Annotated in this window: 96 protein-coding genes, 4 tRNA genes and 4 pseudogenes (1 of these 104 running past the window's edge); 63 read left to right on the top strand and 41 right to left on the bottom strand. The window is 71.3% G+C overall.

What is annotated here, in order from left to right; translation table 11 throughout:
• Together ACWD1U_RS03765 and ACWD1U_RS03760 are read left to right on the top strand one after the other, a co-directional pair.
• Window positions 1–818, top strand: the 3' portion of a protein-coding gene (locus ACWD1U_RS03765; RefSeq protein WP_451104108.1) for a helix-turn-helix domain-containing protein. The gene continues 217 nt to the left of window position 1, outside the view; 818 of the gene's 1,035 nt are visible here — the last part of the coding sequence; the start codon falls outside the window, past its left edge; it ends in the stop codon at window positions 816–818.
• A gap of 262 nt (window positions 819–1,080) precedes the next feature.
• A complete protein-coding gene (locus tag ACWD1U_RS03760) occupies window positions 1,081–1,281 on the top strand; it encodes a helix-turn-helix transcriptional regulator (RefSeq protein WP_451104106.1) in 201 nt (66 codons plus the stop codon).
• Between the two features lie 106 nt (window positions 1,282–1,387).
• Here the strand turns inward: ACWD1U_RS03760 and ACWD1U_RS03755 are convergent, their stop codons facing one another.
• Entirely contained in the window at window positions 1,388–2,431 is a 1,044-nt protein-coding gene (locus ACWD1U_RS03755; protein WP_451104105.1) for a zinc-dependent alcohol dehydrogenase family protein, read from the bottom strand.
• A gap of 209 nt (window positions 2,432–2,640) precedes the next feature.
• Between ACWD1U_RS03755 and ACWD1U_RS03750 the strand changes: the two genes are divergently transcribed.
• On the top strand, window positions 2,641–2,880 hold the full coding sequence (locus ACWD1U_RS03750; RefSeq protein ID WP_451104103.1) for a heavy-metal-associated domain-containing protein: 240 nt from the start codon (window positions 2,641–2,643) through the stop codon (window positions 2,878–2,880).
• A 163-nt stretch (window positions 2,881–3,043) separates the two neighbouring features.
• On the top strand, window positions 3,044–5,284 hold the full coding sequence (locus ACWD1U_RS03745; protein ID WP_451104101.1) for a heavy metal translocating P-type ATPase: 2,241 nt from the start codon (window positions 3,044–3,046) through the stop codon (window positions 5,282–5,284).
• 651 nt (window positions 5,285–5,935) lie between these two features.
• On the opposite strand, the gene ACWD1U_RS03740 is transcribed toward ACWD1U_RS03745, so the two are convergent.
• The gene (locus ACWD1U_RS03740; protein ID WP_451104099.1) at window positions 5,936–7,225 is read right to left on the bottom strand and encodes a citrate synthase; all 1,290 of its coding nucleotides are present in this window, start codon (window positions 7,223–7,225) and stop codon (window positions 5,936–5,938) included.
• A 178-nt stretch (window positions 7,226–7,403) separates the two neighbouring features.
• The gene (gene recD2 / locus ACWD1U_RS03735) at window positions 7,404–9,683 is read right to left on the bottom strand and encodes an SF1B family DNA helicase RecD2 (RefSeq protein ID WP_451104097.1); all 2,280 of its coding nucleotides are present in this window, start codon (window positions 9,681–9,683) and stop codon (window positions 7,404–7,406) included.
• Window positions 9,684–10,208: 525 nt separating this feature from the next.
• On the opposite strand from recD2, the gene ACWD1U_RS03730 reads away from it, so the two are divergent.
• Together ACWD1U_RS03730 and ACWD1U_RS03725 are read left to right on the top strand one after the other, a co-directional pair.
• Window positions 10,209–10,379, top strand: coding sequence for a hypothetical protein (locus ACWD1U_RS03730; RefSeq protein ID WP_451104095.1), 171 nt, complete (start codon window positions 10,209–10,211; stop codon window positions 10,377–10,379).
• A gap of 58 nt (window positions 10,380–10,437) precedes the next feature.
• On the top strand, window positions 10,438–10,941 hold the full coding sequence (locus tag ACWD1U_RS03725) for a GNAT family N-acetyltransferase (RefSeq protein ID WP_451104093.1): 504 nt from the start codon (window positions 10,438–10,440) through the stop codon (window positions 10,939–10,941).
• Window positions 10,942–11,127: 186 nt separating this feature from the next.
• Here the strand turns inward: ACWD1U_RS03725 and rbsD are convergent, their stop codons facing one another.
• The 5 genes from rbsD to ACWD1U_RS03700 all read right to left on the bottom strand — a co-directional run bounded on the left by rbsD (window position 11,128) and on the right by ACWD1U_RS03700 (window position 16,977).
• A complete protein-coding gene (gene rbsD, locus ACWD1U_RS03720; RefSeq protein ID WP_451104091.1) occupies window positions 11,128–11,517 on the bottom strand; it encodes a D-ribose pyranase in 390 nt (129 codons plus the stop codon).
• Complete coding sequence (locus tag ACWD1U_RS03715) at window positions 11,514–12,416, bottom strand: ribokinase (RefSeq protein ID WP_451104089.1); 903 nt, start codon at window positions 12,414–12,416, stop codon at window positions 11,514–11,516. The genes rbsD and ACWD1U_RS03715 overlap by 4 nt, the downstream gene beginning before the upstream one ends.
• 73 nt (window positions 12,417–12,489) lie before the next feature.
• Complete coding sequence (locus tag ACWD1U_RS03710; protein ID WP_451104087.1) at window positions 12,490–14,439, bottom strand: ABC transporter permease/substrate-binding protein; 1,950 nt, start codon at window positions 14,437–14,439, stop codon at window positions 12,490–12,492.
• Complete coding sequence (locus ACWD1U_RS03705) at window positions 14,429–15,961, bottom strand: sugar ABC transporter ATP-binding protein (protein ID WP_451104085.1); 1,533 nt, start codon at window positions 15,959–15,961, stop codon at window positions 14,429–14,431. Before ACWD1U_RS03705 ends, ACWD1U_RS03710 begins: the two co-directional genes overlap by 11 nt.
• Window positions 15,958–16,977 (bottom strand): LacI family DNA-binding transcriptional regulator, encoded by a 1,020-nt coding sequence (locus ACWD1U_RS03700; protein WP_451104083.1) that lies wholly within the window; start codon window positions 16,975–16,977, stop codon window positions 15,958–15,960. Before ACWD1U_RS03700 ends, ACWD1U_RS03705 begins: the two co-directional genes overlap by 4 nt.
• A gap of 139 nt (window positions 16,978–17,116) precedes the next feature.
• Here ACWD1U_RS03700 and ACWD1U_RS03695 point away from each other — a divergent pair, with 139 nt between their 5' ends.
• From ACWD1U_RS03695 to ACWD1U_RS03665, 7 genes and pseudogenes are all read left to right on the top strand, one after another.
• Complete coding sequence (locus ACWD1U_RS03695; RefSeq protein WP_451104082.1) at window positions 17,117–17,359, top strand: hypothetical protein; 243 nt, start codon at window positions 17,117–17,119, stop codon at window positions 17,357–17,359.
• A gap of 78 nt (window positions 17,360–17,437) precedes the next feature.
• Window positions 17,438–18,085: a dihydrofolate reductase family protein gene (locus tag ACWD1U_RS03690; RefSeq protein ID WP_451104080.1), complete on the top strand. Its 648-nt coding sequence runs from the start codon at window positions 17,438–17,440 to the stop codon at window positions 18,083–18,085.
• Window positions 18,086–18,111: 26 nt separating this feature from the next.
• Window positions 18,112–18,207, top strand: a pseudogene (locus ACWD1U_RS03685) (CGNR zinc finger domain-containing protein); the annotation flags it as partial.
• A gap of 647 nt (window positions 18,208–18,854) precedes the next feature.
• A pseudogene (locus ACWD1U_RS03680) lies at window positions 18,855–19,678 on the top strand (helix-turn-helix domain-containing protein).
• Entirely contained in the window at window positions 19,665–19,874 is a 210-nt protein-coding gene (locus ACWD1U_RS03675; protein WP_451104078.1) for a DUF397 domain-containing protein, read from the top strand. Before ACWD1U_RS03680 ends, ACWD1U_RS03675 begins: the two are co-directional and overlap by 14 nt.
• A gap of 94 nt (window positions 19,875–19,968) precedes the next feature.
• Window positions 19,969–20,187, top strand: a complete 219-nt coding sequence (locus tag ACWD1U_RS03670; protein WP_451104076.1) for a hypothetical protein — start codon at window positions 19,969–19,971, stop codon at window positions 20,185–20,187.
• 271 nt (window positions 20,188–20,458) lie between these two features.
• Window positions 20,459–21,652: an MFS transporter gene (locus ACWD1U_RS03665; protein WP_451104074.1), complete on the top strand. Its 1,194-nt coding sequence runs from the start codon at window positions 20,459–20,461 to the stop codon at window positions 21,650–21,652.
• A gap of 8 nt (window positions 21,653–21,660) precedes the next feature.
• Here ACWD1U_RS03665 and ACWD1U_RS03660 read toward each other — a convergent pair whose 3' ends face one another.
• From ACWD1U_RS03660 to ACWD1U_RS03645, 4 genes and pseudogenes are all read right to left on the bottom strand, one after another.
• Window positions 21,661–22,464: a sugar phosphate isomerase/epimerase family protein gene (locus ACWD1U_RS03660; protein WP_451104072.1), complete on the bottom strand. Its 804-nt coding sequence runs from the start codon at window positions 22,462–22,464 to the stop codon at window positions 21,661–21,663.
• 44 nt (window positions 22,465–22,508) lie between these two features.
• Window positions 22,509–23,441 (bottom strand): bifunctional helix-turn-helix transcriptional regulator/GNAT family N-acetyltransferase, encoded by a 933-nt coding sequence (locus ACWD1U_RS03655; RefSeq protein WP_451104070.1) that lies wholly within the window; start codon window positions 23,439–23,441, stop codon window positions 22,509–22,511.
• Between the two features lie 168 nt (window positions 23,442–23,609).
• A pseudogene (locus ACWD1U_RS03650) lies at window positions 23,610–23,768 on the bottom strand (amidohydrolase family protein); the annotation flags it as partial.
• A gap of 209 nt (window positions 23,769–23,977) precedes the next feature.
• Window positions 23,978–25,027 (bottom strand): LacI family DNA-binding transcriptional regulator, encoded by a 1,050-nt coding sequence (locus tag ACWD1U_RS03645; RefSeq protein ID WP_451104068.1) that lies wholly within the window; start codon window positions 25,025–25,027, stop codon window positions 23,978–23,980.
• A gap of 276 nt (window positions 25,028–25,303) precedes the next feature.
• On the opposite strand from ACWD1U_RS03645, the gene ACWD1U_RS03640 reads away from it, so the two are divergent.
• The 6 genes from ACWD1U_RS03640 to ACWD1U_RS03615 all read left to right on the top strand — a co-directional run bounded on the left by ACWD1U_RS03640 (window position 25,304) and on the right by ACWD1U_RS03615 (window position 32,845).
• Entirely contained in the window at window positions 25,304–26,455 is a 1,152-nt protein-coding gene (locus ACWD1U_RS03640) for a Gfo/Idh/MocA family protein (protein ID WP_451104066.1), read from the top strand.
• Window positions 26,452–27,603: a dihydrodipicolinate synthase family protein gene (locus ACWD1U_RS03635; protein ID WP_451104064.1), complete on the top strand. Its 1,152-nt coding sequence runs from the start codon at window positions 26,452–26,454 to the stop codon at window positions 27,601–27,603. The genes ACWD1U_RS03640 and ACWD1U_RS03635 overlap by 4 nt, the downstream gene beginning before the upstream one ends.
• On the top strand, window positions 27,600–28,436 hold the full coding sequence (locus tag ACWD1U_RS03630) for a sugar phosphate isomerase/epimerase family protein (protein WP_451104062.1): 837 nt from the start codon (window positions 27,600–27,602) through the stop codon (window positions 28,434–28,436). Before ACWD1U_RS03635 ends, ACWD1U_RS03630 begins: the two co-directional genes overlap by 4 nt.
• 173 nt (window positions 28,437–28,609) lie before the next feature.
• The gene (locus ACWD1U_RS03625) at window positions 28,610–29,794 is read left to right on the top strand and encodes a hypothetical protein (RefSeq protein WP_451104060.1); all 1,185 of its coding nucleotides are present in this window, start codon (window positions 28,610–28,612) and stop codon (window positions 29,792–29,794) included.
• Between the two features lie 444 nt (window positions 29,795–30,238).
• Complete coding sequence (locus tag ACWD1U_RS03620; protein WP_451104058.1) at window positions 30,239–32,074, top strand: glycoside hydrolase family 3 protein; 1,836 nt, start codon at window positions 30,239–30,241, stop codon at window positions 32,072–32,074.
• 114 nt (window positions 32,075–32,188) lie between these two features.
• Complete coding sequence (locus ACWD1U_RS03615; RefSeq protein ID WP_451104057.1) at window positions 32,189–32,845, top strand: hypothetical protein; 657 nt, start codon at window positions 32,189–32,191, stop codon at window positions 32,843–32,845.
• 24 nt (window positions 32,846–32,869) lie between these two features.
• Here ACWD1U_RS03615 and ACWD1U_RS03610 read toward each other — a convergent pair whose 3' ends face one another.
• The 3 genes from ACWD1U_RS03610 to ACWD1U_RS03600 form a co-directional block, all read right to left on the bottom strand.
• Entirely contained in the window at window positions 32,870–34,306 is a 1,437-nt protein-coding gene (locus tag ACWD1U_RS03610; protein ID WP_451104055.1) for a S28 family serine protease, read from the bottom strand.
• 114 nt (window positions 34,307–34,420) lie between these two features.
• Entirely contained in the window at window positions 34,421–34,813 is a 393-nt protein-coding gene (locus tag ACWD1U_RS03605) for a hypothetical protein (protein ID WP_451104054.1), read from the bottom strand.
• Between the two features lie 111 nt (window positions 34,814–34,924).
• Entirely contained in the window at window positions 34,925–38,644 is a 3,720-nt protein-coding gene (locus tag ACWD1U_RS03600) for an ABC transporter ATP-binding protein (RefSeq protein WP_451104052.1), read from the bottom strand.
• 210 nt (window positions 38,645–38,854) lie between these two features.
• On the opposite strand from ACWD1U_RS03600, the gene ACWD1U_RS03595 reads away from it, so the two are divergent.
• Window positions 38,855–39,151, top strand: a complete 297-nt coding sequence (locus ACWD1U_RS03595) for a hypothetical protein (RefSeq protein WP_451104050.1) — start codon at window positions 38,855–38,857, stop codon at window positions 39,149–39,151.
• Between the two features lie 27 nt (window positions 39,152–39,178).
• Here the strand turns inward: ACWD1U_RS03595 and ACWD1U_RS03590 are convergent, their stop codons facing one another.
• Entirely contained in the window at window positions 39,179–40,144 is a 966-nt protein-coding gene (locus tag ACWD1U_RS03590; protein ID WP_451104048.1) for an esterase-like activity of phytase family protein, read from the bottom strand.
• Window positions 40,145–40,338: 194 nt separating this feature from the next.
• Entirely contained in the window at window positions 40,339–41,190 is an 852-nt protein-coding gene (locus tag ACWD1U_RS03585) for a serine hydrolase (RefSeq protein ID WP_451104046.1), read from the bottom strand.
• A gap of 144 nt (window positions 41,191–41,334) precedes the next feature.
• Here ACWD1U_RS03585 and ACWD1U_RS03580 point away from each other — a divergent pair, with 144 nt between their 5' ends.
• A complete protein-coding gene (locus ACWD1U_RS03580) occupies window positions 41,335–43,617 on the top strand; it encodes an ArnT family glycosyltransferase (RefSeq protein ID WP_451104044.1) in 2,283 nt (760 codons plus the stop codon).
• An 80-nt stretch (window positions 43,618–43,697) separates the two neighbouring features.
• The gene (locus ACWD1U_RS03575) at window positions 43,698–44,351 is read left to right on the top strand and encodes a DUF7691 family protein (protein WP_451104042.1); all 654 of its coding nucleotides are present in this window, start codon (window positions 43,698–43,700) and stop codon (window positions 44,349–44,351) included.
• 205 nt (window positions 44,352–44,556) lie between these two features.
• On the opposite strand, the gene ACWD1U_RS03570 is transcribed toward ACWD1U_RS03575, so the two are convergent.
• From ACWD1U_RS03570 to ACWD1U_RS03560, 3 genes and pseudogenes are all read right to left on the bottom strand, one after another.
• Window positions 44,557–46,242: a thiamine pyrophosphate-binding protein gene (locus ACWD1U_RS03570; RefSeq protein WP_451104040.1), complete on the bottom strand. Its 1,686-nt coding sequence runs from the start codon at window positions 46,240–46,242 to the stop codon at window positions 44,557–44,559.
• Window positions 46,239–47,207, bottom strand: coding sequence for an agmatinase (gene speB, locus ACWD1U_RS03565; RefSeq protein WP_451104038.1), 969 nt, complete (start codon window positions 47,205–47,207; stop codon window positions 46,239–46,241). The genes ACWD1U_RS03570 and speB overlap by 4 nt, the downstream gene beginning before the upstream one ends.
• A gap of 51 nt (window positions 47,208–47,258) precedes the next feature.
• A pseudogene (locus ACWD1U_RS03560) lies at window positions 47,259–47,521 on the bottom strand (sodium:solute symporter); the annotation flags it as partial.
• Between the two features lie 143 nt (window positions 47,522–47,664).
• On the opposite strand from ACWD1U_RS03560, the gene ACWD1U_RS03555 reads away from it, so the two are divergent.
• Both ACWD1U_RS03555 and ACWD1U_RS03550 read left to right on the top strand, forming a co-directional pair.
• Entirely contained in the window at window positions 47,665–49,146 is a 1,482-nt protein-coding gene (locus tag ACWD1U_RS03555; RefSeq protein WP_451104993.1) for a PucR family transcriptional regulator, read from the top strand.
• A gap of 116 nt (window positions 49,147–49,262) precedes the next feature.
• On the top strand, window positions 49,263–50,051 hold the full coding sequence (locus ACWD1U_RS03550; protein ID WP_451104036.1) for a phosphatase: 789 nt from the start codon (window positions 49,263–49,265) through the stop codon (window positions 50,049–50,051).
• Here the strand turns inward: ACWD1U_RS03550 and ACWD1U_RS03545 are convergent.
• From ACWD1U_RS03545 to ACWD1U_RS03535, 3 genes are all read right to left on the bottom strand, one after another.
• The gene (locus ACWD1U_RS03545; RefSeq protein ID WP_451104035.1) at window positions 50,044–50,934 is read right to left on the bottom strand and encodes an acyl-CoA thioesterase; all 891 of its coding nucleotides are present in this window, start codon (window positions 50,932–50,934) and stop codon (window positions 50,044–50,046) included. The two genes, ACWD1U_RS03550 and ACWD1U_RS03545, sit on opposite strands and share 8 nt — an antisense overlap.
• Window positions 50,935–50,979: 45 nt before the next feature.
• Complete coding sequence (locus tag ACWD1U_RS03540) at window positions 50,980–52,137, bottom strand: acyl-CoA dehydrogenase family protein (RefSeq protein ID WP_451104033.1); 1,158 nt, start codon at window positions 52,135–52,137, stop codon at window positions 50,980–50,982.
• A 300-nt stretch (window positions 52,138–52,437) separates the two neighbouring features.
• Entirely contained in the window at window positions 52,438–53,031 is a 594-nt protein-coding gene (locus tag ACWD1U_RS03535) for an SACE_7040 family transcriptional regulator (protein ID WP_451104031.1), read from the bottom strand.
• Window positions 53,032–53,117: 86 nt separating this feature from the next.
• On the opposite strand from ACWD1U_RS03535, the gene ACWD1U_RS03530 reads away from it, so the two are divergent.
• From ACWD1U_RS03530 to glmS, 13 genes are all read left to right on the top strand, one after another.
• The gene (locus ACWD1U_RS03530; RefSeq protein ID WP_451104030.1) at window positions 53,118–54,734 is read left to right on the top strand and encodes a carboxyl transferase domain-containing protein; all 1,617 of its coding nucleotides are present in this window, start codon (window positions 53,118–53,120) and stop codon (window positions 54,732–54,734) included.
• A gap of 14 nt (window positions 54,735–54,748) precedes the next feature.
• The gene (locus tag ACWD1U_RS03525) at window positions 54,749–56,665 is read left to right on the top strand and encodes an acetyl/propionyl/methylcrotonyl-CoA carboxylase subunit alpha (protein ID WP_451104029.1); all 1,917 of its coding nucleotides are present in this window, start codon (window positions 54,749–54,751) and stop codon (window positions 56,663–56,665) included.
• Window positions 56,662–57,612, top strand: a complete 951-nt coding sequence (locus ACWD1U_RS03520) for a hydroxymethylglutaryl-CoA lyase (RefSeq protein WP_451104028.1) — start codon at window positions 56,662–56,664, stop codon at window positions 57,610–57,612. Before ACWD1U_RS03525 ends, ACWD1U_RS03520 begins: the two co-directional genes overlap by 4 nt.
• 5 nt (window positions 57,613–57,617) lie before the next feature.
• Window positions 57,618–58,778, top strand: a complete 1,161-nt coding sequence (locus ACWD1U_RS03515; protein ID WP_451104027.1) for an acyl-CoA dehydrogenase family protein — start codon at window positions 57,618–57,620, stop codon at window positions 58,776–58,778.
• Between the two features lie 103 nt (window positions 58,779–58,881).
• Entirely contained in the window at window positions 58,882–59,130 is a 249-nt protein-coding gene (locus ACWD1U_RS03510) for a hypothetical protein (RefSeq protein WP_451104026.1), read from the top strand.
• Window positions 59,131–59,328: 198 nt separating this feature from the next.
• Window positions 59,329–60,372, top strand: a complete 1,044-nt coding sequence (locus ACWD1U_RS03505; protein ID WP_451104025.1) for an ABC transporter substrate-binding protein — start codon at window positions 59,329–59,331, stop codon at window positions 60,370–60,372.
• 195 nt (window positions 60,373–60,567) lie between these two features.
• Window positions 60,568–61,422 carry a siderophore-interacting protein gene (locus ACWD1U_RS03500; RefSeq protein WP_451104024.1) on the top strand — a complete coding sequence of 285 codons (855 nt, stop codon included), beginning with the start codon at window positions 60,568–60,570 and terminating at the stop codon, window positions 61,420–61,422.
• Window positions 61,423–61,737: 315 nt separating this feature from the next.
• Window positions 61,738–63,180 carry a lysine decarboxylase DesA gene (gene desA, locus ACWD1U_RS03495; RefSeq protein WP_451104023.1) on the top strand — a complete coding sequence of 481 codons (1,443 nt, stop codon included), beginning with the start codon at window positions 61,738–61,740 and terminating at the stop codon, window positions 63,178–63,180.
• On the top strand, window positions 63,164–64,438 hold the full coding sequence (locus ACWD1U_RS03490) for a lysine N(6)-hydroxylase/L-ornithine N(5)-oxygenase family protein (protein ID WP_451104022.1): 1,275 nt from the start codon (window positions 63,164–63,166) through the stop codon (window positions 64,436–64,438). The genes desA and ACWD1U_RS03490 overlap by 17 nt, the downstream gene beginning before the upstream one ends.
• Window positions 64,435–64,974 carry a GNAT family N-acetyltransferase gene (locus ACWD1U_RS03485; protein WP_451104021.1) on the top strand — a complete coding sequence of 180 codons (540 nt, stop codon included), beginning with the start codon at window positions 64,435–64,437 and terminating at the stop codon, window positions 64,972–64,974. Before ACWD1U_RS03490 ends, ACWD1U_RS03485 begins: the two co-directional genes overlap by 4 nt.
• Entirely contained in the window at window positions 64,971–66,743 is a 1,773-nt protein-coding gene (locus ACWD1U_RS03480; protein WP_451104020.1) for an IucA/IucC family protein, read from the top strand. The genes ACWD1U_RS03485 and ACWD1U_RS03480 overlap by 4 nt, the downstream gene beginning before the upstream one ends.
• 174 nt (window positions 66,744–66,917) lie before the next feature.
• Window positions 66,918–67,175, top strand: a complete 258-nt coding sequence (locus ACWD1U_RS03475) for a hypothetical protein (protein WP_451104019.1) — start codon at window positions 66,918–66,920, stop codon at window positions 67,173–67,175.
• 12 nt (window positions 67,176–67,187) lie between these two features.
• A complete protein-coding gene (gene glmS, locus ACWD1U_RS03470; protein WP_451104018.1) occupies window positions 67,188–69,005 on the top strand; it encodes a glutamine--fructose-6-phosphate transaminase (isomerizing) in 1,818 nt (605 codons plus the stop codon).
• 158 nt (window positions 69,006–69,163) lie between these two features.
• Here glmS and ACWD1U_RS03465 read toward each other — a convergent pair whose 3' ends face one another.
• Window positions 69,164–69,724 carry a GPR1/FUN34/YaaH family transporter gene (locus ACWD1U_RS03465; protein WP_451104017.1) on the bottom strand — a complete coding sequence of 187 codons (561 nt, stop codon included), beginning with the start codon at window positions 69,722–69,724 and terminating at the stop codon, window positions 69,164–69,166.
• Between the two features lie 111 nt (window positions 69,725–69,835).
• Window positions 69,836–70,363: a universal stress protein gene (locus tag ACWD1U_RS03460; RefSeq protein WP_451104016.1), complete on the bottom strand. Its 528-nt coding sequence runs from the start codon at window positions 70,361–70,363 to the stop codon at window positions 69,836–69,838.
• Window positions 70,364–70,669: 306 nt separating this feature from the next.
• On the opposite strand from ACWD1U_RS03460, the gene ACWD1U_RS03455 reads away from it, so the two are divergent.
• The 4 genes from ACWD1U_RS03455 (at window position 70,670) to ACWD1U_RS03440 (ending at window position 73,726) form a co-directional block, all read left to right on the top strand.
• Entirely contained in the window at window positions 70,670–71,002 is a 333-nt protein-coding gene (locus ACWD1U_RS03455; RefSeq protein WP_451104015.1) for a hypothetical protein, read from the top strand.
• Window positions 71,003–71,379: 377 nt separating this feature from the next.
• Entirely contained in the window at window positions 71,380–72,606 is a 1,227-nt protein-coding gene (locus tag ACWD1U_RS03450; protein WP_451104014.1) for a helix-turn-helix domain-containing protein, read from the top strand.
• 329 nt (window positions 72,607–72,935) lie between these two features.
• Entirely contained in the window at window positions 72,936–73,538 is a 603-nt protein-coding gene (gene orn, locus ACWD1U_RS03445; protein WP_451104013.1) for an oligoribonuclease, read from the top strand.
• A gap of 115 nt (window positions 73,539–73,653) precedes the next feature.
• Window positions 73,654–73,726: transfer RNA gene (locus ACWD1U_RS03440), tRNA-His, on the top strand.
• Window positions 73,727–74,237: 511 nt separating this feature from the next.
• Here ACWD1U_RS03440 and ACWD1U_RS03435 read toward each other — a convergent pair.
• Window positions 74,238–75,293: a LacI family DNA-binding transcriptional regulator gene (locus ACWD1U_RS03435; protein WP_451104012.1), complete on the bottom strand. Its 1,056-nt coding sequence runs from the start codon at window positions 75,291–75,293 to the stop codon at window positions 74,238–74,240.
• A 405-nt stretch (window positions 75,294–75,698) separates the two neighbouring features.
• Between ACWD1U_RS03435 and ACWD1U_RS03430 the strand changes: the two genes are divergently transcribed.
• The 4 genes from ACWD1U_RS03430 to ACWD1U_RS03415 all read left to right on the top strand — a co-directional run bounded on the left by ACWD1U_RS03430 (window position 75,699) and on the right by ACWD1U_RS03415 (window position 80,471).
• Window positions 75,699–77,003 carry an ABC transporter substrate-binding protein gene (locus tag ACWD1U_RS03430; RefSeq protein ID WP_451104011.1) on the top strand — a complete coding sequence of 435 codons (1,305 nt, stop codon included), beginning with the start codon at window positions 75,699–75,701 and terminating at the stop codon, window positions 77,001–77,003.
• A 5-nt stretch (window positions 77,004–77,008) separates the two neighbouring features.
• Window positions 77,009–78,025: a carbohydrate ABC transporter permease gene (locus ACWD1U_RS03425; RefSeq protein ID WP_451104991.1), complete on the top strand. Its 1,017-nt coding sequence runs from the start codon at window positions 77,009–77,011 to the stop codon at window positions 78,023–78,025.
• 11 nt (window positions 78,026–78,036) lie between these two features.
• Complete coding sequence (locus tag ACWD1U_RS03420) at window positions 78,037–78,945, top strand: carbohydrate ABC transporter permease (protein ID WP_451104010.1); 909 nt, start codon at window positions 78,037–78,039, stop codon at window positions 78,943–78,945.
• 98 nt (window positions 78,946–79,043) lie between these two features.
• Window positions 79,044–80,471 (top strand): GH1 family beta-glucosidase, encoded by a 1,428-nt coding sequence (locus tag ACWD1U_RS03415; RefSeq protein WP_451104009.1) that lies wholly within the window; start codon window positions 79,044–79,046, stop codon window positions 80,469–80,471.
• Window positions 80,472–80,525: 54 nt separating this feature from the next.
• Here the strand turns inward: ACWD1U_RS03415 and ACWD1U_RS03410 are convergent, their stop codons facing one another.
• The 6 genes from ACWD1U_RS03410 to ACWD1U_RS03385 all read right to left on the bottom strand — a co-directional run bounded on the left by ACWD1U_RS03410 (window position 80,526) and on the right by ACWD1U_RS03385 (window position 87,173).
• The gene (locus ACWD1U_RS03410) at window positions 80,526–81,839 is read right to left on the bottom strand and encodes a glycoside hydrolase family 36 protein (protein WP_451104008.1); all 1,314 of its coding nucleotides are present in this window, start codon (window positions 81,837–81,839) and stop codon (window positions 80,526–80,528) included.
• Between the two features lie 25 nt (window positions 81,840–81,864).
• Entirely contained in the window at window positions 81,865–82,752 is an 888-nt protein-coding gene (locus ACWD1U_RS03405) for a carbohydrate ABC transporter permease (RefSeq protein ID WP_451104007.1), read from the bottom strand.
• Entirely contained in the window at window positions 82,749–83,732 is a 984-nt protein-coding gene (locus ACWD1U_RS03400; RefSeq protein ID WP_451104006.1) for a carbohydrate ABC transporter permease, read from the bottom strand. Before ACWD1U_RS03400 ends, ACWD1U_RS03405 begins: the two co-directional genes overlap by 4 nt.
• Window positions 83,733–83,766: 34 nt before the next feature.
• A complete protein-coding gene (locus ACWD1U_RS03395; protein WP_451104005.1) occupies window positions 83,767–85,080 on the bottom strand; it encodes an ABC transporter substrate-binding protein in 1,314 nt (437 codons plus the stop codon).
• A gap of 704 nt (window positions 85,081–85,784) precedes the next feature.
• Complete coding sequence (locus tag ACWD1U_RS03390) at window positions 85,785–86,654, bottom strand: spermidine synthase (protein ID WP_451104004.1); 870 nt, start codon at window positions 86,652–86,654, stop codon at window positions 85,785–85,787.
• 123 nt (window positions 86,655–86,777) lie between these two features.
• A complete protein-coding gene (locus ACWD1U_RS03385; protein ID WP_451104003.1) occupies window positions 86,778–87,173 on the bottom strand; it encodes a hypothetical protein in 396 nt (131 codons plus the stop codon).
• Between the two features lie 300 nt (window positions 87,174–87,473).
• Here ACWD1U_RS03385 and ACWD1U_RS03380 point away from each other — a divergent pair, with 300 nt between their 5' ends.
• Entirely contained in the window at window positions 87,474–88,934 is a 1,461-nt protein-coding gene (locus ACWD1U_RS03380; RefSeq protein ID WP_451104002.1) for a hypothetical protein, read from the top strand.
• Here ACWD1U_RS03380 and ACWD1U_RS03375 read toward each other — a convergent pair.
• Entirely contained in the window at window positions 88,931–89,524 is a 594-nt protein-coding gene (locus tag ACWD1U_RS03375) for a histidine phosphatase family protein (RefSeq protein WP_451104001.1), read from the bottom strand. The genes ACWD1U_RS03380 and ACWD1U_RS03375 overlap by 4 nt on opposite strands.
• A gap of 187 nt (window positions 89,525–89,711) precedes the next feature.
• Between ACWD1U_RS03375 and ACWD1U_RS03370 the strand changes: the two genes are divergently transcribed.
• The 7 genes from ACWD1U_RS03370 to ACWD1U_RS03340 all read left to right on the top strand — a co-directional run bounded on the left by ACWD1U_RS03370 (window position 89,712) and on the right by ACWD1U_RS03340 (window position 96,024).
• Complete coding sequence (locus ACWD1U_RS03370) at window positions 89,712–90,665, top strand: phosphatase PAP2 family protein (RefSeq protein WP_451104000.1); 954 nt, start codon at window positions 89,712–89,714, stop codon at window positions 90,663–90,665.
• Window positions 90,616–91,737 carry a hypothetical protein gene (locus ACWD1U_RS03365; RefSeq protein ID WP_451103999.1) on the top strand — a complete coding sequence of 374 codons (1,122 nt, stop codon included), beginning with the start codon at window positions 90,616–90,618 and terminating at the stop codon, window positions 91,735–91,737. Before ACWD1U_RS03370 ends, ACWD1U_RS03365 begins: the two co-directional genes overlap by 50 nt.
• Window positions 91,728–93,320, top strand: a complete 1,593-nt coding sequence (locus ACWD1U_RS03360; RefSeq protein WP_451103998.1) for a hypothetical protein — start codon at window positions 91,728–91,730, stop codon at window positions 93,318–93,320. Before ACWD1U_RS03365 ends, ACWD1U_RS03360 begins: the two co-directional genes overlap by 10 nt.
• Window positions 93,317–94,651: an AAA domain-containing protein gene (locus tag ACWD1U_RS03355; RefSeq protein WP_451103997.1), complete on the top strand. Its 1,335-nt coding sequence runs from the start codon at window positions 93,317–93,319 to the stop codon at window positions 94,649–94,651. The genes ACWD1U_RS03360 and ACWD1U_RS03355 overlap by 4 nt, the downstream gene beginning before the upstream one ends.
• A gap of 187 nt (window positions 94,652–94,838) precedes the next feature.
• Window positions 94,839–95,204 carry a hypothetical protein gene (locus ACWD1U_RS03350; protein WP_451103996.1) on the top strand — a complete coding sequence of 122 codons (366 nt, stop codon included), beginning with the start codon at window positions 94,839–94,841 and terminating at the stop codon, window positions 95,202–95,204.
• Window positions 95,205–95,336: 132 nt separating this feature from the next.
• Window positions 95,337–95,960, top strand: coding sequence for a bifunctional DNA primase/polymerase (locus tag ACWD1U_RS03345; RefSeq protein ID WP_451103995.1), 624 nt, complete (start codon window positions 95,337–95,339; stop codon window positions 95,958–95,960).
• Window positions 95,951–96,024, top strand: a tRNA-Lys gene (locus tag ACWD1U_RS03340). Before ACWD1U_RS03345 ends, ACWD1U_RS03340 begins: the two co-directional genes overlap by 10 nt.
• Before the next feature lie 114 nt (window positions 96,025–96,138).
• Here the strand turns inward: ACWD1U_RS03340 and ACWD1U_RS03335 are convergent.
• Entirely contained in the window at window positions 96,139–97,434 is a 1,296-nt protein-coding gene (locus ACWD1U_RS03335; protein WP_451103994.1) for a M6 family metalloprotease domain-containing protein, read from the bottom strand.
• 276 nt (window positions 97,435–97,710) lie between these two features.
• Between ACWD1U_RS03335 and ACWD1U_RS03330 the strand changes: the two genes are divergently transcribed.
• Complete coding sequence (locus ACWD1U_RS03330) at window positions 97,711–99,576, top strand: putative bifunctional diguanylate cyclase/phosphodiesterase (RefSeq protein WP_451103993.1); 1,866 nt, start codon at window positions 97,711–97,713, stop codon at window positions 99,574–99,576.
• Here the strand turns inward: ACWD1U_RS03330 and ACWD1U_RS03325 are convergent.
• The 4 genes from ACWD1U_RS03325 to ACWD1U_RS03310 all read right to left on the bottom strand — a co-directional run bounded on the left by ACWD1U_RS03325 (window position 99,546) and on the right by ACWD1U_RS03310 (window position 103,197).
• Complete coding sequence (locus tag ACWD1U_RS03325) at window positions 99,546–100,643, bottom strand: LLM class flavin-dependent oxidoreductase (RefSeq protein ID WP_451103992.1); 1,098 nt, start codon at window positions 100,641–100,643, stop codon at window positions 99,546–99,548. The two genes, ACWD1U_RS03330 and ACWD1U_RS03325, sit on opposite strands and share 31 nt — an antisense overlap.
• Before the next feature lie 103 nt (window positions 100,644–100,746).
• On the bottom strand, window positions 100,747–101,016 hold the full coding sequence (locus tag ACWD1U_RS03320) for a hypothetical protein (RefSeq protein WP_451103991.1): 270 nt from the start codon (window positions 101,014–101,016) through the stop codon (window positions 100,747–100,749).
• Window positions 101,017–101,653: 637 nt separating this feature from the next.
• Window positions 101,654–102,385 (bottom strand): maleate cis-trans isomerase family protein, encoded by a 732-nt coding sequence (locus tag ACWD1U_RS03315; protein WP_451103990.1) that lies wholly within the window; start codon window positions 102,383–102,385, stop codon window positions 101,654–101,656.
• Window positions 102,382–103,197, bottom strand: coding sequence for a maleate cis-trans isomerase family protein (locus ACWD1U_RS03310; protein WP_451103989.1), 816 nt, complete (start codon window positions 103,195–103,197; stop codon window positions 102,382–102,384). The genes ACWD1U_RS03315 and ACWD1U_RS03310 overlap by 4 nt, the downstream gene beginning before the upstream one ends.
• Window positions 103,198–103,395: 198 nt before the next feature.
• On the opposite strand from ACWD1U_RS03310, the gene ACWD1U_RS03305 reads away from it, so the two are divergent.
• Both ACWD1U_RS03305 and ACWD1U_RS03300 read left to right on the top strand, forming a co-directional pair.
• The gene (locus ACWD1U_RS03305; protein WP_451103988.1) at window positions 103,396–104,343 is read left to right on the top strand and encodes a D-2-hydroxyacid dehydrogenase; all 948 of its coding nucleotides are present in this window, start codon (window positions 103,396–103,398) and stop codon (window positions 104,341–104,343) included.
• Window positions 104,344–104,360: 17 nt separating this feature from the next.
• Window positions 104,361–105,770 (top strand): amidase, encoded by a 1,410-nt coding sequence (locus ACWD1U_RS03300; RefSeq protein ID WP_451103987.1) that lies wholly within the window; start codon window positions 104,361–104,363, stop codon window positions 105,768–105,770.
• Here ACWD1U_RS03300 and ACWD1U_RS03295 read toward each other — a convergent pair.
• Window positions 105,751–106,245: a DUF3830 family protein gene (locus ACWD1U_RS03295; RefSeq protein ID WP_451103986.1), complete on the bottom strand. Its 495-nt coding sequence runs from the start codon at window positions 106,243–106,245 to the stop codon at window positions 105,751–105,753. The genes ACWD1U_RS03300 and ACWD1U_RS03295 overlap by 20 nt on opposite strands.
• 107 nt (window positions 106,246–106,352) lie before the next feature.
• On the opposite strand from ACWD1U_RS03295, the gene ehuB reads away from it, so the two are divergent.
• The 6 genes from ehuB (at window position 106,353) to ACWD1U_RS03265 (ending at window position 110,521) form a co-directional block, all read left to right on the top strand.
• Complete coding sequence (gene ehuB / locus ACWD1U_RS03290) at window positions 106,353–107,282, top strand: ectoine/hydroxyectoine ABC transporter substrate-binding protein EhuB (protein ID WP_451103985.1); 930 nt, start codon at window positions 106,353–106,355, stop codon at window positions 107,280–107,282.
• A complete protein-coding gene (gene ehuC / locus ACWD1U_RS03285) occupies window positions 107,279–107,980 on the top strand; it encodes an ectoine/hydroxyectoine ABC transporter permease subunit EhuC (protein ID WP_451103984.1) in 702 nt (233 codons plus the stop codon). The genes ehuB and ehuC overlap by 4 nt, the downstream gene beginning before the upstream one ends.
• A complete protein-coding gene (gene ehuD, locus ACWD1U_RS03280) occupies window positions 107,977–108,627 on the top strand; it encodes an ectoine/hydroxyectoine ABC transporter permease subunit EhuD (protein WP_451103983.1) in 651 nt (216 codons plus the stop codon). The genes ehuC and ehuD overlap by 4 nt, the downstream gene beginning before the upstream one ends.
• Complete coding sequence (ehuA, locus tag ACWD1U_RS03275) at window positions 108,617–109,402, top strand: ectoine/hydroxyectoine ABC transporter ATP-binding protein EhuA (protein ID WP_451103982.1); 786 nt, start codon at window positions 108,617–108,619, stop codon at window positions 109,400–109,402. Before ehuD ends, ehuA begins: the two co-directional genes overlap by 11 nt.
• A gap of 189 nt (window positions 109,403–109,591) precedes the next feature.
• A complete protein-coding gene (locus ACWD1U_RS03270; RefSeq protein WP_451103981.1) occupies window positions 109,592–110,350 on the top strand; it encodes an IclR family transcriptional regulator in 759 nt (252 codons plus the stop codon).
• Between the two features lie 97 nt (window positions 110,351–110,447).
• Window positions 110,448–110,521: transfer RNA gene (locus tag ACWD1U_RS03265), tRNA-Lys, on the top strand.
• A 118-nt stretch (window positions 110,522–110,639) separates the two neighbouring features.
• Here the strand turns inward: ACWD1U_RS03265 and ACWD1U_RS03260 are convergent.
• Both ACWD1U_RS03260 and ACWD1U_RS03255 read right to left on the bottom strand, forming a co-directional pair.
• Window positions 110,640–111,764 carry an SPFH domain-containing protein gene (locus ACWD1U_RS03260; RefSeq protein WP_451103980.1) on the bottom strand — a complete coding sequence of 375 codons (1,125 nt, stop codon included), beginning with the start codon at window positions 111,762–111,764 and terminating at the stop codon, window positions 110,640–110,642.
• Between the two features lie 99 nt (window positions 111,765–111,863).
• Window positions 111,864–113,177, bottom strand: coding sequence for a peptidoglycan-binding protein (locus ACWD1U_RS03255; RefSeq protein ID WP_451103979.1), 1,314 nt, complete (start codon window positions 113,175–113,177; stop codon window positions 111,864–111,866).
• 199 nt (window positions 113,178–113,376) lie between these two features.
• Here ACWD1U_RS03255 and ACWD1U_RS03250 point away from each other — a divergent pair.
• Window positions 113,377–113,450 (top strand) — tRNA-Lys (locus tag ACWD1U_RS03250).
• Window positions 113,451–113,471: the final 21 nt, after the last annotated feature.

Here is a 113,471-nt window from a genome sequence, read left to right as displayed (position 1 = left end):
CGCCCGCACCCGCCTCCACGACGGTGCAGATCACCCTCGACGAGGAGGAGATCGGCGCCGTGTGGCTGGAGCGGCCCGGCAGTACCCTGCCGCTCGACGAGGTGCTGCTGGACCGGCTCGCCCTCGCCGTCGCCGCGGCCGTCGAGCGTTACGGACCTGCCCGTACGACCATGGCCGACCCCGCCCTCGTCGAACTGGTGGTCAGCTGCGACACCGAGGAGGCGGCCAGGGCCCGGGCGTTGCGGCTCCTGGGCTTCGCCGCCGATCTGCCCGTGCACGTCGTCGCCGTACGGTCGCGGCTTCCGCTCGACCGGATCGGCGGCCTGCTCTGTCCGGCCCGACCGGTGAAGGCGGCGCCGCTCGCCGACGTGGGCGTCATCCTGGCCACGACCGTGGACCGGGCGCGGTTCCCCTCCGGCGTGCGCGCGGGCATCGGCGCCGCCGACAGTCCCGACCGGTCCTGGCAGCAGGCCCGCACGGCCCTGCGTTTCACCACCGCGCGCCGGCCGGTGGTGTCGCACGCCGAACTGGGCGCACTGGCATTGCTCGCCGAGCTGCCGTCGGACGCCGTACGGGCCAACGCCGACGTGACCGCGATCGCCCGGCTCGCCGACACCCCGGAAGACCTCCGGACGCTGGAGGCCTACTGCGCCACGGGCGCCCTGCGCCGGGCCGCCGACCTGCTCCATCTCCACCACAGCAGCGTGGCGCGGCGGCTGGAGTTGATCGGCAGGACCCTGGGCTTCGAACTCACCGAGCCCGCAGGCCTGTTGCGCGCCGGTCTGGCTCTCACGGCCTGGCGACTGCTGGACGGCTGACGACCGGGCCCGGGGACCGCGTCAAGCCGCCCCGCCGTCGCTCCGGCGGGCGCCTTTGCTCCGGGTGTGTCACAAATGCCCTCTTCCTGTCACACATGTCGCGTGTACGCGGATGTTCCGTCACACCCGGCGCACCGGCCACGCCCTGTCCCACCGGGTGTCGTTGACCGGGGAGAGGCTTGTGATCGCCAGCGCAGCGCCCGGCTCCCCCGGACGGCCGCCCCCCGGCCGCCGCCGCGGTGCGCGCGGGGAGGTGCACGTCATGACCGACCGAAGGCTCTGGTCGTACAAGGAGATCGCGGCGCACATCAAGGTGCAGCCGGACACCGTGCGGTCCTACCGCAAACACGGGCTGCTGCCACCACCCGACCACGTCGAGAGGGGCAAGCCCTACTGGTACGCCGACACCGTCCGGGCATGGGTCGCCTCCCGGCCCGGCAATCGCGGCCGAAGAGCCGAGTGAGCCTTCCCGCCACGGCACCGTGCCCCACCGTCGCGTGGGGCGCGGCCGTTTCGCGGGCGCCGCGTCGTCGCCGCCCGGTTCGTCGCCCGGTTCGCCGCCTGGGGCCTCAGCCCCACGGCTCGATGACCGTCGCCCCCGCTACCGGCGCCGTTCCCATCGCCGCCAGCGCGGACGGGGCGTCGTCCAGCCGGATCGTGGACGTCACCAGCAGGTCCGGACGCAGCGCGCCGCTGCGGACCAGCTCCAGCATCGGCGGGTAGCTGTGCGCGGCCATGCCGTGGCTGCCGAGCAGTTCGAGCTCCAGGGCGATCGCGCGGCCCATCGGAACGGGTGTCGTGCCGTCCGGCGAGGGCAGCAGGCCCACCTGGACGTGCCTGCCGCGGCGGCGCAGGCCGTTCACGGAGGCGGCGCAGGTGGCGGGTGAGCCGAGGGCGTCGAGCGAGAGGTGCGCGCCGCCGCCGGTGAGGTCACGGACCGCCGTCGCGGTGTCCGGCACGGCTGCCGCGTCCACGCAGTGCGCGGCCCCGAACGCCCGCGCCAGCTCCAGGGCGCCGGCCGATACGTCGACGGCCACGACCCGCGCACCCGACGCCGCCGCGATCATCACCGCCGACAGCCCGACCCCGCCGCAGCCGTGCACCGCCACCCACTCCCCCGCGGCGACCCGGCCCTGCCGCACCACCGCCCGGTACGCCGTGGCGAACCGGCAGCCGAGCGAGGCCGCCGTCGCGAAGGACAACTCGCCGGGAAGCGCCACGAGGTTGACGTCGGCGTGGTCCAGCGCCACGTACTGGGCGAAGGAGCCCCAGTGCGTGAAGCCCGGCTGGGTCTGGCGCTCGCACACCTGGTGATCGCCCGCCGCGCAGGACGGGCAGGTGCCGCAGGCGCAGATGAACGGCACGGTGACCCGGTCGCCGGGCTGCCACCCGGTCACCCGGGCGCCCACCGCCTCGACGACCCCGGCGAGTTCATGGCCCGGCACGTGCGGCAGCGTGATGTCCGGGTCGTGGCCCTGCCAGCCGTGCCAGTCGCTGCGACACAGCCCGGTGGCCTCGACCCGCACGACGACGCCGTGCTCCGCGGGCTCCGGGTCCGCGACCTCCCGCACCTCGGCCGCCTCCGCGTACCGCTCGAACACCACGGCCCGCATGCCCCACCCGCCTTCCGTTCGTGTCCTGCCCGGGTCCTTGGAAGGTCCACACACCCGGGGCCATCGGCACCTCGGGGGAACGCTAACCCCTGCCATGAGGGCCGACGGGTGGGACGTCGGGGACTGATACCCCCTAGGGGTACAGTTGGGTAGGTGAGGATCCCCCGCAGGTCCCCACGGCCCCACATGCCTCGACGAGGAGTAACGACATGACCGCCCAGACCGACACCACGGGCCCCGTCACCACCGTCTTCAAGGTGAGCGGCATGAGCTGCGGCCACTGCGAGGGCGCCGTCTCCGGTGAGATCTCCCAGATCTCCGGCGTCAGCTCCGTGACGGCCGTCGCCTCCACGGGCGAGGTCACCGTGGTCTCCGCGGCCCCGCTCGACGAAGAGTCCGTACGCGCCGCCGTCGACGAGGCCGGTTTCGAACTGGCCGGCCGGGTCTGAGCCCGAACGCTGGCCGGCCGGGTCCGAGCCCGAACGACCGAATCGAAGCGCCTGAGACACGCCAGTCCAGGCACTCGCACCCATGTACGGGCCGTACGCCGCCGCCCCGGCCCGTACGGCCCGCTCCCCTTCCCGGGCGCCCCGCATCTCCTGGAGTGAGGACATGACCAGCACCACCGCCCAGGCGCCGACCGGCCGTGAGCCCGCGGTCCGCGAGGTCGAGCTGCTCGTCGGCGGGATGACCTGCGCCTCCTGCGCGGCGCGTGTGGAGAAGAAGCTCAACCGCATGGAGGGCGTCACCGCCACGGTGAACTACGCGACGGAGAAGGCCCGGGTCACCTTCCCCGAGGGCACCGAGGTCGCCGACCTGATCGCCACCGTGGTGAAGACCGGGTACACCGCCGAGGAGCCCGCGCCCCCGCGGGAGGAGGTGCCCACCGGCGAGGAGGAGGACCCCGAGCTGTCGGCCCTGCGCCGGCGCCTCGTCGTCTCCGCCGCCCTCTCGGTACCCGTCATCCTGACGGCAATGGTCCCGGCGCTCCAGTTCGACAACTGGCAGTGGCTCTCGCTCACCCTCGCCGCCCCGGTCGTCGTCTGGGGCGGACTGCCCTTCCACCGGGCCGCCTGGACGAACGCCCGGCACGGCGCCGCCACCATGGACACGCTGGTCTCCCTCGGCACGCTGGCCGCGTTCGGCTGGTCCCTGTGGGCGCTGTTCCTCGGTGACGCCGGAATGCCGGGCATGCGGCACCCCTTCGAGCTGACGGTCTCGCGCGGCGACGGCGCCTCCTCGATCTACTTGGAGGTCGCCTCCGGCGTCACCGCCTTCATCCTGCTGGGCCGCTACCTGGAGGCCCGCTCCAAGCGCCGCGCCGGAGCGGCACTCAGAGCACTGATGGAGCTGGGCGCCAGGGACGTGACCGTGCTGCGCGACGGGCGCGAGCTGCGTATCCCGGCGCAGCGGCTGGCCGTCGGCGACCGGTTCGTCGTACGGCCCGGCGAGAAGATCGCCACCGACGGCACGGTCGTCGAGGGCACCTCCGCGGTGGACGCCTCGATGCTGACCGGCGAGTCGGTGCCGGTGGACGTGACAGCCGGGGACGCGGTCACCGGCGCGACGGTCAACGCGGGCGGCCGGCTCGTCGTCGAGGCCACCCGGGTCGGCGCCGACACCCGACTCGCGCGGATGGCGAAGCTGGTGGAGGACGCCCAGAACGGCAAGGCGGAGGTCCAGCGGCTCGCCGACCGGATCTCCGGGATCTTCGTGCCGGCCGTGCTGTTGATCGCCGTCGCCACGGCCGGGGCGTGGCTGGGGCTGACCGGCGACAGTGTCGCCGCGTTCACCGCCGGTGTCGCCGTCCTGATCATCGCCTGCCCGTGCGCCCTGGGTCTGGCCACCCCGACCGCGCTGATGGTCGGCACGGGCCGCGGCGCCCAGCTCGGCATCCTCATCAAGGGCCCGGAGGTCCTGGAGTCCACCCGCCGGATCGACACGGTCGTCCTGGACAAGACCGGCACGGTCACCACGGGCCGGATGACCCTGCAGGAGGTCCACGTCGCCGAGGGCGCCGACGAGAAGGAGGTGCTGCGGCTCGCGGGCGCCGTCGAGCACGCCTCCGAGCACCCCGTCGCGCGCGCGATCGCCCTGGGCGCCCGCGAGAGGGTCGGGGAGCTCCCGGGCGTCGAGGAGTTCCGGAGCGTCCCCGGGCGGGGCGTACACGGGCACGTGGAGGGCCGTGAGGTCGCCGTGGGGCGACTCTTCGACGACGTGCCGCCGGAGCTGGCCCGTGCGCGGGACGAGGCCGAGCGGGCCGGCCGTACGGCCGTCCTGGCCGGCTGGGACGGGACGGCGCGGGGCGTGCTGGCCGTGGCGGACGCGGTCAAGGAGACCAGCGCCGAGGCCGTGCGCGAGCTGCGCGCCCTGGGGCTCACGCCGGTGCTGCTGACCGGGGACAACCGGGTGGTGGCCGAGGCGGTGGCCGGCACCGTCGGGATCGACCAGGTGATCGCGGAGGTCCTGCCCGAGGACAAGGTCGACGCCGTACGGCGGCTGCAGGCCGAGGGGCGGGTCGTCGCCATGGTGGGTGACGGCGTCAACGACGCGGCCGCGCTCGCCACCGCCGATCTGGGGCTGGCCATGGGCACCGGCACGGACGCGGCGATCGAGGCGGGCGACCTGACCCTGGTCCGCGGCGATCTGCGGGTGGCCGCGGACGCGATCCGGCTCTCCCGCCGCACGCTGTCCACGATCAAAGGCAACCTCGTGTGGGCCTTCGGCTACAACGTGGCCGCGCTGCCGCTGGCGGCCGCGGGACTGCTCAACCCCATGATCGCGGGGGCCGCGATGGCCTTTTCGTCGGTGTTCGTCGTGACGAACAGTCTCCGACTGCGGACATTCCGGTGAAGTCGCCCGAATTCTCCCTAAGTTCATGGCGAACGCGATTTGAGCCCCTCTGGAGTCCCGGGCCCGGCTCACATAAGCTCTTCACAAGTCTCGCGCGTCATCCTTACGCTTGGGTCCCGGACGGCATATCCGGGTCAGTGCGCACCTGGCGGACATATGCAAGAGACGCAGATCACAGTGATGTGAACGTAACCATCCAAGGGGTTCGAAGGTCTAAGTTGACGATGTCGGGGAGCGTCTTGGGGGGCGTCACCTGGCATCTGGAGATGTCTTGGGGGACTTCTCCGGAGATGCGTTGCCGGGGCACGTACACCGGGAAGCTTTGAGCGGCCCTCCCGGGCGTGCGCTGTCCCGGCAGATCGCACACCACAGCAGTACGGCGAGTTTTGCTCGTTCTGCTCAACAGCGGTTCAGGCGCTGTCCTCACAGACGCCCGGCCGGATCCCGTGGGGGGAATCCGTACCGGGACTGGGAAGGCGCCCTGGTCGTCGGCCCGTGGGGGGACCGGCGCGCCGGGGCGCCTTCTTTATTGCCGCTCGGCGACTCGGGCAGGACCGCTCCACGGCTCCCACGCGTTCGTGCGCCGCACCCGCGCACGCGAAAGCCCCCGCACCCGGCAAGCGGATACGGGGGCTCGAAGCGGTACGCGCCTCAGCGTTCCTCGACGGGAACGAAGTCCCGCTCGACCACGCCCGTGTAGATCTGGCGCGGGCGGCCGATGCGGGAGCCCGGCTCCTTGATCATCTCGTGCCACTGGGCGATCCAGCCCGGAAGCCGACCGAGGGCGAACAGGACCGTGAACATCTCGGTCGGGAAGCCCATGGCCCGGTAGATCAGGCCGGTGTAGAAGTCGACGTTCGGGTAGAGGCTGCGCGAGACGAAGTAGTCGTCGGAGAGCGCGTGCTCCTCCAGCTTCAGCGCGATGTCCAGCAGCTCGTCGGACTTGCCGAGCGCGGACAGCACGTCGTGCGCGGCGGCCTTGATGATCTTGGCGCGCGGGTCGAAGTTCTTGTAGACCCGGTGGCCGAAGCCCATCAGGCGGACGCCGTCCTCCTTGTTCTTCACCTTGCGGATGAAGGTGTCGACATCGCCGCCGGAGTCGCGGATGCCCTCCAGCATCTCCAGCACGGACTGGTTGGCGCCGCCGTGCAGCGGGCCCCACAGCGCGTTGATGCCGGCGGAGATCGAGGCGAACATGTTCGCCTGCGAGGAGCCGACCAGGCGGACCGTGGAGGTCGAGCAGTTCTGCTCGTGGTCCGCGTGCAGGATCAGCAGCTTGTCGAGCGCGGAGACCACGACCGGGTCGAGCTCGTACTCCTGCGCGGGGACCGAGAAGGTCATGCGGAGGAAGTTCTCGACGTAACCGAGGTCGTTGCGCGGGTAGACGAACGGGTGACCGATCGACTTCTTGTACGCGTACGCCGCGATCGTCGGGAGCTTGGCGAGCAGGCGGATGGTGGAGAGGTTGCGCTGGCGCTCGTCGAACGGGTTGTGACTGTCCTGGTAGAACGTGGACAGCGCCGAGACGACCGAGGACAGCATGGCCATCGGGTGGGCGTCGCGCGGGAAGCCCTTGTAGAAGTTCTTGACGTCCTCGTGCAGCAGGGTGTGCTGCGTGATGTCGTTCTTGAACGCCGAGAGCTGGTCGACCGTCGGCAGCTCGCCGTTGATCAGCAGGTAGGCGACCTCCAGGAAGGTGGAGCGCTCGGCCAGCTGTTCGATCGGGTATCCGCGGTACCGCAGGATCCCCGCCTCGCCGTCCAGGTAGGTGATGGCGGATTTGTACGCGGCGGTGTTGCCGTAACCGCTGTCCAGCGTCACCAGACCGGTCTGGGCGCGGAGCTTTCCGATGTCGAAGCCCTTGTCACCGACGGTGCTGTCGATCACCGGGTAGGTGTACTCGCCGTCGCCGTACCGCAGTACTACAGAGTTGTCGCTCACGTCTTCCCTCACCGACGTTGTGCCTCATCTTCGAGGTGCCCTGACTGTCTCTACCATCCCCCACTTGGCTCAGGAGAGTGCACTCGGGGTCGACCATCGGGCCTACTGACGGCACTCAGTGCCGCCAACTTGCTCATCCTGCCCCCTGTGTTCCCCTTCCGGAAGGGCTCTGTGACCTTCACGACTCATTTGATCGATCATTTTTCGTTGAACCGAGCCGGAAGTCGAGGGCCGTGCACCTCCGGCCCGCCGAAACCGTGCGCACCGCCTGCCCGATCGCCTTGCGGGAACCGACGAGGACCACCAGCTGCCTGGCCCGGGTGACCGCCGTGTAGAGCAGGTTCCGCTGGAGCATCATCCAGGCGCCCGTGGTGACCGGGATGACGACCGCCGGGTACTCGCTGCCCTGGGAGCGGTGGATCGTCACGGCGTACGCATGGGCCAACTCGTCGAGCTCGTCGAACTCGTACGGAACCTCCTCGTCCTCGTCCGTGAGCACCGTCAGGCGCTGGTCGACCGGGTCGAGCGAGGTCACCACGCCCACGGTGCCGTTGAAGACACCGTTCTTGCCCTTGTCGTAATTGTTGCGAATCTGGGTGACCTTGTCGCCGACGCGGAACACCCGTCCGCCGAACCTCTTCTCGGGCACGTCCGGGCGGCCCGGGGTGACGGCCTGCTGGAGCAGGCCGTTCAGCGTGCCGGCGCCGGCCGGGCCCCGGTGCATGGGGGCGAGCACCTGGACGTCCCGGCGCGGGTCCAGCCCGAACTTGGCCGGAATGCGCCGCGCCGCCACGTCCACCGTGAGCCGCCCGGCCGCTTCCGTGTCCTCCTCGACGAAGAGGAAGAAGTCCTTCATGCCGTCGGTGACGGGGTGTTGGCCGGCGTTGATCCGGTGGGCGTTCGTCACCACGCCGGACTGCTGGGCCTGCCGGAAGACCCGGGTGAGGCGGACCGCGGGGACCGGGCTCCCGTCGGCCAGGAGGTCCCGCAGAACCTCGCCCGCGCCGACGCTGGGCAGCTGGTCCACATCGCCGACGAAGAGGAGATGGGCTCCCGGGGGCACGGCCTTCACGAGCTTGTTCGCGAGGAGCAGGTCCAGCATGGACGCCTCGTCGACCACCACCAGGTCGGCGTCCAGCGGACGGTCACGGTCGTAGGCCGCGTCGCCGCCGGGTTTCAGCTCCAGCAGGCGGTGGACCGTGGAGGCCTCGGCGCCGGTGAGCTCGGACAGGCGCTTGGCGGCCCGGCCGGTCGGGGCGGCGAGCACGACTTTGGCCCTCTTCGCGCGGGCCAGCTCCACGATCGAGCGGACCGTGAAGGACTTGCCGCAGCCTGGGCCGCCGGTGAGGACGGCGACCTTCTCGGTCAGCGCCAGCTTCACGGCGGCCTCCTGCTCCGGAGCGAGTTCGGTCCCCGTACGGCCCTTGAGCCAGCTCAGCGCCTTGTCCCAGGTCACCGTCCGGAAGCCCGGCATCCGGTCCCCGTCGGTGCGCAGGAGGCGCAGCAGCTGGGCGGACAGGGAGAGTTCGGCGCGGTGGAAGGGGACGAGGTAGATCGCGGTGACGGGCTCCCCGCCGTCGGGCCCCGGGAGCTTCTCCCGCACGACGCCGGGGTCCTCGCCGTCCTCCGGGGGCTCGGCCAGCTCGGCGAGGCAGTCGATGACCAGGCCCGTGTCGACCTGGAGGAGCTTGACCGCGTCCTTGATCAGCTGCTCCTCGGGCAGGAAGCAGTGGCCCTGGTCGGTGGACTGCGACAAGGCGTACTGCAGGCCCGCCTTGACGCGCTCCGGGCTGTCGTGCGGGATGCCGACGGACTGGGCGATCTTGTCGGCGGTGAGGAAGCCGATGCCCCAGACGTCGGCCGCGAGCCGGTAGGGCTGGTTCTTCACGACCGAGACGGAGGCGTCGCCGTACTTCTTGTAGATGCGCACGGCGATGGACGTGGAGACCTCGACCGTCTGGAGGAAGAGCATGACCTCCTTGATGGCCTTCTGCTCCTCCCAGGCGTCGGCGATCTTCTTGGTCCGCTTGGGGCCGAGCCCCGGGACCTCGATGAGACGCTTGGGCTCCTCCTCGATGACCTGCAGGGTGTCCAGGCCGAAGTGCTGGGTGATGCGGTCGGCGAAGACCGGGCCGATGCCCTTGACCAGGCCCGAGCCGAGGTAGCGGCGGATGCCCTGGACGGTGGCCGGCAGGACCGTCGTGTAGTTCTCGACGTGGAACTGCTTGCCGTACTGCGGGTGGGAGCCCCAGCGGCCCTCCATGCGCAGGGACTCGCCGACCTGGGCGCCGAGCAACGCGCCGACGACCGTGAGCAGGTCGCCGCCGCCTCTGCCGGTGTCCACCCGGGCGACCGTGTAGCCGTTCTCCTCGTTGGCGTACGTGATGCGCTCGAGGACGCCTTCCAGCGTGGCCGTTCGCCGCTCGCCCGTTCCGGAGGCCCCCGCCTGATCGGTCATGATCCGACGGTACCGCCCGGGTACGACAGCGACGGCGGGCGGGAACGGGAAACGCCTGTCGTATAAAGCGACCGATCAGTATGCGAACAAGGGCTCACCTTTCACGTCGAATTCACAGGAAAGCCCGGAAGCTTTACAGTTCAAGCATCCGAACGGTCCCTTTTGGCGTGCTTTCCCGTGGGACAATCCAGGGGTTCATGCAAAGGGGGCGGACTCGATTCCGGAGCGACCGTGATGCCGATGCCTCCCCCGGGCCCGAACGCCCCTCGGCTGGCGTACACCGCGGGAGCGCTTCTCGTCGGCCTGTGCGCGGTCAGCACGTTGACACTGCTCGTGGTGGCTCCGGCATCGTCCGGGGACCACACGGTGGTGGCTCCGGGGCCTTCCGCGCCGGACGGGAACCCGCCCGGCTCTCCCCCTTCGAGCCGGACTCCCACCCCGGAATTCCACCCCCTTCCGAGCCCGGGACCGGGCTGATTCCCCCTCCCGTTTCCTTCTCCCCGGACCGAATGACAACGAGGAACGATGTCGCCCCAGACCCAGAGCGTCGCCCTGTGGATCATGTCCCTGGCCATCAACGTCACGGCGGCGTGCGCGGGGATCGTGTGGGGCTGGGAGGCCTTCGCGCAGTTCCTGCTGCCGGCGTTCGGGTCGGTGGTGGGGGCGTCGCTGGTGAGCTACAGCCTGCGGCGGTGAGGGGGCGGCCGGAAAGTCGATTGCCGCCGCGCTTTCCGCCTGAGTAGCCACCCCCACCATGCCCCCGGCCCTCCGCACCCCGCGGCTCCTGCTGACCCCCTACACCCCGGACGACGAGGACGACTTCATCGCCCTGTTCCAGGACACCCGGGTGTCCCGCTGGATGGGGGACGGACCCTCGTCCGAGGCGGAGGACCGGGCCCTGTTCGGGCGGATCTTCAGCAAGGTGTACGCGCAGGACCTGTTCGACGTGTGGGCGGTCCGGCGCGACGGGCGGCTGGTCGGGCACGCGGAGATCAAACGGACCGACGAGGCTGGCGGGCACGAGATCCTCTACGCCCTCGCCCCCGACGTCTGGGGCGGCGGGCTCGGGACGGAACTGGCCGAGGCGCTCGTGAGCCACGGGTTCGGCACCCTCGGGCTCACCGAGGTGCACGCCACGGTCGCCGCTCAGAACGAGGCCTCGCTGCGCCTGCTCGGCCAGATCGGTTTCGCGCACGTCAGGGACATCGAGGAGGCCGACGGCGGCCTCACCCGCGTGCTGACCCGGTGGGCGACGTGACCTTCCCGAGAATCGGCAAGAATTTCTTACCCCGCCGTGCAACCCTTCCCGCCCCTCGGGGGTCGTACTTGGTGTCAGGACTTCTGGAGGGGGATCCGGGGGGATCGCGGGGGTCCTGGCGGGAGGGGAAAAGCCGAGGGGGCGCGGTCGACGGACCGGGCCCCCTCGAAACCGTTCCGGAGCGTCTCAGAAAAAGACACCGCAGCGCAGCAGCACGTTCGCGTACGGCCGTGCCTCGCCCGTGCGCACGACCAGCCGGGCCCCCGCCGACAGCTCCTTGAGCCGCTCGTGCGGGACGAGGTCCAGCGTGGGGAAGCAGCCGTCCAGCAGCTTCGACGCCTGCGGATTCGCCCGTCGTACCTCCTCCGCCGCCGTCGCCCCCTCGACGACCAGCTCCGCCAGCAGCCCCTCCAGCACCTCCGCGAACGCCGGCACCCCGGCCCGGAAGGCCAGGTCCACCACACGCGGGCCGTCGGGTATGGGCATGCCCGCGTCGCACACCAGCACCCCGTCGCCGTGGCCCAGTTCGGCCAGTGCACCAGCGAGATGGCGGTTCAGTATTCCTGCCTTCTTCACAGCTCAGCGACCTCCGCCGCGGTCGGGAAGGACGCCTGCGCGCCCTCCTTCGTCACCGTCGCCGCACCGACCCGCGCCGCGTACGCCGCCGCCTCGGCCGGGGACTCGCCCGCACCGAGCCGGTAGGCCAGCGCGGCCGTGAACGCGTCGCCCGCGCCCGTGGTGTCCACCGCGTCCACCTTCACGGACGCGACACGGCGGACGCCTTCCGCCGACGCCACCAGCGCGCCGGCCGAGCCCAGCGTCACCACCACCGACCGCGGGCCCTTCGCCAGCAGGATCCGCGCCCAGTCCTCGGGAGCGTCCCCGACGGCCAAGTCGCCCAGGATCACCTTCGCCTCGTGCTCGTTGACGATCAGCGGATCGCAGGCCGCCAGCACCTCCTGCGGCAGAGGGCGCGGCGGCGACGGGTTGAGGACGAAGCGGCTGCCCGGCGCCAGGTTGCGTACGACCTCCACCACGGTCTCCAGCGGGATCTCCAGCTGCGCCGACACCACCCGGGAGCCCTGGAACAGGCACCCGGCGGCACGCACGTCCTCCGGGGTCAGCCGGCCGTTCGCGCCCGGTGAGACGACGATGCTGTTGTCCCCGGACGGGTCGACCGTGATCAGCGCGACCCCGGTCGGCGCACCGCCCACCAGGACACCCACCGTGTCGACGCCGGCCTCCCGCTGCGAGTCCAGCAGCAGCCGGCCGTGCGCGTCGTCGCCGACCCGGGCCAGCAGAGCCGTACGGGCGCCGAGTCTGGCGGCGGCGACCGCCTGGTTCGCGCCCTTGCCGCCCGGGTGGACGGCCAGATCGGAGCCGAGCACGGTCTCGCCGGCGCCGGGCCGGCGCTCCACTCCGATCACCAGGTCGGCGTTGGCCGACCCCACGACCAGGAGGTCGTAGTCGTACATGAGTTGTCTCCCCACGTGAGTGACATGGGCGGGCGGTCCACACGTCGTGTGACCCGCCCGCCGTTCCCCGATGTCAGCCGCTGAAGCCGGCCACGTTCTCCTTCGTGACCACCTTCACCGGCACCTTCACCGTCTCCTCGACCTTCTTGCCCTGGAGCGCCTTCAGGGCGTTGTCCACGGCGATCCTGCCGAGGTGGGACGGCTGCTGCGCCACGGACGCGTACAGCGTGCCGCCCTCGACCGCCTTGAGTCCGTCAGGCGTGCCGTCGAAGCCGACCACCGAGACCGACTTGCCGGCCTTGGAGCCCAGCGCCTTGACGGCGCCGAGCGCCATCTCGTCGTTGGCCGCGATGACGCCCCGGACGTCCGGGTGGGCCTGGAGCAGGTTGGACATCACGTCGAGGCCCTTGGTGCGGTCGAAGTCGGCGGGCTGCTGGGCCACGACCTGGATGCCCGGGTAGGCCTTGAGGCCCTTGGCGAAGCCCTCGGCGCGCTCGCGGGCGGCGGAGGTGCCGGCCTGGCCCTGCAGGATCACGATCTTGCCCTTGCCGCCCAGCTTGTCGGCGATGGTCTTGGCGGCGAGTTCACCGCCGGCGACGTTGTCGGAGGCGACGAGCGTGTCCACCGGAGCCTTGTTGACGCCCCGGTCCACCGCGATGACGGGGATCTTCGCCTTGTCGGCCACCTTCACGGAGTTGCTCGCCGCGTCCGAGTCCACCGGGTTGACGATGATCGCGCCGAGGCCGGCACTGGTGAAGTTCTGCAGCTGGTTGGCCTGCTGGGAGGCGTCGTTCTGGGCGTCCGTGACGGTGAGGTCCACGCCCAGCTTCTTCGCCTCGGCCTGGGCGCCCGCCCGGATCTGCACGAAGAAGGGGTTGTTGAGGGTGGACAGCGACAGGGCGATCTTCGGCCTGCTCGTGGCGGAGGAGCCGTTGTGCAGGAAGGACGTGGCGCCGACGATCGCGACGGTGACGACGGCGGCGAGCCCGTACGTCGCCGCCTGCTTGCCCTTGTTGCCGCCGGTGCCGGCCGCGAGAGGGGTCGCCCCGGCCTTGCGGCGGGCGGTGTCGAGGAGCACGGCCAGCGCGATGACGACGCCGATGACGACCTGTTGCCAGAACGCGGAGACGTTCAGCAGGTTCAGCCCGTTGCGCAGCACGGCCAGGATCAGCGCGCCGATCAGCGTGCCGGACGCCTTGCCCGTACCACCCGCGAGGGAGGCGCCGCCGATGACGACGGCGGCGATCGCGTCCAGCTCGTAGCCGTCGGCGGCCTGGGGCTGCGCGGAGGACAGGCGGGCGGCGAGCACGACACCGGCGACGGCGGCGAAGACGCCGGAGAAGGCGTAGATGGCGAGCTTCTGCTTCTTCACGCGCAGGCCGGACAGCCGCGCGGCCTCCTCGTTGCCGCCGATCGCGTACATGGAGCGGCCGATGTACGTACGGCCGAGGACGAAGGCGGCGGTCAGGCCCATCACGACCATCACCAGGACCGGCACCGGCAGCCAGCCGCCGAGGGTGTCCCCGAGGTGGGAGACGGAGTCGGGGAAGGCGATCGGGGAGCCCTCGGAGATGACGAGGGACAGACCGCGGGCCACGGACAGCATGGCCAGTGTGGCGATGAACGGCGGCAGCTTGCCGTAGGAGATCAGGATGCCGTTGACCAGGCCGCAGACGATGCCCGTCGCTATGGCGAGGAGTACGGCGAGGAAGACCGGGACGCCCGCCGAGGTGGCGCTCCAGGCGAGGACCGTGGCCGACAGCGCGGCGACCGAGCCGACCGACAGGTCGATGCCGGCCGAGACGATCACGAAGGTGACGCCGAAGGCGAGGATGGCGGTCACGGCCGCCTGGACGCCGACGTTGAGGAGGTTGTCCGTCGTCAGGAAGTCGCCGGACAGCGCCGACATGGCGGTGACGAGGACGATGAGCGCGGTGAGCGCGCCGTTGTCGAGCAGGAGGCGGCGCAGGCCTCCCGAGGCGCCACCCGCGCCCGTCGTGCTCTTGAGCGTGTCAGTGGCCACGGGAGGCCTCCGTTCCGGTCGTGGTCGTTGTCGTGGGAGTGCTGACGGCGAGTGCCATCACGGCGTCCTGGGTCGCCTCGTCGGCGGAGAGTTCACCGGCGATCCGGCCCTGGGCCATGACCAGCACCCGGTCGCTCATGCCGAGCACCTCGGGAAGGTCGCTGGAGATCATCAGGACGGCCGCGCCGGCGGCGGTGAGTTCGTTGACGAGCTGGTAGATCTCGACCTTGGCGCCGACGTCGATGCCGCGGGTCGGCTCGTCGAGGATCAGCACCTTGGTGTCGGCGAGCAGCCACTTGCCGATGACGACCTTCTGCTGGTTGCCGCCGGACAGGGTGCGCACATGCTGGCCGAGCCCGGCCATCCGCACGCCGAGCTGCTCGGCGATCCGCGCGGCCGCCTCGCGCTGGCCCTTGAGGTCGACGAGCCCCGCGCGCGTGGCCGACCGCAGTGTCACCAGGCCGAGGTTCTCCTCGACCGACGCGTCCAGAACCAGGCCCTGCCCCTTGCGGTCCTCCGGGATGAGCCCGACGCCGGCGGTCATCGCCGCGTTGACGTCGTACTTGGCGATCGGGGTGCCGGCGACCTTCACGCTGCCCTTGTCGTACGCGTCGGCTCCGAAGACCGCCCGTACGACCTCCGTACGGCCGGCCCCGACCAGCCCCGCGATGCCGACGACCTCGCCGGCGTGCACCTCGAAGCTGACGTCGTGGAAGGCACCGTCCCGGGTGAGCCCCTGGACGGACAGCAGGGCGGCACCGCGGTCGGCCCGTTCGCGCGGGTACTGCTGCTCGATCGAGCGCCCGACCATGAGCCGCACGAGCTCGTCCTCGGGCGTGGAGGCCGGGACCTGCCCGACGCTCCGGCCGTCGCGGATGACGGTGACCCGGTCACCGAGGGCGGCGATCTCCTCCAGGTGGTGCGTGATGAAGACGATCCCGACGCCGTCCTCACGCAGCCTGCGCACGATCGCGAAGAGCTTGTCGACCTCCTCGGAGGTGAGCACGGCGGTCGGCTCGTCCATGATGAGCACACGCGCGTCCAGGCTGAGCGCCTTGGCGATCTCGACCATCTGCAGGCGGGCGATGCCCAGTTCGCGGACCCGCGCTCGGGGCGACACGTTCACGCCGACCCGCTGCAGCAGGACCTCGGCGTCCGCCTCCATCCGCTTCCGGTCGATCATCTGGAAGCGGCGCGGCTGGCGCCCCAGGAAGATGTTCTCGGCGACCGTCAGGTCGGGTACGAGGTTGAACTCCTGGTAGATGGTGGCGATCCCGAGCCGCTCGGAGTCCTGCGCACCCTGGATGCGCGTCTCCTCACCGCCGACCAGGATCCGCCCGGCATCGGGGGTGTAGGCGCCGGAGAGCATCTTGATGAGGGTGCTCTTGCCCGCGCCGTTCTCACCGAGCAGCACATGCACCTCGCCCCGGCGCAGGTCGAAGTCGACGCCGTCCAGCGCCACCACGCCCGGGAAGGTCTTGCGTATGCCCTCGATGCGCAGCAACTCGTCCGCGTTGCTCACGACGTGCTCCTTTGCACTGGGGTGGGGTTCTCGCCGCACGAGCGGCGTACGACGAGGCGGGCGGGGAGGGTGACGGACTCGCCGGGCCGTCCCTCGATGCGGTCGACCAGGGCCCGTACGGCGGCCCGGCCCAGCTCGCCCGTCGGCTGGGCGATCGCGGTGATCGGCGGATCGGTGTGCACGAACCACGGGATGTCGTCGAACGCGGCCAGCCCGAGGTCGTCCGGGACGCGCAGGCCACGCGCGCGTGCGGCGTCCAGCGCGCCGAGCGCCATCAGGTTGTCGGCCGCGAACACGACCTCGGGCGGCTCGGCCAGGGCGAGGAAGCCCTCGGTGACCCGGCGGCCGCTCTCGGCCTGGAAGTCGCCCTGCCCGGTGTAGGCGTCGGGCAGGTCCAGCCCGTACGCGCCGAGCGCCTCCCTGAAGATTTCCACGCGCTCCCGGCCGGTCGTGGTCGCCGCCGGGCCCGCGATGATCGCGAGCCGCCGGTGCCCGAGCCCGTGCAGGTGCGCCACGAGGTCCCGTACGGCGGCCCGCCCGTCCGCCCGGACCACCGGCACGTCCACGCCCGGGATCCACCGGTCCACGAACACCATGGGCGTCCCGGCCCGGGCGGCGTCCAGCATCAGCGGCGAGCCGCCGTCCGTCGGGGAGACGAGCAGTCCGTCGATCCGGCGGTCCAGGAGGTTGCGTACGTGGTGGTCCTGGAGGTCGGGCCGCTCGTCGGCGTTGCCGATGATGACGCTGTAGCCGAGCGCGCGGGCCTCCTCCTCGACGGAGCGTGCCAGTTCGGTGAAGTAGGGGTTCATCACGTCGCTGATGACCAGGCCGAGGGTGTGGGTCTGGTCGGTGCGCAGGGAGCGGGCGACGGCGTTCGGGCGGTAGCCCAGGGACTCGACGGCGGCCAGCACGCGGGTGCGTGCGTCGGCGCTGACCGACGGGTGGTCGTTCAGGACGCGCGAGACCGTGGCGACGGAGACGCCGGCCTCGGCAGCGACGTCCTTGATGCTGGCCACCGCCGCTCCACCTCCTTGTGGATCAGTCGTGGGAGCACTTGCAGCAAGCGCTCGTGGAATCGATTACATCGTCGGGTGGATGGAATCGATTACACGCCGGTAAATCAAGACCCGCAGGGCACCTCTTGACCGGATCGTGATGTCGCGGGGCGCGGTCCGGCGTTCCAGGCTGGAGGTACGAGGGAGTTTCCGGGGCCGGCCCGACCGGGCCGGAGCGGAGCGGAACCACGGCCGTCGCGAGGAGGAGCACGAGGCGGGGCAGGTGTGCTACCGGGGTCCCGGCCATGTGCCGGTGGCTCTGGAGGGCAGCGAGCTGGCGGAGTCCTCACCGAGCGAGGACTGCCAGCAGGTGATCGACCACGTGGTGGCGCAGGCAGGGTGAATCGGGGAAACCGCCGGGCCGCCGATGAGTTCCGCCGGCCCGAGCGGTCCATCCCTCGACGACCACAGGAGGAGTGCTGTGTCCCAGCTGCTGCGCGTGCAGAACTTCAACGTATCGAGTGACGGATTCGGTGCCGGTGAGCACCAGAGCCTGGAGAGGCCCTTCGGCCACGCCGACCCCGGGCAGATGTTCGCCTGGGCCGGCGCCACGGCGAGCTGGCCGAACCGCGCCGACCCCGGCGGCAGCCGCGGACTCGACGACTACTTCACGCGCGACTTCGCGCACAACATCGGCGCCGAGATCATGGGCCGCAACAAGTTCGGCCCCCAGCGCGGCCCTTGGCAGGACCACGAGTGGAAGGGCTGGTGGGGTGAGGAGCCCCCGTTCCACACGCCGGTGTTCGTCATGACCCACCACGAGCGCCCCTCGTTCACCCTCTCCGACACCACGTTCCACTTCGTCGGCGGCGACCCGGCGGACGTCCTGGAACAGGCGCGCGAGGCGGCCGGGGGCAAGGACGTCCGGCTCGGCGGAGGGGCGGCCACCATCCGGGAGTTCCTGGACGCCGACCTGGTGGACACGCTGCACGTGGCGGTCTCGCCCGGCGTCGTGCTCGGGTCCGGTTCGCGGCTGTGGGAGTCCCCCGAGGAGCTGCTCGACCGCTACCACTGTGATGTGGTGCCGAGTCCGAGCGGGGTGACGCACCACCTGTTCTGGAGGAAGTGACCCCGGGTCAGTCGCGCGCGGGGCGCCTGCTCCGCCACGGCCGCCGCCACTGGTGCTCCACCCGCTGCGGCGACCGCGCCCGCGCGGCCCGGGCGTACGCGCGCCGCACCGAGCAGCGCTGACTCCGCCCCGGTCAGGGCCGGGGCGGTTGGGCGAGCCGCCCCCCTCTGCTCTTCGCGATCCTTTTGACGTCCTGTAGGACTCGCTGAGCCGCCTGGCCAAGTAGTGCAGCTCCGCGCTCGTCACCCGGCGCTCCGCGAGGAGTTCGGCGGCATGCCCGAGCAGTCGGTCCGCCATGTCGATCTGCACGTCCTCGATCTCGTCGGCGAGCCGTGAGACGTAGCCGGTTCCGTCGCCCACGAGGTAGCACGGTCTGCCGTCGGCACTCGTCCAGGGCAACAGCCTCCCGGCCACCGCGTGGTCGCGCGCTCCGCGGTCATGCGTTCGCCTCGGCGATCAGGTAGGGGCGCACCAGTCGGTGGTCCTCTCCCCGGAGCGGACACTCGCCGGGACGGCAGCGGGCCGCCGGGCACGTGTACGGCCGCAAGGGCTGTGCCGCCGATCGCCGGCGCCTGCCGCGGGGAGGGAAGAGGAAGCGGAGGAACGGTTCGAGGAGCCGGGCGATGAGGTCTACCACGTCTGTCTGCCTGCCTTCTCACCTGCGGTGACTGCGTTCTGTGCTGAATCACTCACAGGGTGGGGTCGGCGCTCGCTACGCTGCCAGGGGGTGGAGCTTGACATCGCGCTTGTCAGGAAGGGGAGTTGACTGATGGGCGAACGTCGTACGCTTCGAACGCCGCGTCAGAAGTACGGGGAGGAACTGCGGTTGAGGCGGATCGCCGCCCGCCTCACCCAGGAGGAACTGGGCGAACAGGTGGTGTGCTCGCCCACGCTGATCAGTCATTTCGAGGCGGGCAGACGCCTCCCCAAGCCGGACGACGCGCAGCGCATTGACCGGGCACTGGGGACGGACGGGTTCTTCGCGCGGTGGTTGGAGGACTTGGAGTCCCACTACACCGACCATTTCGCGGCGGTGGCCGAGCTGGAGCACTGGCGACTCAGATCCAGCAGTTCGCCCTCTCTCTGGTTCCCGGAGTGCTTCAGACCGACGACTACGCACGCGCCCTCTTCGGGGCCTACCGGCCGAACCACACGACCGAGGAACTTGACGAGCTCGTTGTCATTCGAACGCAACGCCGCCGAATCCTCGACAGACCCGCTCAGCCCGTCGTCTGGACACTGCTCGACGAGGCAGTCCTCCGCCGTCACGTCGGCGGAGCGCGGGTCATGGCAGAGCAGTTGCACAAGGTGGCTGACATGGCCGAGTCGGGACGGTTGCGCCTGCACGTCCTCCCCTACGGCGTGGGGGCGCACGCACTCATGCAGAGTCTGCTCACACTCATGACCTTTGAGGACTCGGCCCCCGTGGCCTACGTCGAGGGCTTCCAGACCGGCAACTTGATGGACGATCCGGGCCTGGTGAGTGCCTGTCAGACCGCTTACGCTCTGGCTCTGAGCGACGCGTTGTCGCAGAAGGAGTCACTGGCCCTCGTCAGGGCGGCAGCGGAGGATCATGCGCATGATCGGCAGTAAGCACATCGCCCTCACCGGCTGGTACAAGTCCAGCTACAGCGGCGGCGATCAAGGCGAGTGCCTCGAAGTCGCCCCCGGCCGCCCCGACGTCCCGGTGCGCGACAGCAAGACCGTCCACGGCCCCGCCCTGGTTTTCTCGCGAAGCGGCTGGACGGCGTTCGTCACCGCCGTCAAGGACGGGCGCATCAAGGGTTGAGCAGGCGGCGTGAGGCCCAAGGGCGAGTAGCTCAGGGACAGCCCAGCAGTTCCGGTGCCTCCCCGGTGGCATCTGTCTCACCGACTACCGAGCCGTGCACGAGGTGCTCGGTGCGAGCGATGACGGACTGGACGGCACGACGCTGATCAACCTGACCTCGGGCGACTCGGGCAAGGCACGGGAAACCGCCCGGTGGGTGGCAGCGCGAGGTGCCCGCTACCTGGACGGCGCCGTCATGGCCATCCCGTCGGCCATCGGGACTCCTGATGCGGTGATCCTTCAGAGCGGGGCGCGTTCGGACTTCGACGCGTAGGAGTCGGCACTCGGCGCGGTACGCCGAGCAGATCGACAGAAGCTCGTTCCCTGCCGCGGTGTGGGCGCTGGAGGCCGACCCGCGGGCGATGGCGCATCTGATCGAGGAGAGCGAGGCGGTGGGTGTCAACGCGCCGGGTATCGGTTCCTCGTCGGCCGGAACGCGACGTCACCCCTGACCGGCACGGGTGCCGTCGCAGACCTGCCAGCCACCCACGGGGGACGCCTGCTGGAGTGAGCGGAACGCGCTGTCTCCCACAGGACGGATCGCCATGCCGGCACCCACCCCCGCTTCGGTCGACGGCCCCCTCTCACCGCGCTCTCCACGCGCCGGGTGGGCGGCCGTGGTCTCCGTGGCGCTCGGGATCTTCGCCATCGTCACCACCGAGATCCTTCCGATCGGCCTGCTGACCTCCATCGGAGCCGACTTCACCGTCTCGGACGGGATGGCCGGGCTGATGATGACCATGCCCGGCTTCCTGGCGGCGGTCGCCGCTCCGCTGGTCACCGCGACCACGGCGCGCCTCGACCGCCGCCTGATGCTCTGCCTGTTCACGCTCCTGCTGGCAGTGGCGAACTTCCTCGCCGCCGCGGCGCCCGGCTACTGGCTCGTGCTGGTCTCCCGGATCATGGTCGGCATCACGATCGGCGGTTTCTGGTCGATCGGGGCCGGACTGGCGGAGCGACTGGTGCCGCGGGAGTCGGTCGGCAGGGCGACGGCCGTGATCTTCTCAGCCGTGCCTCTGGGGTCCGTCCTCGGTGTTCCGGCAGGCACGTTCATCGGGGGTCTCGCCGGATGGCGTACGGCCTTCACGGTGATGGGAGTCCTCACGCTCGCCGTCCTGGTGATGCTGCTCCGGCTCCTGCCGCCGCTCCCCCCGGTCCAGGCCGCACGGCTGAGCGTCCTCGGCGGCCTGCTCCGCACCACCGGCACCCGCTGGGCGCTCCTGCTGACGTTCCTCGTCGTGCTGGCCCATTTCGGCACCTACACCTACGTGACACCGTTCCTGGAACAGGTCACGCACGCCGGCGACGCCCTGATCACCGTCTTCCTGCTGCTCTACGGGGCAGCGGGCGTCCTCGGCAACTGGCTGGGCGGAGCATGGGTGGCCCGCTGCCCCCGCGCCGTCTTCGCCCTCGCGGCCGGCCTGATCGCCGCGGCGACCCTGTTGCTGCCGGTGCTGGGCCGCTGGGAGGCCGGAGCGACGGCCCTGCTGATCGTCTGGGGTATCGCCTACGGCGCCGTGCCGGTCGCCTCCCAGACGTGCTTCTCCCAGGCGGCCCCGCACGCCGCGGAAGCGGCATCGGTCCTGTTCACCGCGTCCTTCCAGGCGACGATCTCGACCGGGGCGCTCCTCGGCGGCGTCGCGCTGGACCGCACGTCACCGTCCGCGGTGATGCTGCTGGGCGGCTGCACCGCGCTGCTCATGGTCCTTGCGGCGGGGGTTCACCGCACGAGGAGCTGACCTTCCCCTCACGCCGAGTCGTTCAGCAGCCTGCTCAAGTGCTCGCGCCCCGGCCCCAGCAGGTCCGCCAACGGCGCCGCCCGCTCGTACCACCGCTTCTCGTACTCCCAGCACAGCCAGCCGTCCCAGCCGTGGCGGGAGAGGACCTCGACGCATTCGGCCAGGGGGAGGACGCCCTCGCCGAGCGGAAGGGGGGCCGTGTCGTCGGCGGAGGCGATGTCCTTGACCTGGATGTAGCCGAGGTGGGGAGAGAGGGCCGCGTAGGACTCCGAGGGCTGCTCGCCGCCGAGCCAGGTGTGCATGACGTCCCAGAGGGCGCCGACCTGGCGGTGGCCGACGAGGCCGAGGACGCGCATCGCGTCGGCGGCGGTGCCGTGGGAGTCGTGGGTCTCGAGGAGGATGCGTACGCCCAGGTCGTTGGCGTGTTCGGCGGCGGTGCCGAGGCGCCGGGCGGCCGTCGCGTCGGCCTCCTCGGGGGTCTGGACGTCCAGGTCGCCGCCGGGGAAGACCCGCACGTACGGGGCTCCCAGGTCGTGGGCCAGGTCGAGGAGGGCGCGGATCTCGGCCAGGACGGGTTCGTCGTCGCCCGGCGCGGCGACGCGCGCGTATCCCGCCAGGCCCAGGAGCTCTACGCCCGCCCCCTTGAACGCGGCCGCCGCCTCGGCCCGTCGAGCCGGGTCGAGGTCGGTGTGGACCGGTTCCTCGGGATGGGTGCGCAGTTCCACGCCGTGATAGCCGTGGGTGGTCGCGAGCCGCAGGACATCGGGCAGGGGCAGGCCGGGGACACCGAGGGTGGAGAACGCCAGCTTCATGGGGACGGACCCTACCCGGCACCCCCGCCTGCGACTCCCCTTGGTCACCCGGGTGTTGCGTGAAGATCCAGTAGCCAGTCCTGGCCGATCAGATCCTGGCCGAAGGAACGGTGCGGTTTCTCCGCGACCAGCATGAAACCGTGGCGCTGGTAGATGCGGCGGGCCGCGGCGAGAACGTCGTTGGTCCACAGGACGACCTCGCGGTAGCCGGCCTCGCGTGCGAAGCCGACGACGGCGCCGACCAGCCGGTCGCCGATGCGCAGGCCGCGGGCGCCCGGCTCGACCAGCAGCAGGCGGAGGCGGGCGGCCCCGGGCACGTCGTCCCGTACGCACATCACGCAGCCCACCGGCCGGCCGTCCAGCTCGGCGATCCAGGTCCGCTCCAGGCGCGGGTCGTGATCCCCGGCGTAGTCGGCGACGATCCGCGCGACCAGGCTTTCGTAGTCGGCGTTCCAGCCGTACTCGGCGGCGTACAGCGCGGCGTTGCGCTGGACGATCCAGCCGAGGTCGCCGGGGGCGGGCTCGCGCAGGACGACGTCCTCGGGGCGCGGGGCCCGGCCGTCGCCCAGGAGCGTGCGGACGGTCCGCAGGGCCTCCGCCAGCCGGGGCCGGTCCTCCGCTCGCACCGTGTCCAGCAGCGCCCCGACCGACTCCCGCGCCCGCTCGTCGAGCAGCGCGGCGGCCTGCCGGCCGGACGCGGTGAGCGTGATGCGGCGGCGGCGCTGATCCGTCTCGGACGGACCGCGCTCGACCAGCCCGTCCTGCTCGAACTTGTTCAGGATGCGGGTGAGGTACCCGGCGTCCAGGTGCAGCTGCGCCCGCAGGTCGGCGGCGTCCGTACGCGGCGCGTGGGCGAGCTCGTACAGCACGCGGGACTCGGTGAGGGTGTAAGGCGCGTAGAGGTGGCGGCCGTAGTCGAGCGCGCCGATGACGTTCGTGTAGAAGCGGTTGAAGGAACGGACGTCCTGGACGGTCATGGCCGGCCCCCGATACTTGACTCAGTCAGAGATACCGATGGGGCCGAGCCTAGGACGTCCCGGGCAACGGGGCCACCCCTCCGTCGCCGCCCGGTACTCGCACACCTGGGCGCCGTTCCTGGCGGTGATCGTGGAGACGAGCTCGGCTGAAGGCCGAACAGGCCCTGTCGCGTGGTCGTGGCACAGGGCCCGCAGCCACTTCTCTCCGAGCCCGAGCCGTTCCAGTGCGTGGAGCTGGTGCCGGTAGCGGTAGGGATGGCGGGGAAGTCGGAGCGGAGCAGGCTGCGGGAGTGCGGCGAGCCGGGGCAGGGCGCGGGAAGGACAGGGCGCGGCGCGGGAAGGACAGGGCGCGGCGCGGGAAGGACAGGGCGCGGCGCGGGAAGGACAGGGCGCGGCGCAGGAAGGGCGCGAGTCCGCGCCGGACGACACCGATGAGCAACAGCCCTTCGGCGTTCGACGACGAGGCGGCCGTCAGGCCGAAGCAGGGGGCCGGGGGCGGCAGCCCCCAGCAGACCCGGCCATCGACAACCCGGTACCTAGGAAACCCGCGGCACCCCGGAGGACCCCCGCACCATCAACTCCCCCCGCACCGACGCGATCCCTCCGGGCGGCGCCTCCTCCGACCCCCTCGCGATCCGCCCGGCCCGGGCCCCCGCCTCCGCCAACGGCAACCGCACGGTCGTCAGCGCAGGCACCGCGTCGATGCTGAACGGCAGATCGTCGAACCCCGCCACCGACACGTCGTCCGGAATCCGCAGTCCCGAGTCCCGCACCGCGGCGCACGCCCCCAGCGCGACCGAGTCGTTCGCCGCGACGACCGCCGTCAGCGACGGGTCTCGCCGCAGCAGTTCCAGCGTCGCCTCGTAGCCGGACCTCCGGTCGTAGCGCCCGTGCACGGTCCACCGGGGGTCCTCCTCGATGCCGTGCGCGGCGAGCGCGGCCCGGTGGCCCTCCAGCCGGTGTCGCGTGGTGGTCCGCTCCTCCGGACCGGCGATGTACCCGAGCCTGCGGTGCCCGAGCCCGATGAGGTGCTCGGTGAGCTCCTGGCCGCCCCCGCGGTTGTCGAAGGTCAGCGCGATCGCCCCGGTCTCCGGCGCCGGCGGGCGTCCGCACAGCACCACCCGCGTCCCGGCGTCGGTCAGTTTCCGCACCTTCGCGTCCATCGCCGCCTGGTGCGCCGCGCTCTCGATCGCCCCGCCGGTCAGCACCACGGCCGCCGCCCGCTGCCGCTGCAGCAGCGTGAGGTAGGTCAGTTCCCGCTCCGGGGAGCCGCCCGTGTTGCAGACCACCGCGAGTCTCTCCCCGCCCGCCCGGCCGCCCGGCCCGCCGATCTCGGCCTGGATCGCGCTCGCCATGATCCCGAAGAACGGGTCGGCGATGTCGTTCACCAGAATGCCGACCAGGTCGGAGGTGGCGGCGGCAAGGGCGCTCGCGGGCCCGTTGAGCACGTAGTCCAGCTCGTCCACGGCCTTCAGCACCCGCTCGCGGGTGGAGGCAGCCACGGGGTAGTTCCCGTTCAGCACGCGCGACACCGTCGCGGGCGAGACCTGCGCGCGGGCCGCCACGTCCGCCAGGGTCACCGTCATCTCGTCGTCCTCCGGTCGCGCATCTCGTCGTCGCCCTCGTACACATCCACACCCGTGGCCGTGGTTCCGAGCAGACCTTAAGCCCCCGACAGCGAGTTGTTCGCCCCCTCGAACAACTCGTCCTGGTCACGGTCTTGTCCGGACCGCCGTCAGAGGCTAGCTTCTAGAAACATAGAAAGCGCTTGCTGTCACGCTCACCAGTCCAGGGTGACTCATCGGCTCACCAGCGACGGGTGGGGCGTACGCGGCGCGACAACCGCGTACGAAGGGAACGACGTGACACGCAAGACGGTGCGTATCGCCATGAACGGCGTGACCGGGCGCATGGGCTACCGCCAGCACCTGGTCCGCTCCATCCTCGCCCTCCGTGAGCAGGGCGGCCTCGACCTGGGTGACGGCACCGTGCTGTGGCCCGAGCCGATCCTCGTCGGCCGCCGTGAGCACGCGGTGCGGGCGCTGGCGGAGCGGCACGGCCTGGAGCACTGGTCGACGGACGTGGACGCGGTGCTCGCCGACGAGACGGTGGACATCTACTTCGACTCGCAGGTCACCTCCGCCCGCGAGGAGGCCCTGAAGAAGGCCATCGCCGTCGGCAAGCACATCTACACGGAGAAGCCCACGGCCACGGGACTGGAGGGTGCCCTGGACCTCGCCCGGCTGGCGAACGAGGCCGGCATCAAGCACGGCGTCGTCCAGGACAAGCTCTTCCTGCCGGGCCTGCTGAAGCTGAAGCGCCTGATCGACGGCGGCTTCTTCGGCCGGATCCTGTCCGTGCGCGGCGAGTTCGGCTACTGGGTCTTCGAGGGCGACTGGCAGGCGGCGCAGCGCCCGTCCTGGAACTACCGGTCCGAGGACGGCGGCGGCATCGTCGTCGACATGTTCCCGCACTGGGAGTACGTGCTGCACGAGCTGTTCGGACGGGTGAAGTCCGTCCAGGCCCTCACCGCCACGCACATCCCGCAGCGCTGGGACGAGAACGGCAAGCCGTACGACGCCACGGCCGACGACGCCGCGTACGGCATCTTCGAACTCGAGGGCGGCGCCATCGCCCAGATCAACTCCTCCTGGGCCGTCCGCGTCAACCGCGACGAGCTGGTCGAGTTCCAGGTGGACGGCACGGAGGGTTCGGCGGTGGCCGGGCTGAGGAACTGCCGGGCCCAGCACCGCAGCGCCACCCCCAAGCCGGTGTGGAACCCGGACATCCCCGCCACTGAGGTCTTCCGCGACCAGTGGCAGGAGGTGCCTGACAACTCCGAGTTCGACAACGGCTTCAAGGCCCAGTGGGAGCTCTTCCTCAAGCACGTCTACGCCGACGCGCCCTACCACTGGGACCTGCTGGCCGGTGCCCGCGGCGTCCAGCTCGCCGAGCTGGGCCTGCGGTCCTCGGCCGAGGGCCGCCGTCTCGACGTGCCGGAGATCTCGCTGTGACCATCCGACTCCCGGGCGCCGGCGGGGCGTTGCGGACGTACGAGCCCCGCACCGAGCCGCTCGCCGTGACACCCGGCACGCCGTTCACCTCCCGTACGGTCTTCTCGGCCGCGCACGTCGTCGCCGACCCGTACGCGGACGTCTCCCCCGACTCGCCCGCCGCCGTCGACTGGGACGCCACCCTCGCCTTCCGCCGCCATCTGTGGTCGCACGGGCTGGGTGTCGCCGAGGCGATGGACACCGCGCAGCGCGGCATGGGCCTGGACTGGGCGGGTGCGGCGGAGCTGATCCGCCGGTCCGCCGCCGAGGCCCGGTCGGTCGGCGGCCGGATCGCGTGCGGCGTGGGCACCGACCAGATCACCTCGGGCACCCTCGCCGAGGTCCGCGCGGCCTACGAGGAGCAGCTCGCGGTCGTGGAGCAGTCCGGCGCGCAGACCATCCTGATGGCGTCCCGGGCCCTGGCGGCGGCCGCCTCCGGCCCCGAGGACTACCTGGAGGTCTACGGCCATCTGCTCCGCCAGTCGGCCGAGCCGGTGATCCTGCACTGGCTGGGCCCGATGTTCGACCCGGCCCTGGAGGGCTACTGGGGGTCGTCCGACCTGGACGCGGCGACGGACACGTTCCTGGACGTGATCGCCGCCCATCCCGACAAGGTCGACGGCATCAAGGTCTCCCTGCTGGACGCCCAGCGGGAGATCGACATCCGCCGCCGACTGCCGCAGGGCGTGCGGTGCTACACCGGCGACGACTTCAACTACCCGGAGCTCATCGCGGGCGACGAGCAGGGCTTCAGCCACGCGCTGCTCGGCATCTTCGACCCGCTGGGCCCGCTGGCGGCGGAGGCGGTCCGAGTCCTCGACACGGGGAATGTGCAGGGATTCCGTGACCTGCTGGACCCCACGGTCGCACTCTCCCGCCACCTCTTCCAGGCCCCGACCCGCTTCTACAAGACGGGCGTGGTGTTCCTGGCCTGGCTGGCCGGCCACCAGTCGCACTTCACGATGGTCGGCGGACTGCAGTCGGCCCGTTCGCTGCCGCACTTCGCCACGGCGTACGAACTGGCCGACGGTCTGGGCCTGTTCCCCGACCCGAAGCTGGCGGAGGAGCGGATGAAGACGCTGCTGAGCGTGTACGGGGTGAACCAGTGAGCACGCCGGAGCTGGAGCGCTTCTCCATCAACCAGATGACGGTGAAGCAGCTGTCGATGCCGGAACTGGTGGACGGGTGCGGCCGGTTGGGCATCCGCAACGTCGGCCTGTGGCGTGAGCCGGTCCAGACGTACGGCCTGGAGGCCACGGCGAAACTCGTCCGGGACGCGGGCCTGACGGTGACGACGTTGTGCCGGGGCGGCTTCTTCACGGCCATCGACCCGCGCGAGCGGGCGGAGGCCCTGGCCGACAACCGCCGGGCGATCGACGAGGCCGCGGCCCTGGGCACGGACACGCTGGTCCTGGTCTCGGGCGGCCTCCCGACCGGCTCCAAGGACCTGCACGGCGCGCGGGAGCGCATCGCGGACGCCCTGTCGGAGCTGGGGCCGTACGCCGAACAGCACGGCGTGCGCCTGGCGATCGAGCCGCTGCACCCGATGTACGCCTCGGACCGCTGCGTGGTGTCGACGCTGGCCCAGGCGCTGGACCTCGCGGAACGCTTCCCGGCGAACCAGGTCGGCGTCACGGTCGACACGTACCACATCTGGTGGGACGACACGGCCCCCGCGCAGATCGCCCGAGCGGGTGCGGGCGGCCGCATCCACACCTTCCAGCTCGCCGACTGGACGACCCCCCTCCCCGAGGGCGTCCTCACCGGCCGCGGCCAGATCGGTGACGGCGCGATCGACATGCGCGAGTGGCAGGGCCACGTGGAGGCCGCCGGCTACACCGGCCCCATCGAAGTCGAGTTGTTCAACGACGGGTTGTGGGCACGGGACGGCCACGAGGTCCTGGCCGAGACGGCAGCGAGGTTCGCCGAGCACACCCGCTGACCCACCCCTGAACCACGCTCACTGCCCTGCCCCGCGGTCGGGGGCGGGGCAGCGGCATCCTCGGGGCCGGTACTCCGGATGCAGGGGCCCACGGGGCATGACACGCTGGACACAAGGACTCGGCCGGCCGTACCCGCTCTCTCATTCCCTCGCTCCTGATTCGGAGAGCAGTCATGGCCGATTTCCTCGTGAACTCCACGAAGGCCGGTGATCAGCTCCAGCCTGCGGTCGACGCCCTGTTCGGGTCGCAGTTCCTGGAGCTGTGGTCGGACGAGAGCGACTTCGTCATCAAGGGTCAGTTCCTGGGGGTCGACGGCGACAAGCTGGGTGCCGAGATGACGGTCAGCTCGCAGCCGACGGACGGGCCCGGGGTGCGCCCGCTGTGGCCGTCCGTGCTGTCCGCGGGGATCGGCGGTCAGTTCGCCGTGTGGCTGGAGACGCCGTTCGGCGCCCCCGGTCCCAGCCCTTGCGTGAAGCTCCAGCGGTTCCAGGAGGGCCAGAAGGCCGGTCCGGAGGTGCTGGTCACGGCGGACGCCGATCCGGAGGTCCGGCCGTCCCTCGCGTTCATGATCGACGGTGGTGTGCTGGTCACCTGGGCGAGCCGGCAGCCCGGTCAGCGCATCAGGGCACGGCGGTTCCGCTCGGACGGCAGCACGGCGGCCCCGGAGTTCACGGTCAGTACCACCGAGGGCTTCCACGAGAAGCCCGCCGCGTCGATCCTCACGAACGGGAACGTGGTCGTCGCCTGGTCGACGGATCCCTCGGCGGTCGGCGGCGGCCGACTCACCCTGCGGTTCTTCGACTTCGAGGGCAACCCGCTGGGAGGCGAGATCCAGCCCGACGTCGGCGGCTTCACCGGGGTCAACGCGATCACCCTCCTCGACAGCGGACGATTCGTCGTCGCGCACATCGTGGGCATCCCGCCGAGCGATCTGGGCAAACCGCAGACCACGGTGGCGGCGAGCGTCTTCCAGCCCGACGGCACGGAGACCTTCGACATCACGGCCGGCACCCCCACCGGTTTCACCCGGACGTCCCCGGCCCTGTCCCGGCTGCCGAACGGGCGCTTCCTGATGGCGTGGGTCGAGGAGAGCGCGGACACGCACGACACCGTGCCGACGGTGATGGCCAAGGTCTGCTCGGAGAGCCAGGGCTCCATCGGCGACAAGGTGCAGGTCAGCACGGCGGCCGCCGGCAGGCGCTCCCACACCTGCACCGCCACGGCCTTCGGCAACGGCCCGGAGAGCGCGATCATCACCTGGGACGACGACAGTCACCTCGACGGCGACACGGGCTTCGGCGTACGGGCCCGCACATTCCATGTCACGCCGCCGGGGATGTTGGTCGAGGCGTCCTAGAAGCGGCCGTGCGGTCCAGAGCCTCCGCGGGTGCGGCCCGGCGTCCGGCCGTCGCGGAGACCGTACCGGTGCCCGGCGAGCAGTGGCCGAAAGCTGCGGCTCATCCGCCCCGTTGAGCACCTGGGCTCCCCGTGTACCGACTTGTGGAAAACCGGCCCGTGCCGGGAACCCGGGCCGGACCGCCGTCGTCCAATCGCAGACCGCCGGAGAGTCCCACGGTGCGGTGTCGGCCCTCGCTGCTGGCTGCGATCGCTGACCACCCTCTCCGCCGTACCGCGGCCGGCGGCACCGCTGCCATCGGCGCGCCCCCCTCCAACCGCGCCGGTGGCGGCCCCTTCCCGGTTACTGTGCATTGCCTTGACTGGCAGAAACTTCCCGGTTATCGGTGACCTTCTGGAAGTTTTCTTCAGCGGTCCGAGCGGATCACCTCCGGAAGGAGCCCACGTGCACGACACCGGCACGGGAAGCACGGGAAGCACCGCACAGCCCTCCAGACGTACCGTCCTCGCCGCCACGGCCGGCGTCACCGCCGCCCTCGCGGCCTCCGGACCCGCCCACGCCACCGGCGCCCCGGACGACAGCGGGCTCCGCGCCCTCGTCTCCCGCATGACGCTGGAGGAGAAGGTCGGGCAGCTCTTCGTCATGCGGGTCTACGGCCACTCCGCCACCGCCCCGGACCAGGCCGACATCGAGGCCAACCTCAAGGAGATCGGGGTCCGTACGGCCGCGGAACTGGTGGCGAAGTACCGGGTCGGCGGCATCATCTACTTCACCTGGGCGCACAACACCCGCGAGCCGCGGCAGATCGCCGCGCTGTCCAACGGCATCCAGAAGGCCTCCCTGGAGCTGCCGCGCGGACTGCCCGTGCTGATCTCAACCGACCAGGAGCACGGGATCGTGGCCCGGGTGGGCAGGCCCGCGACGCTGTTCCCGGGGGCCATGGCCGTCGGCGCGGGCGGATCGCGGTCCGACGCGCGCACGCTGGGGCGCATCGCGGGGCGCGAGTTGCGGGCGATGGGGATCCGGCAGGACTACTCCCCCGTGGCCGACGTGAACGTCAACCCGGCCAACCCCGTCATCGGCGTACGGTCCTTCGGGGCCGACCCGAGGGCCGTGTCCGCGCTGGTGGCCGCCGAGGTCGCCGGGTACCAGGGGTCCGGGGTCGCCGCGACCGCCAAGCACTTCCCCGGGCACGGGGACACCGACGTCGACAGCCACACCGGCTTCCCGACCATCACGCACAACCGGGAGCTGTGGGAGAAGCTGGACGCCCCGCCGTTCCGGGCGGCGATCGCCGCGGGCATCGACTCGATCATGACCGCGCACCTGATGGTCCCGGCCCTCGACGGCTCCGGCGACCCTGCCACCCTCTCCCACCCCATCATCACCGGCATCCTGCGCGAACGGCTCGGCTTCGACGGGGTCGTGGTCACCGACTCCCTCGGCATGGCGGGCGTGCGCACCGAGTACGGCGACGACCGGGTACCGGTGCTCGCGCTGAAGGCGGGCGTGGACCAGCTGCTCAACCCACCCGACCTGGACCTCGCCTGGAACTCCGTGCTGACCGCCGTGCGCGAGGGTGAACTCACCGAGGCCCGGCTCGACCGGTCGGTCCTGCGGATCCTGCGGCTGAAGGCCGAACTCGGGCTGTTCCGCGAGCCGTACGTCGGTCAGGGCGGTGTCGACCGGAACGTCGGGACGCGGGCGCATCTCGCGGCGGCCGACCGGATCGCCGAGCGGACCACCACGCTGCTCGTCAACGAGGGGCGGCTGCTGCCCCTGTCGCGGCGCCGGTACCCCGAGGTGCTCGTGGTCGGCGCGGATCCGGCCTCACCGTCGGGGACGACCGGGCCGCCCACCGGTGTGCTCGCGGGCGCGCTGTCCGAACTGGGCTTCACCGCCACCGCCCTGTCGACCGGTACCGCCCCCTCCGCGGCGACCGTCGCGAAGGCGGTCGCCGCGGCGCGGGACGCGGACGCGGTGGTGGCCGCCACGTACGACGTCACCGCGAGCAGCGGCCAGCGGACGCTGGTCGAGCAGCTCGTGGCGACGGGGAAACCGGTCGTGGCCGTCGCGATCCGCAATCCTTACGACGTGGCCCACCTGCCGTCCGTCCCGGCCTGTCTGGCCGCCTACTCCTGGACCGACGTCGAACTGCGGGCCGCCGCACGGGTGATCGCGGGGCGGGTGAAGCCGCGCGGGAAGCTGCCGGTGCCGGTACACCGGACGGATGATCCGGAGCAGGTGCTGTACCCGACCGGGTACGGGCTGACGTACTAGACGTACGCCACGGACCGGGCGCCCCACCCCCAACGTGCGCAAACCCTCCCGTGTCCCTGGCGTGCGCCCGCCGCGGCGGGTCACGCTGGGCGAGCACATTCGGGGGGTTCGGCGATGCGTGAGAGAAGTTCCGTGGGGGTGGTCTGCGGGCTGCTGGTGCTGCTCGGCGCGCTGCTGACCGGGTGCCAGAGTTTCTCGGGCGGCATGGCGGAGGACGGCCGACTGGGCGATCCGGCGACCGGCAGGACCGCCACGGTGTCGCCGGTGCCGACCCGTCCCTCCGGGTACGGGGCGGTGTTCCTGGCGGTCGGCGAGTGCAGTTCGTTCGGTACGACGAGCTTCACCGAGGTGCCGTGCGCCGGTGAGCGGGCGGCGGCCCGGGTCGTGGCGCGGCACGACGGCACGGTGCGGGACGGGCCGCGCTGCCCGGCGACCACGGACTTCGTGCTGCACATCAGTGAGCAGCGGCCCTCCTTCGACGAGGACGGCGACGGGGCGGTGCCGCAGGGCTACGCCTGCATGCGCAACCTCCAGCCGCCGCACCCCGGCGACCCGGGCGGCGGGGGCGGGCCCCACACCGTCGTCGGCGACTGCGTCTACAGCTCCGGCGACGGGCAGGTCCGCGAGACCGCCTGCGACGGCAAGGGCGAGCAGGAGCCGGAGTTCAAGGTGACCCGGGCGGTGGCCGGGCGGGCCGACTGCCCGGCCACGACCGCTCTGTACGTCCGGCTCGGCGGCGAGCGGCCCGTGGGGTGCGCCCGGCCGCTGTGAGAGGCGGCCGGGCGCGGCGGGGCGTTACGGACGCAGCGTCATCTCGCGCTGCACGTCCCGCTTGTCGAGCTTGGCGTCGAACTTCGCCAGCGGCTTGGCCGCCTGCGGGTCGGCCTGGACGGTGCTGGAGGCGACACCGGCCCAGTCGAGGATGCGGGCGGTGGCCAGGGCCCTCTGCTCGGGCACCAGGCCCGCGACGTTGGCGCCGTGGTTCATGCCGGGGGCGGTCATGACGTAGGAGTCCTCAGCGCCCTTGCCGACGCGGAACGGCTCCGCGCCCCACGGGTCGTTCTGGCCGTTGACGAAGAGCATCTGGCGGGCGTTGTGCCGGACCCAGGTGTCGATGTCCCGCATCGCCTGCGGCTGGAACGTCATGGAAATGTCCCGCGGGACGAAGTTGCGCGGCGGCTGGTAGCCGTAGCGGATGTACTTCTTCTCGATGTGCGGGAACTGGATGGTCGGCGCGCCGAGCTGCGTGCCGGCCTGGTAGTAGTACGGCGTGTAGGTCTCCAGGCCCTGGTCGGCGTAGGCGGAGAAGCCGGCGATCGTGTCGACGGAGTCCCAGATCTCGTCGTCGGTGGCGTTCTTGGCGTCGGCCGGGATCTGGTCGCAGTCGGACAGCAGGCTGTACTGCCAGAACCCCCACACGTAGTCGAGGACGGTCGCCTCGTAGGCCTTGTCCAGGCTGCCGATGGTCTTGAAGGTGAGGCCGTTGTCCTGGGCGAAGGCCGCGTACTTCTTCTCCAGCGGCTCGCGGCGCACCAGCGCCTCGCGCTGCACGCCGTTCAGCCGGTCGCGACACTCCTGGGTGCCGACACGGGCGAAGAACCGGTCGTAGGCCGAGTCCTCCTTGTTCACCACGTCGTTGGGGGCGACGTAGGCGACCACGCCGTCCATGTCACGCGGGTAGAAGCGCTCGTAGTAGGTGGCGGTCATGCCGCCCTTGGAGCCGCCCGTGGAGATCCACTTCTTGCCGTAGATGCCCTTGAGCGCCGTGAAGACGCGGTGCTGGTCGCTGGCGGCCTGCCAGATGTCCAGCTTGGACCAGTCGGCCGGGCTCGGCCGGGACGGGGTGAAGAAACGGTACTCCAGGGAGACCTGGTTGCCGTCCACGATCTGGGTGGGTTCGCTGCGGCGGGGCGTCGTGGAGACGTTGTAGCCGCTGGTGAAGAAGACCGTCGGGCGCGAGACGTCCTTGTGCAGGACGGTGATGCGCTGCTGGAACGTGCCCTTCGACGGCTTCCGGTGGTCGACCGGCTGTGTGTAGTTCAGGACGAAGAAGCGGTAGCCGGTGTACGGCTTCTCCTGCACCAGGCTCATGCCCGGGATGGAGAGCAGCCTCTCCTTGATGTCGGTGGTGCTGTCGGTGCCGGCGGCGTCGGCGGCGGTGGCCGCTCCCGCCGTACTCAAGGTGCCTATGAGCACCGTGAGCGCCAGCAGCCATCTGAGCGCCTTGCGCATGCGCACTCCCCTGTGAGACAGATGTGCGCCGGAAGCTAGCGGACCAACTCACCGGAGCACCAGGGGACATAGGGAAAACCCTGTGCGTGGGCGGGCGTCTCGAGGGGGTCGGTGTCAGCACAGGATCCAGCCGGAGCTGAACTTCCCCCGCCCCACCTGTCCCTTGAGCCAGACGCAGCGGCGCCCGGCGTGCACGGTCACGGGGCCCGCGTGGTACGCGTACTCGCCCTCGTCGACGACCGGCCGGTTGCCCCGCGCCTGCACGCTCACCGACATCTTCCGCTTCGCGCCGGGCTTCTTGGTGACCGTCACCGCGCAGACGTAGCCGCCGCGCTTGTAGACGAGCACGGTCCCGGTGGAGAACGGCAGGGTGCGGACCTTGCGGCCGGGACAGTACGCGGAGGCCGCGGCCTGCGCCTCCCCCGGCGCGGCGACGGCGAGCAGCCCGGAGGCGGTCAGCACGGCCAGACCGAGCGCGAGCCGCCCGCGTATCGCTCCACTGTCCACTGTCGTCCTCCCGTACCGCGTCGTCCGCGACCATCGGCGTACAGGTGTACGGACGCATGACGTATGTCGGACGGTTGCACGGGCGTTACGAAAACGCCGCCGTGGGCGCCCTCAGCGGGACGCGCCGACCGGCTCCTCCGGCTCGGCGGCGCCGATGAACGTCCGCCACAGCTCCGCGTACCGCCCCCCGCGTGCCAGCAGCGCCTCGTGGGTGCCGTCCTCCGCGACCCGGCCGTGGTCCATGACGACGACCCGGTCGGCGCGGGCGGCGGTGGTGAGGCGGTGGGCCACCACGAGGGTCGTGCGGCGGCCCGCGAGGCGGTCGGTGGCCTGGTTGACCTGGGCCTCCGTGGCCAGGTCCAGTGCGGCCGTGGCCTCGTCGAGCAGCAGGACGTCCGGGTCGACCAGCTCGGCGCGGGCCAGGGCGATCAGCTGGCGCTGCCCTGCGGAGAGGTTGCGGCCGCGCTCGGCGACCTCGTGCAGGTAGCCGCCCTCCAGGGTGGCGATCATCTCGTGCGCGCCGACCGCGCGGGCCGCCGCCTCGACCTCGGCGTCGGTGGCGTCCGGCCGCCCGTAGGCGATGGCGTCGCGGACGGTGCCCTGGAAGAGGTACGCCTCCTGCGGGACGACACCCAGACGGTGCCGGTACGAGGTGAGGTCCAGGTCCCGCAGATCCGTGCCGTCGACGGTGACCCGGCCGGAGGTCGGGTCGTAGAAGCGGGCCACGAGCTTGACGAGGGTCGACTTGCCGGCACCGGTCTCGCCGACGAACGCGACGGTCTGCCCGGCCGGGATGCGCAGGTCGACCCCGCCGAGGGCATCTTCGTCGTCGCCGTACGCGAAGCGCACGTCCTCGAAGGCGATCTCACCGCGCAGGGACTTGACCTCGACGGGGTCGGCGGCCGACTTCGTCGACGTCGGCTCCCGGAGCAGCTCCTGGATGCGGCCCAGCGAGACGGTCGCCTGCTGGTAACCGTCGAAGACCTGGGAGAGCTGCTGCACGGGCGCGAAGAACAGATCGATGTAGAGCAGGTACGCCACCAGCGAGCCGATCGCCAGCGTCCCGTCGTCGACCCGCGCCCCGCCCACGATCAGCACGGCCGCCGCCGCCACCGACGACAGGAACTGCACGAACGGGAAGTACACGGAGATCAGCCACTGGCCCCGGATGCGCGCCTGGCGGTAGCTGTCGCTGCGCTCGGCGAACCGCCGCCCGCCGTCCCGCTCGCGCCGGAAGGCCTGCACGATCCGCAGCCCGGACACCGACTCCTGCAGGTCGGCATTGACCACCGACACCCGCTCCCGGGCCAGTTCGTAGGCCTTCACGCTCGCCCGGCGGAAGAAGTACGTGGCGATGATCAGCGGCGGCAGGGTCGCGAAGACGACCAGCGCGAGCTCCACGTCGATGACCAGCAGGGCGACCATGATGCCGAAGAAGGTGACGACCGAGACGAAGGCGGTGACCAGGCCCGTCTGCAGGAACGTCGACAGCGCGTCGACGTCGGTCGTCATCCGGGTCATGATCCGGCCGGTCAGCTCCCGCTCGTAGTAGTCGAGGCCGAGGCGCTGGAGCTGGGAGAAGATCTTCAGCCGGAGCGAGTACAGCACCCTCTCGCCGGTGCGACCGGTCATGCGGATCTCACCGACCTGGGCCGCCCACTGCACGGCCACCGTCAGCAGCCCCAGCAGGGACGCCGCCCACACCGCGCCGAGCGCGGCCTGGGTGACGCCCGAGTCGATGCCGTGCCGGATCAGCACCGGCAGCAGCAGGCCCATGCCCGCGTCGGTGGCGACCAGGGCGAGGCTGACCAGCAGCGGCAGCCCGAAACCGCGCAGCAGCCGGCGCAGGCCGTACGACTCCTCCGGCTGGACGGCACGCGACTCGTCGATGTCGGGCACGTCGGTGGCCGGGGGCAGCGCCTCGACCTGGGCGAGCAGTTCGGGGGTGGCGGGACTCTCGGCGAGAGCGAGGTCCTTGCGCTCGCGGTCCCCGGTCCACAGGCGCGGGGTGACCCCGCGCTCGGCGTCGTACTCCGCGTCCAGCTCGTCCCGGACGGAGGTGTCCTCCTGGGGAGAGGCCGGCTGGGTGTGGCCCGGGGAGACCGCGCCCAGCTCGTCCGGGTCGGTGAGCAGCCGCCGGTAGAGGGCGGAGCGCCGCTGGAGCTCCTCGTGGGTGCCGATGTCGGCGAGGCGGCCGCCGTCCAGGACGGCGATGCGGTCGGCGAGGTTCAGGGTGGAGCGGCGGTGGGCGATCAGCAGGGTCGTACGGCCCCGCATGACCTCCTTCAGGGCCTCGTGGATCTCGTGCTCGACCCGGGCGTCCACGGCGGAGGTGGCGTCGTCCAGGACCAGCAGGCGCGGGTCGCTGAGGATCGCGCGGGCGAGGGCGACGCGCTGGCGCTGGCCGCCGGAGAGGGTGAGGCCGTGCTCGCCGACGGTGGTGTCGTAGCCCTCGGGCAGCTCGGCGATGAACCGGTCCGCCTGGGCGGCGCGGGCGGCCTTCTCGATCTCCTCCTGGGTGGCGTCCGGCCGGCCGTAGGCGATGTTGTTGCGGACCGTGTCGGAGAAGAGGAACGAGTCCTCCGGGACCAGCCCGATAGCGGCCCGCAGCGACTCCAGGGTCAGCTCGCGCACATCATGGCCGCCGACCAGGACGGCACCGCGGGTGACGTCGTAGAAGCGCGGCAGGAGCAGGGAGACGGTGGACTTGCCGGAGCCGGAGGAGCCGACGACGGCGAGGGTCTCGCCCGGCCGGATCTCGAAGGACAGTCCGTCGAGGACCGGGTGGCCGGCTTCGTAGCCGAAGGAGACGTCGTCGAACTCGACCGTCGCGGGGGCGTCGGCGGGCAGGTCCTTGCGGCCGTCCTGGATCGAGGGCTCGGTGTCGATCAGCTCCAGGACGCGCTCGGTGCCCGCGCGGGCCTGCTGGCCGACGGTGAGCACCACGGCGAGCATGCGGACCGGCCCGACCAGCTGGGCGAGGTAGGTGGAGAAGGCGACGAACGTGCCGAGCGTGATGTGTCCGCCCACCGCCAGCCAGCCACCGACGGCCAGCATCGCGACCTGGCCGAGGGCGGGGACGGCCTGGAGGGCCGGGGTGTAGACCGAGTTCAGGCGGATGGTGCGCAGCCGGCCCGCGAAGAGCCTGCGGCCGACGTCCCTGAGCTTGCCGGTCTCCTGCTCCTCCTGCCCGAAGCCCTTCACCACGCGCACGCCGCTGACGGCACCGTCGACCACGCCCGCGACGGCGGCGGCCTGGGCCTGGGCGTACCAGGTGGAGGGGTGCAGGCGGGTGCGGCTGCGCTTGGCGATCCACCAAAGGGCGGGAGCGACCGCCAGGGCGACCAGGGTGAGCGGCCAGGACAGCGACGCCATGATCACCAGGGAGATCACGAACAGCAGGAAGTTCCCGATGGTCATCGGGAGCATGAAGAGCAGGCCCTGGATCAGCTGGAGGTCACTGGTGGCCCGGCCGATCACCTGGCCGGTGGACAGTTCGTCCTGGCGGCGGCCGTCGAGCCGGCTGATCGTGCCGAACATCCCCGTCCGCAGGTCGTGCTGCACGTCGAGGGCGAGGCGGCCGCCGTAGTAGCGGCGGATGTAGGTGAGGACGTAGACGAGCAGGGCGGCGGCGATGAGGAACCCTGCCCAGGTGGTCATGGACCGGGTGTGATCGGTGATGACGTCGTCGATGATCACTTTGGTGATCAGGGGGACGAGGGCCATCACGGCCATGCCGGCGAGGGACGAGCCGAGAGCGAGTACGACGTCCTTGGGGTGGCGCCACGCGTAGGCCCACAGTCGTCGTGCCCATCCCCGTTTCGGTGTCACGCCGGTGCCCTCCAGTCGTCCTGATCTGCCGGAAGGCACCAACACGGGAAGCCCCGGATTTCATCCCGCGGCGCCACTTCCCCGACCAGGGGACGAGGAACACCCGACCAAAGGCCTAGGACTGGGCCGGGGTCGTCCGACCATGCTTTCGACACTCGTCCAGGCCTGGCCGCGGCCCCGCTTCACGCTCGCCGAGGCCCCGGTGGCCCTGTGCGCCGCCTGTGCTGGCGGGTGCTCGCCTTCGCGATGTACGCGGAGGGCTACGACCTGGACCCGAGCGCGCCGCGCCAGGTGTCCGGCGACGCGGAGATCGCACGGCTGGCCCTGCTCCTCGCGGCCTCGGTCGCGGTGACCTGGACGCTGCGCCTGCTTCCCTGGCCGCCGCTGCGCACCGCGGTGGACGCACTCGCCGTCGTGCGGCTCACCGCGGTGCTGCTGCTGTCGGGGGTGCCGGCCCTGGCCCTGCTCACCGGGGCCCGTGTCCCGCTGCTGGGCTGGGCCATGTGACCAGCCCGGCGGGCGGCGTCGACGCGGTCAGACGCGTACGCGCAGTGCGTAGAAACGGGTCGTCTGGGCCGGGTTCTCGTTGTCGTCGCTGGTCAGGAGGACCTTGAGGCGGCCCTTCTCCCGGCCCGTGATCACCATGCCCTCGATGTTGTCGAGGAGGGGGTTCGGCTGGGGCTGCTTGGCCGTCGCTCCCAGGGTCGGGCAGGTCACGAGGTCGGTGAGCAGGGTCTTCCGCATGCCGTGGCGGGGGTCGGCCAGGTAGAGGCGGACCGTGTTGCCCACGCCGGCGGTGAAGCCGCGCTCCAGGACCAGGAGGCGGCCGTCGGGGGTGGCCTGGATCTCGGGGACGCCGAGGCCGGGGTCCGTGCGGTAGGTGTACTGGGCGGCGAGCCGGAAGTGGGACCCGTGGCGCTTCCAGGTCTGGAAGCGGACGGTGTCGGCGGGGTCTCCGGAGAGGGCGTACTCCATGGACGCGACCAGGGTGCGGCCGTCGGGGAGCAGGGTCAGGCCCTCGAAGGTGCCGTTGGGCCGGCCGCGGCCCGCGGGGCTCACCCGCAGGTCGTCCGGGACCGGGAGGCGGTCGAGGATGCGGCCGTCGCGGGAGTACCGGCGTACGGACGGCTCGGTCTCGGAGGTGACGAGGTAGGTGCCGTCTCGGCTTACGGCCAGGCCCTCGGAGTCGAGCGCGGTTCCGCTCTCGTCGGCGAGGGGGAGCACCGACCGGGGCTTCAGCGTCCTCGCGTCCAGGCGGAAGAGCGAGGAGCGGTCGGAGAGGGCGGCCAAGGAGCCGTCCCGGTCCACGGCCAGCGCGGAGAAGTTGCCGACGAAGGTGTGGTCGAACGTCGTCTTGTCGAGCGCGTCGGAGAAGCGGTCGATGGAGACCGACGGCGAGCAGGCGTGGGACGTTTGCGCCTGGGCGGGGCCTGCGGCGGTCAGGCACGTGGCCGCCGCCAGGCCCGCCGTGAGGAGGGCGAGGTGGGTTCTCAGGGGCATGGGCGTCACCGTAGGACGGGCCGGTGACGCCGGGTGGGCGGCGGGGTGAAGATCGGCTGTTCGGTGAGCCGGCCGACGGGCGGCCACTCGCCGGACTCGGGGCTGTCCGCCCGGATGTGGAACTTGCCCTTCCCCCCTCGCCCTCTTCACCCTCCCGTCCTTCATCAGGAGTTCCTGGATCCCGGCCAGGACCGTCAGCTCGCCGCCAGGTCCCTGTGGATGACCTTGGCCACGGCCTGGATGGTCGCGATGCCGTAGTTCATCGTGCTGTTGCCGTGGCTCAGCACGGTCATCGCGTAGTCGTGGCCGCCGCCCTTGAACGCGCCGACGCTGTGCACCCGCCAGCCGTACGTGGAGCGCTGCAGCCAGCCGTTCTTCACGGCGACGGTGACACCCGAGGGCACTCCGTACGGGGTGCCCCAGCGCTGGGACGACACGACCTGGCCCATCAGCTTGAGGATGTAGGCGCGGGAGTTGTCGCTCAGGACCGCGTTCCTGCCGGTGATGAGCTTGAGCAGCTTCTGCTCGTCGGTGACGGTGATCTGGGTCAGGCCCCAGTAGCCGTTCGCGCCGGGCTTGGTCTGGGTCATTCCGGCCGCGGCGAGGAAGCCCTTGATCCTCGTCATGCCGAGCTGCTTCCACAAGGTGGAGGTCGCGGCGTTGTCCGACTTGGTGATCATGGCCTTGGCGAGGGTGTTCTCGCGGTCGGTGAGGTACCGGCCGGTCTTCTTCGCGTCCCACAGCAGCGTAGCGAGGACGGTGACCTTGACGACGCTCGCCGAGTCGTAGGCGGAGCCCGCGCGCAGGGTGCAGGTGGTGTTGGTGCTGCGGTCGTAGAGGCCGACGGCGACGGTGCCCTTGCGGGTGGCGAGCGCGGCGGTGATGTCGTTCTTCAGCTTGGTCGCCAGGCCGGCCTTGGCCGAGGTGCACGTCACGGCCGGGGTGGCAGCGGCGGCGGGCGTGGCGGCGGCGACGAGCGGCACGAGCACACCCGTACCCACGGCCGCCGCCAGCACTCTCGCGCGGCGGGATATCCCAGGAGTCATGCACGTCTTGACTCACGGACGCGGGGCAATGGTTGTAGGCGTTGGCTAAAGCTTGTGCGAGTCGTTACCGGGCGCTGTGCGGTTCACAGGCGGCGGCCAGCTTCGGCACAGCGGCCACCCAACAGGACTGTCCACGATGCTGGGGTGACATCTGCCACCGAAACCCAGCCCCGCACCGCCGAGCCCCCTCCGGCCCCGCCCCGTGACACCGCCGCCGCTCCGCGCTGGTCGCTGCCCGTGCTGCTCGCGATCCTCGCCCTGGCCGCGGTGCTGTACTCCTGGAACCTGTCCGGGTCCGGCCTCAACAACTTCTACAGCGCCGCCGTGCTGAGCGGCACGGAGAGCTGGAAGGCCTGGTTCTTCGGCTCGCTGGACGCCGGGAACTTCCTCACCGTCGACAAGCCGCCGCTCGCGCTGATGGTCATGGGCCTGTCCTGCCGGGTCCTCGGGTACGGCACCTGGCAGATGATGGCGCCGATGATCGTGGCCGCTCTGGCCACCATCTGGATCCTGCACGCCAGCGTGAAGCGGGTGTTCGGGCACGCGGCGGCGGCCGTCGCGGCCCTGGTCCTGGCCCTCACCCCGATCACGGTGGCCATCAACCGGGACAACAACCCCGACACGCTGCTGGTGTTCCTGATGGTGGCGGGTGCGGCCCTCGCCCTGCGCGCGACGCGCGACGGGCGGCTGCTGCCCCTGCTCGGCTCGGCGGCCTGCTTCGGGCTCGCCTTCAACACCAAGATGCTGCAGGGCTACATCGCGCTGCCGGCCGTGTTCGTGGTCTGTCTGTACGCGGCCGGGCCGACGTTGGTGAAGCGGATCCGCAACCTGCTTCTGGCCGGTGTGGTGCTGGCGGTGTCCAGCTTCTGGTGGGCCGCGGCCGTGTCGCTGGTGCCGGCCTCCGAGCGGCCGTACATCGGCGGCTCGACCGACGGCACCGCCTGGAACCTGATCATGGGCTACAACGGCCTCGGCCGGATCCTCGGCGGCGAGGGCAACGGCGGTGGCGGCGGGGGCGGCGGCTTCTCCGGCACCGCGGGCCTCGGCCGGATGTTCAACGACATCCTCGGCGGCCAGATCTCCTGGCTGATCCCCTTCGCCGGCATCGCCCTCGTCGGCGGACTCGTGCTGTGCGGACGCGCCCCGCGCACCGACCTCACCCGGGCCGCGCTCGTCCTGTGGGGCGGCTGGACCGTCCTGCACTACCTGACCTTCGCCCTGGCCGAGGGCACGATGCACCCGTACTACACGACCGCGCTCGCGCCGGGCATCGCGGCGCTGTGCGGAGGCGGCGGTGTACTGCTCCTGCGGGCCTTCCGGACTGACCGGCGGTGGGTGTGGGTGCTGCCCCTCGGGCTGGGCGTCACCGCCGTGTGGGCCGCGGTGCTGCTGCGGCGGGCCTCCGGCTGGAACACGTGGCTGTGGCCTTCCGTCCTGGTCGTCATGGCGGTGGCCGTCGCGGGCCTGTTCGTCTTCCGCTCCGGCGGCTCGGGGCTTCGGCCGCGGCTGCTGGCGGTGTCGGTGGCGGCCGCGGTCGTCGCGGCGGCGGCGGGACCGGCGGCGTACGCCTGGTCGGTGCCGTCCGGGTCGGGCGGCGGGGGCATGGGCGGCACGAATCCGACGGCCGGACCGTCCACGGGCAGCGGCTTCGGCGGGCCCGGGGGTGGCGGCACTGCCGGCCGGGGCGCCCCGGGCGGTGGTTCGGGTGGTCCCAATGGCGGCCTTCAGCAGGGCGGGAACAACCAGAACGGCGGTGACGACGCCCAGGCCGGTGGCGGTCTTCCGGGAGGTGGGATGCCCTCCGGCGGGCAGAACGGGCAGGCCCCTGAAGGGGCCTCCGGCGGACAGAGCGGACAGGCCCCCGGAGGAGCGGGCGGCACGTCTGCGAACGGCACCGGCGACGGTTCCGGGGCCGAATCCGGCACCGGTCGGCCCGGCGGCATGGGCGGCGGCCCCGGCGGCGGCGCGAGCAGCGAGCTGGTGTCGTACCTGAAGAAGCACCAGGACGGCGCCGAGTGGCTGCTGGCGGTGTCGACTTCGCAGGGGGCGGCCCAGCTCATCCTGAGCAGCGGAGAGCCTGTCATCTCCATGTGGGGCTGGTCCGGCAGCGACAAGGCGATGACCCTCGCCAAGCTCAAGGAGCTGGTGAAGAAGGGCGAACTGCACTACATCCAGCTCGGCGGCGGCATGGGCGGCGGCCCCGGCGGCGGCTCCAGCGTCAGCTCCGAGGTCACGGCGTGGGTGCGGAAGCACGGCACAGCGGTCAAGGAGAGCGACTACAGCAAGAGCGCGGGCTCCGGCTCCGGCTCCGGCTCCGGCTCCGGCTCCGGCTCCGGCTCCGGCTCCGGCTCCGGCTCCGGCTCCGGCACATCGTCGCAGTCGAGCGAGTCGGCGATCTACCGTCTGGACCGCTCCGACGTCAGCTGAACCGGCGCAACCACCCACGAACGAACGGCCCCCGACCCCTCGGTTCGGGGCCGTTCCCCCGTCCCCGATCATGGACAGCGGTGTCCGGCGAACGGGTGAAGGGAAACGCAGCGGTGGGCTACTGCCTCGAGATGAGCACCGGCGACATGAGAACGGTGGTACGTCTGCTCACCGCGGTGGAGCGGACCGAGCACCAGGAGCGCACACTCGCCCGGATCCGCACGGAGTGCGAGCGCACGGACGCCCGCTTCCAGGAGCAGGGCATCGACCTCGAAGTCCCCATCAGCCAGGCTCTGGAGGAGCTGATCGACGGCACCCCGAGCACCGACCTCTGCCCGTCGTACAGCTACGCCTTCTACCAGGCCGTCGCGGCCCACTTCTCCGACCCCACCGACCTCGGCGCCTGGCGGCGCCCGACCTGGTTCTACGCCATGGACGACGAGCTCGCCCGGCACGGCGTACCGTCCGGCCTGCTCCCCGGCACGTTCCTGTTCAGCGGCCCCCCGCTGCGCCTTCCCCACCCCGGCGACGCCGTACCCGCCATCGGCACCCTGCCGGCCCAGCGGGCCGCCGCCCTCGCCGACGCCTACGCGTCCGTACTCGACCGGCTGGATCCCGAATTCCGGGCCGTGGCCCGCCGGTTCGCCGAGGTCATGCGCTTCGAGTCGGAGGAGTGGGAGAGCGCGCGCAGGCTCGGGACGAACCCGGACACGCTGCTCTTCTGGTTCCACTGACCTCTACCGGAACCCTTGGCGCCGCCTTTCCCGCCGGGGTTTTTGCGGTCGACAGCGCGCCGACTGCCGTGCCACCGACGGGCTTTCGCCTTCTCCGACGTGGACTCGACAGGGGGCACCGCTTGCACCAGATCCCGAACGCCGTGCGAAGTTCGTCGGCCGGTCAGGAACGCGGCGGTGAGAGGTCCCGGCGCTCAGCCGGCGCTCACCCCAGGTGCGTCGGCGCGAACATCCGCAGCACGGCGGGGAGCAGGACCACCGAGGGCCCGGGCGACGCGAGCGCCCCGGCCAGGTCCTGCTCCAGGTTGTCCGGGGTCGTCCGGACCCCGGGGACGCCGAAGGACTCCGCCAGCGCCACGAAGTCCGGCCGGGTCAGCTCCGTCCCGGTCGCCTCACCGAACGCGTCGGTCATGTACTCGCGCAGGACGCCGTAGCCGCCGTCGTCGACGATCAGCCAGGTGACGTTCAGGTCGTACTGGCGGGCCGTCGCCAGCTCGGCGATCGAGTACAGGGCCCCGCCGTCGCCGGAGACCGCGAGGACCGGCCGGGTCGGGTCGGCCACCGCCGCGCCGAGTGCGGCCGGGAAGGCGTAGCCGAGGCCGCCCGCACCCTGCGCGGAGTGCATGTGGTTGGGGCCCTTGGCGTCGAAGGCCGACCAGGCCCAGTAGGCCAGGATGGTCATGTCCCAGAAGGACGGGGAGTCGGCGGGCAGCGCCCTGCGCACGGACGCCAGCACCTCCTGCTCCAGGGTGAGTTCCTGGGCGGCGATGCGGTCGGCCACCTTCGCGAGCAGCTCCCGGACACGCTCCGCCGCCGTCGCGTCCTCGCGCGGCGACACCGTCTCCAGCAGTGCCTGCAAGGCGAGCCGGGCGTCCGCGTGGATGCCCAGCGCCGGATGGTTGGATTCCAGCTTGCCGAGGTCGGCCTCGATCTGGACGACCCGGCCGCGGGGCTTGAACGTGTGGTAGTTGGAGGAGAGTTCGCCCAGGCCCGAGCCGACGACCAGGAGGACGTCCGCGTCCTCCAGGAAGTCGGTGGTGTGCCGGTCCTCGATCCAGGACTGGAGGGACAGGGGGTGTGCCCAGGGGAACGCGCCCTTGCCGCCGGGGGTCGTGACGACCGGCGCCCGGAGCCTCTCGGCCAGCTGCTTCAGCTTGCCGGAGGCGTCCGCCCGTACCACTCCCCCGCCCGCGATGATCGCCGGGCGGGCCGCCTTCGACAGCAGGTCGGCGGCCACGGCGGTCAGTTCGGGACGCGGCACCAGCTCCTCGGGGAAGGCGTCGCCGCCGGTCACCACCGGGATGGCCGTCTGGGCGAGCAGCACGTCCTGCGGGATCTCCACCCACACCGGGCCGTGCGGGGCGCTCAGCGCCGACTTCCAGGCCGCCTCGATCGCGGAGGGGATCTGGGACTGGGCGCGGACCGTGTGCACGGACTTCACCACGCCCCTGAAGGACGCCGCCTGGTCGGGCAGTTCGTGCAGATAGCCGTGGCGGCCGCCGCCGAGACCCGCCGTGGGGACCTGGCCGCTGATCGCCAGCACGGGCGCGGAGGCCGCCGCCGCCTCCTGGAGGGCGGCCAGTGAGGTCAGGGCGCCCGGGCCCGTCGACAGCAGCAGCGGCGCGGCCTCCCCGGTGATCCGGCCGTACGCGTCCGCCGCGAACCCGGCGTTGTTCTCCACCCGCAGGCCGATGTACCTCAGGTCGGAGCGGCGCAGCGCGTCGAACATGCCGAGCGCGTGCTGGCCGGGCAGGCCGAAGACGGTCGTCGCGCCCAGCCCGGCCAGTGTCTCCACGACCAGGTCTCCGCCGCCTCGGCCGGGAGGAGGGTTCAGGGCGGCCTCCGTCTGGGCGGGCGTCGGGCGGAGCACCAGGTCGTGGTCGTGGGTCACTTCGCGCGGGCCTCGGCAATCTGGCGGGACATGATCGTGGTCAGCTCGTACGCCGTGTGGGACGCGGCCACCGACGTGATCTCCGCGTGATCGTACGCGGGGGCCACCTCGACGACGTCCGCGGAGACCAGGTTGCAGGACGCCAGGCCGCGCAGGATCTCCAGCAGCTCGCGCGAGGTCATGCCCCCGGCCTCGGGCGTGCCCGTGCCGGGCGCGTGGGCCGGGTCGAGGCAGTCGATGTCGATGGAGATGTACAGCGGCCGGTCCCCGATGCGCTGCCGGAGCTGGTCGGCGACCTCGTCGGCACCGCGCCGGTAGACGTCCGCCGAGGTGACGATGCCGAAGCCCATCTTCTCGTCGTCGGTCAGGTCCTGCTTGCCGTACAGCGGACCGCGGGTGCCGACGTGGGACAGGGCGGAGGTGTCCAGGATGCCCTCCTCGACCGCGCGGCGGAACGGCGTGCCGTGCGTGTACTCGGCGCCGAAGTACGTGTCCCAGGTGTCGAGGTGGGCGTCGAAGTGGAGCAGGGCCACCGGGCCGTGCTTCTTCGCCACCGACCGCAGCAGGGGCAGCGCGATGGTGTGGTCGCCGCCGAGGGTCATCAGGCGGGCGCCCGTGCCGAGCAGGTCGTCCGCCGCCGCCTCGACGGTCTCGACGGCCTCGTTGATGTCGAACGGGTTCACGGCGATGTCGCCGCCGTCCGCGACCTGCGCGAGGGCGAAGGGCGAGGCGTCCTGCGCCGGGTTGTACGGGCGCAGCAGCCGGGACGCCTCACGGATGGCGTTGCCGCCGAAGCGGGCGCCCGGCCGGTACGAGACGCCCGAGTCGAACGGCACGCCCACCACCGCGACGTCGGCCCGGCCGACCTCGTCCAGCCGGGGCAGCCGGGCGAAGGTCGCGGGACCGGCGTACCGCGGGATGCGGGAGGAGTCGACGGGCCCGCGCGGAGTCTCGTTGCTGCTCATGAAGAAATGCCTTCTTTCCTACGCTTCATCGCGTATGTACTGCTTGCCCTAGACGGACGGGGCGAGTACGCCGAGGCCGATGGTGAAGACCATCCAGGCGCCGTAGAGGCCGTACCGGTAGCCCAGCCCCACGCCACCGATGGCGGTGGCACCGCCGAGGACGATCGCCGCCGTCGCGCCGGGGTACAGGGCCGGGCCGGGCCGGCGATCGGCCGCCGGGAACCCGCTTCCGGGCGGAGCGCGGCGCATGCCCCACCAGCCCACGGCCGGCTTGCCGGCCGGTGGACGACGATCACGAGGTGGCCGACGGCCATGGGGCTCCTTCGCGCAGGCTCGGGGCGCACGGCTCGCTCACGGGGGACGAGGTGGACGAGGACTGAGCCTAGGTGGCCGGAATGCGACTGCGAAGTGTACGTTTCATCCATTCATGAGGAACCGTCTGGAGGGAACGCACACCATGCCCGGCCCGTCGGTCCCTCCGACACCCCCCGTTTCTCTCAGGTCGCTCCTGGCCCGCGAGGACCTCGCCCTGCGCCGGCTCGCCGGTCCGGACGATCACGGGACCGCCGTCCACTGGGTGCACACCTCCGAGTTGACGGACCCCTATCCGTACCTGCTGGGCGGGGAACTGCTGCTCACGGCCGGCGTGCACGTCCCGCGGGCGGCCGAGGACCTGGGGAACTACTTCGACGACTACGTCTCCCGGATCGTGGCGGCGGGCGGCGCGGCCCTCGGCTTCGGGGTCACGCCGGTGCACGACACGGTGCCCGGTGCGCTGGTCACGGCCTGTGACAGGCACGGCCTGCCGCTGCTGGAGGTTCCGGAGCAAACCACCTTCTCGGGCGTGGCCCGGGCCGTCTGGCAACTGATGACCCGGGCCCGCCTGGCCGAACTCCGCCGGGTGACCGAGGCCCAGCAGAGCCTCGCCTCGGCCGCGTCCCGCCCCGACCCGGTTCCGTCGGTGCTCCGGCAGGTGGCGCAGCGGCTGGGCGGGTGGGCCGTGCTGTACGGGCCGGAGGGGGCGGAGATCGCGTCGGCGGGGCGCGGGCCGGCAGGTGAGGCGGCGTCCGCACTGGCGGGGCTGACGGGGGTGGTCCGGCCGGCCGACGGTCCGGGTGAGCGTCCCGCTCCCACCTCCGCCACCGACACCGTCGCCGGCACCCGTCTCGCCGTCTACGCCCTCGGCGCGAGGCACGGCTTCGTGCTCGGGGTCGCAGCGCCACAGCGTGCGCCCGGGGACCACACCATCGCCTCCGTCGCCGCCGTCCTGCTGTCACTCCTCACCGGCGAGCGGCAGAGCGGTACGGGCGCGGCCCGTACCTCCGCACTGGTGCGGCTGCTGCTGGGCGCGCCGCCCGAGGAGGTCGCCCCGCTGCTCGGCGACGGGCCGTGGGTCCTCGTGCACGCCCGCCCGGACGGGGACGGCACGCCCGACCCCGTCGCGGCCTCGGCGCTGGGTGCCGCGCTCGGCTCCGCCCTGGTCGACCCGGCGGGCGACGTCGTGCGGGTCCTGGTGCCGGCCGACCGCGTACCGGCACCGCTGCCCGGCTGGACCCTGGGTGTCAGCGCCGCCGTGACCCCGCAGGACTGGCCCGCCGCCGACACCCAGGCCGCCCGCGCTCTGGCCCGGGCCCGCGCCACCCGGGCCCCGCTGCTGCGGCACGGCCCGCGCCCCGCCCTGGCCGCCCTCGTCCCGCCCGACGAGGCGGTGGCCCACGCCCGCACCCTCCTCGCCCCCGTCACGGCACACCCCGCGCTCACCGAGACCCTGCGCACCTGGCTCTCCCTGCACGGCAGTTGGGACCGCACGGCCGTCGCCCTGTCCGTGCACCGCAACACCGTCCGGCAGCGCGTCGCCCGCTGCGCGGCCCTGCTGGAGACGGACCTCGACGACCCGGACGTCCGGATGGAACTCTGGTTCGCGCTGCGGCAGCTGTGAGTACGTGACCGGGGTCCTTCCGAGTAGGTGACCGGTGTCCTTCTGAGTACGTGACGCACATCCCAGCGTCCGATACGCCAGGGACGCCCGCCGGGGGCTGCCTCACAATGGGAGTCATGCCGATACCCGGGACCCCCAGCCGCGCCGAACTCGTCGACCACCTCGTCAGGACGCGCATCGCGGGCGACGTCGCCACCCCGCGCGAGAACAACCTCTCCCACTACCGCAAGCTGGCGAACGGCGACCGCCACTACTGGCTCGGCCTGGAACTCGGCGACCGCTGGACCGACGAGCAGGACGTCCTCGCGGTGATGGCGGAACGCGTCGGCGTGAACGACGACCCCGAGCACCGGTACGGCCAGGACACCATCGACCCGGAGCTGACCGTCTCCGGTCTCGAGCGGATGGCCGGGCGGCTGCGCAAGGCTGCGGACGGGCAGCAGCGGGTCCTGTTCGCCACCGGCCACCCCGGCGGCCTGCTCGACGTGCACCGGGCGACCGCGGCGGCCCTGCGCGCGGCCGGCTGCGAGATCGTGGTCGTCCCGGACGGGCTGACCACGGAGGAGGGCTACGTCATGCAGTTCGCGGACGTGGCGGTGCTGGAGCACGGCGCCACCCTGTGGCACACCCACTCGGGCGAACCCATGAGGGCCATCCTGACGGGCCTGGAGCGCGAGGGCCGCCCGCTGCCCGACCTCGTCGTCGCCGACCACGGCTGGGCCGGCTACGCGGGACAGCACGGCGTCGACTCCGTCGGCTACGCCGACTCCAACGACCCGGCGCTCTTCCTCGCCGAGGCGGAGGGCACCGTACAGGTGACGGTGCCCCTGGACGACCACGTGGTCAGCCCCCGCCACTACGACCCGATGACGGCGTACCTGCTGGCGGAGGCGGGCCTCAGCTAGCGCCCGGCTCGCGCGGGACGCGGACCACGCCCTCCTGGATCACGGTGATGGCGAGCCGCCCGTCCTGCGTGTAGATCCGGGCCTGTCCCAGTCCCCGGCCGCCGTACGCGGACGGGGACTCCTGGTCGTACAGCAGCCACTCGTCCGCGCGGAACGGCCGGTGGAACCACATCGCGTGGTCCAGCGAGGCCCCGACGACGTCCCCGACGGCCCAGCCGCCCCGCCCGTGCGCGAGCAGGACGGAGTCGAGCAGCGTCATGTCGGAGACGTAGGTGGCGAGGACGACGTGCAGCAGCGGTTCGTCGACATCGCTGTCGAGCTTGCCGTTGGTCCGGAACCACACCTGCGAGTGCGGCTCACGGGGCTCGCCGAACTTCCCGTACGGCGGCTCTTCGACGTACCGCAGATCGACGGCGGCCCGGGCCTCCAGGAACTTCTCCACCACCACGGGGTCGATGTGCCCGTAGCCGCGCAGCCGCTCCTCACCGGTCGGCAACGTGGCCGGATCGGGCGACGCGGGCATCGGCTCCTGGTGATCCAGCCCGTCCTCGTGGACCTGGAACGACGCCGAGAGGTGGAAGATCGGCTTGCCGTGCTGGACGGCGACCACCCGGCGGGTGGTGAAGGAGCGGCCGTCGCGGATCCGGTCGACGGTGTAGACGATGGGTGCGCCGGGGTCGCCGGGGCGCAGGAAGTACGCGTGGAGGGAGTGCGCGGGCCGGTCCTCGGGGACCGTCCGCCCTGCGGCGACGAGCGCCTGAGCCGCGACCTGCCCGCCGAAGACCCGCGGGACGACGGCGGACCGGGACCGGCCGCGGAATATGTCCTCCTCGATCTGCTCCAGGTCGAGCAGATCGAGGAGGTCCTGAAGTGCCTGGCTCATGGGGTAGTTGTACCGGCCAGTGATCGCGTGCCGGTGTCGGGGGCCTTACAGGCCCATGTCCTTGGCGATGATCGACTTCATGATCTCGCTGGTGCCGCCGTAGATGCGGTTGACGCGGTTGTCCGCGTACAGGCGGGCGATCGGGTACTCGTTCATGTAGCCGTAGCCGCCGTGCAGCTGGAGGCAGCGGTCGATGACGCGGTGGGCGACCTCGGTGCAGAACAGCTTCGCGGAGGCGGCCTCGGCGGGAGTGAGCTCACCGGCGTCGAGGGCCTCGGTCGCGCGGTCGGCGACGGCCTCGGCGGCGTCCACCTCGGCCTGGCAGGCGGCCAGCTCGAACTTGGTGTTCTGGAAGTGCGCGACCGGCTTGCCGAAGACCGTGCGCTCCTGCACGTACTGCTTGGCGAACCGGACGGCGGCCTTGGCCTGCGCGTAGGCGCCGAAGGCGATGCCCCAGCGCTCGGAGGCCAGGTTGTGGCCGAGGTAGTAGAAGCCCTTGTTCTCCTCGCCGAGGAGGTCCTCGACGGGCACCTTGACGTCGACGAACGCCAGCTCGGCGGTGTCGGAGGTCTTCAGGCCGAGCTTGTCGAGCTTGCGGCCGACCGAGTAGCCCTCCGACTTGGTGTCCACGGCGAAGAGGGAGATGCCGTGACGGCGGTCCTCGGCGGTCGGGGCGGCGGTCCGGGCGCAGACGATCACGCGGTCGGCGTGCACGCCGCCGGTGATGAAGGTCTTGGCGCCGTTGAGGACGTAGTGCGTGCCGTCCTCACTCAGCTTGGCGGTGGACTTCATGCCCGCGAGGTCGGAACCGGTGCCCGGCTCCGTCATCGCGATGGCCCACATCTCCTCGCCGGTGACGAACTTCGGCAGGTAGCGCTTCTTCTGCTCGTCGGTGGCGAGCATCTTGATGTAAGGCAGGGCGAGCAGCACGTGCACGCCGGAGCCGCCGAACTGGACGCCGGCGCGAGCGGTCTCCTCGTACAGCACGGCCTCGAACTTGTGCGAGTCGATTCCGGCGCCGCCGAACTCCTCGGGCACGTTGATGCCGAAGATTCCCAGCTCGCCGAGCTTGTAGTAGAAGTCGCGGGGCGCCTGGCCCGCCGCGAACCACTCGTCGTACACGGGTACGACCTCGGCCTCGATGAAGGCGCGAAGGGTCTCCCGGAACGCCTCGTGATCCTCGTTGAACACCGTACGGCGCACGCCGCCACCTCCACGACTACATGTCTAAGCGCTTGCTCAGCCAAAGATACCGGCGAGTATCGAGACGCGTCCAGGGTGAGGAGGGGGTAACGCTCGTCACGCTGCCGGGTCACTCCGTGCGGCGAACCGGTGGCGACGTCCGAGGGGTCGGGTCAGACCGGCGGAGCCATCGTCGGTACGAGAACCCACTTCGGCCGCGGCGAGGCGCGGTGCCAGGCCGCACACCCCGGGCGGGCACAGTGCGAGGACCCCTTGGTCCGCGCCCCACGCGGTGAGGCGGACGCGGGGTTCCCGCTGCCCCTACGCACCCACCGCCGCGAACGCCCCCCGGGCCATCCGGTGCAGCAACTCCGCCGTAGCCCCACGCCCGGGCAACGACCCGCCCCTCCCCAGATGCGGCGTCGAGTTCAGCAACCCGAACACCGAGTGCACGGCCGACCGAGCCGCAGGCTCCCCGAGCCCCGGGTACACCTCCCGCACCACCCCGACCCACAACTCCACGTACTGCCGCTGCAGCTGCCGCACCATCTTCCGGTCGCTGTCCCGGAGGCGATCCAGCTCCCGGTCGTGCAGGGTGATCAGAGGCCGGTCATCGAGCGCGAAGTCGATGTGCCCCTCGATGAGCGAGTCGAGCACCCCGTCCGCCCCACCCCCGTCCGCCTCGGCCAACCTCCGCTTCGCCCCGGTCAGCAACTGCCCGCTGATCCCCACCAGCAACTCCGCGAGCATCGCGTCCTTGCCCGGGAAGTGCCGGTACAGCCCGGGCCCGCTGATCCCGACAGCGGCGCCTATCTCGTCGACTCCGACCCCGTGGAAGCCCCGCTCGGCGAACAGCCGCGCGGCCTCCTTGAGGATCTGCTCGCGGCGGGTGGGGGCGTCGGTTCTGGTGGCCATGGAATCGATTCTAGACAGGGAGGTTAGCGGTCGTTAACCTGAAGGAAATGCGTTAACGCTCATTAACAAGTGAGGGGACCCGCAGGATGCACGAGGCACCGGAGCTCACGAGCGCGGCAGACCCCGCGTCGGAGGCCTTTCGGGCCAACGAGGAGGCGCACCACGCCCTCGTCGAGGAGCTGCGCACCAAGCTGGCCGCAGCCGCACAGGGCGGCGGCGAGAAGGCCCGCGCCCGCCACACCGCGCGCGGCAAGCTGCTCCCCCGCGACCGGGTGGACACCCTCCTCGACCCGGGCTCGCCCTTCCTGGAGCTGGCTCCGCTCGCGGCCGACGGGATGTACGAGGACCAGGCACCGGCCGCCGGTGTCATCGCCGGCATCGGCCGGGTCAGCGGCCGCGAAACGGTGGTCATCGCCAACGACGCCACGGTCAAGGGCGGCACGTACTACCCCATGACGGTGAAGAAGCACCTCCGCGCCCAGGAGGTCGCCCTCGACAACCGCCTCCCCTGCGTCTACCTGGTGGACTCCGGCGGCGCGTTCCTCCCCATGCAGGACGAGGTCTTCCCCGACCGCGACCACTTCGGCCGGATCTTCTACAACCAGGCCCGCATGTCCGGCGCCGGCATCCCGCAGATCGCCGCCGTCCTCGGCTCCTGCACGGCGGGCGGCGCGTACGTCCCGGCGATGAGCGACGAGGCGGTGATCGTCCGCGACCAGGGCACCATCTTCCTGGGCGGCCCGCCCCTGGTGAAGGCGGCCACGGGCGAGGTGGTCACGGCGGAGGAGCTGGGCGGCGGCGAGGTCCACTCCCGCGTCTCGGGTGTCACCGACCACCTCGCGGAGAACGACGCGCACGCGCTGCGCATCGTCCGCACCATCGTCTCCACCCTCCCCGCGCGCGGGACGCTCCCTTGGGAGGTCACGGCGGCGACGGAGCCCAAGGTCGACCCGCACAGCCTCTACGGCGCCGTCCCGGTCGACTCCCGCACCCCCTACGACGTACGCGAGATCATCGCCCGGGTCGTCGACGGCTCCCGCTTCGCCGAGTTCAAGTCCGAGTTCGGTCAGACCCTGGTCACCGGCTTCGCCCGGATCCACGGCCACCCGGTGGGCATCGTCGCCAACAACGGCATCCTGTTCTCCGAGTCCGCCCAGAAGGGCGCCCACTTCATCGAGCTGTGCGACCAGCGCGGCATCCCGCTGGTGTTCCTGCAGAACATCTCGGGCTTCATGGTCGGCAAGGACTACGAGGCGGGCGGCATCGCCAAGCACGGCGCCAAGATGGTCACGGCCGTGGCGTGCACGCGCGTACCGAAGCTCACGGTCGTGGTCGGCGGCTCGTACGGCGCGGGCAACTACTCCATGTGCGGCCGGGCGTACTCCCCCCGCTTCCTGTGGATGTGGCCGAACGCCAAGATCTCGGTCATGGGCGGCGAGCAGGCCGCCTCGGTCCTCGCCACCGTCAAGCGCGACCAGTTGGAGGCCCGCGGCGAGTCCTGGCCGGCGGAGGACGAGGACGCCTTCAAGGCTCCGATCCGCGCGCAGTACGAGCGCCAGGGCAGCGCCTACTACGCGACGGCCCGCCTCTGGGACGACGGTGTGATCGACCCGATGGACACCCGTCAGGTCCTGGGCCTGGCCCTGACCGCGTGCGCCAACGCGCCCCTGGGTGACCCCCAGTTCGGCGTCTTCCGGATGTGAGGGGACGGACGACGATGTTCGAGACAGTGCTGGTGGCCAACCGGGGCGAGATCGCCGTACGCGTCATCCGGACGCTGCGGTCGATGGGCGTGCGCTCGGTGGCCGTCTTCTCCGACGCGGACGCCGACGCCCGGCACGTCCGCGAGGCGGACACGGCGGTGCGGATCGGCCCGGCCCCGGCGTCCGAGAGCTACCTGTCGGTGGAGCGCCTGCTTCAGGCCGCGGCCCGTACGGGCGCGCAGGCCGTCCACCCGGGTTACGGCTTCCTAGCGGAGAACGCCGCTTTCGCCCGCGCCTGCGCCGAGGCGGGCCTGGTCTTCATCGGCCCTCCGGCGGACGCGATCGCGCTGATGGGCGACAAGATCCGCGCCAAGGAGACGGTCCAGGAGGCCGGCGTACCGGTGGTGCCCGGTGGCCGTGACCCGGATCTGGCCGAGGCGGCCCGCGCGCTGGGCGCACCCGTGCTGCTGAAGCCGAGCGCCGGCGGCGGCGGCAAGGGCATGCGCCTGGTGCGGGACCTGACCCGTCTGGAGGACGAGATCGCCTCGGCCCGCCGCGAGGCCAACGCCTCCTTCGGCGATGACACCCTCCTCGTCGAACGCTGGATCGACCGCCCCCGCCACATCGAGATTCAGGTCCTGGCGGACGGCCACGGCAGCGTGGTCCATCTGGGCGAGCGCGAGTGCTCCCTCCAGCGCCGCCACCAGAAGATCATCGAGGAGGCGCCGAGCGTCCTGCTCGACGAGGAGACGCGTTCGGCGATGGGCGAGGCGGCGGTCCAGGCGGCCCGGTCCTGCGGCTACCGGGGCGCGGGCACGGTGGAGTTCATCGTCCCCGGCAGCGACCCGTCGTCGTACTACTTCATGGAGATGAACACCCGGCTGCAGGTGGAGCACCCGGTCACCGAGCTGATCACGGGCCTGGACCTCGTCGAGTGGCAGCTGCGGGTCGCAGCGGGCGAGCCCCTCGGCTTCACGCAGCAGGACGTACGGCTGACGGGCCATGCGGTGGAGGCCCGCATCTGTGCCGAGGACCCCGCCCGCGGTTTCCTCCCCTCCGGCGGCACGGTGCTGAGGCTGCGCGAGCCGCAGGGCGACGGCATCCGCACCGACTCCGGCCTCACCGAGGGCACGGAGGTCGGCAGCCTCTACGACCCGATGCTCTCCAAGGTCATCGCCTACGGCCCGGACCGCGCGACGGCCCTGCGCAAGCTCCGCGCGGCTCTGGCCGAGACGGTCACGCTCGGCGTGCAGACCAACGCCGGTTTCCTGCGCCGCCTGCTGGCCCACCCGGCGGTGGTCTCCGGCGACATGGACACCGGCCTGGTCGAGCGCGAGGTGGAGACCCTGGTCCCCACGGACGTACCGGAGGAGGTGTACGAGGCGGCGGCGGCCGTACGCCTGGAGAGCCTGAAGCCCGAGCCGGGCGGCTGGACGGACCCCTTCTCGGTCCCCAGCGGCTGGCGGCTGGGCGGAGCCCGGAAGCCACCCGCGTTCCACCTGAAGGCGCGGGAGCCGCTGGAGTACACCCCGCGCGGCACGGCGGCGGTCACCGACGACCGGGTCGCGGTGACCCTGGACGGCGTCCGGCACACCTTCCACCGCGCCGTCGACTGGCTCGGCCGTGACGGTGACGCCTGGCACGTCCGCGATCACGACCCGGTGGCCGCGTCCCTCACCCGGGCGGCCCACGGGGGCGCCGACTCGCTGACCGCGCCCATGCCCGGCACGGTGACGGTGGTGAAGGTCGCCGTCGGCGACGAGGTGAGCGCCGGGCAGAGTCTGCTGGTGGTGGAGGCGATGAAGATGGAGCACGTCATCTCCGCCCCGCACGCCGGCACGGTCGCCGAACTGGACGTCTCGCCGGGCACCACGGTCGCCATGGACCAGGTCCTGGCGGTCATCGCACCGCACGAGGAGGCGGCGGAATGACAGTTCCAGGACTCCCGATGGTCGTGCCGACCCGGGACTTGCCCAGCCGGATCCGCATCCACGAGGTGGGTGCGCGCGACGGCCTGCAGAACGAGAAGGCCACGGTCCCCACGGAGGTCAAGGCGGAGTTCATCCGCCGCCTGGCCGACGCCGGCCTCACCACGATCGAGGCGACGAGCTTCGTCCACCCCATGTGGGTCCCCCAACTGGCCGACGCCGAGGCACTGTTCCCGATGGTCGGCGACCTGCCGGTGGCGCTCCCCGTCCTGGTCCCGAACGAACGCGGCCTGGACCGCGCCCTGGCGCTGGGCGCCCGGCGGGTCGCCGTCTTCGCCAGCGCCACGGAGTCCTTCGCCAAGGCCAACCTCAACCGCACGGTGGACGAGGCGCTGGCCATGTTCGAGCCGGTGGTGAGCCGGGCGAAGTCCGAGGACGTCCACGTCCGGGGTTACCTCTCCATGTGCTTCGGCGACCCCTGGGAGGGCGAGGTCCCGGTCCCGCAGGTGGTGAAGGTCTGCCGCGCGCTGCTGGACATGGGCTGCGACGAGCTGAGCCTGGGCGACACCATCGGCGTCGCGACCCCCGGCCATGTGGTCGCGCTCCTCGCCGCCCTGGACGAGGCGGGCGTGCGGCCGTCCGTCCTCGGCGTCCACTTCCACGACACCTACGGCCAGGCCCTCGCCAACACCCTCGCGGCGCTCCAGCAGGGCGTCACGACGGTCGACGCCTCGGCGGGCGGCCTGGGCGGCTGCCCCTACGCGAAGTCCGCGACGGGCAACCTGGCCACCGAAGACCTCGTGTGGATGCTGCGGGGCCTCGGCATCGAAACCGGCATCGACCTCGGCCGCCTCGTCGCCACGAGCGCGTGGATGGCCACCCACCTGGGCCGACCGAGCCCGTCCCGCACCGTCCGAGCTCTGTCCCACGAGGACACCGAGGAGCAGTGATCACCATGGACTACCGCCTCTCCGCCGAACTGGAGGAACTCCGGCGCACGGTCGAGGAGTTCGCGCACGAAGTGGTGGCGCCGAAGATCGGCGACTTCTACGAGCGGCACGAGTTCCCGTACGAGATCGTCCGGGAGATGGGCCGCATGGGCCTGTTCGGCCTGCCGTTCCCCGAGGAGTACGGCGGCATGGGCGGCGACTACCTGGCGCTGGGCGTTGCACTGGAGGAACTGGCGCGGGTCGACTCCTCGGTCGCCATCACACTCGAAGCCGGCGTCTCCCTCGGCGCGATGCCGGTCTACCGCTACGGCACGCAGGAGCAGAAGCGGGAATGGCTCCCCCGCCTCTGCTCGGGCGAACTCCTCGGCGCGTTCGGCCTCACGGAGCCGGACGGGGGCAGCGACGCGGGCGCGACCCGCACGACGGCGCGTCTGGACCCGTCGACGAACGAGTGGGTCATCAACGGCACGAAGTGCTTCATCACCAACTCGGGCACGGACATCACGGGCCTGGTGACGGTCACCGCGGTCACGGGCCGCACCCCGGAGGGCAAGCCGCAGATCTCCTCGATCATCGTCCCGTCCGGCACCCCGGGCTTCACGTTCGCGGCCCCCTACTCGAAGGTCGGCTGGAACGCCTCGGACACCCGCGAGTTGTCCTTCACGGACGTCCGGGTCCCGGCGGCGAACCTGCTGGGCGAGGAGGGCCGCGGATACGCCCAGTTCCTCCGCATCCTCGACGAGGGCCGCATCGCGATCGCGGCGCTGGCGACGGGCCTGGCACAGGGCTGCGTGGACGAATCCGTCAAGTACGCCAAGGAACGCCACGCGTTCGGCAAGCCGATCGCCGCGAACCAGGCCATCCAGTTCAAGATCGCCGACATGGAGATGAAGGCCCACACGGCCCGCCTCGCCTGGCGCGACGCGGCGGCCCGCCTGGTGTCCGGCGACCCCTTCAAGAAGGAAGCGGCCCTCGCCAAGCTCCACTCCTCCACGGTGGCGGTGGACAACGCCCGCGAGGCCACCCAGATCCACGGCGGCTACGGCTTCATGAACGAGTACCCGGTCGCCCGCATGTGGCGCGATTCCAAGATCCTGGAGATCGGCGAGGGCACGAGCGAGGTCCAGCGGATGCTGATCGCGCGGGAACTGGGGTTGGTGGGCTGACCTGGCGGATACCCGGAAGATGACGGTGCGGCTTTGCAGACGTCACTGGCCGACAACCGACCTCGCGTACCGGTACCCGTAACCGGACGCATGTGAGGTCCGAATGAGTCGCACCGTCACCGAATCGGACGACGACGTTCTGCTGCCTGCCGGACGGTGGACGGGACGACTTCGGCTCGGATCCTGGGCGTTGCCCCTGCCGCCGCTTCCCGCGGACCTCGCGCCCGCCAAGTGGCGCCGCCGCGGTCTCCCCTGGTACGCGAAACCTGTACCGGACCACGACCAGGGTTTCGCCCTTCAGGTCGCCCGTACCGACCTGATCCGGGCCGTATCGCGCCGCCTCAAGTCGTAGGCGGGCTCGCCGCCGAGAAGCCTCGGCGCACTCGTGATCCGGATCACTGCTTCGACGGCCATCCCCGCTCCTCCCCGGGCACAGACACCAGGGCCCCCTGGACATCAACCGAGGTTAGGCTAACCTAAGCTTGATTCCAGCCGAACGGCTGTCGGCCGTGCCAGCAGTGGCTCCGTACGCACGAAAGCAGAACCAGTCATGTCGAACGCCACAACCGCCCGCTTCTCCCGCCGCGGCCTGCTCGCCGCCGGTGGCACCCTCGGGCTCGGCGCCCTCGTGACCGCCTGTGGCAGCGAAGACTCCAAGGACGGCGGCTCGGGCTCGAAGGGTGCCGCCAAGTCCGGCCCGTGGTCCTTCAAGGACGACCGCGGCAAGACCGTGAGCCTGGACCACGTCCCCACGAAGATCGTCGCATTCACCGGCGTCGCCGCCGCCCTGTACGACTACGGCATCGAGGTCAAGGGCGTCTTCGGCCCCACCAAGACCAAGGACGGCAAGGCCGACGTCCAGGCCGGCGACATGGACGTCAGCAAGCTGACCGTCTTCGGCAACAGCTTCGACCAGTTCAACGTCGAGCAGTACGCGGCCTTCCAGCCCGAAGTCCTCATCTCCACGACCTTCGACGCCGCCGGCACCCTCTGGTACGTCCCGGAGACCTCCAAGGACAAGATCGCCAAGCTCGCCCCCAGCGTGGCCGTCTCGGTCTTCGACCGGCAGATGCCGAAGCCGCTGCAGCGCATGGCCGAACTCGCCCAGTCGCTGGGCGCGGACATGAAGGCGGCGAAGGTCGTCGAGGCGAAGAAGCGGTTCGAGGCGGCGTCGGAGCGGCTGCGCAAGGCGGCGAAGGCCCGGCCCGAGATCAAGGTGCTGGCAGGCTCCGCCTCCGACGCCATCTTCTACGTCTCCGGTTCCAACTACTCCATCGACCTGGAGTACTTCAAGGCGCTCGGCGTGAACCTCGTCGAGCCTCCCGAGAAGGCGAAGGAAGCCAACGGCGGGTGGTTCGAGAACCTCAGCTGGGAGAACGTCGACAAGTACCCGGCGGACATCATCATGATGGACGACCGTGCGTCGACGATTCAGCCGGCGGACATCACCGAGGCGACCTGGAAGAAGCTGCCGGCGGTCAAGGCCGGGCAGGTCATCTCGCGTTCGCCGGAGCCGATTCTGTCGTACGACAAGTGCGTGCCGTTGGTCGAGAACCTCGCGAAGGCCATCGAGACCGCGAAGAAGGTCGCCTGACGCCCACCGCGTGGCGTGCTCGGGCAGCGGTGGCCGTGCGGGCGGCTGCTCGCGCTCACGCGGCGGAGCCGCACGTCGTACAGCCCCGCACCCCTCAGGCACCTCGCCACGCCCCCTGACCATGATTCAGGGGTCGTTGCACGATGCCCGCCCGGGTCGGACGCTCATAGTGCAAGGACCCCTCAGGAGCCCCTCATGACCACCGCCGTGGCCGCACCGTTCCGCTTCTTCTCGCTCCAGGTCGTGCGGACGAGGCGACTCGGGCCGTCTCTGGTCCGGGTCACCTTCGCAGGACCCGACCTGCACGCCTTCCACTCCGACGGGCGCGACCAGTCCCTGTCCCTGTTCCTGCCCCACCCCGGACAGCCCGAGCCGGTCGTGCCGCTCGAGCTCGGGGACGGGTGGTGGCAGGGGTGGCGTGAACTGCCGGACGACGTACAGGCCGTGATGCGGTCGTACACCCTGCGCGCCCTGCGCCGGGACCCGGACGAGATCGACGTCGACTTCGCCCTGCACGGCATCGAGCCGGGCGCCGATGTCCAGGCGGGTCCCGCCTCCCGCTGGGCCGCCGGGGCCGCCGCCGGCGACCGGGTGCTGTTGCTCGGCCCGGCCGTCGCCGACAACCGGGCGATCCGCTTCCGGCCTCCCGAGGACACCGACCTCGTGGTCGTCTGGGGCGACGAGACCGCCCTACCGGCCGCCTCGGCCATCGTCGAGTCGCTGCCCGCCGGCACCCGCGCCCGGGTCTGGCTGGAAGTGCCCCACGCCGGGGACATCCAGGACCTGCCGACCGAAGCCGACGCCGAGATCACCTGGCTCGTGCGGGAGGAGAGGGGCGCCGCAGGGTCGCCCATGACCCTCGACGCCCTCCGCGAGGCCCGGTTTCCAGCCGCCGAGCGGCCGTACGTCTGGATCGCCGGTGAGTCCGGGTGCGTGAAGGAACTGCGGCGGCACTTCGTGCGGGAGCGCGGGATCGACCGCCGCCGGGTCACGTTCGTCGGCTACTGGCGCCGCGGCGTGAGCGAGGAGCAGTTGCGCGCGGAGAGCTGAGGGGTCCTTGCACTATGAGCGTCCGATCAGGTCGCGTGGTCCGGTGCCGTGCATCGCAAGGCGCCTAAGTGCCCTGGCAGCGGAGCTGCCTGGGCGCTTCAACAACGCGGCGAGGCGCGGTGCCAGGCTGCGCGACCCGGACGGGCACAGTGCAAGGACCCCTAAAGGCGCCTCGACCGAAGTGGCACGAGTGATCACAGTCACGGCGAGGTCTCACCCTCGGGCAATGAAGTTAGGTTAGCCTTACCTAAGCAGAATCCGCGGTTCAGCCCGCCCCTGTTCCGCACCGGACTGTCCCCACCGGAGGACCCCCACATGCGTTCGCACCTGCTCAACGACACCACCGCGGAGCAGTACCGCCGCTCCGTGACCGACGGAGTCGAGCGGGTGGCCGCCAAACTCGCTGCCACCGACCGGCCGTTCAGCGGCGTCACCGTCGACGCCCTCTCGCCCCGCCTCGACGGGATCGACCTCGACCAGCCGCTGCACGACACCACCGCGGTGCTCGACGAACTCGAGGACGTCTATCTCCGGGACGCGATCTACTTCCACCACCCCCGGTACCTGGCCCACCTCAACTGCCCGGTCGTCATCCCGGCGGTGCTCGGCGAGGCCGTCCTGTCCGCCGTGAACTCCTCCCTCGACACCTGGGACCAGTCCGCCGGCGGCACCCTCATCGAGCGCAAGCTCATCGACTGGACGACGGCCCGCATCGGCCTGGGCGAGAACGCCGACGGCGTGTTCACCTCCGGCGGCACCCAGTCCAACCTCCAGGCGCTGCTGCTCGCCCGGGAGGAGGCCAAGGCCGACACTCTCGCCGAACTGCGCATCTTCGCCTCCGAGGTCAGCCACTTCAGCGTGAAGAAGTCCGCGAAGCTCCTCGGACTCGGCCAGGACGCCGTGGTCTCCATACCCGTCGACCACGACAAGCGCATGCAGACCGTCGCCCTCGCCCGAGAACTGGAGCGCTGCAAGCAGGACGGCCTCGTCCCCATGGCCGTCGTCGCCACCGCGGGCACCACCGACTTCGGCTCCATCGACCCGCTCCCGGAGATCGCCGAACTGTGCGAGCAGTTCGCCACCTGGCTGCACGTGGACGCCGCTTATGGCTGCGGCCTGCTCGCCTCCCTGAAGCACCGGGACCGCGTCAGCGGCATCGAGCGCGCCGACTCGGTCACCGTCGACTACCACAAGTCCTTCTTCCAACCGGTGAGTTCCTCGGCCGTGCTGGTACGGGACGCGTCCACGCTCCGGCACGCCACCTACCACGCCGAGTACCTCAACCCGCGCCGCATGGTGGAGGAGCGCATCCCCAACCAGGTGGACAAGTCCCTGCAGACCACCCGCCGCTTCGACGCCCTCAAGCTGTGGATGACCCTGCGGACCATGGGCGCCGACGGCATCGGGCAGCTCTTCGACGAGGTGTGCGACCTGGCGCAGGAGGGCTGGCGGCTGCTCGCCGCCGACCCGCGTTTCGACGTCGTCGTCCGGCCGAGTCTGTCCACCCTGGTGTTCCGCTACATCCCGGCGGCCGTCACCGACCCCGCCGAGATCGACCGCGCCAACCTCCATGCCCGCAAGGCCCTGTTCGCCTCCGGTGACGCCATCGTCGCGGGCACCAAGGTCGGCGGCCGCCACTACCTGAAGTTCACCCTGCTCAACCCCGAGACGAAGGCGTCCGACATCGCCGCCGTCCTCGATCTGATCGCCGGCCACGCCGAGCAGTACCTGGGAGAGTCCCTTGACCGCGCGTCCTGAAAGCCCCGCCACCCATGACTTCGTGGGGATCGGGCTCGGCCCCTTCAACCTCGGCCTGGCCTGCCTCACCGAGCCGATCGACCAGCTCGACGGCGTCTTCCTGGAGTCGAAGCCGGACTTCGAGTGGCACGCGGGGATGTTCCTCGACGGCGCCCACCTCCAGACGCCGTTCCTGTCGGACCTGGTCACCCTCGCCGACCCCACGTCCCCGTACTCCTTCCTCAACTACCTGAAGGAGAAGGGCCGGCTGTACTCGTTCTACATCCGGGAGAACTTCTACCCGCTGCGGGTCGAGTACGACGACTACTGCCGCTGGGCCGCGAACAAACTGAGCAGCATCCGCTTCGGCACGACCGTGACGGAGGTGACGTACGAGGACGACCTCTACGTCGTCAGGACCACCGCCGGTGACACCTACCGGGCCCGTCACCTCGTCCTCGGCACCGGCACCCCGCCCCACATACCCGAGGCCTGCCGGGGCCTGGGCGGCGACTTCATCCACAACTCCCGCTACCTGAGCCACAAGGCGGAGCTGCGGAAGAAGGACTCGATCACGCTGGTCGGCTCGGGCCAGTCGGCCGCCGAGATCTACTACGACCTGCTCAGCGAGATCGACGTCCACGGCTACCGGCTGAACTGGGTCACCCGCTCCCCGCGCTTCTTCCCGCTGGAGTACACCAAGCTCACGCTGGAGATGACCTCCCCGGAGTACGTCGACTACTTCCGCGAGCTGCCCGAGGCGACCCGCTACCGCCTCACGGCCGAGCAGAAGGGCCTGTTCAAGGGCATCGACGGCGACCTGATCAACGAGATCTTCGACCTGCTCTACCAGAAGAACCTCGGCGGGCCCGTCCCCACCCGGCTGCTCACCAACTCCTCGCTGAACAGCGCCCGGTACGAGAACGGCACGTACGCGCTGGGCTTCCGACAGGAGGAGCAGGGCAAGGACTTCGAGCTGACCTCCGAGGGCCTGATCCTCGCCACGGGCTACAAGTACGCCGAGCCCGAGTTCCTGGCGCCGGTCAAGGACCGCCTGGTCTACGACTCCCAGGGCAACTTCGACGTCGCCCGCAACTACGCCGTCGACGTCACCGGCCGGGGCGTCTTCCTGCAGAACGCCGGCGTCCACACCCACAGCATCACCAGCCCCGACCTGGGCATGGGCCCGTACCGGAACGCGTACATCATCCGCGAGCTGCTCGGCTCCGAGTACTACCCGGTGGAGAAGACGATCGCGTTCCAGGAGTTCTCGGTATGAGCATCGGCACTCTCACCGTCCGGCCGCTCGAGCCGCTGAAGGACGCCGGGCTGCTGCACTCCTGGGTCACCCACCCCAAGGCGGCCTACTGGATGATGCAGGACGCCGAACTCCAGGACGTCGAGCGCGAGTACACGCGGATCGCCGCGCACGAGCACCACCACGCCTACCTCGGCCTGCACGAGGGCCGGCCGGCCTTCCTGATGGAGAAGTACGACCCCCGGTACGTCGAGCTGGTCGGGCTGTACGACCCGCAACCCGGCGACGTCGGCATGCACTTCCTGGTCGCGCCGACCGACCGGCCGATCCACGGCTTCACCCGGGCCGTCATCACGGCCGTGATGGACGAGTTGTTCGCCGACCCGCGCACCCGCCGGGTCGTGGTGGAGCCCGACGTGAGCAACAAGGCCGTGCACGCGCTGAACCAGGCCGTCGGGTTCGTGCCCGTCCGTGAGATCGACAAGCCGGAGAAGCGCGCGCTGCTGAGTTTCTGCACGCGCGATCAGTTCCTGGCCGCCCGAGGAGTAGCCGTATGACCCTGTCCGACGCCGTAGCGCATCTGTCCCCCCACCGCTGGGCGCGGGCCAACCGCCTCCTGATCCGCAAGGCCCTCGCCGAGTTCACGCACGAGCGCCTCATCACGCCGGAGGCCACCGGCGACGGGGCGTACGTCGTCCGCAGCGACGACGGCCTGACCCGGTACACCTTCACGGCGACCATTCGCGCCCTCGACCACTGGCAGGTCGACGCCGAGTCGATCACCCGCCACCGGGACGGCGCCGAACTCCCCCTCGCCGCACTGGACTTCTTCATCGAACTGCGGAAGTCCCTGGGCCTGAGCGACGACATCCTGCCGGTCTACCTGGAGGAGATCTCCTCCACCCTCTCCGGCACCTGCTACAAACTCACCAAGCCGAACACCACGGCGGCCGAGCTCGCGCGCAGCGACTTCCAGACCATCGAGACCTCGATGACCGAGGGCCACCCCTGCTTCGTGGCCAACAACGGGCGGCTCGGCTTCGGCATCCACGAGTACCTGTCGTACGCGCCGGAGACGGCGAGCCCGGTCCGCCTGGTGTGGCTGGCCGCGCACCGGTCGCGGGCGGCGTTCACGGCCGGTGTCGGCGTCGAGTACGAGTCGTTCCTGCGCGAGGAGCTGGGCGCCGAGACCGTCGAGCGTTTCCACGGCGTCCTGCGCGACCAGGACCTGGACCCCGCCGACTACCTGCTCATCCCGGTCCACCCCTGGCAGTGGTGGAACAAGCTCACCGTCACCTTCGCGGCCGAGGTCGCCAGGAAGCACCTGGTGTGCCTGGGCGAGGGCGACGACGAGTACCTGGCCCAGCAGTCCATCCGGACCTTCTTCAACCGGACCAGCCCCGAGAAGCACTACGTGAAGACGGCTCTGTCCGTCATCAACATGGGCTTCATGCGCGGTCTGTCGGCGGCCTACATGGAGGCCACCCCGGCGATCAACGACTGGCTGGCCCAGCTCATCGAGGGCGACCCGGTGCTGAAGTCCACGGGCCTGTCGATCATCCGCGAGCGGGCGGCCGTCGGCTACCGGCACCTGGAGTACGAGAAGGCGACCGACCGCTACTCGCCGTACCGCAAGATGCTCGCCGCGCTGTGGCGGGAGAGCCCGGTGCCCGCCCTCCAGGAGGACGAGTCGCTGGCGACGATGGCGTCCCTGGTCCATGTCGACCACGAGGGGGCGTCCGTCGCGGGCGCGCTGATCGAGCGGTCGGGCCTCACGCCGAAGGAGTGGCTGCGCCGCTACCTCCGCGCCTACTTCACCCCCCTCCTGCACAGCTTCTACGCCTACGACCTGGTCTTCATGCCGCACGGCGAGAACGTCATCCTCGTGCTGAGGGACGGCGTCGTGCAGCGCGCGATCTACAAGGACATCGCCGAGGAGATCGCGGTCATGGACCCGGACGCGGTGCTGCCGCCGACGGTCGAGCGGCTGCGGGTGGAGGTCCCGGAGGACAAGAAACTCCTGTCGATCTTCACGGACGTCTTCGACTGCTTCTTCCGCTTCCTCGCGGGGAACCTCGCCGCCGAGGGGATCCTGGAGGAGGACGACTTCTGGCGCACGGTCGCGGAGGTCACCCGCGCCTACCAGGACTCGATGCCCGAGCTCTCCGAGAAGTTCAAGCAGTACGACATGTTCGCCCCCGAGTTCGCACTGTCCTGCCTCAACCGCCTCCAGCTCCGCAACAACGAGCAGATGGTGGACCTGTCGGACCCGTCGGGCGCCCTCCAACTGGTCGGCACCCTGAAGAACCCCATCGCGCAGTTCTGACCCCCAAGCGGACGGGCACCCCGGAGTACGGTCCTCCGGGGTGCCCGTCAGCGCCTTTGGCGCGAGCTCGGCGGGCCGCACCGCAACGTTTCCCCCGAAGAAGCCCTCCATCCCCCTGCCCGAAACCGGGCAGAATTCTTGCGAAAGTGCCGCCGGTGCCCCAAGATCTAGCAAGTGCACGACGAACTCGTTGATCATCTGACGCGGTCCACCCCCCTCAGCCGGGGTGAGGCGCTGCGTGTGATCCAGGACGTGCTCGCCTACTTCGACGAGACGACCGAGGAGTACGTCCGTCGCCGCCACCGCGAGCTCCAGGCCCAGGGCCTGGTCAACGTGGCGATCTTCGAGCGGATCGAGGCGGATCTCAAATACCGCGCGGTGGCCCCGCCGGAGCTCTCGCTCCGGCAGCTGCGGCGCATCGTCTACGGCTAGGAATACGTATCTATGTGCGGAATCGTCGGTTACATCGGGAAGCGTGACGTCGCTCCCCTGCTGCTGGAGGGCCTCCAGCGCCTGGAGTACCGCGGCTACGACTCCGCGGGCATCGTCGTCACGTCACCGAAGACGTCCGGCCTGAAGATGGTCAAGGCCAAGGGCCGCGTCCGCGACCTGGAGGCCAAGGTCCCGGCCCGCTTCAAGGGCACGACCGGCATAGCCCACACCCGCTGGGCCACCCACGGCGCCCCCTCCGACGTGAACGCCCACCCGCACCTGGACGCCGAGGGCAAGGTCGCCGTCGTCCACAACGGCATCATCGACAACGCCTCCGACCTGCGCCGCAAGCTGGAGGCGGACGGCGTCGAGTTCCTCTCCGAGACCGACACCGAGGTCCTCGTCCACCTCATCGCCCGCTCGCAGGCCACCAAGCTGGAGGACAAGGTCCGCGAGACCCTCCGGCTGATCGAGGGCACGTACGGCATCGCCGTCATGCACGCCGATTTCCCCGACCGCGTCGTCGTCGCCCGCAACGGCTCGCCGGTCGTCCTCGGCATCGGCGAGAAGGAGATGTTCGTCGCCTCCGACATCGCCGCGCTGGTCGCCCACACGCGGCAGATCGTCACCCTCGACGACGGCGAGATGGCCACCCTCAAGGCCGACGACTTCCGCACGTACACCACCGAGGGCACCCGCACCACCGCCGAGCCCACCACCGTCGAGTGGGAGGCCGCCTCCTACGACATGGGCGGCCATGACACCTACATGCACAAGGAGATCCACGAGCAGGCCGACGCCGTGGACCGCGTGCTGCGCGGCCGCATCGACGACCGCTTCTCCACCGTGCACCTGGGCGGCCTGAACCTGGACGCCCGCGAGGCACGCCGGATCCGCCGCGTGAAGATCCTCGGCTGCGGCACCTCGTACCACGCGGGCATGATCGGCGCCCAGATGATCGAGGAACTGGCCCGCATCCCGGCCGACGCCGAGCCGGCCTCGGAGTTCCGCTACCGCAACGCGGTCGTCGACCCCGACACCCTCTACGTCGCGGTCTCCCAGTCCGGCGAGACCTACGACGTGCTGGCGGCCGTGCAGGAGCTGAAGCGCAAGGGCGCCCGGGTCCTGGGCGTGGTGAACGTGGTCGGCTCGGCGATCGCCCGCGAGGCGGACGGCGGCATCTACGTGCACGCCGGCCCCGAGGTCTGCGTGGTTTCCACCAAGTGCTTCACCAACACCACGGTCGCCTTCGCCCTGCTCGCCCTCCACCTGGGCCGCACCCGCGACCTGTCGGTCCGCGACGGCAAGCGGATCATCGAGGGCCTGCGCAAGCTGCCCGCCCAGATCGCCGAGATCATGGAGCACGAGGAGGACGTCAAGAAGCTGGCCCTGCAGTTCGCCGAGGCCCGCTCGATGCTCTTCATCGGCCGCGTGCGGGGCTACCCGGTGGCCCGCGAGGCCTCCCTGAAGCTCAAGGAGGTCTCCTACATCCACGCAGAGGCCTACCCCGCCTCCGAGCTCAAGCACGGCCCGCTGGCCCTGATCGAACCGGCCCTCCCCACGGTCGCGATCGTCCCCGACGACGACCTGCTCGAGAAGAACCGCGCCGCCATGGAGGAGATCAAGGCCCGCAGCGGCAGGATCCTCGCGGTGGCCCACCAGCACCAGGAGAAGGCCGACGAGACGATCGTCGTCCCGAAGAACGAGGACGAGCTGGACCCGATCCTGATGGGCATCCCGCTCCAGCTCCTGGCGTATCACACGGCGTTGGCGCTGGGCCGGGACATCGACAAGCCCCGCAACCTGGCCAAGTCGGTGACGGTGGAGTAACCGCTCCGATCACCGAAGGGACCACCGCGGCGAGCAACCACGTCCGCGTCAGCGGCGCCGGTCCAGGCGCAAAGAGGACGGACCCCCACGTGCTGCCACCTCGCACAGGGGGTCCGTTTTCATCGCCGGGAAGCCGCCCGCCTCCCCGGCCCGCGCAGCTAACCGGTGGCCGTCACTCCCCGGCCGGCAGCGCGTCGCGGAAGTGCCGTGGGCCAGTGTGCGAGCGCCGCGGTGGCCGCGTACCAGGCCACAGCCCCCGCGGCCACCGCGAACCACCCACCGACCTTCGCCGGCCCCTCGTTCCCGGCGAACAGGGCGATCGCGAGAAGCACCAACGACACGAAGAACAACCCGTACACGCCCTGCCCGAGTCGGTCCCCGCCGGCCAGCGTGAGGGACAGCGCCACGAGAGCGAACAACAGCAGGAACAACCCGGCCCCGTTGCCGGCGGCGTCCGCGGACACGGCCCAGGTGAACCACAGCGCCCCGAGCACCGAGAACGCCGCACCACCGACGGAGTCACCCTCGCGCAGGGCCACGAGTCCGGTGACGAAGAGGGCGATCCCGCCCACGTACTGTGCGATTGACACGGTGTCAGCGGCCGACACACCGTCGATCACGGCGGTATGCCCCATCCCGAAGGCCAACAGGGTGATTCCGAGGGCGAGTCGGCCGACCACGACCGTGATTCCACTTCCCGCGGAGACGTCTTTGTCCACGGCGGGCTCCCTTCGTGCATGTGCAGTTGTGCGGTGTCCCGTATATGCCCTTCACAAGGGCACAAACACCTCTACGCGCAAGTAAATTGCGCGGCACAAAGGGAGTTGCACTCAGGGGATGACGACAACGGGCCGCTGCGCCCGCTTGGCGAGCCGCCCCGCGACGGAGCCGAAGATCCGCCCGACGATGCCGTGGGTCGACCCCACGACGATCGCGTCGGCCTCGTACTCACGGCCGACCTCTTCGAGCTCGTGGCAGATGTCACCGCCACGCTCGACCAGGATCCAGGGCACCTCGGCGAGGTAGTCCGCACAGGCCAGTTCGAGCCCGAGCACCTCGGTCCGGTGGTCCGGCACGTCCACGAAGACGGGCGGCTCGCAGCCGGCCCACACCGTGGTCGGCAGCCGGTTGGCGACGTGGACGATGATCAGGCCCGAGCCGGAACGATGGGCCATGCCGATCGCGTACGCCAGGGCGCGCTCACTGGACGTGGAGCCGTCGAAGCCGACGACGACCCCGTGCTTGAAGGCGGGATCGCAGGAACGGCGTGACTCTTCCGCCGCCAGGGGCTCGGCCGCCGTGGGATCGGCGACGGGCCGCTTGCGGTCCGCGGGTTCGAAGAATTCGTGACCGGCCATGGCTGTCTCGGCGTCGTGATCCTTTATGGGTGGGACAACAGTGTGCGGCGGAGCTGTGTCCGGAATGGTCTTCCCGATCCCATACCCCCAAGGGTACGGCGGCACGCCTCCTTGGCCCAGCTCCCGCCCGTCGTGCGTGCGGGTTCCAGGGAGCATGCACGAGGCGACGCCCGTAACGCAATGGTTGCTGCGCTGTACAGGCGGTTCGCACAGGATTCACTTACCTGTGGGGGGCGATCCGGCCGCACGGTGACCGACGCCGCGGCCGCGCGTTGAACCCCGTGAGCCACGCCCCAGGGAGTACACATGTCCGGACCACGCTCCGCCTCCGAGGCGGACCGCGCGACCCCGCCGCAGCGGGGCACCGCGACGGACGTGATCCGCTGGGCGGCTTTCAGCTGCCTGCTCGTCCCCGTCGTACTCCTCTCCTGCGGCACCTCCCTGGCCGGTGCCGTGGGCACGGCTCTCGGGCTCGCCGTCGGCACGGGCGCCTGCCGGATCCTGCTGCGCCAGTCCGAGCGGGGCGCGGCCCGTATCGCGGCCGAGGACCGGGCGCCCCACCGGGGCAGGCACCACCGCACCGGAACGGGGTCGCACCGTGGCGCACGGCACACCGGGGGAGATACACCGGTCGGCTGACCGGTTTCCGCGCACGGGCACGCTGCTTTTCAGCCAACTTCTCGCACCTGTGCATCACCCTGCCCCACCACCCCCCGACCCCCGTTCGACCTGCACGGAAAGGGCCTCAAGGGCCCTGCGCACCCTACGTGGATTGGCCACCGCGACAAGGCGCACTTCCCTGCGCGCCCCACGAGTGCAACGCTTCGTGATCGAATGCTTCACGCCAAGTTGCCAAGTCGACAATGTGCCGAGTGCCGAACCGGCCACCTCGGCGCGACGCGACACAGTAGATTCGATCTTGACTGTCTACGGCGGGGGACTCGTGCAGGACCGAGGGGAAACGTGCAGGAGCGACACAACCGAGGAGCCGCGACCACCGAGGGGGGCTTAGCAGTATGAGCCACGACTCCACTGCCGCGCCGGAAGCCGCGGCCCGGAAGCTTTCCGGGCGACGCCGCAAGGAGATCGTCGCGGTGCTGCTGTTCAGCGGCGGCCCCATCTTCGAAAGTTCCATACCGCTGTCGGTGTTCGGGGTTGACCGCCAGGACGCCGGCGTACCGCGCTACCGCCTTCTGGTGTGCGGGGGCGAGGACGGCCCGCTGCGGACCACAGGGGGACTCGAACTCACCGCACCGCATGGCCTGGAAGCGATCTCGCGCGCGGGCACGGTCGTCGTACCGGCCTGGCGTTCGATCACTTCTCCGCCACCGGAGGAGGCGCTCGACGCGTTGCGTCGCGCCCACGAAGAGGGCGCCCGCATCGTCGGGCTGTGCACCGGCGCCTTCGTCCTCGCGGCGGCGGGCCTGCTGGACGGCCGCCCCGCGACGACACACTGGATGTACGCACCGACGCTGGCCAAGCGCTACCCGTCGGTACACGTGGACCCGCGTGAGCTGTTCGTCGACGACGGCGACGTGCTGACGTCGGCGGGCACCGCCGCGGGCATCGACCTGTGCCTGCACATCGTGCGCACGGACCACGGCAACGAGGCGGCCGGGGCCCTGGCCAGACGGCTCGTCGTGCCGCCCCGCCGCAGCGGTGGGCAGGAGCGCTACCTCGACAGGTCTTTACCGGAGGAGATCGGCGCCGACCCGCTGGCCGAGGTCGTCGCCTGGGCGCTGGAGCACCTCCACGAGCAGTTCGACGTGGAGACCCTGGCGGCACGCGCGTACATGAGCCGGCGTACGTTCGACCGCCGCTTCCGCTCGCTGACCGGGAGCGCTCCGCTGCAGTGGCTGATCACGCAGCGGGTGCTCCAGGCGCAGCGCCTGCTGGAGACGTCGGACTACTCGGTGGACGAGGTGGCGGGGCGCTGCGGCTTCCGGTCGCCGGTCGCCCTGCGCGGGCACTTCCGCCGCCAGCTGGGCTCGTCCCCGGCCGCGTACCGGGCGGCGTACCGGGCCCGGCGCCCGCAGGGCGAGCGGCCCCAGGACACCGAGGCCGCCCAGGGCGGTCCCGGGTCCGGCGTACCGGGCCATCCGGGCCACGCCGGGCAGCCGCCCGCCGCCCTGCACCCGGAGCACCCGATGCCGCACCAGTCCCGCCGTGCGGCGGCGGCGAGCGCGGTCGGAGCGCCTCAGGCCCTGTCGGCGAGCCTTCCGGGGCAGCGCAACGCGACGTGACCTCGTAGTGCCGGGCGGGCAGCCAGACCAGGCCGGCCCGCCCGGCACCTGAGCACGCCGACGCGCCACACCCCGGCGGCGACCGGCGACATCTCGGCCGTCCGGCTTTCGAGAACGACGGCGACCGGTCAACGGCGGCGCCTGACGACGACGGCGACCGGCCACACCCCGGCCCGCCCGACGCCTGAGGACGAGGCCGTTCAGGCCGAAGCGGGGGCCGGGGCGGCAGCCCCCGGCAGGCCGGGCACCCACGCCGGGCTCCCGGCAAGCCACGGCACCCGCACGCACGGCCGACCCGCGGAGCGACCCCGCGCCGTAAGGTTAGACACATGAACGATCGCATGGTGTGGATCGACTGCGAGATGACCGGCCTCTCGCTGTCGGACGACGCGCTCATCGAGGTGGCCGCCCTCGTCACGGACTCCGAGCTGAACGTGCTCGGCGAGGGCGTGGACATTGTCATCCGGCCGCCGGAGCGTGCGCTGGAGACGATGCCGGATGTGGTGCGTCAGATGCACACCGCGTCCGGACTGCTAGCCGAGCTGCCGAACGGCACGACGCTGAAAGACGCCGAGGAGCAGGTCCTGGCGTATGTGAGGGAGTTCGTCAAGGAGCCGGGCAAGGCCCCGCTGTGCGGCAACTCCGTCGGCACGGACCGCGGCTTCCTGCTGCGTGACATGCCGACGCTGGAGGACTACCTGCACTACCGGATCGTCGACGTGTCGTCGATCAAGGAGCTGGCCCGCCGCTGGTACCCGCGGGCGTACTTCAACAGTCCGCAGAAGAACGGCAACCACCGCGCGCTCGCCGACATCCGCGAGTCGATCGCGGAGCTGCGGTACTACCGGGAGGCCGTGTTCGTCCCGCAGCCCGGGCCCGACTCGGACGCCGCGAAGAAGATCGCCGCGAAGCACGTCCTGCCCGCTCAGTAGGCAGAACAGGGGTCCGACGAGGGGCGCCTCGAAAGCCGGGCGCGAGCACCCCTTCGGACCCTGTACACTTTTTCTCGGCCGGTCGGGGACATCACTGATCTCCAAGCCGGTCATGGTGGGTGTAGCTCAGCTGGTAGAGCACCTGGTTGTGGTCCAGGATGCCGCGGGTTCGAGTCCCGTCACTCACCCTGACGAACGAGGGGCTGCTCCGGGAAACCGGGGCAGCCCCTCGTTCGTGTTCTGGACGGCTCGTGGCCCCGTGCGATGGTGACGTGCATCAATGAGCCGGTGGAGTGCGACGCTACCCGGGCCTCAGCGCCCCCTCGCCCGCCACATCTCCGTCAACTTTCCCACCCCCGTGAACCGTTCGGCCGCATCGGCTCGCGTGGCGCGTTCCGCCATCGCCGGTTGCGCCACTGTCCTCCGCCCGAACCGCCGGAGCGGGCCTCGAAGCGGTGGAGCCGGGGGACGTCGCCGGGTGGCGTACGACCCGGTGGACGGCCCCGGGCCCGGTTCAGCGACGAACCGGCCTGGACCGTCGTGGCCTCCTTCGCGAACCCGCGTCGCCGTTCGCGAGCCGGACTCCGTACGGGACACAGCCGGAGTTCTGATCGGGGAAGGCGCGGAAGATTCCGCCCGCCGTGCGCAGGTGCGGCTCGGTCCGATCGGCATCGGTCGTGTCCAGCAGGGGATGGTCCGTCAGGAGGACGACCGGTGAACCAGCTCCGTGGCCAGCACCATCTGGCGTCTTTCCGGGGCGCGGGACGCGAGGGGGCGGCGGTCGGCGACCTCCGAGAGGAGGAGGTGGATCATCCGGCGGCCCATCTCCTCGATGGGCTGGCGGACGCTGGTGAGGGGCGGGTCCATGTGGCGGGCTATGGCGGAGTCGTCGTAGCCGACGAGCGCCACGTCGTCGGGGATGCGGCGGCCGGCCTCACGCAGGGCCTGACGGGCGCCGGCCGCGGTGACGTCGGAGGCCGCGAAGACCGCGTCGAGGTCGGGCCGGCGCTCCAGCAGCGCGGTCATCGCGCGCCGACCGCCCTCCTCGGTGAAGTCGCCCGGCTCGATCAGCGCCTCGTCCACCGCGTGGCCCGCGTCGCGCAGGGCGTCGCGGTAGCCGTCGATGCGGCGCTGGGCACCGTAGACGTCGAGGCGGCCGGTGATGTGGGCCGTCCGGCGGCGGCCGCGGGACAGCAGGTGCTCGACGGCCTGGCGCGCACCGCCGTAGTTGTCGGAGTCCACCGAGGCCAGCGTCTCCCCGGCCGACCGCGGACCGCTGATGACCGCCGGGATCTCCAGCTGTGCGAGCAGGTCCGGCAGCGGATCGTGCGCGTGCACCGAGACCAGCAGGACGCCGTCCACCCGGTGGGCCGCCAGGTACTGGGCGAGGCGCTGACGTTCACGGTCGCTGCCCGCGAAGATCAGCAACAGCTGCATCTCCGTCTCGGCCAGCTCCGCTCCGACGCCCTTGAGCATGTCCGAGAAGTACGGCTCCGCGAAGAACCGCGTCTCCGGCTCGGGCACGACCAGCGCGATCGCGTCCGTACGGTTGGCGGCCAAGGCCCGGGCCGCGGTGTTCGGGACGTAGCCGAGCTCGGCGACCGCCGCCTCGACGGCCGCGCGGGTCGCGTCGCTGACCCGGGGTGAACCGTTGATCACCCGGGAGACGGTGCCGCGGCCCACACCGGCGCGCGCCGCCACCTCTTCGAGGGTGGGCCGGCCCCCGCTCCGGCCCCGCGCTCCGTGGCTTGCCATGGGCTTCCGCCTTCCGTCGTGTGTCACGCTGGCTGGAATCTAACAGCCCCGTCAGAGCCGGTGACCGCCCCTGGGAGCCGGGCGTTCCGGGACCTCCGCTTCGGCCCGTACGCATCCTTCGCGAACGGCCCGGCGGCTGAAACCAGTCGGACGCGTCGGCGTGCGAACGCTCCCGCGGGTCCAGTTAACAGCCCGATAACTGAACGCACTTCTCGGCGCTCGGTCCCTTGACACCCTCGCTCCGACCGGCAACCCTTCAACACATCACTGGTGGGAGCGCTCCCACGGTACCTGACACATACACATCCCGCACGTTCCCCGCCCGAGCCGCAGCGAGTGAGAAATGGGCCCGACCAAGCAGTTGGCCCGGGGGGTCGGCACGTCAGGGCAACAGGAGGACCTCAGATGCGAGCACGTAGGGCGGTAGTGCTGGCGGCCGTCGCGTCGCTGGGCGCCGGGCTGCTGGCCGGTTGTGCCGACGACGGCGGCAACGGCTCGGGATCGTCGGGCGGCAGTGATGGCAAGACCGTCATCACCATGGGCCTCTTCGGCACCTTCGGCTTCAAGGAGGCCGGTCTCTACGCCGAGTACGAGAAGCTCCACCCGAACATCAAGATCCAGGAGAACGTCACCGAGCGGAACGAGAACTACTACCCGGCGCTCGTCAACCACCTCACGACCAACAGCGGCCTGATGGACATCCAGGGCATCGAAGTCGGCAACATCGCCGAGGTGGTCGCGACGCAGGCGGGCAAGCTCGAGGACCTCTCGAAGGCGCCGGGCGTGAAGAAGGACGACTACCTGGACTGGAAGTGGCAGCAGGCCACCACCAAGGACGGCCAGACGATAGGTCTCGGCACCGACGTCGGCCCGATGGCGATCTGCTACCGCAAGGACCTCTTCGAGAAGGCCGGTCTGCCCACCGACCGCGAGGAGCTCGCGAAGAGGTGGGCGGGTGACTGGAAGAAGCTGATCGACGTCGGCCAGGAGTACAAGAAGAAGGCGCCCGAGGGCACCACGTTCATGGACTCCCCCGGCGGCCTGATGAGCGCCGTCCTCAGCAGTGAGAAGGTCCGCTTCTACGACGAGTCCGGCAAGGTCATCTACAAGGACAACCCGGTCGTCAAGGACGCGTTCATGATGACCGCGAAGGCGGCCGAGGACGGTCTGGTCGGTGCGCAGAGCCAGTTCCAGCCGGCCTGGGACACCACGATCGCCAACGGCAAGTTCGCGGCGATGTCCTGCCCGCCGTGGATGCTCGGCTACATCGAGAGCAAGTCGAAGCCCGAGGCGCAGGGCAAGTGGGACGTGGCGCCCGCGCCCAAGTCCGGCAACTGGGGCGGTTCCTTCCTCAGCGTGCCGAAGAGCGGCAAGCACGTGAAGGAGGCCACCGAGCTGGCCGCCTGGCTGACCGCGCCCGAGCAGCAGGCGAAGCTGTTCGAGAAGCGCGGCAGCTTCCCCAGCACGCCGTCCGCGTACGACACTCCGGCCGTGCAGAACGCGAAGAACAAGATGACCGGTGACGCCCCGATCGGCAAGATCTTCGCCGAGGCCGCCGAGACCAGCCCGGTCCAGGTCATCGGACCGAAGGACCAGATCATCGGGTCCAGCCTGAACGACAACGGTCTCGTCCTCGTCACCAAGGGCAAGTCGCCCGAGGAGGCCTGGAACACGGCCGTGAAGACCATCGACAACAACCTGGACAAGTGACCGGTATGGCCACCCGCCCCGACACCGCCGCGCTCCCCTCCAAGGAGGGGGGCGCGGCCCCGGCCGGTCCGGACTCGGGCAGGACGCCCGCGCCGGCGGACGAGCGCCGCCGGGCCCGGCTGTCCCGCCGCTGGCAGCGGGACGTGCGCTGGAGCCCGTACGCCTTCGTCTCGCCGTTCTTCCTGCTGTTCGTCGCGTTCGGCCTGTTCCCGCTGATCTACACGGGCTGGGCCTCGCTGCACCAGGTGGAACTCACGGCGCCCACCGACATGAACTGGGTGGGGCTGCGCAACTACACCCGGATCTTCGACGACGACTTCTTCTGGAACGCGGCGAAGAACACCCTGACCATCGGCATCATCTCCACCGTTCCGCAGCTGCTGATGGCGATGGGCATCGCTCACATCCTGAACTACAAGCTGCGCGGCTCGACCTTCTACCGGGTCGTGATGCTCGCGCCGTACGCGACCTCGATCGCCGCCGCCTCGCTGGTGTTCGTGCTGCTCTTCGGCCGCGACTACGGCATGATCAACTGGGTTCTGAACATGGTCGGCATCGACCACGTCGACTGGCAGAACGACAGGTGGCCCTCCCAGATCGCCGTCTCGACGATCATCATCTGGCGCTGGACCGGCTACAACGCGCTGATCTACCTGGCGGCGATGCAGGCCATCCCGAACGACCTGTACGAGTCGGCGGCGCTGGACGGGGCCAACCGCTGGCAGCAGTTCTTCCATGTGACGCTGCCGTCGCTGCGGCCGACGATCCTGTTCACGGTCGTCGTGTCGACCATCGGCGCCAGCCAGGTCTTCGGCGAGCCGCTGCTGTTCGACGCGAACAAGGGCGCCTCGGGCGGTGCCGAGCACCAGTTCCAGACGCTCGGCCTGTACCTGTACGAGCAGGGCTGGGTGAACCAGCACCTCGGGCGGGCCTCCGCGATCGCCTGGACGATGTTCCTCATCCTGATCGTCGTCGGCATCGTCAACTACGTCATCTCGCGCCGGCTGCGCGCCAGTAGCTAAGGAGTGTGGCCGTGACGACGACTGTGACGCCCCCCGAGACGAAGACACCCGCCCAGGAGCAGAAGCGCTCGCGCCTGCCCAAGTCCGCGCGGGCGGGCGGGACCCTGCACGCCGGCCCGATCGCCTACGCGGTCCTGGGCCTGTTCACCATCGTCTCGCTGTTCCCGCTGGTGTGGACGGCGATCGCCGCCTCCCGTGACAACCAGCGGCTGGCCGAGACGCCTCCGCCGTTCTGGTTCGGCGCCAACCTGTTCAACAACCTGGAGATCGCCTGGCGGGACGCCAACCTGGGTGAGGCGTTCCTCAACACCACGATCGTCGCGGGCGTGTCGTCGGCGACCATCGTGTTCCTCTCGACGATCGCCGGGTTCGCCTTCGCCAAGCTGCGGTTCAAGGGCCGGGGCGCGCTGATGCTGATCGTGATCGGCACGATGATGGTGCCGCCGCAACTCAGCGTGATCCCGCTCTACATGATGGTCGCCAAGCTGGACTGGACCGACCAGCTGCAGGCGGTCATCTTCCCCTCGCTGGTCAGCGCGTTCGGAGTGTTCTTCATGCGGCAGTACCTGATCCAGGCGCTGCCGGACGAGATCATCGAGGCGGCCCGGGTGGACGGCGCGAGCAGCTGGCGCGTGGTGTGGCACGTGGTGTTCCCCACCGCCCGGCCCGCGATGGCCGTGCTCGGCATGCTGATGTTCGTGCAAGCCTGGAACGACTTCCTGTGGCCGTTCCTGGTGCTGACCCAGACCGGCAACCCGACCGTGCAGGTCGCGATCGCGGGTCTCGGCCGCGGCTACACGCCCGACCAGTCGCTGATCATGGCGGGCGCGCTGCTCGGCACGCTGCCGCTGCTGCTGGTCTTCGCGATCTTCGGCAAGCAGATCGTGGGCGGCATCATGCAGGGCGCCGTCAAGGGCTGACCTGTTCCCGGGGCCGGGTCAGCGCCGCTCCGGCCCCTGTCCTTCCCTCCCCTCCCCCCTCCACCGTCGGTCTCACGACCCCCTTTGGGAGCGCTTCCATGCCTGAATCCGAGAACCCGGCCACCTTCCCCCCCGCCTTTCTCTGGGGCGCGGCGACCTCCGCGTACCAGATCGAGGGCGCGGTGCGGGAGGACGGCCGGACGCCGTCGATCTGGGACACCTTCAGCCATACGCCCGGCAAGACGGCCGGTGGCGAGCACGGTGACATCGCCGTCGACCACTACCACCGCTACCGCGAGGACGTGGCGCTGATGGCGGAGCTGGGCCTGGGCGCCTACCGCTTCTCCGTCTCGTGGTCGCGGGTGCAGCCGACCGGGCGGGGCCCGGCCGTGCAGAAGGGCCTGGACTTCTACCGCCGGCTGGTGGACGAGCTGCTGGCCAAGGGCATCAAGCCGGCCGTCACCCTCTACCACTGGGACCTGCCGCAGGAACTGGAGGACGCGGGCGGCTGGCCGGAGCGGGACACGGCGTACCGGTTCGCCGAGTACGCGCATATCGTCGGCGAGGCGCTCGGCGACCGCGTGGAGCACTGGATGACGCTCAACGAGCCGTGGTGCGCCGCGTTCCTCGGGTACGCCTCGGGTGTTCACGCCCCGGGCCGTACGGACCCGCTCGCCTCGCTGCGTGCCGCGCACCACCTGAACCTGGCGCACGGCCTGGGCGCTTCGGCGCTGCGGTCGGTGATGCCGGCCCGCAACCAGGTGGCGATCGCCCTCAACTCGGCGGCCGTGCGCCCGCTGTCGCAGGACCCGGCGGACCTGGCCGCGGCCCGCAAGATCGACGACCTGGCCAGCGGCGTCTTCCACGGCCCGATCCTGCACGGCGCCTACCCGGAGTCGCTGTATGTGGCGACAGCCGGCGTCACGGACTGGGACTTCGTCCTCGACGGCGACCTGGCGCTGATCAACCAGCCGCTGGACGCGCTGGGCCTCAACTACTACACGCCCTCGCTGGTGTCGGCGGCGGACCCGGCCGCCCAGGGGCCGCGGGCGGACGGGCACGGGGCGAGCGAGCACTCGCCGTGGCCGGGCGTGGACGACGTGGCCTTCCACCAGACGCCGGGCGACCGCACGGAGATGGGCTGGACGATCGACCCGACCGGCCTGCACGAGCTGATCATGCGCTACTCCCGGGAGGCACCGGGCCTGCCGCTGTACATCACCGAGAACGGCGCGGCCTACGACGACAAGATCGACTCCGACGGCCGGGTGCACGACCCGGAGCGGGTCGCCTACCTGCACGGCCACCTGTCGGCGGTCCGCCGGGCGATCGCCGACGGGGCGGACGTCCGCGGCTACTTCCTGTGGTCCCTGCTGGACAACTTCGAGTGGGCGTACGGCTACGGCAAGCGCTTCGGCGCCGTGTACGTGGACTACGCGACGCTGGAGCGCACACCGAAGACGAGCGCCCACTGGTACGGACAGGCGGCCCGGACGGGCGCGCTGCCGGAGGTGGAGGCGGTCTGACCGACGGGGGGCGGGGCGCGGCACGTTCAGGGGGGTGCCGCGCCCCGCCGCGTCTCAGCCGCGGGTGCCCGACAGGATGCGGCGGGTCGTCTCCACGCCCCATGCGTCCAGGGACAGCAACCGGTCGCTGGAGGCCATCAGGCCACCCGTCGACTCCACGTGTGCCGCCCACTGTTCGCGGGTCTCGACCGCGGGGCGGGCCATCAGACAGTCGGGGTCGTTGGTCCAGAGGCGGCCGTGCTGCCACTGGCGGGCCGCGCCGGTGAACTCGGCGGGATCCTGGCCGGGTTGGCTGTAGTCGCCGGCCTCGGGGCTGCGGTGCGGGGCGGTGTCGGGGCTGACGCGCATCGCGTCGAACAGGCCGATGGAGGGGAGCATCGGGGCGCCGCAGCCGAGCAGGTACGCCTCGCTTCCTATCGCCTCGCGGATCAGGCGGATGCCGGAGCGGTAGGCCGTGAGGGCGTCGACGTCCGCGTGGCGTACGCCGTCCAGGGAACCCGCGTAGAGGAAGTCGGTCTTGAAGTAGTCGTAGCCCTCGGCGCGCAGGGTCGTGAAGACCTCCGTCAGGCAGGCCGCCGCGTCCGGGTGGGTGGTGTCCAGGACGCGCAGGTCGTGGCCCCAGTTGCGGCCGGCGTGCGCGAAGCCGCCGGCGGTGTCGCGGACCAGCCAGTCGGGGTGCTCGGCGGCCAGGTCGCTCGCCGGGTCGACGAGGAACGGGGCCGTCCAGATGCCGGCGCGGCGTCCGCGGGAGCGGATCTTCTCGGCGATTGCGGCGTGGGAGCGGAAGCGTCCGGAGAGGGTGAGCCAGTCGCCGAGGGCCTGCTGGTAGCCGTCGTCGATCTGGACGACGTCGACGGGCAGGTCGAGGGTGTCCATCGCGCGGAGGTTCTCGTGGATGTCGTCCTCGGTGACGTCCGTGAAGTACTCGTACCAGGAGCACCAGGCCGTCGGCGCCGGGCGGGGTGCCGCGAGTCCGAGACCGGCGGCCCAGTCGCCCAGCACCGACTGGATGTCCGGGCCCGTCCACTCCTTCACCGGGCCGTCGGCGCCGACCTCGGCGACCCCGTCCCGTACGGCGAGCCGGATCGACGGCACCTCGCGCGTCGGCTCGGCCGCCGCCCACAGCCGGGCCGGTGAGCCGTCGCCCGGGTCGAGCGCCAGCAGGCCCTCGCCCTGGAAGGTGCCGGCGGGGACGGTGACGCCGGGGCGGTAACAGACGGTCGCCCAGTTGCCGTTCGTCGGACGGTACCGCGTCGCGTCGAGGGCGTAGGCGCCGCTGGGGCTCCAGGACTGCCAGCCCTCCTCGTGGACCCGGGCGTGACGGGAATCCACGGGGACGGCGGCGACGGGGGTGAAGGGGTGGGGCACGGTGAGTCTCTTTCGGCGGAAGCGGTCAGCCCTTGTTGGCGCCGAGCGTCAAGCCGCTGACGAACTGGCGCTGGAGCGCGAAGTACACGATCAGGGTCGGGATCGCGGTGAGCAGGGCGCCGGCGGCGACCAGGTTGGGGTCGGTGAAGTACTGCCCGGACAGGTTGTTCAGCGCCGAGGTGATCGGCATGTTCTCGCCGGTGGAGATCAGGACGATGGCCCAGAAGAAGTCGTTGTAGATCCAGATGGACAGCAGGGTGGCGAGGGCGGCCATCGCCGGCTTGCACAGGGGCAGCACGATCTGCCAGTACAGCCGCCAGACGGAGGCCCCGTCGACCAGGGCGGCCTCGGTCAGCTCGTGCGGCAGCGAGCGCATGTAGTTGCTGAGCACGAACGCGCAGAAGCCGGACTGGAACGCCACATGGATGAGCACCAGGCCGAGCGCGGAGTCGTAGAGCTTGCCGCTCATGGTGATGCCGGGCAGGTCGATCAGCAGGTACAGCCGGTACAGCGGGGTGATGATGACCTGCTGGGGCAGCAGGTTGCCCGCTGTGAAGAGCAGCAGCAGCGACAGGTTGAGCCGGAAGTCGAAGCGACTGACGTAGAAGGCGACCATCGACGACAGCAGCAGCGTCAGCAGCACGGCCGGGACCGCGATGATCAGCGTGTTGCCGAAGTAGTGCAGCATGTCCGACTGCTGGAAGGCGTTCGTGAAGTTGTCGAAGGTGAGCTTGTCGGGCCAGGAGACATAGCCCCTGGCGCTGGTCTCCGCGTATGGCCGCATCGCCGCGAGCAGCGCCCACAGCAGGGGCGCCAGCCAGGCCAGCGCCGTGACGACCAGGAAGGTGTGCAGCAGGATCCGGGCGGGGCGGACGGGGGTGCGCTGCTTGTGAGCGCCGGCGACGGTGCTCATGCGCGCCGCTCCTTCCGGAAGGTGGCGATCAGGTAGGGGATGATCACCGCGAGCGAGATCACCAGCAGGACGACGGCGATCGCGGAGCCGTATCCGATGCGGCTGGACTCGCCGATGATGTTGTTGGTCACCAGGATCGACAGCAGTTCGGTGCCCTGGGCGCCCTTGTTGAAGACGAAGACCAGGTCGAAGGCGCGCAGCGCCTCGATGATGGTGACGACCAGGACGACGGTGTTCGTCGGGCGCAGGGTCGGGAAGATGACGTTCTTGAACGTCTGCCACTCGTTGGCGCCGTCCAGCGCCGAGGCCTCGCGCAGAGCGGGGTCGACGCTCTTCAGGCCGGCCAGGTACAGGATCATCATGTATCCGGCGTGCCGCCAGGAGGCGGCGACGAGCACGGCCCACAGGTTGAGGTCCGGGTCACCGATCCAGTCGATGTAGTGGCCGGGCTTGTTGGCGCCGATGATGCTGTTGATCAGGCCCGTGTCGGGGTTGTAGACCAACTGCCAGACGAAGCCGATGACCGCCAGGGACATCACGACCGGCAGGAAGAACGCGGTCTGGTAGACGCGGCTGAAGCGGATCTTCTTGTCCAGCTGCACGGCGAGGAACAGGCCGAACGGCGTGGGCAGCAGGATGAGCACCACGAACCAGACGACGTTGTGCTCGACGGCGGGCCAGAACTGCGGGTTGCTGGTGAACAGTTCCTTGAAGTTCTGCAGGCCGACCCACCGGATGGTGTCGAAGCCGATGCCGTCCCAGGTGGTGAAGGCCAGCGCGATCGAGGCGAGGGCCGTCAGCCACACCAGGACGACGTGCAGGATGGTCGGCACGCCGGCCATCAGGCCGAGCGTGATCCGGTCGCGGCGGGTGAGCAGCCGCCGGTGTCCGTAGGGCGCCTTGGCGGGCTTGGGCGCGGGGCGGGGCCCCGGAGACGGCGGGGTGGCCGGCTCCGGAGCCTTCGCGGGGGTGGCAGTCATGTCGGATCCGAGTCGTCGAGTCTCCGTTTCCAGGTCAGGAGGAGGCGAAGATCGTCTTCTTCTGGCGCTCGATCGACGAGAGGATGCTGTCGATGTTCTTCGGGTTGCGGACGAAGTTCTGCAGCGCGGGCTGCATCACCGTGGACGTGAAGTCCGGGCGGGAGTCGCGGTCCATGAACTGGGTGAGGCTCTTCGCGCTCGAGATCATCTCGTACGACTTCTTCTGCAGCGCGGTGTAGGAGGAGGTGTCGGCCTTGGTGGAGGCTGCCACCACGCTTGAGTCGGCCTTGAGGTAGATCTGCTCCGCCTCGGGCGTGCCCAGGTACTCGAGGAGCTTGACGGCGCCCGCGTGGTTCTTCGGGTCCTTGGAGAGCATGAAGCCGTCGGTCGGCGCCTCGACGGTGTCCTGCCCGAACTGCGGGTCGATCTCGGGGAAGGCGAAGAAGTCGAGGTCGTCCAGGTCGGCCTTGTTCGTGAACTGCTGACCGACGAACGTGCCCAGCAGGTACATGCCGGCCTTCTTCGCCACCAGCGTCTGTGCCGCGTCCTGCCAGGTGCGGCCCACCGCGCCCTCCTGGTGGTAGGGCAGGATCTCCGTCCAGTGGTCGAAGACCTTGCGCACCTTGGCGTCGGTCCAGGAGGCCTTGCCCGCCATCAGCTCGACGTGGAAGTCGTAGCCGTTGGTGCGGAAGTTGATCTGGTCGAAGGTGCCCATCGCGGGCCAGGCGTCCTTGTCGCCGAACGCGATCGGGACCAGCCCGTCCTTCTTCATCTGCTTGCACAGGGCGACGAAGTCGTCCCAGGTGGTGGGGACCTTGTAGCCGTGCTGGGCGAAGACGCTCTTGCGGTAGAAGACCGCCCACGGGTACGTGTACAGCGGCACGAAGTAGTACTTGCCGTCCTCGCCCTTGCTGAGCTTCTTCATCGCGTCGGGGAAGCCGGAGCCGATCTTCTGCCACACGTCGTCGATGGGGGTGGCGAGCTTCTTCGACGCGAAGAACTGCATGCGGTAGCCGGCGAACCAGGTGAACACGTCGTCGGGGGTGCCCTGGAGGTAGGAGTTGATCTGCTCCTGGAACGTGTTGTGGTCCTTGGTGTTCACGTCGACCTTGATGCCGGACTTCTTCGTGAAGGCGGCGTAGATCTCGGCGAACGCCTTCTTCGGCACGGCGTCGGACGCGTTGGAGCCGAGGCTGACCGTCTTCGGGTCGGCGGCCGAGCCGCTGCCGCCGCAGGCGCTCAGCAGGGGTATGCCGGCGCCGAGCAGGGCCGCGCCACCCATGCCGCGCAACACGGTGCGGCGGCCGGGAGCGGAGGAGGAGAGTCCGGAGAGGGAGAGGTCGTGCATGAACGGCTCCTGAGGGCAGGGTTCGGCCAGGAGGGTGTGACGTGAAGTCCAGTCGTAATCGACCAGAAATCAACTTGACCGAACACGGTGGCGCAATGACAGCCGTATGTCAGGTCATGCGTCAAGAGTCGTAGGCTTCATTTGTCGAAACGTGACCGACCCGTGAGGGCGACCCACAGCGGTGATCGGCGGGAGCGGTTGTATACAGTGGCCGGCCTGCCGGGCCGCGGGCGCCTCATCCGCCGGTGCCCCCAGCCCACGGGCGCCCGCCCGGCCGGCCGGCCGGCCGGATCCGGAGACCTCGGTTCCGCCGAACACCGAGGAGCCGAAGCGGCCCGCCGGTCGACTCCGCGAGCTTGCGCACGCTGCCGGGCCGAGTCCGGTCGAGCCGTCGTTTCCCGAGCCGAGGACCAGCGACCCCGACCGCTGCGAGAACCGCCCGGGCCGTGCCCACGCCGTCGGGTGACCTCCGGCACCGAGGGCGGCCGGGTGGTCCTCTCCCTCGGGGAGGCCTCCGCCGCCCCCGTCTCCGCCGCTCCCGGCGCCGGCTGGTCGACGCAGGTGTCGAAGACGGAGTCGTGGATCCGGGTGGAGTTCTCCTCGGGCGCGGGCCTGATGTGGGTGTTCCGCCCTTGGCACGACGGGCCGCCGCGCGTGGAGATCGGGACCTGCCGCGTGCCGGGACGGTCAGCCCGCCGGCAAGGTCACCTGAAGACCGACGCGGGCGGTGCGGGTGAGGCCATCGCCGCGTTGTCCGTCACGGGTAGCGCCCCGCCGGTGAAGTCGGTGAGCGTCCTGCCGTGCTCGACCCGGCCGGGGTGCGGGTCGCAGGCGGCGCGGCGGGTCAGTTCGGCGACGGGCAGCGGGTGGTCGGAGGCGACCAGGACGGCGTTCCCGAAGCGCTTGCCGCGCAGCACCGTCGGGTCGGCGACCAGCGCGAGCTGCTCGAAACGGACGGCCGCGGTGGCGATCTGGCCGCGCAGGTGGGCGAGCGGCGGCCCGTCGGCGAGGTTGGCGGCGTAGACACCGCCGGGTTTGAGGGCCCTGCGGACATCGTCGAGGAACTCGGTCGAGGTCAGGTGGGCCGGTGTCCGGGCCCCGCTGAACACATCGGTGATGACGAGGTCGGCCCAGCCGTCCGGCACCTTGGCGAGTCCTGCTCGGGCGTCGGCGGACCGCACCCGGATGCGCGCGTTCGCCGCCAACGGCAGTTCACGGCGGACCAGTCGGACCAGGGCCGCGTCCCGTTCGACGACCTGCTGGGTGGAGCGGGGCCGGCTGGCGGCGACGTAGCGGGCGAGGGTGAGGGCGCCGCCGCCGAGGTGCACGGCGTGCACGGGCCGGCCCGGCGGGGCCACGAGGTCGATCACGTGCCCGAGCCGGCGCTGGTACTCGAAGGACAGGTACGCCGGATCGTCCAGGTCGACGTGCGACTGCGGGGCTCCGTCGATCACCAGGGTCCAGGCCCGGGCCCGCTCGCGGTCGGGGATCAGCTCGGCGAGCCCTCCGTCGACGCTCTCGACGACGGCCTCCGCACCGGCCTGCCCGCGCCGCCCGCTCCTGGACTTTCCCATGAGCTCATTATCGGGGTGGGCTGTTAAACAGGACGTACGCTCCCCCGGCACCGGAGGCCGCCGCGCTGGTGGACCGTCGGTCACGGCGCACGCTCGCCCCGCCCGGCACCGAAGCCCCGGGTCTCAGCGGCAACCGTCCGCCGCCCGGATCGTCCGGGCCGCCTCGCCCAGGGCCTTGCGCAGTACGGCCGGGTCCGTCGCGAGGTCCGCCTCCCCGGGCGGCAGCAGCCAGTCGGAGCCCTCCACCGGAGGTTCGGGCGCCAGGGTCGGTCCACTGCCGTCGGTCCGCGTGCATGTGCTCCCGGGCACGTCCCACGCGGCTGCCGTGCCGGGCGGGACGAGGAAGCCGAGCGTGTCGCCCCCGTCGTCGTGCAGCACCGGTCCGACGGCTTCCCCGGGTCCGCGCCGCAGGATGTCGACCGCCTCCAACCCCTGCCGCGCCGGCACCGTCACCACTTCGCAACCGGCCGCCGGTCTGCCCGGCGGCGTACGAGGATCGTTGATCCGGCTGGTATCCATCCCGGCCTCCACCACGAAAACCCCTGTTCGGACGAGCGGTCGGGAGACGGGGGCGTCCTCCCGGTCCACCGAATTCAACGCGGCGGACCGTCAACGGCTACGGCGAAAGTCAGTCACAAAGGATGGCACTTCATGGCAGATCACGGATGACATATCCGGTTTGTAGCCAAACCCAGCGTGAGGACTCCGACACAGCAGGTACGTTCTTGCCCGCCGGACACAGGGCAGCCGTACGGACAACACGCCCGAGCCGCCCCGGGTTCCGGCATGGTTCGACGGTTCGCACGAGAGGACCCGGCCATGGCGTCGTCAACGCTGACCCCGTCTCAACCCGATCGGCCGGCACGGCCGAACCTCGCCTTCCGGCACCTGCGCGGACAGCTCTCGCCGGCCGAGTTCGCCGCGGCGATCCGCCGGGCCGGCCTCGAGATCGGCGAACAGGTCAGCTGTGACGCGCGGTACATCGGCCGGGTCGAGGCGGGCGAGATCCGCTGCCCCAACTACGCGTACGAACGGGTGTTCTTGCATATGTTCCCAGGCCGCACGCTCACCGACCTGGGCTTCGCACCCCGCTCATCGGTACGCGGACGCCGGGCGCGCGACACCGAGGACGCGCCCCTGACGCGCACCACGAACCCGGCGAACGCCACGAGTGACCCCAGCAGGGCGTGCGAGCCGTATGCAACGCGGAACCCGTACGACCCGTACCACCCGCACGACACCTACGAGGAGAGCGACGTGCTGCGTCGCGCATTCATGACCAGCGGGGGCGCCACGGTGGCCGCCGCCTCGCTGGGGCCTGCCGGCCTCGCCCTCGACGCCGCGGCGGCACAGCGCCCCGTGCGCCGCGCCGGGGCGAGTGACGCGGGTGCTCTGGAAGAAGCCGTCCGCCGGATCCGGCTGCTCGACGACCGGCACGGGGCCGACGGCCTCTATCGCCGCGCCGCCGCCCCGCTGCGCGCCGCCTACGCCCTGCTGGACGCCGGCACGACCCGGCAGGCGACCGCGGACCGCCTGTACTCGGGCGCCGGTGAACTGGCCATCTCCGTGGGCTGGCTGGCCCACGACTCGGGCCGCTTCGACGACGCCCGCTCCCACTACGCCGAGGCCCTGGCGACCGCCCGGATGACCGGCGACCCGGGCCTGGAGGCGCACGCCTTCTGCAACACGGCGTTCCTCGCACGCGACACGGGCCGGCCGCGCGAGGCGGTCCGGGCGGCCCAGGCAGCACAGCGCGTCGCCCGGCCCGTGGGCTCCGCCCGGCTGATGTCACTGCTCGCGCTGCGCGAGGCGGGCGGCTGGGCGGGCCTCGCCGACCGCGTCGGCTGCGAACAGGCGTTGACCCGGGCCCAGACCCTCTTCGAACGCGGCCCCTCGGACTCCGACCCCGAGTGGATGAGTTTCTACGGGGAGGCCGAACTGGAGGGCCTGGAGGCGCAGTGCTGGTCCACGCTCGGCGACTGGCCCCGGGCGGCCCGGCACGCGCGCCGGGCGGCGGAGCTGCAGGATCCGCACTTCACGCGCAACATCGCGCTGTACACGGCGGAACTGGCGGACGACCTCGCGCGGGGCGGCCGGCCGGACGAGGCGGCGGTGGCGGGGATGCGGGTGCTGGATCTGCTGGAGGAGGTCCAGTCGTCCCGCGTCCAGACGATGCTGGCCGCCACGGCGCGGGTGCTGCTGCCGCATCGGAGGGCTTCGGGGGTGTCGGCGTTCCTGGACCGGCACGCCTCTTCGCCCTCTTCGCCGCGAACGTCCTAGACCAGGTGCCCCAGGTCGTTCCAGCTCTCGATCGCCGGCTCCCCGTACGCCCACCCCAGGACCGACAACGACGTCGGGTTCAGCCGTATCCGTGCCGCGAAGTCGATCGGCAGGCCCAGCCAGCGCGCCCCGATGGACCGCAGGATGTGCCCGTGGGCGAAGACCAGGACGTCCCGGTCCTCGGAGCGCGCCCAGGAGACCACCTCGTCCGCCCGGGCCGTCACCTCGGCGAGCGACTCCCCCTCCGGGACACCGTCGCGCCAGATCAGCCAGCCGGGCCGGACGGCCTGGATGTCCGCCGGGGTCATGCCCTCGTACGCCCCGTAGTCCCACTCCAGCAGCGCGTCCCAGGTACGCGCGCGTTCGCCGAAGCCGGCCAGTTCGCAGGTCTCACGCGCGCGTGCCAGCGGGCTGGTGCGCACCTCCACGCCGGGCAGCCCGTCGTACGGCGCCCGGTGCAGGCGCTCGCCGAGCAGCTTGGCGCCGCGCCTGCCCTCCTCCAGCAGCGGCACGTCGGTCCTGCCCGTGTGCTTGCCGGACAGGGACCACTCGGTCTGTCCGTGTCGGGCCAGCAGGATGCGCGCAGCCATGGGGCACCTTTCCGGAAGTGAAACGCAAGCGGAACTCCTCCATCATCGCGCACCCTGGTCGCGGGCAACCCGGGGGGCGATCTCAGCGTCTTTGTGGTCCGGAGGGCGCCCCCGGGGCGGGCACCCACGCCGTAAAGTGGCACGGCCGACCGGGCTACGCGTGATGACCGAGGGGGAGGGCGATCGGATGCCGCACACCGAGACACCGGGCAACGAGGCGGTCCCCTCGCCCAAACTGCGCTGGTGGACCGAGCTGCCGCTGATCCTTCTGGTGTACGCGTGCTACTCGGCGGGCCGGCTCCTCGCCCGCGGCGACGTCTCCAGTGCGGTCGACCACGGTCTGGCGATCCTGCGCGTGGAGAAGGCGCTGTTCCTCAACGCCGAGCATCCGCTGAACCGTCTCTTCACCCGCGAACCCTGGATAGGCATACCCGCCGACTTCTGGTACGCGTCGCTGCACTACCTGGTGACGCCCGCGATCCTGGTGTGGCTCTTCCGTTCCCGGACCGTGCGCTACCGCGCCGCGCGCACCTGGCTGATGACGTCCACCTTCATCGGCCTGATCGGCTTCACACTCCTGCCGACCTGCCCGCCCCGGCTCCTCGACGCGAGCCACGGCTTCGTGGACACGATGGCGCACTACAGCTCGTACGGCTGGTGGGGCGGCGAGGCGAGCGCGCCGCGCGGCCTGGGCGGCATGACCAACCAGTACGCGGCGATGCCGAGTCTGCACGTGGGCTGGGCCCTGTGGTGCGGAGTGATGCTGTGGCGCCACGGCGGTACGCGCCTGGCGAAGGCGGCCGGTGTCGCCTATCCCCTGATCACCACGATCGTGGTGCTGGGCACCGCCAACCACTACTTCCTCGACGCGGCCGCGGGCGCGGCCGTCATGGGTGCCGGGCTGCTGCTGGCGCCGGTCGTGATGCGGACGGCGGACCGGGTGAAGGCTCGGTTCGTGCCGCTCGTCGCACCGGTCGCGGCGGACTCCTCCGCCGCGGGTTCCCCGATTGTCAGTGCCGGATGCCAGACTTCCGCGGGTGAGCGAATTCCACGGCAGCGCGAGTCGCGGTTCGGAGCGGGAGCCGAGCCGAGTGCCTCCCCCCAGGACGCGGGGGACGGCGCTCCGGCAGCAGCTCGCTGAGCTGCGCGGCCCCGACGTACCCGCGAAGGCACTGGACGCGCGCGCTCTTGCGGCGCTGGCCGCCAACCCCGGTTGTGCGCGGCGCGCGATCCTCGACGGCGCCGGGGTGGACAAGGCGGCGCTGGCGGACGCGCTGGGTTCGCCGTCGGCCTTCGGGCAGTCGCAGTTCGCGCTCACGCGGGGCAACGCGTTCGAGGCGCGGGTCAAGGCCGACGGCGGCGCGGAGCTGCTGCGGCTGGTGCACGAGAAGCTCGACCGCTGCGCCGAACCGCCCGCCGACGCGCGCGTGCCCGACCTGACGGCGACCGGCCACCAGGGGCGTACGGCCCGTACGGCGCTCGAGCTGCGGGAGGCCGTCGCGCACCCGGGTGAGTGGACGCTGCTCGCCCATCCGATGCTCGCTCTGGACGTGGCGGGCTCCCCCGCGTTCCTGGAGCCGGACGCGGTCGTGGTGCACCCGGACGGCAGCTGGACGGTGGTGGAGATCAAGTCCTTCCCGCTGCTGGACGGTTCGGCGGACCCGGCGAAGGTCGGGGCCGCGGCCCGGCAGGCGGCGGTGTACGTGCTGGCCCTGGAGGAGGTCGCCGCGCGTCTGGATCCCGCTCCGCGCGTGCGGCACCGGATCCTGCTCGTCTGCCCCAGGGACTTCTCCAACCTGCCGGCCGCCTCCGCCGTCGACATCCGCAAGCAGCGCGCGGTGACAGCTCGCCAACTGGCCCGGCTGGCCCGCGTCGAGGACATCGCCGACGCCCTCCCCGAGGGCACGTGCTTCTCGCCCGACCTGCCCGCCGAGGAGCTGACGGCGGCCGTCGAGTCCGTCCCGGCGGCATACGCGCCCGAGTGCCTGTCGGCGTGCGAGCTGGCCTTCCACTGCCGGGCCCGGTCCCGCGAGTCGGGCGCGGTGACCTCGCTCGGGCGTCCGGTGCGGGCGGAGCTCGGCGGTCTGACGACGGTCGCGGACGTCCTGGCGGCGGCCCGCGGTGAGGCGGGCGACCCCGGCGACCCGGCGGTGGCGGCCCTGCGGCGGGCGGCGGCCCTGCGCGCCGAGGCACTGGAGGCGGCGTGTCGCTGATCTCCACCCTGGCCCGCCTCGAAGCCGTCAGCACGGGCCGCGCCCAGCCGGCCGCCACCGTCCGGCACCGGCACCTCGGCGACCGCCCGCTGGTGTTCGTGCCGCTCACCACCGCCGGTGAGGCCGGCGCCCCGCTGGGCGCGCTGGTCGGCACCGACCGGGACGCGCCGCGCCTGCTGGTCGTCCCGCAGCCCCGCGACCGCGACCTGCGGTTCGCGTTCCTGGCCGCACTGGCCGACGAGGTCCTGCCCTACGTCGAGGCGTTCGCCGAGGCCGTGGAGGCCGCCGAGCGCACCGAGGCCGACCCGGAGACCGGCAAGCGGGTCAAGGTCGAGGTCGATCTGTGCGCGGACGCGCCGCAGCTGATCGTGCCGAGCCGGGCGGGCATCGACCTGGTGCGGCTGCTCGGGCGTTCCACGCGCTTCCGACGCACGGCGGAGCAGGAGCCTGAGGCCCCGTACCCGGCACCGCCGCGGGTGCCGTTGCTCGGGCGGTGGCTGACGCACTTCGGGGAGCGCGCCCGGGTGCCCGGCTCCTCCCTGCTGCTGGCGATGACCGACGTCCTCGGCCGGCACTGGGCGACCGGGCAGTCCACCCTGGAGGACCAGCACCTGGGGGCGCTGCTCGCCTGGATCGAACCGCCCGAGGGCGTCACCGGGGCCGAGGCCGCGTCGCGGGCCGAGCTGGAGCGGGACGCGAAGGGCCAGCTGACGTGCCCCCCAGCCGGTCCGGCCACCGACCCGGCCTTCGACAACAAGCTGCTCGCCCCGGCCATCGAGCGCTACGACCGCGCCCGCACGGCCCTGGCCGCCGCCGCGGACGGCCTGGAGGCCGACGACCGGTTCGGGGCGCTGACCGCCGCCGAGCGGGAGATCCGCGACCTGGTGCTCAGCCGCACCCGGCCCACCTGGGACGCGGTCTGGCGGGGCCTGGACCTGCTGCGGGAGCTGCCCGAGGGGGCGCACGTCGAGGAGCGGTGGACGCGCGACCGCTGGTCGTTCACCGGCCACCGCGACCGGGTGCTGGCCGGCGAGCCGCCACAGCCGCGCCGCGACGACGCGGTCACCGCGGCCGGCAAGCTGGCCACGCGCGAGCGTGAACAGGCCCGGTTGGAGGCGCAGGAGGCCCTGGACGACCCGCTGGTCATGGCGGGCCGGCGGCTGTCCGGGGAGGCGTTCGCGGGTGAGGTCACCGATGTCGTGATGGCGTACAGCGAGGGCAAGCGGCCCAGCCCGCGCCCCCTGGTCACGGTCCGCACGGACGACCGGCCGCATCTGGGGGAGCGGACGAAGGTGTACCGGTCGCTGGGCGGGAAGCCGCAGTCGGCGGAGTTCGTCGCCGTCGAGGAGGACGGCGCGTACGTGGTGCTGCGGATCCTCGACAAGATGGGCCGCGGCAAGGAGCCCGAGCCGGGCTCCTTGCCCGAGAAGGGCGACCGGGTCTGCTTCACGCTCTTCGAGCACGAGCAGCGGGGCGGCGCGAAGCTGCCCGACCCGGAGCAGACGCCGTGGACGCACGGTGGCCCGCCGGGCGAGGCGACCCTGGAGGCGGCCGACCCGGTGACCGAGGAGGATGTGCTGTGACCACGGTGTTCGACCCCTCGGCCGCCGCCACGCAGGCCACCGGCGCGATCCTCCACGACACGCTGCACGGCACCGCGCGCGGTGTCGTCGTGGATTCCCCGCCCGGCGCGGGCAAGTCCACGCTGGTGGTCCGCGCGGCGCTCGAACTGGCCGAGGCGGGCCACCCGTTGATGGTGGTCGCGCAGACCAACGCCCAGGTCGACGACCTGGTCCTGCGGCTCGCCGAGAAGAACCCCGAACTGCCGGTGGGCCGGCTGCACAGCAGTGACGCCGACCCGTACGACAAGGCGCTCGACGACCTGCACAACGTCCGCAAGTCGGCCAGGGCGGCCGACCTCGCCGGGCTGGCCGTGGTGATCTCCACGGCGGCGAAGTGGGGGCATGTGAAGGTCGACGAGCCGTGGCGGCACGCGATCGTAGACGAGGCGTACCAGATGCGCTCGGACGCGCTGCTGGCGGTGGCCGGGTTGTTCGAGCGGGCGCTGTTCGTGGGCGACCCGGGGCAGCTGGACCCCTTCGCGATCGTGGGCAGCGAGCAGTGGGCGGGGCTCACCCACGACCCGTCGGCCTCGGCGGTGACGACCCTGCTCGCGCACAACCCGGACCTGCCCCAGCACCGCCTGCCGGTCTCCTGGCGGCTCCCGGCCTCGGCCGCGCCTCTGGTCTCGGACGCCTTCTACCCGTTCACCCCGTTCCGCAGCGGCACGAGCCACGGCGACCGCGCCCTGGCCTTCGCCGTGCCGTCGGACGGCTCGGGCCCCGACCGGGTGATCGACGAGGCGGCCGCGTCGGGCTGGGGCCTGCTGGAGCTGCCCGCCCGGCACACTCCGCGCACGGACCCGGAGGCGGTACGGGCGGTGGCGACGGTCGTGCGCCGCCTGCTGGACCGCGGCGGCGCGGCGACCTCGGAACGCTCACCGGCCCCCTCCCCCCTCACCGCCGACCGGATCGCCGTGGGCACGGCACACCGGGACCAGGCGGCGGCGGTCCGAGCGGCCCTGGCCGACCTCGGCGTCACCGAGGTGGTCGTGGACACGGCGAACCGGCTGCAGGGCCGCGAGTACGACGTCACGGTGGTCCTGCACCCCCTCTCCGGCCGCCCGGACGCCACGGCCTTCCACCTGGAGACCGGCCGCCTCTGCGTCCTGGCCTCCCGCCACCGGCACGCCTGCATCGTGGTCTGCCGCGCGGGGGTGACCGACCTGCTGGACGACTATCCGTCGACGGAGCCGGTGCAGCTGGGGACGGTGGTGAAGTTTCCGGACGGCTGGGAGGCGAATCACGCGGTGCTGGCGCATCTGTCGGAGCACCGGGTGGTGTGGCGACCGTGAGCGGCACGGTCACAGACACCGTGCTCGCGCGTCTGGCCGGAACCTCACCTGTCCCGCAGCCATGACGAACGCCGGGGGGCTCGTGGCCGTACCCACCACCGCGATGCCCCCTTGCGCGCCCGCGAGACAATGGACGGTGGCCCGATCCACCGGGCGGGTCATGCGCGACGTACGAGGAGGAGAAGACATGGCGGAGCCAACGCCGCGTCGGAACGAACCGCGGCTACGCCCCGCGCCCCTGCTCTTCGAGCCCGCGGAGGCGGCCTCCGACCCTGAGCATTTCTTCGACCTCGAGTCGATCGACGACCCCCGGGCGCTGCTGGCACGGGCGACGGAGCTGACGCTGGCGTTCCGGGCCGCGGCGGACCGGGCGGTGGAGTTTCAGGCGATGGCGGCGGCGCAGCTGGCCGATCCACGGCGGTTCGACCGGCTGACGACGGCGGACATCGCCGAGCGGGCCGAGTGGACCGAGGACTACGCCAAGAAGATGGTCGAGTTCGGGCGGGACCTGATGCGGGGCGGCGAGGGCCAGGGGGCAGGCGACCCCCCGTGAGGTCGGGCAACCCGCCCGTGCGACCTCCATGGCATATGCCAGGCGGGCAAGATACCCCCTCCCCCTCCCTCCTGTCCCGATTTCCCGCAACCCTCTGGAAGCGTCCGCTCACGGCCGGTACACCTGAATGCCATGAGCAGCGCACGGAACGCCTTTGATGTCACCCCGGACGGGGCTGCCTGGCTCGCCTCGGCAGGAACGTATCCGCGAAGCACGCTCGCCCTCTGGGAGGAGCGGCCGGACGCGCCGGTCGTGCTGCCCTGCGGGGCGGTCTTCGACGTGGTCAGCGCGCCCGCGATGTTCGGGCGGCGGATGCTCGACCGGCTGTGGGACGACGGCCCCGGTTCGGGGCCGGTCGCGGAGTTCCGGGGCCGGATGCTGCTGTTCGCCGCTCCGGGCACGGCCCAGCGGCTGCCGGCGCTGCTGGACTGGGAGGAGTGGGGCACCCGCCCTCACGACGCAACGGAGACCCGCCGCACCGCAGCCGTCCCCCCGCTCCTCTGCCACGGCACCGGCGACGCCGTGACGGTCCCGGCCCCCGCGGACAACGCCTCACCGGCCCCCGCCGAGGCCACAGCTCCCGCACGCTCCGGCTCCCGCTGGCTGGTCGCCCCCGACACCCGTCAGCCCTGGCTGCCCGGCCCCGAGGTGCTGCTCTGGGCGGCCGTGCGGGCAGCCCGCTCGGCCGTGCGGATTTCGATTTTTCCTCCCGCCGAGCAGGGTGCTAAGGTCTACGACGTCAGCAGGCGCCGCTAGCTCAGTTGGTTAGAGCAGCTGACTCTTAATCAGCGGGTCCGGGGTTCGAGTCCCTGGCGGCGCACGATGCCGGTGGCGGCTTGTGTTCGCGGACAACGCGAACGCGAGCCGCCATCGTCGTTTCTGCGCGGCTTTGCCGCGCGGTGGGCACCCCTCCACTCGGCGTCGCAGCGCCCCTTCAGTGACCCACGACGATCTTCACCGTCCAGGCCCCCGAAGCCGTACGCCCCTCCGCCTCGACCCGCACGTCCTCCCCCGGGACCGTGAAGCTCTCCCCCAGGGCGATCGGCGCGTCCGCGAGGGGTGGGTAGACGGAGTCCTCCCAGCACGCCTCGGTGCGCGGATGGGCGTCGATCACCTCGATGGGCCCGCCCCCGGACTGCGCCCCGCCCCGCACCCGGTACACGAGCACTCCCGTCCGGCAGGCGGCCGCGTCGTTGCCCACCGGCCCGCGCGCCTCGATGGCGAGCACGCTGTCGGGCCCCGTCCGCACCACCGCGAGCTTGGTGCCCCGCCCGAGCCCGAAGGCCTGCGCACCCGCGGTCCCGGCCGTCGCCGCTCCGGGCCCCGCCGCCAGCGGCTCCAGGGTCAGCCGGGCGGGCGCGGCGTCCTGCACGCACCGCACCTGCCGCGCATCCAGCCAGCCCAGCTTCCACTTGTGCCAGGCGAACAGGTCGGGTGCGAGTCCGAACTGGCTGCCCATCAGGTCCCAGTCGCCGACGTGCGTGTCCCAGTCGCCCTTGCCGTCCACGGGTCGGTGGTACAGGTCGGGCAGGTCGAACACGTGCCCGGTCTCATGCGCGAGGACGAGCCGGTCCGGCGGGTGCTGCTCGAACACCGTGACGATCCGGCGCAGGTCCGTGCCGTCGGCCCGCAGCGGAGTCGTCAGGTTCACCACCTTGGTGGCATCGGAGTCCACGCCGGGCGCGTCCGGGTCGGCCACGAAGTACACGACGTCGTAGCGGGCGAAGTCGACCTGCGGATCGGTCACGGCGAGCGCGTCACGCAGATACGCGGCCCGGCGCTCGGGGCTCCAGTCACGCTGTATGTCGTAGGCCGTGGACGGCTGCGGCATCTGGATCCAGCGCCCGAGCGGGTGCGGGCGCAGGGTGAAGCGGCCGTAGGAGGCGCGTTCGAAGAAGCGGGTGGTCGCCGGGAAGTGGTCGGCGGTCAGCTCCTGCGGAGTGGTCAGCGGGTGGGCGTCCGGGAAGGACAGGAACACCATGACCGCGTCCAGAGGCCGGGACGGGCGCGGATAGGCGGCGTTCCAGGTGTCCAGGCCCTCCGAGTGGTGGGCCTCGGTGCGGGTCAGGGCACACGGCGAGGCCGAGTCGGCCTCGGCGAGCGAGGGACCGGTGCCGAGGGAGGTCGCGGCGAGCGCCGACATGGTGGTGAACACGGCCGCGGTGCTGCGCAGTCGGGCGCGCGGAAACGGACGCGGCACGGGTACCTCCGGGTACGGTTCGCGGGACACCGCACCCAGCCTGTGGCGATTTGTCGTACTGCGCCCTGTTTGCCTGCACCAGTTGGGTGAAGGGGCCGAAAAATCCCGGATACCGACCACCGCGAAGCACTCACGGAACGTCACAACTGGTCGGGGGCCTGAAGAAGCCGTACAAGGGCGAGCAGAAACGATCTGGCAGAAGGGCGGGCCGGTCCGGAACACTGGACACCGGCTGGAAGGCCCTGGGGCCAGCCTCTATGATCGGCACACTTTCCTGACCTTTCCTGCACGGACAAGATCGAGTACATGCGGGAGCGAGCGGTGAGCGGAACCTCCGAAGGGCCGGCGCCCGCGGCAGACCTCGACCGGCCGGCCGTCACAGAGAGTGAGATCGACACGTCTCCCTGTCCCGAGCCCCCGTCCCGGCCGCCCTACCGCGCCGTCTTCACGGCCGCCCCGCTCGCCATGGCCGTGGTCGACCGCGAGGGCTCGGTCGTCAGCGCCAACGACGCGCTGGCCGCGCTGCTGGGCGGCAGCCCCGACCAGCTCGCCGGGTCGGTGGCCGCGGACCTGGTCGACCTCACCTCCGACGCCCGCACCTGGCACGCCTACCGCGAGGTGCTGCGCGGCCGGCGGTCCCGGCTGCGCTGCACGCGCCGCCTGAAGCATCCCGACGGGCACTCGCTGTGGGTGCAGGTGACGGTCGCCCCGCTGCCCGCCGAGGACGAGGGCGTGCTGCTGTCCGTCGCCGACATCAGCGCCCGCCGTGAACTCCAGGCCCGGCTACGGCACTTGCAGATGCACGACCCGGTGACCCGGCTGCCCAACCGCACGCTGTTCTTCGAACGCCTGTCGGCGGCGCTGGAGGCGGAGTCGTACGAGCGGAGCGGCACGGGCCGGATCGGGCTGTGCTGCCTGGACCTGGACGGCTTCAAGGCCATCAACGACACCCTCGGCCACCGCGTGGGCGACCGGCTGCTGGCCGCCGTCGCCGAGCGGCTCACGCGCTGCGCGGACGAGGCCGGCCACTCCCGGACCAGCACCCCGCTGGTGGCCCGGCTCGGCGGCGACGAGTTCGCGCTGCTCGTCGAGGACTCCACGGGCACCGAGCAACTGGCCGAGCTGGCCGAGTCGGCACTGCGGGCGGTCCAGGACCCGTTCGACATCTCCGGGCAGCGGTTGTCGGTCTCGGCGTCGATCGGCGTCGTCGAACGGCACGCGGCCGGGACGACCCCCACCGCCCTGATGCAGGCGGCGGACACGACGCTGTACTGGGCGAAGGCCGACGGCAAGGCACGCTGGACGCTGTTCGACCCGGAGCGCAACGCCCACCGCATGACCCGCCAGGCCCTCGCCTCCACGCTCCGCCCGGCCATCGACCGGGGCGAGTTCCGGCTGGAGTACCAGCCGCTGGTGGGCATGGAGGACGACCGGTTGCACGGGGTCGAGGCGCTCATCCGCTGGAACCATCCCCAGTTCGGCGTACTGACGCCGAACCGGTTCATCGGGCTCGCGGAGGAGGACGGTTCGATCGTCCCGCTGGGCCGCTGGGTGCTGCGCACGGCCTGCCGGCAGGCCCGCCGCTGGCAGCTGGACCACCCCGACGAGCCGCCGATCTTCGTCAGCGTGAACGTGGCGGTGCGCCAGATCTGGGACTCCGACCTGGTGGCGGACGTGGCGGAGACCCTGGCCGAGACGGGACTCGCGCCGCACCTGCTCCAGCTGGAGCTGACGGAGTCGGCGGTGATGGGCTCGGCCGGCCGTCCGCTGCAGACCCTGAAGGCCCTCAGCGACATGGGCGTCCGCATCGCCATCGACGACTTCGGCACCGGCTACTCGAATCTCGCGTACCTGAGCCGGCTGCCGGTGTCGGTGCTGAAGCTGGACGGATCGTTCGTGCGGGGGTTCCAGTACGACGACCGGGAGGCGGCCGCCCGGGCGAACCCGGCCGACGAGGTCGTCGTCGAGGCGATGATCCAGCTCGCCCACCGGCTCGGACTGACCGTCACGGCCGAATGCGTGGAGACATCGGCACAGGCGACCCGGCTGCGCAGCATCGGCTGCGACACCGGACAGGGCTGGCTCTACTCCCGTCCGGTCCCGCCGGATCGTATCTCCGAGCTGCTGGGGACGCCGGGTGTTCAGGCGGAGGCGGGCGTCGGCAAGCCGTAGGCGTCGGCGATGAGTTCGTAGGACCGCACGCGGAGGTCTCCGCCGTGCCCGTTGGCCGTGATCATCAACTCGTCGGCGCCGGTGCGCTTGCGCAGGTCGTCCAGGCCCGAGCGGACTTCGTCCGGGGTGCCGTGGATGACGTTGGCGCTCCAGGAGTCGACGAAATCGCGCTCCACGGGGCTGAACTCGTGGGCCTCGGCCTCCTGCGGGGTGGGCACGAGGCCGGGGCGGCCGGTGCGCAGCCGGACCATGCTGAGGGCGGCGGCCAGGACCTGCCTGCGGGCCTCCCTCTCCTCCTCGGCGGCGAACGCGGAGACGCCGATGAGGGCGTAGGGCTCCTCCAGCACGGCGGACGGCTGGAAGGACTCGCGGTACAGGTCGAGGGCCGGGATGGTGTTCTGTGCCGAGAAGTGGTGGGCGAAGGCGAACGGCAGCCCGAGCTCCCCCGCCAGACGGGCACTGAAGCCGGACGACCCGAGCAGCCAGACCGGGGGCCGGTGCGGGGACTGCACGCCGCCCGGGGACGTGGCCTGGATGGGGCCCGGTACGGCGTGGATGCGGCGGTAGGGGTGCCCCTCGGGGAAGTCGTCGTCGAGGAAGCGGGTCAGCTCGGCCAGCTGCTGCGGGAAGTCGTCGGCGCCCTCGCGGAGCCGGTCCGTGCGGCGAAGAGCCGCGGCCGTGGCCCCGTCCGTGCCGGGGGCGCGACCGAGGCCGAGGTCGACCCGGCCCGGGGCCAGGGCCTCCAGCGTCCCGAACTGCTCGGCGATCACCAGCGGGGCGTGGTTGGGCAGCATCACACCGCCCGAGCCGAGGCGGATGCGGTCGGTGTGGGCGGCGAGGTGGGCAAGGATCACGGCCGGGGACGACGAGGCCACGCCCGGCATGGAGTGGTGCTCGGCGACCCAGTACCGGTGGAAGCCACGCCTCTCCGCGAGCCGGGCCAGGTCGACGCTGGTGCGCAGCGCGTCGGAGGCGGTACGGCCGGCCCCCACGGTGACCAGGTCCAGTACGGAGAGGGGGACGGGGGCGCTGCCCCGCGCTGCGCCGCGTATCTCGTCTGCCGCCACGGTGGGGTGCCTCCTGCTGTGGGCCGTGTGCTGTCGTTCCGGCTCCAACAGGGGACCGTCCCCGGTCATTCCCGCAGGCGGGCGGGCGGCAGTGCCGACGGTGTCAGGCGGCTTGCTCCCAGTCGCTCCGCAACGTGTCGTGCGGAGGCCGGCGGTCGGCCTTCTCGCGGGCCCGCAGGGCGCCCCACACGAGGGCGGTCGCGCCGAAGAGCCACCACGGCAACGACCACGCCGCAGCCCACCAGCCGGCCTGCGGATCGAGGACGGCGTCCACGGCGGCGGTGATCATGGCAGCGGCGAGGCTCCAGCAGAGGAGACGCCCGGTGACTCGGACAGCGCTTGCCTCGGATCTGGGCAGGTCCGGTTCGGCCATCGGGGACCGTCCTTCACAGGGGTGCGGGGGCACGAATGACTGCGGACGTGGCCAGTGTGCCCGGGGTGGACGCCTGGAGGGGAACGCGCTTTCGGTCAAGTGAAGGGCCGTGCGGTACGGCGGAGTTGAGGACTCCTCACGTCTCGGCGGCCGTTCTGCCCGAGTCCGCCCTGATACGCACCGATTAAGAGGTGGGACCGATTCCGGCCCGCGTGGAAGGAGCGTTCGAGGGCAGGGCAGGCCGGTTTGTGCGGTTCGCGGGTCAGTTTGTGTCGGCAGGTTCCGTACGGGAGGGTCGGAGCACCATGAAGCGGGAGTCGGGCAGCGCGCCCCGGCGTAGCGGGTGGCCCGATGCTGCCACCTGCCTCAAAGGAGCGTTCGCAGGGGCCGTCGGGCACGATTCCGGTCGAGGCCGTGCGGGACCCGTGTGGCACCCCTGGTGGGCGGCTCGGCCGGGCCGTCGGCGTCGTGGCCTTCTCCGTCGCCCTCGTCTCCTGTGTGGTGCTGCGCGTGCCTCGGTGGCGTCGCGCGAGGACCGGGCGAATGCCGAACCGAGGGCTCACCCCGGTGCGATCGGTCGCAGGCCGGCCCTCGCCGCCTGCGGCAGCTGCCGCAGGCGGCGACGACCAACCCGGCCTCACGCCTGGACGATCGGCTCCCGCGTGAACAGCGCCCCGAGTTCCGGCGCGTTCACCCGCCGGTCCGCCAGGCGGAGGGCCTCCCAGACCGTGACCTGGTTGGCGGTGAGGACCGGCTTGCCGATCTCCTTCTCCAGGGCCGGGATGTGGGCCGCCGTGTGGAGGGCCGTGTCGGGGAGGAGGAGTGCTTCGGCGTCGGGGTGGTCGGAGTTCCGGGCCAGGGCGAGGAGTTCGGCCTCGCCCCACGTGCCGACCTCGGCGGCCGTGATGATGCCGGAGCTGTTGACCGAGACGACCTCGACACCGTCCGAGCGGAGGAACGCGGCGAAGAGGCCGGCCACGTCCTCCGGGTACGTCGCACCGATCGCGACCCGCCGCACGCCCAGTTCCCGTACGGCGTGCACGAAGGCGAAGGACGTCGAGGAGGCGGGCATGCCGGCCGTCTGGGCCAGCGCGCGGACCTGCTCCTGCGCGCCCTCCCAGCCGTAGACGAAGCTGCCGCTCGTGCAGGCCCACACCACGGCGTCCGCACCGGCGTGCCGCAGTTCCTGGACGCCCTCCGCCAGCCGTCCGGCCGAGCCCATCTCGAGCAGCGCGTCCACCCGGTGCGCGTCCTCACCGATGTCGGTGTGCACCAGGTCCACCCGGATGTCGCTGCCCAGCAACTGCTCGATGCGTGGATAGTCGTCCTCGGCGGAGTGGCCCGGGTAGAGGAATCCCAGTGCTGTCATGTCCAGCCTTCCTGCTGCTGCTCTTTTTCCGGCACGACGGGACCGTGGTTCGCCCCCGGCGATCCGAGACCAGCCCGGGCTTCCGGATTGATCAGCGCTTGATACGGTCCCACCGCACGGGTACCCAGTCGGCGCAGCGCCGCCCACATCGTCACTTGGTTGGCCGAGATCACCGGGATGCGCAGCTCGGCCTCCAGTTGGGGGATGACGTCGTAGGTGGGCAGGTTGGTGCAGCTGATGAACAGGGCGTCGGCGTCGTCGCGTACGGCTTGCCGCGCCATGTCCACGACCTCCCGGTAGGGGACCTTCCAGATGTGCCGGGTCAGGCCCATGAAGGCGCAGCCGGAGATCGTGACGCCCGCCTGGGCCACATAGGCCTCCAGCGACTGCGTCACCGACACCGTGTACGGCGTGACCAGCGCCACCCGCCGTACGTCCAGTTCCACCAGGGCTTCCAGCAGGGCGCCCGAGGTGGTGATCGCCGGTACGGCGCCCGCCCGGCTCATCGCCTCGCACATCGCGCGTTCGCCCATGACGCCGCCGACGAAGCTGCCCGACGTACAGGCGTAGGCGATGACCTCCGGGGCGATCGCGTTGAGCGTGCGGACCGCCTCGCCCAGCGTCTGGTGTTCGCTGACCATGCGGGCGAGATCGAGGCTGACCTCGACCGGCACGAACGGTGTTCGTGTCATGTGCAGGGAGACCTCGTCCGGCACCCAGCGCCACAGCTCGCGGTCGAGTGCGAAGTCGAAGGGGGCGACAACGCCGACCCCGCGCTGCGGGCTGGGCCCGCCGAGAAATGAGACGTCCATGGCAGGGCACCGGCCTCACACTGGGCAACGAGTGTGCAACGGATCGTGGGAACGCCCGTGTTGACGACGGTAGGTTCGGGTGCGAGCGTGGTCAATCCGTCCGGATCATTCCTTGGTCAACACCGTGTTAACTCGTCGTCACCGGCCGCCTCCCGAAGGCAGGCCGCCCCCGCCGCACGGCTGGAGAAACGGCTGCTCATGCCCACCCCCACCCTGCTCGTCCTGGACGCCGAGCCTCTCCCCCGCCTCGGCCGCCTCACCGGCCACGCCCGTATCGAACACACCGACGCGGCAGGTCTCGCCGCACGCCTCCCGCGCGCGGACGTACTGCTGGTGTGGGATTTCACCTCGCGCGCCGTGCGGGACGCCTGGCCCGGCGAGGGCCCACGGCCACGCTGGGTGCACACGGCGAGCGCCGGTGTGGACCATCTGATGTGCCCGGAACTCGCCGCCTCCGACACGGTGGTGACGAACGCGCGCGGCATCTTCGACCAGCCCATCGCCGAGTACGTCGCCGCGCTCGTGCTGGCGATGGCCAAGGACCTGCCGCGCACGCTGGAGCTGCAACGGGAGCGGACCTGGCGGCACCGCGAGTCGCACAAGGTCGCCGGGAGCCGGGCCGTCGTGGTCGGCACCGGGCCGATCGGCCGGGCGATCGCCCGCACGCTGGGCGCGCTCGACATCACGCCGGCGCTCGTCGGGCGCGCCCCGCGCGCCGGCGTGCACGGCCCGGAGGACCTGGACCGGCTGCTGGCGCGCGCCGACTGGGTGATCGCGGCGGCGCCGCTCACCGATCAGACGCACGGCATGTTCGACGCCCGCCGCTTCGGCGTGATGCAGCCGTCCGCCCGGTTCGTCAACGTCGGACGCGGCCAGTTGGTCGTGGAGGACGCGCTCGCCGAGGCCCTGGCCAAGCACTTGATCGCGGGCGCCGCCCTGGACGTCTTCGAGTCCGAGCCCCTGACCCCCGACAGCCCGTTGTGGCAGGCCCGGGGCCTGATCGTGTCCCCGCACATGAGCGGTGACATCGTCGGCTGGCGCGACGAACTCGGCGCCCAGTTCGTGGATCTGTACGAACGGTGGGCAGCCGGCGAGCCGCTGAAGAACGTGGTCGACAAGCAGCGCGGGTACGTACCCGGACACTGACGTTCCTGGGAGGGTGGATGACCGAGCTCACCGAGCTGACCGCCGTAGGACTGCTCGAGGGATACCGCAAGGGCGAGTGGAGTCCCGTGGAGGCGACCCGGGCTGCGCTGGAGCGGGCCGGGGCGATCCAGCCGGAGGTGAACGCCTTCGTCCGGCTGACCGCCGAGGACGCGCTGGAGCGGGCCCGGGAATCGGAGGAGCGCTGGCGGCGCGGTGAGCCACAGGGGCTGCTGGACGGGGTGCCGGTCACCGTGAAGGACATCCTGCTGCTGCGCGGGGCGCCGACCCTGCGCGGGTCGAAGGCGGTGGATCCGGCGGGGCGCTGGGACGAGGACGCCCCGTCCGTGGCCCGGCTGCGGGAGCACGGGGCGGTCTTCATCGGCAAGACGACGACGCCCGAGTACGGCTGGAAGGGCGTGACGGACTCACCGCTCAGCGGTGTGACCCGCAATCCGTACGACCACTCGCGCACCGCGGGCGGGTCGAGCGGCGGCAGCGCGGCGGCCGTGGCGCTCGGCGCGGGGCCGCTGTCGCTGGGCACGGACGGCGGCGGCAGTGTGCGGATCCCGGCGTCGTTCTGCGGGATCTTCGCGCTGAAACCGACCTACGGGCGGGTGCCGCTGTACCCGGCGAGCGCCTTCGGCACTTTGGCGCACGTCGGGCCGATGACCCGGGACGCTGCGGACGCGGCGCTGCTGATGGACGTCATCGGCCGTCCGGACTCGCGCGACTGGTCGGCGCTCGCCCCGCCGCCCGGAGCGTACGCGGAGGGCCTGGCCGGCGGGGTGCGCGGGCTGCGGGTGGCGTACTCACCGTCGCTGGGCGGGCAGGTGGCGGTGCAGCCGGCGGTCGCGAGGGCGGTGCGCAAGGCCGTGGAACGGCTGGCGGAGCTCGGCGCGTACGTCACGGAGACCGACCCGGACCTCACCGACCCGGTGGAGGCCTTCCACACCCTGTGGTTCAGCGGGGCCGCCCGGGTGACCCAGCATCTGGGCCCGCACCAGCGGGAGTTGCTGGACCCGGGCCTGCGGGAGATCTGCGCGCGGGGGGCCCGCTACTCGGCGCTGGACTATCTGGCCGCGGTGGACGTCCGGATGGACCTGGGCCGCCGGATGGGCCGCTTCCACGACGCCTGCGACCTGCTCGTCACGCCGACCGTGCCCATCACGGCGTTCGAGGCGGGCGCCGAGGTGCCGAAGGGATCCGGCCACCGGCGATGGACGGGCTGGACCCCGTTCACCTACCCCTTCAACATGACGCAGCAGCCCGCGGCGAGCGTGCCGGTCGGCACCGACGGGGACGGGCTGCCGATCGGTCTGCAGCTCGTGGCCGCCCGGCACCGGGACGATCTGGTGCTGCGGGCGGCTCACGCGCTGTACGAGGCCGGGGTGGCGTCAGCCGGCCGGTTCACGCCCTCCGGAAGCTGAGCGTCTCCCCCGCCGCTCCCGACCTCCACAGGTCGTTGCACGCCTCGGCCATGTTCTCCAGGCCGTCGACGACCTGGCCCCAGACGATGCCGGGGACCCAGCCGACATCGCCGTTCAGCAGCAGGTTGTTGCGCTCGTAGAACAGGGCCAGGTCGACGAGCGTGGTCCCGGCGCGGACCTCGCGGTCGTAGCCGTACGCCTTCGTCCCCAACTCCGCCCCGGCGAAGGCGAAATAGCACAGGTCGCCAGGAATGGGGGTGACGGTCGGGTTCTCCAGTGGCGGCTCGGTTGCGGCGAAGGGCGGGAAAAGGGCGTAGATCTCGTTGCGTGCGTACTTCGCGTGGTAGACGTCACCGGCCAGCGGCAGGGCATCCCAGACGGCCGCGCAGGTGATCGGCGCGCGGTCGTCCAGCAGCCTTGCCGTGCAGGTCACGTCGCGCTTGACCAGCGAGACTTCGATGTAGCGATCAGCCATGCCCTCCATGGGAGTGCCCGCCGCGCCTGCGGTCAAGGGCGCACGCGATACGTGCGGGGCTTGAAAAGACCGGCATGATTCGGATGCGGTCGGGTAGCCGCGCGCCCATGGCTCCACCACTGAGAAGCCCCATGAGAAGTCCCGAACCGATACCCCGGCCCGGATCCGGGCCCGCACGCCGGTCGCTGCTCGCGGGGGTAGCGGCGCTCGGCGCGCTGGGCGCCGCCGGGTGCAGCCGGGTCGCCACCGCCTCGGACATCAAGGGCGGTGACCTGCTCGACCGGCTCCGGGCGGCGGGCGTGGTCCGCCTCGGCATAGCCGGCGAGATCCCTTTCGGCTTCATCGACAAGAACGGCGAGCTGACCGGAGAGGCACCGGAACTGGCCAAGGTGATCTTCAAGCGTCTCGGCGTCGACCGGGTGCAGCCCGTGCCGACCGAGTTCGGCTCTCTCATCCCGGGCCTGAACTCCCAGCAGTTCGACGTCGTGGCCGCCGGGATGTACGTCAACCCCGAGCGCTGTGAGCAGGTCATCTTCTCCGACCCGGACTACCAGATGCTCGACGCTTTCATCGTCCGCAAGGGCAACCCGAAGGGGCTGCGCAGCTACAAGGACGTCGTCGAGAAGAAGGCGAAGTTCGCCACCGGGACCGGCTACGCCGAGATCCAGTACGCCGTCGAGGCGGGGTACAAGGAGAGCGACATCCTCATCGTCCCGGACCAGGTCGCGGGCCTGAACGCGGTCGAGGCGGGGCGCGTGGACGTGTTCGCCGGTACGGCGCTGACCACCCGTGAGGTGGTGAAGAAGTCGGCCAAGGCGGAGTCGACCGAGCCGTTCGCGCCGCTCGTGGACGGCGAACCGCACGTCGACGGAGGCGCCTTCGCCTTCCGGCGGACCGAGACGAACCTGCGCGATGCCTTCAACGTGGAGCTGCGCGAGCTCAAGAGGAGCGGCGAGCTGTTCCGCATCCTGAAGCCCTTCGGTTTCACCAAGGCCGAGATGACGGATCTGACCGCGAAGGAGCTGTGCGGCGGATGACCTCGGGACTGTGGGAACTGGTACTCAAGGGCGTCTGGGTCACGATCCAGCTGCTCGTCCTCAGCACGCTGCTGGCCACGGCGGTGTCCTTCGTCGTGGGCATCGCGCGCACCCACCGGCTGTGGATCGTCCGCTTCCTCGCGGGCTTCTACACCGAGGTGTTCCGCGGGACCTCGGCGCTGATCATGATCTTCTGGGTGTTCTTCGTGCTGCCGATCACCTTCGGCTGGCAGCTGGTGCCGATGTGGGCGGCCACGCTGGCGCTCGGTCTGACCTACGGGGCGTACGGCTCCGAGATCGTGCGCGGCGCGCTGAACGCGGTCGACCCGGCGCAGAAGGAGGGCGGGATCGCGCTCAGCTTCACGCCCTGGCAGCGGATGCGGCTGGTCCTGCTGCCGCAGGCGGTGCCGGAGATGATCCCGCCCTTCTCCAACCTGCTCATCGAACTGCTCAAGGGCACCGCCCTGGTGTCGATCATCGGCATGGGCGACCTGGCGTTCAGCGGCAACCTGGTGCGCCTGGCACTCCAGGAGAGCGCGGACATCTACACGTACGTCCTGCTCATCTACTTCGTGATCGCCTTCCTGCTCACCCGGGGCATGCGCGGGCTGGAGAAGAAGCTCAAGGCCGGGGTCGGGAAGAAGCCCGACCGCAAGATGCGGGCGCCTGAGCCGGTCGTGGTGGAGGCGGTCCGATGAACTGGGACTGGAGCGCGGTCTCCGACTTCATGCCGCACTTCTGGGACGGCCTGCTGGTCACCCTGCAGGCGCTGGTGCTCGGCTCGCTGATCTCGTTCGCACTGGGCCTGGTGTGGGCGCTGCTGATGCGGGTGCCGGCGCGGTGGGTGCGCTGGCCGGTCGGGGCCGTCACGGAGTTCGTCCGCAACACCCCGTTGCTGGTGCAGCTGTTCTTCCTGTTCTACGTGCTGCCCGAGTGGGGCGTGGCCTTCTCGGCGCTGACCACCGGTGTCATCGGCATCGGTCTGCACTACTCGACGTACACCATGCAGGTCTACCGCGCCGGTATCGAGGCCGTGCCGGTCGGCCAGTGGGAGGCGGCGACGGCGCTGAACCTGCCGCTGCGCCGGACCTGGACGGCCGTGATCCTGCCGCAGGCGATCCGCCGGGTCGTCCCGGCGCTCGGCAACTACGTCATCGCGATGCTCAAGGACACGCCGATCCTGATGGCGATCACGGTGCTGGAGATGCTCGGCGAGGCGCGGCTGTTCGCGCAGGAGAGTTTCCGGTTCACCGAGCCCGTCACCTTGATCGGTGTGGCCTTCATCGTCATTTCCTACCTGGCCTCCCTTCTCCTGCGAGCCCTGGAGCGACGCCTTGTCCACTGACACTCTTCCCAACCCCGAGAAGAACCCCGCCAGGAGCACCGGCGAGCTGATCCGTCTGGAGCAGGTGACCAAGCGGTTCGGCGACCACACGGTCCTGGATCACCTGGACTTCTCCGTGGACGCCGGCAAGCACGTCACGCTGATCGGGCCGTCCGGATCCGGCAAGACCACGATCCTGCGGCTGCTGATGACGCTGACCAAGCCCGACGAGGGCACGATCACCGTGGACGGGGAGCGGCTGTTCCCGGCGCCCGACAAGCAGGTGCGAGAGGTCCGCAAGAAGATCGGGATGGTGTTCCAGCAGTTCAACCTGTTCCCGAACATGACGGTCCTGCGAAACATCACCGAGGCGCCGGTCACGGTCCTCGGCATGTCGAAGGACGCCGCCGAGGAGCGGGCCCGTGAGCTGCTGGAGCTGGTCGGGCTGACCGACCACCTCGACAAGCACCCGGCGCAGCTGTCCGGCGGCCAGCAGCAGCGGGTGGCGATCGCCCGGGCCCTGGCGATGCGCCCGCAGGTGCTGCTCCTGGACGAGGTGACGTCCGCGCTCGACCCGGAGTTGGTGGCGGGCGTGCTGGACGTGCTCAGGGACATCGCACGCTCCACCGACATCACGATGCTGTGTGTGACCCACGAGATGAATTTCGCCCGGGACATCTCCGACCAGGTGCTGATGTTCGACTCGGGCCGGATCATCGAGTCGGGCCCGCCGGAGAAGATCTTCAGCGAGCCGGAGAAGGACCGCACACGAGAGTTCCTCAGCGCAGTGCTGTGACCACCGTGAGCAGGCAGGAACCGGAACCCGAAGACTGGGGCATGCTCCTGACACCAGAGTGCCATTTCCCCAGTTCGGGTGCCCGGGAATCTTGCCAACCCCCGCTCCCCGCACGCCCATTGCCGGTTAACCTGGAACAGGTTCACTGACCTGATCACGGCCCTACAGCAAGCGCAGGGGGAGACCACCGTGGCGCTGAAGCACGAGCCGACGACCCCGTACCACTCGGCCCAGGAAGCCCTGCGCGTCCTGGAGGCGGTGGCCCGGAACAACTCGGGCGTCACCGACACCGAACTCGTCCGGCACACCGGCATCGGACCGGAGCGGCTGACCACGCTCCTGCGCATGCTGCGCCGCGAGGGCTACGTCGAGCAGATCGCCGACGACGCCTACGTCACGGGCGAGAGCCTGGCCCGCCTCGGCTCCGCCCGCCACCGCGAGCAGGCCCTGCGCGACAAGCTCCAGCACACCCTCGACCGGCTGCGCGACTCGGTCGGCGCCGCCGTCTACATGAGCCGCTACGTCGACGGCGAGATCAGCATCACCCAGTACGCGGACAGCCCGGCCACCCCCAAGGTCAACGAGTGGGTCGACTTCCGCGCCTCGGCCCACGCCACCGCCATCGGCAAGAGCCTGCTCACCCAGCTCGACCACGCGGGCCGCCGCGACCACCTCGCCCGGCACAAGATGGCCCGCCTCACCTCCCGCACCATCACCAGCGACCGGCTGCTGCTCTCCCGGCTGGAGGCCCAGCCGCCCACCGTGCCCGTCCTGGACCTCCAGGAGTACGCGGTCGGCACGGTCTGCGCGGCCGTCCCCATCACGGCCGGCTCCTCCGTCGGCTGCCTGGCCCTGTCCCTCCCGGTGGAGCACGCCCACCGCCTGCGCCAGGCCGCGGACGCCCTCAATCGCAACGCCGCACCGGTCCTGCTCTCCATGGCGATCTAGGACCACCGGGTGGTGGTCCGAAGCACCCTTGGGGAACAGGTATTATTTTCTGCGTCGCCCGCCGCGGAACACACTTCCAGCGGCAGGCGAGGGTCATGCGCCGCTAGCTCAGTTGGTTAGAGCAGCTGACTCTTAATCAGCGGGTCCGGGGTTCGAGTCCCTGGCGGCGCACCGGTGAAGGGCCTCTCGTGGGAGCGAGGGGCCCTTCCGCGTGTTCGAGGCCTCGGTGTCGGAATCCGGCGACTCCGAGGCCATCGCCGACACTCGGTCGGGCGCTGCCCGTCGCACATCACGGAGCTGTGTCTCCCCGGCCCGCGCAGAACGCCACCGTCAGGTCCTTCACCAGTACCTTCCGCTCGTAGTCGTCGAGTTCGACCAGCCCCCGCGTGGTCAGCCGGGTCACCGTGTCCTCCACCGAGTCCACGACCGAGGTGAGCACGCTCGCCCGGTGCTGGGCGTCCAGCGCCGCGATCCGACGGCGGTGCATCGCTGCGGCGACCTCGGGGGCGTACTCCACGCGGAGCGGCTGCACCGAGAACACCTCCAGGCCGACCGGGGCCGCGTCCGCCCCCACCAGCCGGGTCAGCGCCTCCGCCGCCGCGTCCCCGGCCCCCTTCGCCCCGCCCGGCGTCTCGACCGGCACCCGCACCAGTGCCGCCTCGACGCACGCGCGCAGATAGACCTCGTGATCCTCCACACCCAGCGTGGCCCGGGCGGTGTCCCGCACCCGCCAGACCACCAGGACGACCACGCACACCGCGACCCCGTTCGCGTCCGCCGCGGGCACCGGCTCGCTGCGCCAGTGCCGCAGCCGCACGTCCACCCGGCGGCGCAGCAGCAGCGGATTGATCCACAGCAGGCCGGAGCGCCGTACGGTCCCCCGGTAGCGGCCGAACAGATCCAGCACCCAGGCCCGCCCGGTGCGGCCCCGGGCCAGTCCGCCGAACCCGAACAGGCCGAGCGCGCCGGCTGCCGCGTACGCCGCCCACTGCACCGGACCGAGCCCGGCCCCGGCCTGGGCTGGCAGCCGCAGCGCCTCCTGAACGAGCGACGGCAGCACCCCGGCCCACCAGGAGGTGACCGCGCACCCGGCCGCCCCGCACGCCCCGGCCAGCGCACCGGCCGCGCCGGGCAGCACCCGCGCGGGCCGTTCCACCAGGTCGGGGTCGACCTGCGGCACCGGGCGCGGCGGCACGGCGGCCGGGCGACGGAGGCGGGGCTGTTCCCCAGTGCCCTGTCTGCGGCCCACGACCGCGGGCTTCAGCGGTACCGGCCCCGGGTGGGGGTCGTCGCGGAAGAGCAGATGGACGGGGATCTCGGTGGTGGCCTCGTTCTGGATGAGCCGGGCGGGCCGGACCGGCCCCTCGGCCGGTCCGTCGTCGGGCCCGGACGTGTGGGAAGTGGTCGTACTCACGCGTGCCTCCAGCCTCCGCGCCAGATGCGTCACAACGGTGACCCCCGCTCGGGGCCCGTCGGCGAGGCCCGGCCGGGGTTCAGGGCCCTTCGGCAGGGCCTACGAGAAGAGCCGCCGCCAGGTCTCCGGACCCGGGTAGCCGTCCGCCGCTCCACCCCGCCAGCCCTGGGTGCGTTGGAAGGCCTCGACCGCCCGCCGGTCCGCCTCCCCCCAGCGCGGCCCCGGCCCGACCCGGTAGAACCTGCCGAACCCCTTCCGAACGAGCTGCTTCCCGAGTCGGGTGACGTACGTGTTGCTCGCGCCAGGGCGGAACATCGCCCGCCCGGGGTAGCCCGGGACGCCGTGCGAGGCGGGCGGCGTCCCCACCGCCCCGTCCTTCACGTCCTTGCCGCTGCCCGTGACCAGCAGGTCCCAGGTGCGCGGACCGGGCAGCCCGTCGGCATCCGCGCCCGTCCAGCCCTGGGCACGCTGGAACGCCCGGGTCGCGTGCCGGTCGGCGTCCGTCCAGCGCGGCCCCGGGCCCGAGGCGTAGGAGCCCCCCGCGCCGCGGGCGACGAGCATGCGGCCGAGCAGCGTCACGTACCTGTTGTTCGCGCCGGGGCCGAAATACGCCGCCCCCGGATAGGGCGTCGCGGCCGGGGCGCCCGGCTCCCCTCCGTCCGGCTCCGGAGCGTGCTCCTCGGGCGTGACGCCGCGGTAGCGGTAGGGCACGAACCGGTCGGAGTCGCTCCGGTAGGCGTACGGGGTGGACTGCCGGCGGGTGTGCGGGCGGGTCTGCTCGTAGGCGACGTAGTAGCTTTGCGTGTCGTCCGTCCAGCCGCCGAAAATGACGACGTGCGAGCCCTTCTCGGGGTCGGACACATTGTGGAACAGCAGAATGTCGCCCGACTGGAGTTCCTCCTTGGAAATCCGCTCCCCGTACTGGGCGAGGCCGCCGGTCCATTCGTTTCCGGGCAGCTGCCAGGCCATCGAGACATAGCTGGAGCAGTCCTGCCGGTATCCGTCGGACCAGTACGCGGTCATGCTGTACGGCACCTTCACGGCGACCCAGCTCTTGGCCCGGTCGATGATCTCCGTACGGGTGATGGCGGTGGGCTTGCCGGTGGTGGACGGCTGGGCCGGTCGCCCGCCGGGGCCGTGCAGCGGGGCCTTCCCGCCCTGTGGGGTGTCATGCTCCTCACCTGCGGGAACGCCGGGCCGGACGGGTGCGTGCGGGGCGGCCGCGGCGGGTACGGCATGGCTCGCGCCGAGTGCGGCGGAGGCCACGGCGGCCAGAGCGGAAGCCCGGTGCGCGGCCGGATGGGCGGCGCTGCGGCCGGCCCGGGAATGCGGCAGGACGCGGCGCCAGTGGAGACAGCCGGGGCAGTCGCAGTCGCTCGCGGGGTCGAATTCCTCGAATACCGGAGACTCCATGCGATTCCCCTCACACTTCCGGCGGAAAATGCGGTGCCCGTGCACGTCCGGGCGCGCGTGGCCAGTTTCGCAACTGTCTTCCGTGCGCGCATGCTGACGGTCCGAATGATGTACGCCGGGGCCTTGGGGAGGACCGCCCGGGGCAGGGCCGGTGGTCCGGAGCACCCCGGGAGGTCCTGTAGAGTTACGCCGTCAGCGCGCGCCGCTAGCTCAGTTGGTTAGAGCAGCTGACTCTTAATCAGCGGGTCCGGGGTTCGAGTCCCTGGCGGCGCACGATGCCGGTGGCGGCTTGTG

It is taken from the genome of Streptomyces sp. NPDC002788, from assembly GCF_053592115.1.
Note: the sequence above shows the minus strand (reverse complement) of the source record. Positions and strands in the feature narration are given on the sequence as shown.

Bases quoted from the DNA above. Each gene is read 5' to 3' on its own strand.
- ACWD1U_RS03760 (WP_451104106.1), top strand. From the start codon at position 1,081: ATGACCGACCGAAGGCTCTGGTCGTACAAGGAGATCGCGGCGCACATC.
- ACWD1U_RS03755 (WP_451104105.1), bottom strand. From the start codon at position 2,431: ATGCGGGCCGTGGTGTTCGAGCGGTACGCGGAGGCGGCCGAGGTGCGG.
- ACWD1U_RS03750 (WP_451104103.1), top strand. From the start codon at position 2,641: ATGACCGCCCAGACCGACACCACGGGCCCCGTCACCACCGTCTTCAAG.
- ACWD1U_RS03745 (WP_451104101.1), top strand. From the start codon at position 3,044: ATGACCAGCACCACCGCCCAGGCGCCGACCGGCCGTGAGCCCGCGGTC.
- recD2 (WP_451104097.1), bottom strand. From the start codon at position 9,683: ATGACCGATCAGGCGGGGGCCTCCGGAACGGGCGAGCGGCGAACGGCC.
- ACWD1U_RS03730 (WP_451104095.1), top strand. From the start codon at position 10,209: ATGTCGCCCCAGACCCAGAGCGTCGCCCTGTGGATCATGTCCCTGGCC.
- ACWD1U_RS03725 (WP_451104093.1), top strand. From the start codon at position 10,438: ATGCCCCCGGCCCTCCGCACCCCGCGGCTCCTGCTGACCCCCTACACC.
- ACWD1U_RS03715 (WP_451104089.1), bottom strand. From the start codon at position 12,416: ATGTACGACTACGACCTCCTGGTCGTGGGGTCGGCCAACGCCGACCTG.
- ACWD1U_RS03695 (WP_451104082.1), top strand. From the start codon at position 17,117: ATGTCGCGGGGCGCGGTCCGGCGTTCCAGGCTGGAGGTACGAGGGAGT.
- ACWD1U_RS03675 (WP_451104078.1), top strand. From the start codon at position 19,665: ATGATCGGCAGTAAGCACATCGCCCTCACCGGCTGGTACAAGTCCAGC.
- ACWD1U_RS03665 (WP_451104074.1), top strand. From the start codon at position 20,459: ATGCCGGCACCCACCCCCGCTTCGGTCGACGGCCCCCTCTCACCGCGC.
- ACWD1U_RS03660 (WP_451104072.1), bottom strand. From the start codon at position 22,464: ATGAAGCTGGCGTTCTCCACCCTCGGTGTCCCCGGCCTGCCCCTGCCC.
- ACWD1U_RS03655 (WP_451104070.1), bottom strand. From the start codon at position 23,441: ATGACCGTCCAGGACGTCCGTTCCTTCAACCGCTTCTACACGAACGTC.
- ACWD1U_RS03645 (WP_451104068.1), bottom strand. From the start codon at position 25,027: ATGACGGTGACCCTGGCGGACGTGGCGGCCCGCGCGCAGGTCTCGCCC.
- ACWD1U_RS03625 (WP_451104060.1), top strand. From the start codon at position 28,610: ATGGCCGATTTCCTCGTGAACTCCACGAAGGCCGGTGATCAGCTCCAG.
- ACWD1U_RS03615 (WP_451104057.1), top strand. From the start codon at position 32,189: ATGCGTGAGAGAAGTTCCGTGGGGGTGGTCTGCGGGCTGCTGGTGCTG.
- ACWD1U_RS03610 (WP_451104055.1), bottom strand. From the start codon at position 34,306: ATGCGCAAGGCGCTCAGATGGCTGCTGGCGCTCACGGTGCTCATAGGC.
- ACWD1U_RS03590 (WP_451104048.1), bottom strand. From the start codon at position 40,144: ATGCCCCTGAGAACCCACCTCGCCCTCCTCACGGCGGGCCTGGCGGCG.
- ACWD1U_RS03585 (WP_451104046.1), bottom strand. From the start codon at position 41,190: ATGACTCCTGGGATATCCCGCCGCGCGAGAGTGCTGGCGGCGGCCGTG.
- speB (WP_451104038.1), bottom strand. From the start codon at position 47,207: ATGAGCAGCAACGAGACTCCGCGCGGGCCCGTCGACTCCTCCCGCATC.
- ACWD1U_RS03555 (WP_451104993.1), top strand. From the start codon at position 47,665: ATGCCCGGCCCGTCGGTCCCTCCGACACCCCCCGTTTCTCTCAGGTCG.
- ACWD1U_RS03550 (WP_451104036.1), top strand. From the start codon at position 49,263: ATGCCGATACCCGGGACCCCCAGCCGCGCCGAACTCGTCGACCACCTC.
- ACWD1U_RS03545 (WP_451104035.1), bottom strand. From the start codon at position 50,934: ATGAGCCAGGCACTTCAGGACCTCCTCGATCTGCTCGACCTGGAGCAG.
- ACWD1U_RS03535 (WP_451104031.1), bottom strand. From the start codon at position 53,031: ATGGCCACCAGAACCGACGCCCCCACCCGCCGCGAGCAGATCCTCAAG.
- ACWD1U_RS03530 (WP_451104030.1), top strand. From the start codon at position 53,118: ATGCACGAGGCACCGGAGCTCACGAGCGCGGCAGACCCCGCGTCGGAG.
- ACWD1U_RS03525 (WP_451104029.1), top strand. From the start codon at position 54,749: ATGTTCGAGACAGTGCTGGTGGCCAACCGGGGCGAGATCGCCGTACGC.
- ACWD1U_RS03520 (WP_451104028.1), top strand. From the start codon at position 56,662: ATGACAGTTCCAGGACTCCCGATGGTCGTGCCGACCCGGGACTTGCCC.
- ACWD1U_RS03515 (WP_451104027.1), top strand. From the start codon at position 57,618: ATGGACTACCGCCTCTCCGCCGAACTGGAGGAACTCCGGCGCACGGTC.
- ACWD1U_RS03510 (WP_451104026.1), top strand. From the start codon at position 58,882: ATGAGTCGCACCGTCACCGAATCGGACGACGACGTTCTGCTGCCTGCC.
- ACWD1U_RS03505 (WP_451104025.1), top strand. From the start codon at position 59,329: ATGTCGAACGCCACAACCGCCCGCTTCTCCCGCCGCGGCCTGCTCGCC.
- ACWD1U_RS03500 (WP_451104024.1), top strand. From the start codon at position 60,568: ATGACCACCGCCGTGGCCGCACCGTTCCGCTTCTTCTCGCTCCAGGTC.
- desA (WP_451104023.1), top strand. From the start codon at position 61,738: ATGCGTTCGCACCTGCTCAACGACACCACCGCGGAGCAGTACCGCCGC.
- ACWD1U_RS03485 (WP_451104021.1), top strand. From the start codon at position 64,435: ATGAGCATCGGCACTCTCACCGTCCGGCCGCTCGAGCCGCTGAAGGAC.
- ACWD1U_RS03480 (WP_451104020.1), top strand. From the start codon at position 64,971: ATGACCCTGTCCGACGCCGTAGCGCATCTGTCCCCCCACCGCTGGGCG.
- glmS (WP_451104018.1), top strand. From the start codon at position 67,188: ATGTGCGGAATCGTCGGTTACATCGGGAAGCGTGACGTCGCTCCCCTG.
- ACWD1U_RS03460 (WP_451104016.1), bottom strand. From the start codon at position 70,363: ATGGCCGGTCACGAATTCTTCGAACCCGCGGACCGCAAGCGGCCCGTC.
- ACWD1U_RS03455 (WP_451104015.1), top strand. From the start codon at position 70,670: ATGTCCGGACCACGCTCCGCCTCCGAGGCGGACCGCGCGACCCCGCCG.
- ACWD1U_RS03450 (WP_451104014.1), top strand. From the start codon at position 71,380: ATGAGCCACGACTCCACTGCCGCGCCGGAAGCCGCGGCCCGGAAGCTT.
- orn (WP_451104013.1), top strand. From the start codon at position 72,936: ATGAACGATCGCATGGTGTGGATCGACTGCGAGATGACCGGCCTCTCG.
- ACWD1U_RS03435 (WP_451104012.1), bottom strand. From the start codon at position 75,293: ATGGCAAGCCACGGAGCGCGGGGCCGGAGCGGGGGCCGGCCCACCCTC.
- ACWD1U_RS03430 (WP_451104011.1), top strand. From the start codon at position 75,699: ATGCGAGCACGTAGGGCGGTAGTGCTGGCGGCCGTCGCGTCGCTGGGC.
- ACWD1U_RS03425 (WP_451104991.1), top strand. From the start codon at position 77,009: ATGGCCACCCGCCCCGACACCGCCGCGCTCCCCTCCAAGGAGGGGGGC.
- ACWD1U_RS03415 (WP_451104009.1), top strand. From the start codon at position 79,044: ATGCCTGAATCCGAGAACCCGGCCACCTTCCCCCCCGCCTTTCTCTGG.
- ACWD1U_RS03405 (WP_451104007.1), bottom strand. From the start codon at position 82,752: ATGAGCACCGTCGCCGGCGCTCACAAGCAGCGCACCCCCGTCCGCCCC.
- ACWD1U_RS03400 (WP_451104006.1), bottom strand. From the start codon at position 83,732: ATGACTGCCACCCCCGCGAAGGCTCCGGAGCCGGCCACCCCGCCGTCT.
- ACWD1U_RS03395 (WP_451104005.1), bottom strand. From the start codon at position 85,080: ATGCACGACCTCTCCCTCTCCGGACTCTCCTCCTCCGCTCCCGGCCGC.
- ACWD1U_RS03390 (WP_451104004.1), bottom strand. From the start codon at position 86,654: ATGGGAAAGTCCAGGAGCGGGCGGCGCGGGCAGGCCGGTGCGGAGGCC.
- ACWD1U_RS03385 (WP_451104003.1), bottom strand. From the start codon at position 87,173: ATGGATACCAGCCGGATCAACGATCCTCGTACGCCGCCGGGCAGACCG.
- ACWD1U_RS03380 (WP_451104002.1), top strand. From the start codon at position 87,474: ATGGCGTCGTCAACGCTGACCCCGTCTCAACCCGATCGGCCGGCACGG.
- ACWD1U_RS03375 (WP_451104001.1), bottom strand. From the start codon at position 89,524: ATGGCTGCGCGCATCCTGCTGGCCCGACACGGACAGACCGAGTGGTCC.
- ACWD1U_RS03370 (WP_451104000.1), top strand. From the start codon at position 89,712: ATGCCGCACACCGAGACACCGGGCAACGAGGCGGTCCCCTCGCCCAAA.
- ACWD1U_RS03350 (WP_451103996.1), top strand. From the start codon at position 94,839: ATGGCGGAGCCAACGCCGCGTCGGAACGAACCGCGGCTACGCCCCGCG.
- ACWD1U_RS03345 (WP_451103995.1), top strand. From the start codon at position 95,337: ATGAGCAGCGCACGGAACGCCTTTGATGTCACCCCGGACGGGGCTGCC.
- ACWD1U_RS03330 (WP_451103993.1), top strand. From the start codon at position 97,711: ATGCGGGAGCGAGCGGTGAGCGGAACCTCCGAAGGGCCGGCGCCCGCG.
- ACWD1U_RS03320 (WP_451103991.1), bottom strand. From the start codon at position 101,016: ATGGCCGAACCGGACCTGCCCAGATCCGAGGCAAGCGCTGTCCGAGTC.
- ACWD1U_RS03315 (WP_451103990.1), bottom strand. From the start codon at position 102,385: ATGACAGCACTGGGATTCCTCTACCCGGGCCACTCCGCCGAGGACGAC.
- ACWD1U_RS03310 (WP_451103989.1), bottom strand. From the start codon at position 103,197: ATGGACGTCTCATTTCTCGGCGGGCCCAGCCCGCAGCGCGGGGTCGGC.
- ACWD1U_RS03305 (WP_451103988.1), top strand. From the start codon at position 103,396: ATGCCCACCCCCACCCTGCTCGTCCTGGACGCCGAGCCTCTCCCCCGC.
- ACWD1U_RS03300 (WP_451103987.1), top strand. From the start codon at position 104,361: ATGACCGAGCTCACCGAGCTGACCGCCGTAGGACTGCTCGAGGGATAC.
- ACWD1U_RS03295 (WP_451103986.1), bottom strand. From the start codon at position 106,245: ATGGCTGATCGCTACATCGAAGTCTCGCTGGTCAAGCGCGACGTGACC.
- ehuB (WP_451103985.1), top strand. From the start codon at position 106,353: ATGGCTCCACCACTGAGAAGCCCCATGAGAAGTCCCGAACCGATACCC.
- ehuC (WP_451103984.1), top strand. From the start codon at position 107,279: ATGACCTCGGGACTGTGGGAACTGGTACTCAAGGGCGTCTGGGTCACG.
- ehuD (WP_451103983.1), top strand. From the start codon at position 107,977: ATGAACTGGGACTGGAGCGCGGTCTCCGACTTCATGCCGCACTTCTGG.
- ACWD1U_RS03255 (WP_451103979.1), bottom strand. From the start codon at position 113,177: ATGGAGTCTCCGGTATTCGAGGAATTCGACCCCGCGAGCGACTGCGAC.